Genomic DNA, 115,343 nt, shown 5'->3' with positions numbered 1-115,343 from the left:
TCACTTATGCGTCCTCTACTGGCCAACTGCAGATACGATACGTATTTGCTTCTCATCAGGTATTTCTTGATATGAAATGACTCTGAGATTAGGAATAGTATGTTTAACAAAGCGTGACAGCGTCGCGCGTAACATACCTGACGTCAACAATATGGCGGGTTGTCCGACCATTTCTTGCTTTTGAGCCGCATCGGCAAGGGACTGCTGCATGCGTTCTGCAAGACCGGGTTCAATATTTGGACCATCACCACCGGTTGCTTGCATTGACTGATGCAACATCTGTTCCAACTCTGGCGCCAAAGTAATGACGGGGATTTCGAGCTCTGGGCCTGAAATTTCCTGAACTATCATACGCTTCAAAGCGATACGCACAGCGGCAGTCAAGACTTCAGTGTCATTACTCTTAGTGCCATATTCTAACAAAGTTTGCACTATAGTACGCAAGTCTCTAACTGAAACCCCTTCATTTAATAGGTTCTGCATCACTTTTACGACATGTCCTAGTGGCATGATATCTGGAATAAAGCCATCAACCAGCTTAGGTGAGTGTTTCGCAAGCATATCCATCAGTTGTTGCACTTCTTCGTAACCTAACAACTTAGCGGCATTATTTGTGAGTAATTGACTAATATGAGTTGCAACAACAGTGGCGGCATCGACGACGGTATAACCTAATGTTTGTGCGTGCTCACGTAACTCAGGGGCGATCCATACAGCTTCCAGACCAAAGGCGGGATCGCGCGTTTCGATACCATCAAGTTTGCCATAGACTTGGCCAGGGTTGATCGCCAATTCGCAATCATGACGAATATCTGCCTCTCCGACGACGACGCCCATTAATGAAATGCGATACGCATTAGGCGATAAATCTAAGTTATCGCGAATATGCACCGCAGGCACTAAGAAGCCTAATTCCTGAGACAACTTTTTACGTACGCCTTTAATGCGGCTTAGTAACTCGCCACCTTGGCCCTTGTCTACCAGAGGGATCAAACGATATCCGACCTCAAGACCAATAGTATCAACATGATGTACATCGTCCCAACCCAGCTCTTTAGGCTCTTTATCTTGTCTTTCTATTGGACCCGATTTAACTTGTTCTAGCGCTTTAAGGCGTAGGTTTTCATTTCGTTTATAAACAAAATAAGCTGCACCAGCAGTCATAAAGGCAAAGCTTAAAAACGCCATGTGCGGCATACCAGGAACAATACCCATTACAAACAGGACTCCGGCGGCGATACCCAATGACTTATGACTGTCAAACATCTGACTCATCATCATTTGGCCCATATCACCCGACTCGTTTTGACGAGTCACCATCAAGGCCGCGGCGATTGACAATAATAGACCAGGGATCTGCGCCACTAAACCATCACCGATAGTCAGTAAGGTATAAATTTCAACCGCTTCAGAGAAACTTAAGCCATGCTGCACAATCCCTATGATGAAACCACCTACGATGTTGATCACTAAGATCATGATACCGGCAATCGCATCCCCTTTAACGAATTTGGACGCACCGTCCATCGCACCATAGAAATCGGCTTCACGGGTCACTTCGGCACGGCGTATTCTCGCTTGGTCTTGATTTAAGGTTCCAGCATTTAAGTCAGCATCGATTGCCATTTGCTTACCAGGCATAGCATCCAAGGTAAAGCGGGCGCTAACTTCTGCGATACGACCTGCACCTTTAGTAACTACCGCAAAGTTGATGATAATCAAAATGATAAAGACCACTAGACCAACGGCATAGTTACCACCGATCACCACAGAACCGAAGGCTTCAATCACCTTACCCGCTGCATCACCGCCATTATGACCCTCAAGTAAAACCACACGAGTAGAGGCAACGTTGAGCGCAAGACGTAATAACGTCGCCACCAGTAACACAGTTGGGAAGGCAGCAAAATCTAAGGGTCTATCAGTATAAATAGCCACCAGTAATACGATGAGAGCTAACGCAATGTTGAATGAAAAGAGTATGTCTAATAGAAATGGAGGGATAGGTAAAACAATCATGGCCAATGCAGCAAGCACAACCACCGGCGTGCCAATGCCTTTAAAAGTGCTGAGCCTAATTTGTTTTACTTGACCAAGAGTCGCTTTAACATCCATTCGCTATAACCTAAACTTTGACGTGTAATAGCATAAAGCAAAAAACGCGCCAACAAGATTAAAGCCATTAATGAAGGAAAAATATGCACTGTGACTGATTGATATACATAAAATTAACCATAAAAAACAAATGAACTCGACATCATCAGCTTTACCAATGACTACCATCTGAGACTAGTGGTTCAATATTTCAATTCATCTGGTATAGGTTGATTGAGTGGGACAGGAATAGGTTTACGACCGCGTCCTTTTTGATATTGGCGCAGCTGGAATACATAAGCCAAAATCTGTGCGACAGCAGTAAACAAACCTTCAGGGATCTGCTGGTCTAACTTAGTCGTATGATAAATAGCCCTTGCAAGTGGTGGGGCCGAGACAATCGCAATATTGTGCGCGCGGGCAATCTCACGTATTTTAAAAGCCACATCATCAACACCTTTCGCTATCACAAAGGGAGCCGCAGAGCGCTGCACATCGTATTTAATCGCAACAGCAAAATGCTCAGGGTTAACGACAATCACATCGGCATTTGGCACTTCAGCCATCATACGCCTTTGTGCTAGTTCACGTTGCATCTGCCGTATATGCCCTTTCACCTCAGGTTTACCCTCAGTATCTTTATATTCATCTTTTACTTCTTGTTTGGTCATCTTAAGTTGCTTGTTGTGATTCCAAATTTGGAACGGCACATCGATGACGACAATAAACAAAATCGAGGAACATAACAGGATAAACATCCAAACCAACAAATCTAATGCATGGTAAACATTACCTGGAAGATGGTCGCTAGACAGCAACATGATGTCATTGAAATAGAAGCTTAATAAAAAATAAGCAGAAAACGCTACTACCGAAAATTTTGCAATGCCTTTGGTGAGTTCAACCAGAGCCTGTACGCCAAACATGCGTTTAAAACCAGCAAGGGGACTCATTTTACTGGCTTTTGGCATCATAGCTTGGGTCGAAAAATTGATCCCTCCAAGAGAGACGTTACCGATAAACGCAACAACCACAATCAGTAGCATAATTTTAGCCATGGGCCAGGCTATTTCACTCGCAACAACGCCCCACACTTTGAACATTTCATTCGTATCAAAAATTTGCGCCCTATCCATGGTAAATACAATTTCAAACACCCGAGTTAGGCTAATGGCCAAACTTGGGCCTAGCATATAAAACCCACATGCTGCCGAAATTAATACCGCTGCAGTTCCAAGTTCTTTCGAACGTGCAATCTGTCCTTTTGTTCGCGCCTGTTCTAGACGCCTCCCCGTGGGTTCCTCTGTACGTTCATCACTTGATTCTTCAGCCATGGGCTTCTCCTAATCCCATCATATCAAGCCATCAGCGTTACATTGGAGCGCTAACATATCGCAAAGCAGCACTTGAGCCGTCGACCATACTTCATCGAAGTGTGCCATTACCGGTGTTAGGGTTAACCACAGAATAAACAGTCCACCAATCATAGTGATCGGAAAACCAATAGAGAAAATATTCAATTGTGGCGCGGCGCGGGTCATGACCCCGAAGGACAAGTTGACTAATAACAAGGCGATAATCGCAGATATCGACATAGTGAGTGCCGCACCAAACATATACGACCCCCAATCAGCCAGCGATCGATAACTTGTCAGTGTTAAGCCTTGATTAGAAATCGGCAAAGTTTCAAAGCTTGCCACTAGCATACGGATCATCAAAAGATGGCCATCCACAGCTAAGAAAATCAATGTCGCCAATAAAAGGAAAAAGTTACCAATAACGGGTGTTTGTTGGCCAGAACCGGGATCAACCATAGAGGCAAAGCCTAAACTGGTCTGCATACCAATGATCTGTCCAGTGAGCACAAAGACTTGCATCACCATTTGAGTCACAAACCCCATGGCAACACCGATAATAATTTGCTGCGCCGTGATGAATACTGCGCTTAACGAAAATAAATCCACATTTTGAGTTGGAGGAAGAACGGGGGCTATCGCAAAGGTAATTGCCATCGCCAATAATAAACGCACTCGAGTTGGTGTCGTTGCCGCCCCAAATACCACCATGACCATCAACATGCTCGCGACGCGGAACAATGGCCAAATATAAGCGGCAATGGTTTGCATTAAGGTATCGAGCAGCAGCTCCATCGCGTTAGCCTATCACTTGAGGAATGCGATTCACCATCTCGATGAAAAAGTCCATCAGGGTTTCAACTAACCAGTGCCCCATAAACATTAGGCCAAAAAGTGTCACTAACAAACGCGGAAGGAAACTTAAGGTCTGCTCGTTAATAGAAGTCGCCGCTTGAAACACAGCAACGATTAGCCCAATTCCCAGCCCTGGCAACACAATAGCAGACACCATCATGACGATAACAGCGAGAGCTTCACGAAAAATATCAATTAGCGCCTCAGGACTCATGTGTTTACTCTCCCTTGGCTATCCGAAACTATTCGCTAATGTCCCGAGGACTAAGCTCCAACCATCTACGAGCACAAACAACATGATCTTAAACGGCAGCGACACTATCATGGGAGATAACATCATCATACCCATAGCCATCAAGATACTCGCCACCACTAAATCGAGTACTAAAAAAGGCACAAATAGCATAAAGCCAATCTGAAATGCGGTTTTTAACTCACTGGTAATGAAAGCGGGCACTAACACACTCATAGGTGCTTCTTCGGGAGACTTAATATCCTTATAGCCAGAAATCTCAATAAAGGTCTTTAAATCCGTCGTTCTTACTTGGCCCAACATAAAGCCTCTCAGCGGCTCTTTCCCTTTATCAAACGCTTGCTGCAAGGTTAATTGCTCATCGATATAAGGCTTCACCCCTTCATCATAAATCCGGTCGAATACCGGTGCCATGATAAAAAAAGTCATGAACAAACTCATGCCAATTAAGACTTGATTAGATGGAGTCTGTTGTAATCCAATGGCTTGGCGTAATATCGACAGGACAATGATAATCCGCGTGAAAGAGGTCAACATGATGAGCATCGCAGGTAAAAAACTCAGCGATGTCATCAGCAGTAAAATCTGCATTGTGACCGAATATTCCGTTGAGCCGTCTGGCGCCGTTGTTACTGTTACAGCAGGTAAGACACCATCTGCGGCCCATGCTGACGGCATCAATAACAGCATAACTAACCCAACTAACGCGAGGATACGTGTTGTCATTGTTTTAATTTCGCCTGACGTAATCGACTCGCAAACGAATCAGCTTCTAGATGGATAGGTTCCGCTAACTTATCAATCAAACTCACCTGCTGCGAGCTAACCCCAAGCAAATATTGCTGTTCGCCCACCTGAACCAAGACTAAACGCTCTTTTTGACCGAGGGAAGTCACAGCAATGGTCTTTAGTACGCCATTGGTCGTGGGGACCAAATTAAACCTTCTCAGTAAATAAGCTAACGCGAAAATTAATAATAAAACCAGAATCAAGCCACCTAACATACTTGCTAAGGTCGCAACTTGAGAAGGTTCTGCCATTTTTGTAGCAGCAGGCGCTATTGAAGCAATATTCGCTGCGCCTTCCCCACCGAGGCTATCTGCGCTCGCTTGAACCGCTACCACTAAACTCTGTATTACCGATGTGCTCATTTAAAGTTCCAACGACTTTTACATCTCGTATTATTTAAGCTTTTTAATTCGCTCAGTTTGACTGATCACATCCGTTAAGCGAATACCGAATTTATCGTTTACCACCACCACTTCACCGTGAGCGATAAGCGTGCCATTGACCATCACATCTAACGGTTCACCTGCGACTCTATCTAACTCAACCACAGAACCTTGGTTAAGTTGTAATAAGTTTCGAATACTAATATAGCTACGGCCCACTTCCATCGAAATGGTGACAGGAATATCTAAAATTGTATCTAACTTAGCCGCTTCAGCCTTAGAAATAGGTCTTGAATCATCAACCAGCTCATCGAGTTCAATTGCGTTGGCTTCTTCTAACGCTTGTTCTGCCATTGCTGCAGCCCAATCATCCGTATCGTCTGTGCTCATCTTACTTCACCTTATAATTCTGATATATCACGAGATTTACCCTTACGCGTCACCAATTGCAGCTCAGATTTAACTGTCTCTGGCCGAGGGATTTTCTCACATATTTTAAGTGCTAGGTTATCTCTAGAACGGCCCATTTTACAACGATATGTCGGTAAATCCTCGATTTTCATCATGATAAACTCGGGTAACTCAATCGGAATAATATCGCCCGCTTTAAAATTCATGACCTCTTTGAGCGTTAATTCATGTTCAACAATATTGGCATCGAACCCAACCTTCACATCCATGATTTCATCGTGCAATGCCTGTGACCAACGCATATCAGTATCTTGCTTGTCACTTTGCACACCCGCATCGAGTAACTCTCGGATAGGTTCAATCATGGAGTAAGGCATAGTGATGTGAAAATCACCACCGCCTCCATCGACTTCAATATGGAAGGAATTAATCACCACAACTTCGGTAGGACTAACAATGTTCGCCATGGCGGGGTTGACTTCAGAGTCCAAATAATCAAACTCAACATCCATTACGGGCGCCCAAGCATCTTTATAATCTTCAAATATAATCTTAAGCAGTAACTGTACGATTCGTCTTTCTGTCGGCGTAAATTCTCGCCCTTCAATCTTGGCATGGAAACGCCCATCGCCACCAAAGAAGTTATCCACTAGGATAAATACCAGTCGCGCTTCCATGGTGATCAATGCAGTGCCTTTGAGTGGGCTAAAACGCACCATATTCAAGCTAGTAGGAACAAAAAGCGTATGTACGTACTCACCAAACTTGAGCATCTGTACACCGTTGATCGACACTTCGGCCGCTCGGCGCATCATATTAAACATGCTGATGCGCAAATGCCGCGCAAAACGCTCATTCACGATTTCCAGCGTCGGCATACGCCCACGAACTATTCGATCTTGGGAAGAGAAATCGTAGGAACGGGCATCTTCTCCAACAGCGTCAATTTCGTCATCATCGACGTCATCAACCCCGTGTAATAGCGCATCAATTTCGTCTTGGCTTAATAAATCACTCACTATATTGCCTTCGCCTCTTTTGGTGCTGAAGTTAAAGGGTTATTGCATTACAAAACCGGTAAATAGTACTTTCTCGACAACTTTACGCCCAGTTACTGACTGTAGAGTATTTTGCACACTCAGAAGTGCTAACTGCCGTAACTCATCCTTCCCCGCTTGCGTGCTGAGCTTTTGCACATCTGCACCACTAAAGGTCGTTAAAAGCGCATCTTCAATCAGCGGAATATGTTTTTGTGTTAGCACATCATCATCGGTACCACGCACCATAAGCTGCACTTTAATCTCAACTAAACGAGCCCTATCAGGCCCAGGTAAGTTGAATAAGAAAGGACGCGGCATAGGCACGTATGATGCGGTAGCCACTGCTCCTGATGCTGGAACTTCAGCCTGAACTGCACCATCGGCAGCTACGGCGGGAACCTCTTCGGTACCGCTTCCTATAAAGAACCAGACGCCGCCACCGATTAACAGCGCGACTAAAACGCCTAGACCAGCAAAAATAAATAGTTTCTTCTTACTCTTAGGCCCTTCAGTACTTTCAAGTTCTAACGATTCTTCCTTAGCCATCACTATTCTCTTTAATTTAGGCGGAAACTCATTACAGTTTTATTTGAAACGTAATTATGTCAGTCATTGCTATAGGTTACCTGCTTAAGCGTAATAATCTATACCTGAAGTTACACTAATCGCTTGATTTAAACCTAAATGTAACTCTTCTGCCGAGATTTCATCCATATCAGCCGCATTTGAACTGCCGCCATCACCGAAACTACCTTCCCGACGCTCACCTTGATCGCCTTGAGAAACATGGCTGTCAGCCAACTGCATCCCTTGCTCTTGCAATAACTCACGTAATCTTGGCATAGCTTGTTCAACCAGATCGCGCGTTTGCGGCTGAGTAACATGAAACTGTACTTGGGTTTGGTCGCCATGCACTTGGATCTTTACCAACATATGCCCAAGTTCAGGTGGATCGAGCCGGATTTCCGCATGTTGGATGCCTTGACTCACCATAGTAATCAATTGCTGCTTCATCACAGGTGAAAATCGTTGGATCATCTCCTGCATTTGGTTTTGCTGTTCTACTCCTTGACGCAATGACAGCTGAACTTGCATGGTTTCTTGGCGATTTAATTGTGACATCGAGAGTGTCTGTATGGATGATGTCGACTTAAGTTCTGAGAAAGTATTACTATCATCCATAAAACTTTCGTCTCTGGGAATATCCATCGCAACCGTTAATTTAGCATCTTTCAGTAATAGGTTAGCAGCCAAATCGGAATTGGGACTCCCATCAAGATCACTTTCTGTTACAGATGTTGTACCTAATGGTTCAGATGAAATTGAAGAGCCTAAGGTATTCAGGTCGAAAGTATTTCCCGAGGTAGCGATATTACCCGTATTGGGACTATTCACTGTCGAGCTGCTAGTCGTTGCTTTTGCCGCAGTGTTGGTTGCCGACTTTATCGTTGCACTGTTCGCTAAGCCCGCTTGATTAATCACAGCATTAAGTGTGACCTCATTCTCAACTAAAGACTCATCTATACTCACCCCGACTTCAGTGGCAGAGACAAGCTCAGTGTCTTCTAAAGGTAATTCTGAAGCGTCATCGGTCAAATTTGGATCAATCACAGCATCACTATCCGCTGACGCTTCAAGTATATTTGGGTCTATGGGAAGAATATGTACGAGTGACTTATCAGTCAAAGAAGATGGTTTCACGTCATCTGCGAATGAAATTGCTGCCATATCTGGGCTAGTAGAAACTAACTTTTGTAATTCAGCAGAAAAACCAGCTTCATCTATATCTGATGCCAGTTCAATCTCAGCAAAAACAGTAGAAACAGTAGAAACAGTAGAAACAGTAGAAACAGTAGAAACAGTAGAAACAGTAGAAACAGTAGAAACAGTAGAAACAGTAGATGCCAATGCTAAATCAGCAGAAATAGTAGGTGCCAATGTTGAATTATCAGAAACAGTAGGTGCCAATGCTGAATCAGCAGAAATAGTAGGTGCCAATGTTGAATTATCAGAAACAGTAGGTGCCAATGCTGAATCAGCAGAAATAGTAGAGGCCAATGCTGAATCGGCAGAAACAGTAGAGGCCAATGCTAAATCAGCAGAAATAGTAGATGCCAATGTTGAATTATCAGAAACAGTAGATGCCAATGCTGAGCCGGTTAATAACGCTGATGAAGTATCAATATTTTCTTCACCAGTTATATCTTCTTCAGCATTTAAAAATGCTAGCGGCAAACTATCTCCATCAGATGCCGTTTTCTTCATATCATTTGCCATGCTAATTTGGGCAAAAATGAGATTTACGTCGGCGTCATCAGTTGATATATCGTCATCTTTTACTTTATCAGCAGAGGTAACCTGCACAGTATCATCAGTGTTAGCAATGGTTTTTTTAGACGCAGAAATAGAAAATGAGCTAGCGGTGACTGACGCAAGTGTAGATGAAAAGTCTTCATTATTAGACTCTTGGGAAGATGTCTTAGCGGAATTGGCCGCAGAGTTGCCTGTTTTACTTAACAGGATATTGGTCATTTGTTGCATAAGTGCTCCCAAACATCACCCAGCAAAAAAGAAAATGGCTAGGTAGAAACGTCAATTAAACACTGCGGTTGCAGGGTCATGGACTAAATCAAAGCAAATAAGATGCCAAAACATCAGGTTTTACGACAGCATATCGAAAAGAATTAACTCTGGGAGGTGTCAAATTGATGCTTATGCCATCAATACAAAAAAAACTAAGAGCCTATCCGGCTAGCGAGCAGTAAATATGCCTATCATTTCACTAACGTTGATGACGGCGATAAAATTGCTGGGAAGCAAATTCATCGGTCATTTTTTGCTCCCTTTTTTGTTCAACCACTTGACGCTTCTTCTCTTTACTGGCTAAGAGTAATTCTACTGCCTTACGTTTTTTTTGCTTTTCCAACCAATGTTGTTGTCGATATTCTTTTTGCTTTTCACCGTCGGCTACGACGCGATTTTGCTGGATAATAGCGTCATCAATCTGACGAATAAAACGGTGAAACTGGTGATAGTGACTAGCACTAATGGCTTGACCTTGCTGGGATTGCATTTGCTTCATGTATTCTAAGCGATAGTTATTTAGAGCACTGAGTTGATTCAACCGTTTTTGACACTCTAACTGCGCAGATTTTAACAATAAAGCCGCTTGTTCTTCGGCATCATTGGCAAGCTTTAACACTAACAACAAGGGATCGGCGTTAGCCATACTAGACCTCAATTAATTCGATGACGCCATTATTTGCACTGTGCAGCAAGTTGCCCAAGCATGACTTGGCTATCGGCAAAGCTAAATGCATCACGCATGGTTTGTCGCAAAAAAGCATTCATTGCTGGCTGCAGTCGTATCGCATTATCAATGCGAGGATCGCTTCCTTGGGCATAGGCCCCAATAGAAATCAAATCTCGATTTTGCTGATACAAAGAATAGGTTTGTTTCACGCGGCGCATCGCCTCCAAATGTTCATTGGAGATCACCATAGGCGCGACTCGGCTAATAGAAGCTTCAATATCAATCGCAGGATAGTGCCCCGAATCCGCAAGCGAACGTGACAAGACAATGTGACCATCGAGGATCGCCCGCGAAGCATCGGCAATCGGATCCTGTTGATCATCCCCTTCCGTCAGCACAGTATAAAATGCCGTAATTGAACCTTGTCCAGGGCCACCGTTTCCGGCGCGCTCAACTAAACGTGGCAATTTTGCAAACACAGAAGGCGGATAACCTTTAGTCGCAGGCGGTTCACCCACAGCCAAAGCAATTTCCCGCTGCGCTTGGGCGTAGCGCGTTAAACTGTCCATAAGCAATAAAACGTTATAGCCTAAATCGCGGAAATATTCGGCAATACGAGTCGAGGTTTCACAGGCGCGAAGACGCATCAGAGGCGATGTATCCGCAGGCGCAGCAACAACGACTGAACGCGCTCGACCTTTCTCACCAAGAATTTCCTCAATAAACTCTTTCACTTCCCGGCCACGCTCACCCACTAGCCCAACCACAATAATGTCGGCGGTAGTACCGCGAGTCATCATACCTAAGAGCACACTCTTACCTACACCTGAGCCCGCAAACAAGCCCATACGTTGGCCTTTGCCCACAGTCAGCATAGCGTTGATAGCGCGAACACCAACGTCCAGCGGTTCAGTAATGGCACGGCGAGATAGAGGATTAATGGCAGCGCTATGTCTTGGCGCTTGTTGGTCGGTCTGCAAAGCGCCTAAACCATCTAAAGGCACACCGTTACCATCGAGTACGCGTCCTAGCAGGGATAAACCAACATTGAGTCCAGTTTGTTCCCCTAAAGGCACAACCCGCGCACCGGGTAATACCCCACGTAATTCTTCGATAGGCATTAAATAAAGGAGTTCGCCATCAAAGCCTACAACTTCGGCGATTAACTCGCCCGCCATGGTTTCAATCGAACATAAGCTGCCCACAGGCGCACGGCAACCGCTTGCTTCTAACGTTAAGCCAACAACACGCACCAGTTGACCACTGGCCACAGCGCGAAATGGTGGCACCTTACCCTGATGATGATTAAGTCTATTCAGCAGTTGATGTTGGCGATTTTGCATCTGATTTTGCCTCTAATTGCTCACCTGTGTTTGAGGCAAATTGCATATCCTCAGCATGTTGAGAAACCGTATCGACAACCTGAGCATCAAGCTCTGATCCCACGGCCTCAGAAGCCGCAACGTGTTTAGCGGTATCTTCAACCTCTATCGCCTCTTGCAGTTGACGCTGCTTATCACTTAAGTGAGTATGTTGGTTCCGTAAGGACTCAAACACAGCATCGATGCGCGATGCGAGGGTCAAATCGACTAAAGAACGATGACTACTGAGAATACAGTCACCAGGGCTTAAGGAAGGGTCAACTTCAAGTTCCCACTTACTGCGGGTCAGTTGGGCGGTGGAATAAAGTTGTTCGACTAAAATAACATCGTCAGGATGCAAGCGGATTGTGATCGTTTGTTCTTTTATCGGCAGCGATTCAATACCTAAACGCAATGCCGAAAGCACTTGTTCTGGATGAGTTTTTAATTCGTGGCCAATGACAGATTTCGCTAATGTCATACTCAGGTTCATTAGAGAGAGTTCAATATCGCCATCGAGCAATTGCAATGGTTTTTCAAATTGGGCTAATAAGGTTTCAAAACGCGAGAGCAATATTTTTGCTTGGGCTAAACCGGTTTCTAATCCTTGCTCATGCCCTTGGGCGAGCCCTTCAGTATGGCCCTGCTCTAACCCTTCTAAACGCCCTTTTTCTAGCCCTTGCTCATACCCTTGCTGCTTACCTTCGCTAAAGCCTTCTTCTTCGGCTTGGGCACGAATGTCTTCAATCTCAGCCATAGTCGGTGGAGAAACACTTTCCACTGTAGTCGACTTAGCGGCTTGATGATTCGAATGGCCGAACAGATTTGAGATAGAATCATCATCGGCTTCAGTCACATCTGGCAGCGCCCAGTGACTAAATTCGACATCTCCTTCGCTCAAGACCTTATTCAACAATTTATTGTCGCTCGGATTAGAGGAACTCATCGCCACCACCGCCGCCTAACATGATTTCGCCGCTGTCACTTAAGCGACGAGCAATAGACAGGATTTCTTTTTGTGCGACTTCCACTTCACTGATACGGATTGGGCCCATAGCTTCAAGATCATCACGCAATAATTCAGCGGCACGTTTTGACATGTTACCCAATATTTTTTCTTTCAGCTGATCATCTGTGCCTTTGAGCGCCTTCATCAGTACATCTTGCTGCACTTCACGCAACAGGGCTTGAATACCGCGGTCATCGACATCGATTAAGTTTTCAAATACAAACATCAAATCTTGGATTTGCTGCGCCATTTCTTCATCAGACTCGCGCATGGTTTCCATCAACTGGCTTTCGATACCCGTGTCTAAGTAGTTCATTATGTTGGCAGCCGCTTTTAAGCCACCCATTTTTGCGGCCTGTGCGCCACCTTGACCGGCGAACTGTTTCTCCATGATGTCATTCAGCTCTTGCAGTGCAGCGGGCTGCACTTCTTCAAGATTTGCAATACGCATCATCAAGTCTAAGCGGGTATTCTCAGGGAATTGACCAAAAATTTCCGCCGCTTGATCGGGTTCTAGATAAGACAACACAATCGTTTGGATCTGGGGATGTTCGTTTTGAATAATGGTCGCCACTTGGCGTGCATCCATCCACTTCAACGAGTCCAAACCTTTAGCGCCACTGCCCATGATAATCTGTTCAATCAGATTACCCGCTTTATCTTCACCCAGCGCGGCGGTTAAGGCTTTACGGACGAACTCTTCACTGTTGAAACCAATTGAAGAATACTTTTGAATATCATCAAGAAACAGCTTATGTACCCCGATAACTTTTTCCTGACCAAACTCATCCATTGCCGCCATGGCCATACCCACTTTTTGCACTTGCTTCGGCTCTAAGTGTTTTAAAATGGATGCAGCATCAGCCTCACTCAAACTGAGGAGTAAAATAGCGGTCTTTTCAACGCCACTAATATCTTTGATATTAAAGGCAGGTGCGGCCGCAGGAGCCACTTCTTTCGTTTTATTCTCAGCCATTGTCTTGTAACCAGTTTTTCACGACTTGAGTAGAGAGCTCAGGCTCATTCGCCACGAGCGCACGGATAGCTTTAATCATATCATCATCTTTGTGAAGATTAGGGATATGAATTGAGCCATCGTCAGCATAACTGTATTCCGCCTCTTGAGTATTGAGCATCCCTAGCGTATCAGCCGCATATTGGTCCTCAATTTCTGCTAATTCATTACCTAATCTGCCATCCTCAGGCATATTCACACTGTCAGGATAGATTAAGCGTTTCAGCATAGGACGTACCACAGCTAAAATCAGCACCAAAATCACTAGCGCACCAATCCCAAGCTTAATCGCACGCCAAAACCAAGGTTGCTCCCAAAGCTCAGGTGCGGGTAAATCTTCAACCAATTGATCCATAAAGGGAACAGTTACCACTTCCAGCACATCACCCCGTTGTGAGCTAAAACCAACCGCGCCTTCAAGCAAACGACGGATATTGGTCAGTTCTTGTTCGGTGCGGGCAACACGGGCTACTTGACCATTTTCTCCAGCGGCACCAGGTTTAAAGTCCACCGCGACTGACACACTAATGCGGCGCACTGCGCCAACTTGCTGGCGGGTATGGCTAATAGTGGTATCTAACTCAAAATTACGGGTCGCTTCGCGGTGCGAATTACCTGCTGCAGCCGTTGCTGACTCTGCCGCTTTTGTTGCATCTTCTGGAATATTAGACTCCATTGGCGGTTGATTGGATAACGCGCCAGGGATCCCACCAGAAGAGCCGCCAGTAGTGTTATTTTCAACGGTCATTTCACTGCGCAGTGCCGGTAAATCAGGGTTAAAACGCTTTGATGTTTGCTCAACAGCAGTAAAATCCATACTGACGTCGACTTGAGAGGTAAAATTATCAGGACCTAAAATTGGCACCAGAATCGATTCAATCTTAGTGCGATATTCAGCTTCTTTTTGCTGTACTAATTCAAGTTCACGGCGAGCCGTCGCAGACGCGCCATCTTGACTGCCAGAGTTCAATAAACGGCCGTTAGAGTCAGTTACCGTCACCCTTGATGGTTCTAAACCTTGTACTGCAGAAGCAACAATATCGACGATAGCATCGACTTCACCTTGGCCTAAGCCACCGCGACGGGTATTGATCACCACAGTTGCACTCGGTTTAGAGGCATTGCGGGCGAAGACGTTTTCTTTAGGTAACGCAAGAATGACTTTGGCACGACTGACACTTTGTAGTTGCTCAATCGCACGGGCGAGGTTTTCTTCTTGGCTATGCTTAAGACGAGCCTGTTCCATGCGTTGGCTGACACCAAAGCCACTGTCTTTATTCAAAAAATCTTGGTTGGCTGCAGGACTGTCGATACCAGCACGGCTCAACATCATTTTGACTTCTTGATATTTATCTTCAGGAACTTTAATAACGTCCACGTCGATTTGGTACTTAACTTTATTTTTATCAAGTACATCTAGCACTTGAACCATTTCCTGAGTTTCCATTTTACCCAATGGACGATACTCTGGCTCCTGCGCCCACAGCATGACAAATACCGCCAAGGCTAAACAAATCGCTAAGGCTAAAATCATAGTTACTTGGCGCATCATATCGACACCGCCAAGATTTCCCATCATTCCTGACTTATGTTCTTGCTGGACACCTTGGTCAGCTAAACCGGAATTGGATCCGACAATCATTTCTGTACTCACGATTCGTACCTGCTAATTGGGTTATTCACTGGCCTAGACAGGCATGCTCATTATTTCTTTGTAGGCTTCGACAAGCTTATTACGCACTTGCACTGTCGCCTCGAAAGCAACACTCGCTTTCTCACGGGCAATCACAGTGTCCGATAAAGAAACGGTAGTATCACCCATCTCTAAACGTGTCGCGAGGTTTGACGATGCAGACTGTAAGCCGCTGACATTGCCGACGGCTTGCGATAGCAACTGACCGAAGTCTGCACCACTGGTGTTATTCACTTGCTGCATGATATTTGGCTGAACGCCAAACGACGGCGTTATTTCGCCTTGGAGTTTCTGCATTTCCTGCAGGAATGAATTTGCGCCTATTTGCATGCTGAGCTCCCAGTCGTCGAATTCTTGACGATCAAAATACCGATAACGGGACAATGCAAAATAACGGCCAAGTTTTCAGATGGTCGTGATTGATAATAAATTGACGGGATAAGAAGATGTCAATATCTAAGGATTTTGGATGAAATGAGCCACTTTTACGGTTGTGTATTTTAATAAATACAGCCTCACACTCAATGTGGAGGCTGCGGGATGATAACTTGAATTTATAGACTAATTTGGCAGTTGGATCCCCATATCACGCATCCTTGCCATCTTGTATCTTAGGGTTCGTGCGCTAATTCCTAGCTTTTCGGCGACTAACTTACGACTTCCTTGGCATTGATTAAGGGTCTCTAAAATAATCACATGTTCTTGAGCTTTGAGCTCTTCACCTAAACCGTCTGGCTCAGAAGAAAATGGTTCTAGATCTTCACCGCTTAAAATCACATCCTGCGCATCGATAATAATGTCATTGGCGGTGATCAATTGACCGGCTCTTAATATCAAAGCACGCTGGATCACATTGTCGAGTTCACGTACGTTCCCTGGCCAGCGATGACTCAATAAACGTCGACGCGCATTCTCATCCAACTCAGGCACATCGGCAACATTCAATGCCTTAGCATGTTTAGCCAGTAAATGACGCGCAAGAGGTAAAATATCTGCAGGACGTTGACTTAACGCAGGCCAAGCTAAAGGAAATACGTTAATTCGGTAGTAGAGATCTTCCCTAAATCCGCCAGCTGCGACCACTGCCTTTAAATCACGATTGGATGTGGCAAGCACGCGCACATCCAATTTAATGGTTTTACGGCCACCTAAACGCTCAACTTCACGCTCTTGCAAAACCCGCAACAACTTAGCTTGTAAGCCTAAGTCCATCTCAGAGATTTCATCGAGCAGCAAAGTGCCACCTTGAGCCTGCTCAAATTTCCCCGGACACGCTTGATAGGCACCCGTAAATGCACCCTTTTCATAACCAAAAAGGGTGGCTTCGAGCATGTTCTCAGGAATAGCGGCACAGTTAATGGCCACAAAGGCTTGATTAGCACGGCTACTGTGTTGATGAATATAACGGGCCAAAACCTCTTTACCCGAACCGCTAGGACCTAAGATCATGACAGAGGCATCGGAGGCGGCAACCCGTTGAGCAAGTGCTAATAAGGCTAAACTTTTTTCATCAGCGACGACGGGCTGATCCACATTTTGTTTTAATGGCAAATAGCGTGAGACTTGATTGAGTAACACTTCTGGTGCAAAAGGTTTGGCTAAATAATCAACAGCACCTAATTTTATAGCGTTCACCGCGCTACCAATAGTCGCGTAGGCCGTCATCAACAGCACTGGCAACTTAGGATGATGCTGCTGCAGGTAGTTCAATAAACCTAAACCACCAATACCTTGCATCTGCACATCGCTAATAACTAAATCAAACTGATGTTGTTTCAAGGCTAAAATAGCGTCTTCACCGGAGGCAACATCAACACACTCATACTGAGCCAGCATTAAGGTATCCAACAAGGCTTCACGTAATGAAGCATCATCCTCAACGAGCAATAACTTTGCTTCAGACATGGGTAATCTCCAAAGGTAATATCACCGCGGATTTAGCCCGTGGGAATACTAAAGACACAGTACAGCCTTTATTCGGTACACAACAGAGTTGCAGTTGCCCCCCATGATTGCGCACCACAGATTGCACAACGGCTAACCCAAGCCCAGTTCCCTGCGACTTAGTCGTAAAGAAAGGTTCAAATACCTTCTGCTGCATAGTGGCGTCTAAGCCTTTACCATTATCGATGACGTCCAATAATAACCGTTCGCCCTCTTCCTTCGCTTGGATACGAATTTCAGTTGCTCCGGCTTCTATGCTGTTCATGACTAAATTATTAATCGCCGAGCTTAATGCATTGGAATTAGCTAACATCGAGCTGCTTGATGCATCATCAAATGACAAGTCACAGCCTTGCTTTGCCGCTATCGGCTCACAATTTGCCAAAACATTGTCGATAACCTCAGCCAATGAGATTAGATCTCCAAGTTCATCCTGACGACCTTTCGCCATCAATAGCATGTCGTTAACCTGCCGCTCGAGTTCATTGAGTCTATCAACAAGTTTTTGTTGGAATTTAGCTTTAGCGGCATCGGATAACTTCGGACTCGCAAGGTTTGAAGCGTATAACAAAGCGGCAGATAAAGGCGTGCGCACCTGATGAGCCAAAGTTGCTACCATCTTGCCCAGTGCAGATAAACGTTGTAGATGGGAGATATTTTTCTGTAATAGCCGGGTTTCAGTCAGATCAGTTAGCACAATTAATTGACCAGGCTCTGGCGTCAATGGCGTAATCGCTAATTTAACGCGGCGGCCATTACGCAGTGACACTTCGTGGCCATCATCGTCCTGCGGCGCAAAGGCACTGTGAATCACATCAATCCAGCGAACACCACACAAGGAGCGCTCAAGTAATTCAACTGCAACCGGATTTGCATCCGTGACTATACCGTCGCCATTGATAATCACCACGCCAGATGGCATAGCCTGTAAAATATGCTCCATTCGATTGGACATATTCGCGGCCTCACGCAGTTGGTTCCATTGTTTGCTAGTGTGCTTGAATGACTCAATTTGCGCTAGTGGGTTGGCTGACATAGTCACTCCGTCAAAAAATTGCTTATGACGGGGTGACTGCAGTATCTATGCCAAATTGGAAATTGAACTTTAGAGGTTAAAACAACTTATATAACAATAAAATAGAAAACTAATCTTTTGTCATTCCGTACTTACGCATTTTTTCTACAAGCGTTGTACGGCGTATTCCAAGCATTTCAGCAGCGCGAGCTACGACATTATCTTGTAGCTCTAGCGCCTGACGTATCATGTCTATTTCTAGTTCTGCTAACAAATCCTTAAGGTTCACACCTTCAGGCGGCAGCTCACTAGGGAAACGCGTTTCAGGGATTTCAACCGGCTCTTCATCGCTAAAGATAGAAGCTAAAGCATCACGTTCCTGTTGCTCTTCACTCATCTCTACACAATATTCGGGCACATCGATATGGCGATATTTGACAGGTAAATCGTTAACATCGACCAATCCACCCGGATATAAAATGGTGAGGCGTTCGACTAAATTAGACAGCTCGCGCACGTTGCCCGACCAAGCATGTTCTTTCAGCGACTCTATCGCACGCTGCGTAAAACGCACCTTACCACGTCCTTCGTTATAGACTCGGCTAACTAACTCTTGTAATAGCAAAGGCACATCGTCCTTGCGATCACACAACGCAGGCATTTCAATCGGGAATACGTTTAAGCGATAATAAAGATCCTCACGGAACTCATTAACGCTGATCATGGTTTCTAAATCTCTATGTGTCGCAGCAACTACGCGTACATCAGCATTAATAGTCTTAGTACCACCAACGCGCTCAAATACCCGCTCTTGCAGCACACGGAGTAATTTAACTTGCATTTGTAGTGGCATGTCTCCTATTTCATCGAGAAATAGTGTACCACCTTCAGCTAATTCAAAACGGCCTTTACGAGAACAGATTGCCCCCGTAAATGACCCCTTTTCATGACCAAATAGCTCACTCTCTAATAACTCAGGCGGTATAGCACCACAGTTAACAGGGATAAATGGACCGTCACGGCGCTCAGACAAATAATGGATATTACGGGCGACCACTTCTTTACCTGTACCTGATTGACCCAGAACAAGCACGGTTGCCTCAGATGTTGCTACTTGATTTATCAAGTGCCTCACATTCGCAATACCATCACTGCGTCCCACTAAGCTTCGGAATAACTTTGTTTGATTCGCACTAGTAGGGACTTGAGGCCGTTTAACTTGACCGAATACTTGGCAAAAGTGTAATAATTCAGTGAGCTGAGGATACGTTAAAGGTTCTTCTATATGTCCAAGAATATTAGACACTTGCAGATCGTCAGCATTGCCAAGCAACAGCATAGGTTGCCATGGATGTTGACCTGCGATGTTTTTAAGCCCATCAGCATCCATAACATCAGTTAGGATAACTAAAGCTCGAAAACGGGTATCTTGGAGGCTAGCACTTAATTTTTCGGTGTCAATTTGTACAAATTGCTCACCTAAAAAATCCAAAATGCAACACAGGCGATTTAATCGCTCTGATGGAGGGCCGATAAGTAAAATTCGTTGATCTGTTTGCATCATTCAGTAGGCCGTAAAGCTCTAATATGTATTAATTCGCATTAATTATTTATGATTAGTTGCTGTAAAAGCTTAACAAATTCAATGTAACAATCTGTGCCACCATCACTACTTGTGATGAATATTGTATTATCAGCAGACGAGAAGCAAGCCTCAGATGAGGTTTATGCCAAACTGAATTGATTTTAGTTCATTTACATCATGATTCTAGTCTAAAACGTCAATACTTTGACTTTTAGCCAAAAAAAAGACGCAACCAGTGCGTCTATTTTTAATCACGAAATAAGATATTAACCCGCTTCAGAATGCGCAGAAATATTATGTTTATCTGCAGGAATTGCATCCCAACCTTCTTTGATAGTACGTAAAATATCACATACATCATCAATCGCTTTCACATCATTATTTACGTTAGCTTCAGAAATTCTACGCAACATAAAGTCATATAAATCACTCAAATTTCTAGCTATCTGGCCACCAGCATCCATATCTAGGCTATTGTTTAAACCAGTAATAATCCCAATAGCTTTGCCAATGTACATACCTTTATTAGACAAGTCATTTTGTTCAATCGCAAGACGACTTTGTGCTAAACGTTGCAGTGCCCCCGCAAACATAAGCTGAATAATACGATGTGGTGACGCAACAGTAATTTCACTCTCTAAAGACACCTTACGATACGATTGCAGTGATCCTCTCATAAACACCTACCTGTTTAAATCTATAGTCTCATAAACACTAATCTGGCGCTTATTCTTATTACCTGCATGTAATAATGCTTGTCTATCTGCCATAACAATACTTGCTTTACTTGTGTACTCTTGAGTAAGTTCAAGCTGATGTTGAAGATAATCAACATCTGTCATATTAGCATCAGCCACTAATACATTGAGTAAAATTTGACGCTCTCCAACCAGTACTTGCAAGTTCGACACCAACTCGTCAGATTGAGGCTCTTCAGCAGGAAGCTGAGTCAGTTTATTTAAATTTTCACTCAAAAGGACATTAAGCTCATCGAGTTGTTTCACTTATACTCCCCTTACTCATTTATAATTTCACTATCGTTTTTTAACAGCTCCAGGAAGCGAATTCAAACGATCAACAAGACCACTGCTCTGCTGATTTAGTTTTCCAACGACAAGATCCATCGCATTAAATTGCTTCGTTAAACGGGCTGTTAGTTGATCCATTTTAAGCGTGAAAGCTTCTCTTCTATCTGTAAGCTGGCTTTGTTGATTAGTATATCCGGTTTGACGTGACGCAATTAATCCTCGAGACTTGACATAACTATCAGCAAGATCATTAAAGCGATTAGCAAGCCCTTTATCTGGTGTCGAGAATAATGCCTCAACACTGGCCATATCTTCAGAGATGACTTTATTAAGTTTAGTATCATCGACAGACAACTTACCATATCTATCTGTTTTTATACCAATATCATATAATGCTATCGAACTGCCGCTATCAGTTGGCACTCGTTCACTCGATATACTTCGGAGTTGCGATTCTATAGAACGGATCATAGAGTCGCCCTGTAATGCAGCGGCTGTTTTTTTCTCTTTATCATAAGATGACATTTTATCAACTGCAGTCGCTAAACTATTGTAGGCATCGACAAAAGCTTTCACATTTGTCTTTACTGCATCATCATCTTGTTCAATTTTTAACGTAGTCGTCTTAGAAACATCAGCATCAGTTAAGTTTAACGTCACCCCTGCAATAGCATTTTTAACTTCATTAGTTTGCGAGGTAACTTTCTGATTATCGATATAAACAACTGCATTTTTAGCATCTTGAAGCGTGGAGATATTACCAGCACCGAACATATCATTTAGTCCAGTTCCAGTCGTGTCATTAGCTGTAATACTAATTTGATTGTCTTCACCTGACTTATCTGAACTAAAAACCAATCGACTGCCTGCATCACTGGTAATAACAGTTGCAGTTACGCCCGCATTATCTGGGGATTCATTAACTTTTTTAGCAATCGCAGCAAGTGAATCGGTAGCCGAAACATCAATGGAGAAATTCTTACCATTGATACCAAAATCAAGGCTCCCTTCACCTACAGGTAATGCAGGATCTGCAACATTTTTTCCAGCAATTTTATGATTTACCGCAAGTTGCTCAACTTTAATACCATAGCTACCCGCTTGTGCCGTTTTGTCTGTTGTTGCTGACAAATAAGTTTGATTACTAACAGAAACCTTACGCAAATTGAGGGCATCACCAGTTTGAAGTTTTTTTAAGGCATCTTGAAACGTAGACAACGCACTTTTTAAGGTTCCCATGGCAGAAACTTTTGCTTTGATGCTGTCTTCTGTTTTATTAAACATCGCTTCTTTCGGTGTTTTTTCGGCATCAACTAAAACTTGCACAATTTCACTAATTTTAAGGCCAGATCCCATGCCTGTCGCTGTTAATGCCATATAGACCTCTCAATCAAACGTACTTACAAATATTTATGCTTCTGTTTTCATCAAAAGCCCTGTGACTTCTGATAGTTTTTCTGCCAAGGCTAATGCTTCTTCACTCGGCATTTGTCTAATGACATCACCAGTATCTCGGTCAAGTACAGTCACAACAGCTTGTCCAGAGTTCTCATCAACCTTAAATGCTAAACCTTTACGCATCATAGACATCATATCAGACAACTCTGTGGCAACTTGAGCTAGCTTACTTGGATTCTGTTCATTTTTCGTCACATCTTGTTCCGCAGCTTGTTCAATAGCCGTATTTCGCTTTAATTCAGCATCTGGAGCAGATGCTTTTAGCGGCGTTTGAGCTAAATCAACCTTACTGTGAAGCATAGAAGGTGAACTTGCTATATTGATATCCATAGCCATACCTCAGCAAATTTAGTAATAACTTTAAATGGTTACATTAAAATTACCCTATAAAACTACATTAACCTTTTAAAGTGGCAAAGGGAGATCCGTTACCGAACCTCCCTTATCACTTTCTCACTATTCTGCTTAAAACTACAGCAGTGACAAGGCCACTTGAGGTAACTGGTTGGCTTGGGCCAACATTGCAGAACCCGTTTGTTGCAACACTTGGTTCTTGGTCATTTGTGATGTTTCTTTCGCGAAATCCACATCCACAATTCGACTCTTCGCATCAGCAACGTTGGCTTGAGTATTAGCACTGTTACTAATGTTGTATGCTAGACGGTTTTGTTTAGCACCTAAGTTAGCACGCTGACTATCAATCGTTTTAATGGCAGCATCAATCGCAGCGAGTGCAGTTGAACGGCCAGCTGAACTTGCAACCGACAAACTATTAACAGATAACGCACCAGCATTCGTTGCTTTTACTGAAATCGTAATGTCTTCGCCTTCTTGGTGTCCGACTTGGAAGGTCTTACCTGCGGAGAAATCACCATTCAGTAATTTTGTGCTACCAAATGCAGTTGTATCACCGATTGCTGTAATTTCTAATGCCAGTTCATCAATTTCGCTTTGCAATGCTGTCAAATCGTCAGTACTGTTAGAACCGTTCTCTGCTTGTACTGTCAAATCACGCATACGTTGAAGCATGTTAGTCTGTTCTTGCATCGCACCTTCAGAAATCTGGGCGATTGAAATGGCATCGTTAGCATTGCGCATACCAACATCAAGGCCACGCACTTGGCTGTTTAGTCGGTTCGATATCGCTAAACCAGCAGCGTCATCTTTGGCACTGTTAATACGCAGACCACTGGATAAACGTTCCATAGATGTGGCCAAACCGCCTGCGGAAGTATTTAAATTCTTTTGAGCTTTTAATGAAGTGACGTTTGTGTTTACTGTAATGGCCATGATCGTTTCCTCTTTATACCTGGCTTGTGAACTTGCCTGTCTACTTAAGCCAGGCGGGTCTTAGTGGTTACAGTATATTTAACGGCAGCATCTTTTTTAACTTTAGAGTTATTTTTTAAAATATCTTGATTTTAAAAAATAACTCTAATTATCATAAACATAAATATCAACTCCTATAAAACTTTGCCTACTTTTCTAGATAATTCTAGAACAAGTAGGCAAAAGTGCTTCATATAACATCACGCAAATAACATTAACCAAGAAGAGATAATGCAACTTGAGGTAACTGGTTAGCCTGTGCAAGCATTGCAGAACCCGTTTGTTGTAACACTTGGTTCTTAGTCATAACTGAAGTTTCCTTCGCAAAATCGACATCCACGATACGACTCTTAGCATCAGCAACGTTGGCTTGAGTATTAGCACTGTTACTAATGTTATAGGCCAAACGGTTTTGCTTCGCACCTAAATTGGCTCGTTGATTGTCAATTGTTTTAATGGCAGCATCAATATTCGCAAGTGCAGTTGAACGACCAGCTGAAGTCGCTACGGATAATGAATTGACAGATAAACTTGCAGCATTGGTTGTCCCTACCGAAATAGTGACATCCTCAGCTTCTTGGTGCCCTACTTGGAAGGTTTTACCCGCAGAAAAGCCACCAGTCATTAATTTGGTGTTACCAAACGCCGTACTATCACCTATAGCAGTAATTTCCTCTGCTAATTGATCCATCTCTTTTTGTAATGCTGCTAAGTCATCAGTGCTATTCGCACCGTTTTCCGCTTGAACGGTCAAATCACGCATACGCTGCAACATATTGGTTTGCTCTTGCATCGCACCTTCGGCAATTTGAGCAATTGAAATCGCATCATTTGCGTTACGCATACCCACATCTAAACCACGCACTTGGCTATTCAAGCGGTTAGAAATGGCTAGACCAGCGGCATCATCTTTTGCACTGTTAATGCGTAGACCACTGGATAAACGTTCCATTGAGGTCGCTAAACCGCTACTGGAAGTATTTAAATTCTTTTGTGCCTTCATTGAAGTCACGTTGGTATTTACTGTAATAGCCATGTTGAGTTCCTCTTCCTAGTTATACCGCCAAGGCTTGGAGCTTGGCTAAATTTTTAACAATTTATCTTACAGATGGATAGGTACTTGCTTTCTGTTAAATAAAGTCGAACAGGGAAACAGAACCCACCTTACTAAACACGCTAGAGACTGCGTTCAATGCAAGCTGTTGCTTTTCAAATTCCGTAATCGCTGATGCATAATCGAGATCTTCCAAGAGTGATAGCGCTGATGAATTCACCACTTTCTCCTCGGTATGAGCCTCTTTGTAACTTTCGACAACTTTCAGATTATTCCCCGCCACACTTCTGGCAGAACTAATTTGATTGACGCCACTATCGATGTTATTCAATATCTGTGCCAACTGAGCTCGACCTTGGGGAGTGTTGGCAGAATTAGGGTCTTCAATTAAGGCAATCGCACTGCTGATCGTATCGAAAATACTGACTTCGGCCTGCGGCTCCATGGTGAAACTATCGCCAGCGCTGGGTTTTCCATCAATTTTAACTTCTATACCATTAAAACTAACGGGATTAGTGGCATCGAAGTTAGCTACGTTTGCGACGGGATTACTTGCAGAATCGAGCACTTGTAAGTTAGTACCACCGGCACCATTATCAGTGAAGTTAAATGTATATGTATCAGCAACATAAGTTGCAGCATCAGCAATTTTTGCTGTTTTAACGCTAAACTCCCCCTGCTGGCTGGCCAAATAATTGACGCTATAATCACCAAGTCCATTGGGTGCTTTCATAAACGCGCTATCGCCAGGGATGTTTGTCCCCATGGCAACACCCGTTTGTACTAAACTATTTTTGACGCCAGAATCGCCGCTATACACTATTTTAGGCGGCGTCGAGTTATCAAAAGCAAAAGGTTCTTTATCGGTACTGAAACCAGAGAACATATAATTGCCAGATTCATCCTTACTATTGGCAATTGAGAGCAATTCCTCTAAGCTGCCTTTCATCTCTTCGGCAATCATTTGCCGCTCAGTTCCTGATAGTGTGCCGTTTATCGCTCGCATAACTTGCTCACGCATAGAGCCAGTTAAATCTTCAGCACTACCGAGTTTACTTTCTGCCACAGCAAGACGATTTGTCGCATAGTCAATATTTTTCATAAACTGATCGACGAGTGCATTTTTTTGATTCAGATTATCAATACCCTGTGACGCCACAGGATCATCACCAGCAGTATTGACTTTCTTACCACTGCTCAATTGGTCAAGAATTTTGCTGGTCGCCGTTTGCTTTTGCAGCACACTGGTAATGCTTTGATTAAAAATCTGCGCGGATGATAATCGCATAGTTAAATCTCCTAACGCACTGAGGATAATAAGGTGTCAAAAATCTGCTGTGCAGTCGTCATGATCCGCGCAGAGGCTTGATAGGCTTGCTGAAAACGCATTAAATTTGCTGCTTCTTCATCTAAGTTCACGCCCGACTCACTCTCAACTCGCGCATAAGCTTGTTGATACACGGCCTCTGCCGAACCAACACGCACTTCAGCCGCTTTCGTTTTACTGCCTACCTCGAGCTTAGTGTTCTCGAACACATCAGCTAGGGTCGACTTTCCCCCATTCATCACCTTACTTTCGCTCAACTTAGCCATAGCGACAGCATTAGAGTTATCCCCCTCTGCGAAGGATAAATCGAAGGTAAATCTGTCATTGCCTGCAGCTGCTTTGCTGTCAACTTCAAAGGTAAAACCAAAAGCGCTAATATTCGGAGGAGTATAAGGGGCTGCAGCCCCAAGGGATGTTCCCGCGGCGTCAAATGCTTCATAGGTTGGAGGCACAACTGTGGTATCGAGCTTTATCGTCAACTCACTGCCCGTTACAGGGAAATTTGTGGCATTACGATTACTAATTTGAGTCAACTTCACTTGGGTATTGCCCGAATTAGCGGCATCTGCGGTAATCTTTGGGGATGCGGCGGCAATGCCTTTAGGGTCTTTCATGACCACTTCAATGCCATTTGAAGCACCCGCTGTCGGGCGAATGGCAAAACGATCGCCAGACGCCATAGCGCCCGCTTTTATGTCAATTGAAAATCCAGATCCACCCGATAAAGTCGAGCCATTTAACGTCAGTGGCGTAATTGCCCCCGTTTTCGAATCTCTCAGCTCATAAGTTGCAGGCGCGGTAAATGACAGTTCGTAGGCACCACCAGTTAATAAACTGGTGTTATCTATGGTGACGCCTAACGTTGCATTACCCGTATTACCAGAAAATCCTGCTGCACGGCCCAAAGACATCATAGGATCGTTGATATCTTTGAAGATATTGGCACCAACTTGCCCATTGAGGTCAATACCTTGTGCTTGCATTTTATTGAAGTTATCAGCCACGCCCAAGGCTAATTGATCGAGCTCATGACCCGCGGGAATTAACGTTTGATCACAATAATCAAAAATGGCCCCTAACTGACCGCCAAGTTTACTCGGATCAACAGTGACACTTTGCGAACCAATACTTGAAGTCAATTGGAGCTCATTCGGAAATGGATCACCCGCTTGGACTCCCATCGTCATAGCAATTTCACCAGAAACCAACATCACTGAGCCACCAAGCATTACGCTCTTAGCACCATTTTCTAATGGAATAACATTCACTTGAGCGTACTGGCTTAACTCTTGAACAAGTGCATCTTGCTTATCAAGCAACTGCGCATCCTGATTCGGCGACTTCATTAACTCTAGGTTTAAATTTGCCAGTTCTGTACTGATCTCATTGATACGCTTAGTCATACCTGTGATCTGGTCATTGGTCTGATTAAGCTGGCCATTCAAATACGACTGCATCTGATTAAGACTGCTGGCAACTTGCTGTGCGTTTGTTAGGGTCGAACTCCGAATACCCAAATCTGCAGGCAAATCAGCCACACTATTCAGCCCCGAAAACAGGTCATTTAAGCTTTGTGGCACAACTTTACCTACCTGTGAAAACAGCTGATCTAGCTCACTCAATTTACCGTAGCTGGCTTCGGCGGCGCTTAACGTTGTTTGGCCAATGCGTAACTCTCTTGCAGCATAGTCATTGTAGATACGCTTAACGTCATTAACGTAAGTTCCCGTGCCATAAAAGCTACTACCAAAACGCTGCGATTCAAGAGTCGACTGGGTTGCCACTTGTCTGTGGTAACCAGCGGTATTGGCGTTAGCTATGTTATTACTGGTAACACCCAGTTGCGACTGGGAGGCAAGCACCCCAGTTCGCGCTATATTCAGTAGATCAACAGCCATTAGTTGACACTCCTATGAACAAACAGGGTTGTAAGATTCATCATTTGTCTTCTCCTGGCAGAATTGATTTCAGTTCTTCACTGATCGACTGCATCACTTTAATCACTTTTTCAGCGTATCGAGGATCAGTGGCATAACCCGCATCCTGCAAAGCTCGGATGAATTGAGTAGGGGAAGCGGCCACTTTTTTCGCATTTTGATAACGTTCACCTTCGGCAATGAAGGACACAAAATCGTTAAAGCTATGCTCGAAATCACTATAAACTCGGAAGTCAGCTTTTTGCTGGACAGCAACACCGTGCTCAAATTCTAGGGTACTGACGTTAGCCTTATCGCCTAACCAACGACGATCAGCTTTAATGTTGAATAGGTTATGACTCGGCGCACCGTTATTGCCGCGGACGATTTTTTGTCCCCAACCAGTTTCCAGTGCCGATTGCGCTAATAATACTTCTGGTTGGGTACCTAATGTTTTTGCGGCTTTTTCAGCATGTGGATATAAGGTCGCTAAAAATTCTTCTCGACTACCGAACCTGACAATCTTTTGGGTTTCCCTAAATGCTGCCGTCGGCAAAACTTGGCCGCTAATCACAGGTTCTACCACTGAAAGTGATTGTTCACTCCAGCTCGGCTTAGGCGTATCGATAGCCAGTGAACGATTAGGCGTATCAATGTCCATTGATGAATTGGCATCTTCAGCTCTATCCGGTTCAAATACAGGCCGAGCGATAGCAGCCGGCACACCATGATTTACAACTGTGGGTTCAACCACAGGAGCGGCTGAACTCTGCATAGGCACATTAAGCGCTTTATCGTCGTGGAGCATTTTCATGCCACCATCGTCACACAATACCGATGCAGGCGTGAAATGACTTGTTTCGGGAGAGAGTTGCTGCACCATCATATCGGCAAGGCCCAATACACCTTTGTCAGATAAATCGACCGATAACTGCTGATCGCGCATCTGCTCGTAAAACTGAGTGTATTGGCTATTGAGTGGACTATCAGACTGAAAAACCGCATTGGCATCGCGCATACTTTTCATCAGCATTTGCACGAAAATACCTTCAAATTGTTGGGCGACCTTTTTCAAGGCGCCCTTCTCATCTTTCTGAGCCTGGGCGCGGAGTGAATCTAGCCCGCCCAGGTCAAGAAAATGTGATGAACTTGAAAGCTTTTCCATGATTTTCCCGACAGAAATTAGATGATGATAAGTTCACCATGCAAAGCTCCTGCCACTTTTAATGCTTCAAGTATTGCTAACACATCTGAAGGGGCTGCGCCGACTAAGTTAACCGCTCTAACCAGCTCATCCAGCGTAGTGCCTGGATTAAACATAAACATACGGCGGTCACTTTCTGTCGCTGTGATCGTACTATTACTCGTGACGGTTGTTTGACCATTTGCCAACGCGTTAGGCTGCGAAACCTGTGTCGCCTCCGCAATCGTGACAGTCATGCCGCCATGGGTAATCGCCGCAGGGAGTAAGCGTACGTTTTGCCCAACCACTATGGTTCCAGTACGTGAATTAACGATCACTTTGGCAGATTCCTCTGCGGGAACAACATCAAGGTTTTCAAGCGTTGCTAAAAAGGAGACCCGTTGTGATACATCACGTGGAGCAGTTACCTGAACAGACGTCGCATCTAAAGGACGCGCCATATCAGGACCTAATAGATCATTGATCGCATCGGCCATTCGCTGCGCAGTAGAGAAATCCGAACGACGTAGGTTAAACGTCAAATAATCGCCAGTTGAAAATGGGGTAGCTACACTACGCTCAACAATTGCGCCATTCGGTATACGACCTACAGTTGGCGTATTTTGAATCACCTTTGAACCATCTAAACCATCGGCACTAAAACCACTCACCACTAAACTACCTTGGGCGATCGCATACACATTACCGTCTACCCCTTTCAAAAAGGTCTGTAATAATGTGCCACCGCGTAAGCTTTTGGCTTCGCCTAAGCTAGATACCGTCACGTCAAGATCTTGACCAGGTTTGATAAAGGCAGGCATATCCGCGTGTACGGCTACCACTGCAACGTTTTTAATTTTCGGTTTGACGTTGTCAGGAAGATTAATCCCAAAGTTTTTGAGCATAGTCATAAAGGTCTGCTCGGTATAACTGGTTTTTTCCCCCGTTCCCGGTAAACCGACCACTAAGCCATAACCAATCAACTGGTTACTACGCACACCTTGCACATTGGCAATATCTTTAATTCGTTCAGCCTGACTAGGTAGAGAAAACACTAGCATGGCAACGGCTAACACCAGTTTATATTTCATGATACGACTCCTTAGAAGGGCCACCAGTCGCTCATAAAGAACTGGCTTAACCAGCCCACTTTTTGAGCATCTGCGAAAGTGCCTGTGCCACTGTATTGGATACGGGCATTAGCCATTCGCGTTGAATCGACAGTGTTATCGGGTTTAATGTCCTGCGAACGAACGAGACCAGTGACACGAATAAACTCATCACCATTATTGATTGAAATCCATTTTTCACCACGGATCACTAAGCTGCCGTTGTTTAGCACTTGCATCACGTTTGCCGAGATGCTGCCATCTAGACTATTGCTCTGATCCGCATCCGATTCACGCTTAGTGTTCATGCTATCTTTGTAACGCAAATCAATTGGCACTCCGCCAATGGACACATTACTACCACCTGCAAAGATGGGATCTAAGCTCATGTCTGAACCTTTTTTGATCTGATTGCCTGCACTCTTCTTAGCTTGAGTCGATTCCTTCAATACGATAGTGATAATGTCACCGACTTTGTGGGCGCGTATATCCGAATACAAGCTAGATGCTTGGCTGTCTTGATAAATAGAGCCAGTTGCGGCAATTTTTGTCGGCGGTGCCTCTGGGTATACCGGCGCGTAAAAGGGATCATCCGCAAGGGGTTTCTTTTGCGTCGAGCTACAAGCTGCAAGCAATAACGCGACGGCCAACACAAGATATCTAGCCATGATGTTTGCCTCTATAAATTCTGAGTCACATAAGACAGCATCTGATCTACCGCTGAAATCACTTTTGAGTTCATCTCGTAAATGCGCTGACTTTCGATAAGGTTCACCAGTTCCTCGGTCACGTTCACATTAGAGGTTTCTAAGGCGCCTTGACGAATAGCACCCATGCCATCTAACGAAGCGGTACCTTGAATTGGCGTGCCGCTCGCACCAGTTTCCGTATATAAGTTTTGTCCCATAGGATCTAGACCCGATGGATTAATAAAATCCGTCATAGTCAACTGACCCACGACTTGGTTCTCAGCGGTACCTGGGGTTTTTACTGAAACTTCGCCCTCCGCGGAAACGGTAATACTGGTCGCATTATCAGGAATAGTGATCGCGGGTTGTAGCAAATAGCCAGAACCTGGCGTCACAATCTGACCCGTATCGTCTAAGGTAAACTGACCATTTCGAGTATAAGCAGTGGTTCCATCAGGGAGCTGGATTTCAAAAAATCCAGGACCTTCAATCATAAGATCCAGCGAGTTATCCGTCGTCAGCATGTTACCCTGAGTAAACATTTTTTGAGTGGCGACGACTTTCGTACCCGCACCTATGTTTAATCCGTTGGGTAACTTAGTGTTAGAAGCACTAACACCACCCGCTTGGTTAACTGTTTGATAGAGTAAATCTTCAAATACTGCGCGGCTTTTTTTGTAGCCCACAGTGCTAGCGTTCGCTACGTTGTTTGAAATCACTGAAATATCAGTTTGCTGTGCGTCTAAGCCAGTTTTACTAATCCATAACGCCGGATGCATAATCTATCTCCTAACTAATACGCATTAATGAAGATGAAGCGCGATCATTCTCTTCCGCGGTTTTCATCATCTTGACTTGCAATTCAAACTGGCGCTGAAGATCAATCAAAGACACCATTTCATCAACAGGGTTAACGTTACTGCCCTCTACGGCACCACTTTCAACTGCGACGAAAGGGTCAGCTGGTGCTGGTTCACCTGACATTTGTCGAAATAATCCATCTTCACCACGCATCATCTGCGCATTGCCGGGATTAACTAACTTCAATCTCGCCACTTCTTCTATCACTTCAGCAGTCGCCCCTTGAGGGCGAACAGACACTATGCCATCCTGTGAAATTGACACTTTATCAATAGGTAATGGCAGCACTATCGGGCCAGCATCCCCCATCACGGGATTGCCTCTGTCGTTATACAACATGCCCGTCGCATCGAAACTGAGACTACCTGAACGGGTATAAGCTTCACTGCCATCTTTCGCCTGAACGGCAAACCAGCCATCGCCTTTAATGGCAACATCGAGATCCCGTCCAGTGGTTTTTATCGGACCAGAGCGAAAATTAGCTGACGGAGATTCTGTCATCACAAACACCCTTGAAGGCAACCCTTCACCGAAGGCTTGCATCGATCTGGCCTGCGCCATATCTGATTTAAAACCATCGGTATTAGCATTGGCTAAGTTGTTCGCACGGAGTGCCAGCTCATTCATATTTTGCTTAGCGCCACTCATGGCGACATAAAGGAATTTGTCCACAGACTGCTCCGTCAAATTTTCTACATGACGATATCAAAGCAAGCATCGTGCCAATAAACATTGATTTTAATTTACTGATAAAATTGAAGAATAAGGAAATGAAGTGAGTTGACAGCAGGATAAAGGCTAAGTGTTGCCACTGGCGGCAACACTTAGTTAAATAAAGTAATGATTAGCGGATTTGTAATACGGTTTGCTGCAGCGTGTTATTCACTTCAAGGGTACGGGAGTTTGCTTGGAAGTTACGCTGCGCCGAAATTAAATCAACCAGTTCAGTCGTCAAATCGATGTTCGATTGCTCTAACGCCGATGAACTGATGCTACCAAAAGTTCCACTATTTGCCTCACCCGCTAACGCTGGACCTGAGTTCAAACTAGCCTTCCACGACGTATTACCCACTTGCGTTAAACCTTGTTCGTTAGCAAAACGAACTAAAGCAACCCGTGCTAAAGGCACGGTTGAACCATTAGAATAACTCGCGGTCACTAAACCATCTTCGCCGATTTCAACGTTAGTTAAGCGACCTACAGTCGTACCATCTTGCGTCAACTCAGTTGCACCAAAAGGAGCCGCATATTGCGTTGGGGCATTAAACTTCACAGTCAAATCTTGAGTACCATCGGCACCAGCCCCTAAAACACCCGCACCACTGACGCCCAAAGCCTCAGTCTTGACTATAGCAGGATCACTACCAGTGTAGACACCAACAGAATTGAACTTGAGTACAGAGCCTTTCCAACCACCAGCAGTTTGAGCCGTGCCCGTTGCATCAGGTGTACCATCGCCGGTGGTATCTGTTTGATAAGTACCAGCAGGACCGGCTAGATCTACTTGCTTTCCATCAACAGCATAGTAAGCCACCCAATTGTTCTCACCATTGTACGAACCATCTTTGGGCTTAACAAAATAAGTGGTCATAATATGTGGCTCACCGAGTGAGTCATAAATTGTCATTGATGTAACGTTATTGTAGGTTTTTGCATCTAGAGGATCGAATGCCGCGGGGTCGAGTGCACTTTCCTTAGCATTTAAGTTCATTTGTAAAGTAACATTCTCAGTCTTTACAGGGCTACCCGCAGTGTCTGGTATTTGTACCGGCTTAGCCGTCGTTAAACTCACTGATGTTGAGTTCCCATCTTTATCCACTGGGAAAGTTTGCAAATAATTACCAGCAGAATCAACCATGTAATTATTTTTATCTACCTTAAATGCTCCAGCACGGGTAAACGAGTGGTCTAATGTACCCAGTTCAGAAGCAGTAACGAAAAAGCCACCCCCTTTAATCGCCATATCAAGGGAGTTATTCGTCAACTGTAAGCTACCTTGATGGAATTGCTGTGCCACTTGGCTCGTCGCAACACCACCACCGACAGCAGTTTTAGCATTTGAAAAAATAGAATTAGCGTAAACATCCGCAAATTCAGCACGGGACTCTTTAAAGCCAATGGTGTTCGCATTAGCAATGTTATTCGCCGTAGTGTTTAAATCTTTCTGCGCGGCAGAAATGCCACTCAATGCAATGTTAAACGACATAATTCACCTCTACACTTGACTCAATTCATTTATGAGCGACTTACGCCCAATTCGGATACTGCAAAAATTCTTTTAGGCAAACTTAGGTTTCAGACACAGCTAACACATCGGTTAACTTGATGCCCATACCGCCTCTCAAGTTAAGAATCGCGCCAGTACTGGCCGTACCGAGAGAAACGCTGGTCACATGAGCATAGGTCGAGACTGGCAATTCTTGGGATTTCCCATCCACTAAACCACTCGCCTTGATCGTATAGTTACCTGCGGTTACAGGGTTTCCATCTTTATCGAGGCCATCCCAGTTAACATCGACATTGCCCCCCTTACTGCCATCAACTTTAAAGGTGGTCACAACTTGGCCTTTCTCATCCTCAACACGTACAGTAACTTCAGGAATTTTAGCTGGCGTGCTAATCACACCTTTTATTGTTGGGCTTTCAGCTGAAATGTTACCTGTATCAGTTGGGATCAATACCTTGCGACCAACAAGTCCTGATGCCTGTAATGCTTGGCTTGATGTCATAACACCGTTTAAATTAACGATTTCCTTATTCAACTTAGTAATACCATCAACCGTCGAGAATGATGCCATCTGCGCAATCATTTGGTCGTTGTCGACGGGCTTAAAGGGATCTTGCATCGATAACTGTTGGCTTAATAACGAGAAAAAGTCATCTTGAGTTAACTGCTGGCTTTTTGCTTCCGGTACTATTGAATCTTTTGGCAAACGTATGCCATCAAGAAACGGATTACCCGTTGAGCTGGTTGATGAATTCGTCGTAACGGCATTTGGCTGACTCTTATTTTGAGCCGTCTGCGCCGACGCTTGGTTAATTTGATTAATGAGGCTCACAGCTTACCTCCTAAGTAACACATGTTATTTACCCATCCCAAGTGTTTGTTGCAGCATAGACTTAGCTGCTTCAGCGACTTGAACATTCATTTGATATGAGCGCGAAGCAGAAATCATGTCTGCCATTTCTTCCATGACATTAACATTCGGTTTATAAATAAAGCCGTCCGCATCCGCCATAGGATGATCGGGCGAGTATTCTTTCAGTAGTGGTTTATCACTTTCTACAATGCCTTTTACTGCAACGCCTTGAGAAGCTTGTTGCTGACTTTGGGCTTTAGCCATTTCGGCTTCAAAAATGGGATGACGGGAACGATAGGTCTTATCTACACTACTCGAGACGGAATCCGCGTTGGCTATGTTGCTCGCGGTGGTGTTTAGCCTGACCGATTGAGCAGACATTCCCGAGCCAGCAACATCAAATATGCTAAATAAACTCATGATTAATCCCCTCTCAACGCTTTCTTCATGCCACTAAACTTACTATCTAAAAAACCTAGCGACATTTGATATTCAAGTGCATTTTGCATGAATGCCGATTGTTCCTGTTGGATATCAACAGTATTACCATCACCGGTATCGGGTTGATTTGGCACACGGAACTTAACAAATTGCCCAGTCAACTCCGCAAGCCCAAAATGCTTATCTGGCTCTTGCATTTCAAGACTATTTCGCTGCTGCTGTTGGCCTCGAGCGGCCTGCATTGCCGCAGAAAAATCAACATCGCGGGCTTTGTAATGTGGCGTATCTGCGTTAGCGATATTGCTTGAAATGACTTCAGCCCGCTGCGCTCTAATACCGAGAGTGTATTGATGCACACCCAGTGCATTATCAAAATTGATCGCCATAAAATTGCCTCCTCGTGTTCTCACGAAAATAAAGCAATTCATGTGCCAACATCAGGAAAATTTTGAGAATAACAACAAGGATGAGCAAGTGATGGGTAAAAAATTACCGACAATTGTCGGTAATTTTCTTTAGAGCGGCTGAGTTAAGTCTTTTTCTGGTAATAAATGCCAGGGTTACAACGAACCATATCAAACTCGTCCGTTAAACCAGCGATAGATTCTGATGCACCGAGAAATAAAATCCCTTTGGGATTGAGAGCGGCAGCGAATTGCCGCAAAATTTTTGCCTTTGCCTCTGGTGCAAAATAAATCAGCACATTGCGGCAAAAGATAATGTCGAACTTGCCAAGCAGACTATAACTCTCAAGCAAATTATGCGCTCTAAAGTTCACCAACCGCTTCACATTATCCTTTAACTTCATATTACCTGAAGGTAATGCATCAAAAAACTGACGCTTACGTTCTTCAGATAAACCACGCGCTAATGCCAAACTATCGTACTCGGCATTTTTGCAGCGTTCTAACATGGAAGGAGATAGATCCGTTGCTTGAATCGAAGCACTACCAGCCAAGGCACCAGGCTTCTTCTGTTGATACTCAAGAATAGTCATAGCCAATGAGTATGGCTCTTGGCCTGACGAGCAAGCCGCAGACCAAATTTTGAGCGGACGCCCCAGACGACTGTATTCAGGTAGTAGGACATTATTCAACAACTCAAATGGATAACGATCACGGAACCAAAGGGTTTCATTGGTCGTCATAGCATCGATCACTTCAGCTCTGAGCGCACGCTCAGTAGGCTTCATCGAATGCTTAACCACATCAGATAAGGATGGCAGGTTATATTTGCCCATCAAAGGAGCAAGACGACTGCGCACAAGATATTGCTTATTTTCACCCAGTACGATGCCGCTGTGTTGCTCTAAGAACAACCTAAATTGATTATATTCAGCCTCAGCGAGTGATTTATTTGGCACATTCACATCCTAAATCCTATAGCAAGCACCAAAATCAGTGCGAAACCATCATGTTATAAAGTCGAGATTATAGCGTAAAGCGTATCTAGGTACTAACCTACAGCAATTACAAACTTAAATGCTTATTCACAGCAGCAGCCAGTTCGTCGGGATTAAACTTAGCGATAAAGTCATTAGCCCCCACTTTTTGAACCATTGCCTGATTGAATACACCACTTAACGAAGTATGCAGTACCACTTTAATATGCTTAAGCTTAGGATCATCTCGGATTTCAGCGGTCAGGGTGTAGCCATCCATTTCAGGCATCTCAATATCAGAGATTATGAGGGGGATCTCATCGGCCACATTATCCATCTCTTTGGCGATCTCTTTAAGCTTGTCTAATGCTTCGCGACCATCTTTTGCGGTATCAATTTGTAAATTCAATGACTCGAGTGAACGAATAATTTGTTTACGCGCCACGGCAGAATCATCAATAACCATAATATGATAATGCTGAGTTCTGTCGAGGGTCAGTTTTTCATTGGCTTCTTCACTGATAGCCGTTTTAACTGGTGAAATCTCATCTAAGATTTTTTCCACATCGAGAATTTCAACTAATTCACCTTCAATTTCAGTCACAGCTGTCAGATAAGAATAACGGCCAGCACCTTGCGGCGGAGGCATAATCGCTTCCCAATTCATGTTGATGATCCGCTCAACAGAACTGACCAAGAAGCCTTGAACACTGCGGTTATATTCAGAAATAATGATGAAACAGTTTTCAGTGCTCGCTAAAGGTTTTCCCCCTGTTGCCGCACTCAAATCAATCACTGAAATGGTTGTTCCACGAATATGAGCAACACCCTTCACATAAGGATTAAGTTTAGGCAAAGTGGTCAGTGGTGGACACTGCAGTACTTCTTTCACCTTAAACACGTTAATCCCAAACCGTTGACGACCGTTTAATTTAAAAAGCAGTAATTCTAAACGGTTTTGTCCAACGAGCTGGGTTCGTTTGTTGACTGAATCAAGAATACTCGACATAACTCTGCCTTGTTGTTCTGTTTATGTTCGGCCCTATAACTCAGTTGAGTATAGGCATATTAATTGCTTACGTCTTATCTATCGATAAACATAGTCGAAACTGAGTCAATCTTCTGACAGTGATGCAAATTATTATTACAGTGGTCAGCTTCGAACTTAATAAAAGTATAGGTGCATTCTGGCGTTACAAGCTAGTCTCTTCATTATGAAAGTAAATTTAGTCTGTTTTTTTAGTCTTTTCACCCTCTTCATGCCCGCTTTTGCGAGTGCAGAGCCTATTGTCCCCACCGTATCGGCAATCTCAGAATTAGCTAAAGCGCTTATTTCAGAAAAAATATCCGTTCCAGAAAATGCCAAAGTAAATATTTCGCCACAGATGGTTGACGCAAGAATGCTGCCGTCACAATGTTCGTCTCCAATGAAAGTTGAACTGGCTAGCGATAGGGAAATTAGCCGTAATAACACCTTAAAAGTCAGCTGTGATACGCAAGACTTAGCTTACCCTTGGCAAATCTATATCTCGGTTCGGGTGGATATCTTATTCCCCGTTGTTGTCTCAACCGAAATCTTAGCACCAGGCGAACTCATCTCTCCTAGTCAAGTAGAAGTCCGTTACATTGAACAAAATAGCTTGAGAGGTGCCGAATTCGATGACCCGAGTAAATTGGCTGGCGTGCGAGTAAAACGACGAGTAGCAAAAGATAATCCCATATTAAGCAACAACTTATGCTTCGTTTGTAAAAATGATTCGGTCTCTATCTACGTTCGTTCTGGCTCATTCGAGCTAAAAACAGTGGGCGAAGCCCTACAAGATGGCAATAAAGGTGATCGGATCAGAGTCAAAAATAGCAGTTCAAACAAAGAACTAGATGCTATAGTCACAGGCATTGGCGAAGTTGAAGTAAGAATGTAAAATAATCTAAAGCTTTTTTGTAAGCTGCCGATACCCCAGTTAAGAAATCCCGTACACACGACGCTGGAGCCTAAAATGGCAATTGATATTAGCAAACTCAACACTGCAACGACTGCGCAAGTTCGTTCAGGCGCAACGAAAGCGAGCAGCGATCAATCTGCTCAAGTTGCTACAAAATCGACAACACCACAAAGAAGCGACTCTGTGGTCATTACGGCCCAGGCACAACAACTTCAAGGAGCTCAGACTAAAATGGCTAGCCTTCCTGAAGTTGATCAAAAGAAAGTAGCAGAAATCAAACAAGCTATTGCCGAAGGTCGCTATAAAATTGACCCAGAAAAGTTGGCTGCCAATATTGCAAGTTTTGAAGCCGAACTTAATGACTTAAATAAAGAGTAACTATGACTGAAATAGCTAAACTGGTAGATCTACAACACGCCCATTTGGCTGTTCTTAAGCAAATCATACTCAAGGAAAAAGGCGCTTTGGTTGACCAAAACGCCGATTTACTGCTTTCCCTTGCTAACGAAAAATCGCAATGTCTCAAAGAACTAAAGACTAATGATGATATTCTGGCAAAACACAGTGATAAATCGCTACTCACTCAGCAAGTCGAACTCGTGCATAAAATGGCCGAGATCAAAGACGCATTGACTGAATGCAAAGAATTAAACGAACAAAATGCTAGTTTAATTGAGATGAATTTAGCGAGTTTAAATCGCTTTGCTCAAGCTTTACAAGCCAGCAGAAACGCCTCCAGCCTCACCTATAACGATAAAGGCAAGACCTCGACTATCTCAAGTTTAGGCAATGATTTAAAGGCCTAATAAGCGCATCACTCCCACTTAGCATTCCCTTTTCTAAGCTCTGATTAGATATTAATGTCTTGTACAAAAAAAAAGCCGCGTAAATACGCGGCTCAATACATGCTGTTGAACATACATTCAATAACGCTAGAAATACGTCACTTCCTTCACTCGTTGTGGACGGTTCTGTTGTTGATAAAGCGCCCAAACCTGTGAAAAATCAAGTTCTAACTCAGTGACATAATGCTCGCCTGCTGGATAACTCTTAACGACTCGTGCGCCGCGGATCACGCCAGAAACTGACGCTTTGACATTATCGTCCGTCAACATCCAATCACTGACACTGCTGTTTGCCGTTATTTTCTGCCCATAAACTTGTTCCGCTAATTCACGATAAGCCACAATTTTTGATGCTTGCATAGCCATCAACACTCTTTGTGATTGCTCTTTAGCAGGTTGAGTCGCTAACGGCGCATATCCTATAGCCGTTAACTTAGGAAAACTCGGCGGCGGCACATCTTCCCATTGCACATATCTATCTTTAGCAGCGCAGCCAGTTAGCATTAGCGCCACAATAACTAAAAGGTAGCGTTTCATTTTCCATCTCCTAAAACACGCACTTCATTCATACCTGGACTCGCCTGACGATATAAGATGCCATTTTGTGACACAATTTGCTCCGAAGGCTGCATGTAGTTTGCCAACTCTTTTTGAGTCACAAAAGTTTGAGATGCCGATACCACGCGATTGTTACTAATGTTCACAATCCGAGTATTGATCGCCATACCATTGGTTACTACGCTCATAGTCGAAACGACAAGATGTTCAACAGGAAGATCTTTCGACAATTTTTGCCAATCTCTCGTCAAAATAAAATCCCCGTCAGATGTGACTCTCAAGCCATCAGCTAAGTTTAAATCCACCACATTAAACTGAAAGCTATGGAGCGATGTCATTAATCCTTGCTGTAACTGTTGCGCTAACGCATTAGTGCCATTCAAATCACCCACTAATACTGGTGTTGCAACTACGATAGGTTGATCAGAACGCAGAGCATCATTTTGCTTAACGAGCTCAGTCACTATTCGCTGTGCTAAATGGTTAATCACTGCCGTTGGCGGCAACCCATTGCCATCCACTAAACTCGGTTTGGGCGGCGTAACCGGTTTAGCTACACATCCACCTAACATTATCAATGTTAAGGGAATAATCACACGCTTTAGCATTGGATTTACCTCATCTATGGGTGCATTGGCAGTCAAGTGACTCACTTTCTAAGCTTCAAATTTTTAATGAGTAACAAAAACCAGCAATCTTCGGACCAATATTAACCTCAGTCCGACAATATTCTTCTATTACGCAGTATATCGACTGTAACAATGGAAACTTTATCAAAAGTTCTCATACTCAGGCACGAAATTTGCTTTATTGCCATATTAGATTAAGAGTCAGAAAACTGGCTCGATTGGTAATATCGCCATTAGCTTAGCGATAAGGATTGAATTGATGCACATACCAAGTTCAGCTTCGCTCATCATTTTGAGCCTTTTACTACTTTCTTTGCCCACCAGAGCCGAATGGATAGAAGCCAGCGGAGAAGCAACTATTATCAATGGTAATACAGCTCAAGCAAGGGAAGAAGCAATTAATCAAGCTGTTAGCTATGCGACATTGAGCACAGGTATTCAAATATCCAGTGAGCAACAAACCTCTAATGGTAACCTCACACAAAATAACTTTGCGATAAATCGCAACGCCCAAGCCATAAACATCCAACTCGTAAGTGAACAAATTCAGGGAAATAAAATATATGTATCCCTACGCCTCGATCTAAATGATGATCCAACACAACAGTGTCCTAATGGCCAATTAAAGGCCGCTATTTTAATACCTCAAACACAAATAAAAGATCGTTCTCAGCTTAGATATGGACAACTTTCAGGCTTTGAAGAGGTCATTTCAGAGGCGTTAGGGAACACTATAGAAGATTACTCTTCAACTGGCTTTAGTCACATCCATGCTAACGAGCGACTCGATATTGAACAAGACCTAGTGGATATTCGCGGTTATCGACTCCCAAGCTGGCTCAGTGAAATTACCGACAGCCAATATATTCTTCAACCGCAGATCATTGATATATCGATAGAGCCTGTACAACCCACCTTCTTAGGATTTTGGGATGAAGCTCCGCTAAGGCAATTTCAATTCAAACTCAGCCTCTATCATGGGATCAGTGGCGAAGAGGTCTGGAGCAAAAGCTACAACACATCGGCCCCATGGGAATTTGAAGAACAGGCTATCATTGCTCCCAACAGTAATAGATTCTGGCGTTCCTCCTATGGAAAAAGTATTACTCAATTAATATTGCAAGCTACCCGAGATTTAGACAGCACACTTAATTGCAGGCCATTACTTGGCCAAGTCGTTAGCCGACAAGCAGACAGGATTATATTAAATCTAGGCCGTAAACATGGCATTCGTGTCGGTGATAAATTCCAAGTAGTATTACAACAAAACTTACCCGATAGACTCAATGAAATGCGCGCCGTCGCGACCAAAAGTCGTGCAACGGTAAAAATTGAGCAAGTAAGCGAAGAAAGCGCCACCGCAGTACTTGTAGACCAAAATGCCGCCTACAATGTACAGATAAACGACATAGCGCTTAAGATTTAAGCAACTAAATCATAAGCCTTTTAATCAAAGATAAAACCAGTATAATCACTGTCGTCTCTTCATAGCTCAACAGGATAGAGCAGCCGCCTCCTAAGCGGCCGATCGGGGTTCGAGTCCCTGTGGAGAGACCAGATAGTGAACTTGGTGATATCAAACTCCCAGAAATCTTCCGGAGAAACGGAATGACCGAGCTATTTGCGTCTAATCTCAATATTATCGTCAAGCGTTGGCCTATCGTAGCCGCTGCGGTCAAAAGCCAAACTATCAATGAATTAGATGCCCACCTTGTCAACGGTCGCAATCAAACTATCAGTGTCAATGGCATTCAACTCAGTAGTCGTCATAACCGCATCGCTGAAGCACAGCTCTTTATCAGTACATTACCTGCAGATGCAACTCACGTAACCGTCTACGGTGTCGGTATGGGAGATGTACCAAGTTTACTTATCGATAATCCACAGTATCTTTCAATTGATGTTTGCATTTTAAATCTCAGCGTTTTTGCCCTCCTCATCAGTTACACAGATCAAAGCGAATGGTTAAAGCATTCAAACATTAATTTGACTGCGCTTCCAAGCGCAAAGTTAAATTTCCCTAATATTGCAATTACGCCAGATCTCACTCTTGTCAGTGATGAGAATGCGACTCTCAGAGACTTATTAGTCATGGAGCTCAATCGTGAGTTCTCTAATCAGCGACATCAATCTGATGATCCTGCAATATTAAAACGCTTCGAGGATAACCAACTCTATATTACGCACGATCCTGATGCCGCGAGCTTAATAAATAGTCATAGTAGTTATAAAGCTATCGTGATTGGCTCGGGTCCTTCTTTAGAAGAGCATTATGATTATCTGCAACAAATTAGTTCAAGTTCCCATAGACCACTGATCATTGCGGCAGATACTGCATTACGTGGTTTACTTCACAATAATATAAAACCAGATATTGTGATCTGTATTGACGGGTTAATAGGCGAATACCATTTACCGCTAGCCTCAACTCATGACATAAATCTTGTTTATTTCCCCCGAGTTGATCCAATTGTACTTAATGCTTGGTTAGGCCAAAGATTTATTGCCTATGGAGGCAGTAAAATATATGACAAGCTCGCCTCTCAATATCCCAAACTAAGACTGTTCACGAGTGGAAGCGTCATTCATCCGGCAATTGATTTAGCGATCAAATTAAAGGCAAAAGAAATTACCCTATTAGGGTGTGATTTTTGTTATTGCAATAACAAAAGTCATGCGTTCTGGAATGATCACAAATTTGGTCAAAACGATATAAAAGAACAAATATGGGTTAATGCGGTTATTCAGAAAGTGAAGGAAGCGAAACACTGGTTGATCAATGGCAAAGGTCAGCGGATAGCGACGGATCTAAACCTAAGAGCATATCTCAGACACTTGGAACGCTATATCGCCAAGCATCCAGAAGTAAAGTTTTACCAAGCGAGTTTATCAGGCGCTAAAATTCGCGGTTCTCAGTATAAGGACCTCATATTATGAGCTTAAGTCTACAAGATTCACTGCGGCAAACGGCAGGTTTATTTAGACTCGGTCAAGAAGCAAAGGCTTCAGTAGAGTTACGGTTATGTCTTGATAAAATAGAAAAAAACTGCCCAGAACTTGTCCTTAATTCGACTTTTCAGCAAATATTGCCTGCTATGCTTCAGGCACAAGAGCAACACGATTGGTTAAGCCTTGCCGATTATTTAGAGTATGAACTAATAGAACTAGTCTGATAAAGCAAGAGCACCAGGCATCAAGCTTCCCAGAGACTTGCCGTTAATAGACTATACCGAGCCATTTGCGAGTTACTATGACTACACATTCACCTATTTTTATCGCTGAAGTCTCCAGCAACCATCATAGAGATTTACAGCGCTGCATTGAGTTTATCAAAACTGCTGCAGACATTGGTTGCGATGCCGTAAAGTTTCAGCTTTTCCAAATAGAGCAACTTTTCGCTCCCGAGATTCTGGCTAAAAGTGAAACACATCGAAAGCGCAAAGATTGGGAGCTCCCAGTCAGTTTTTTGCCTGAATTAAAACAAAGTTGTGATAAATATGGCATTCAGTTTTCTTGTACACCATTCTACTTAGATGCAGTGGCAGAACTTGAACCCTATGTCGATTTTTATAAGATTGCCTCCTACGAATTGTTATGGACGGATCTACTAGTAGCCTGTGCAAAAACGGGATTACCTGTTGTTCTTTCAACTGGCATGGCTACTTTAGAAGAGATAGATCAAGCGGTACTCACGCTAAAAGAAAATGGCGCGAAAGACATCACCTTGCTTCATTGTGTATCGGCATACCCAACTCCTGAGAATGAATGTAATCTTGCGGTATTAGAAAGCTTTAGAAACCGCTATCAAGTTAACGTTGGCTGGTCTGATCATACTGTCTCTAGTGCGGTACTTAACCGAGCTGTACACAAATGGCGAGCCGATGTCATAGAGTTTCATTTAGATTTAGATGAAAAAGGCGATGAATATGCTTCAGGACATTGTTGGCTGCCACAACAGATAGCACCCGTAATCCAAGGTATAAAATTAGCCAATGTGATTGATGGCAAACCAGAAAAACAATTTGTTGCGAGTGAAGCCTCAGATAGAGAATGGCGAGCGGATCCCCTTGATGGATTACGTCCATTGCGGCATCAAAGAGAGAAATTTGGAGTATCAGAATAATGAGTTTGTCCCCCATCACAGTGGCAGCAGATGCTGTTATAGAATTTTTGGCACATCAGGGTATTTATGCACTCCATAACTATCCAGGAGGAACAATCGCTCCCCTCCTCGATGCATGCAAACGATTTGGTGTTGCCGTTTATACATCTCGTAATGAACAAGGAGCAGGTTACGCAGCTTTAGCTCAGGGGAAATTAACGCAGTTACCCGGTATTGTTGCAGTGACATCGGGGCCAGGCGTAACGAATGTGCTAACCCCTGTCGCTGATGCCTATTTTGATGGCATACCTATGCTGGTGTTCACAGGACAAGTCGGTACGGGAGATCTCACCGGAAGCAAGTCTGTTCGTCAATCAGGATTCCAAGAGGTCGATACCCCAGCCCTAATGAAGCCGATCACTAAAGCACAGTTTCAACCCCAAAATATTGTGGAATTATACGAAATCCTTCCACAGGCATGGGCTCTCGCTTTAGAAGGCAGAAAAGGCCCCGTTTCCATTGATTTACCAATGGATGTGCAACGCACCGCAGTTACAGAGCCAATCAAGCTGATTACAGCTGCATTAGCGAAAACCAATACAGCAGAACTTGATGTATTTGTTGATACCCTAATTGAAGCAATAAATACTTCGCAAAGGCCAGTCATTATTTGCGGTAATGGCATGACGACTCCTGCATTAGTAGAAGCATTGCATAAACTGAGAATCCATTGGCCAGCGGCTGTCAGTCATAGTCTTTTGGGTATCGGAGTTCTACCCACTGATGATAATGGCTGTTTAGGCTTTCATGGTCATACCGGTAGCCAGATTGCAGGCAAAGCCATTGCAGAATCCGATTTATTACTGGTTTTAGGATCTCGATTGGATGTCCGCCAAACGGGTACGCTTAAAGCGGATTTTGCAGCAAATGCAAAAATTTTCAGAGTTGATATTGATGAAGGTGAATTAGCCCACAGCCGGATAGCACACCATGCAGCGGTTCATTCTGGACTTGCTGAGTTTTTCGATACTTTATTAAAGAATCAACACAAATTATCAGTCCCAGAACTTTCTGAATGGAATAACACTATCACGCAATGGCGTGACCAATTTAGTTGGCCATATCCAGAATATCCAGGTATTGCACCAGATAAACTACTCAAAAAACTCAGTGACAATTTACCCGAAAGTACTTTAGTCACAACTGGAGTAGGTGCACACCAACACTGGGTTGCTAGACACTTCAGATTTGCACTACCGCAGCGCAAGCTTTTGACATCTGCTGGACATGGCACTATGGGGTATGACCTCCCTACAGCTATCGGTGCAGCTATTCACGCTCCTGAGTCTACAATTCTCTGCATTGCTGGGGATGGTTCGTTTCAGATGAATATCCAAGAGTTAGACGTCATCAGTGAATTAGGACTTAATATTAAAATTCTTGTTGTCGATAACCATAGATTAGGACTTGTTTCCCAGTTTCAACTGATGAATTGGGAAACCGATACTGCATGCGGCAATAAACATTCGCCCAATTTTGCCCTCATAGCCCAAGGTTACGGTATTCAAGCTATCCATTGCTCCGAAGAAGCTGAACTAGAACAAGCGCTCACCGCATTTATCGAAGCCAAAGGGGCGGTTTTACTCCATGTAGAGATAAATCCTCAACACGATATTTTACCTATGCTACTTGGTGGACAAGCCACAGATAAGATGTGGCCATATTTTGATGCTCAAGGCAAGCCAAGGGGCCAGAACCATGACTAAGCTCGTGCTCATAACAGGTGGGAGTCGTGGTATCGGTGCTGAATTAGCGCGTAGTTTTGCCGCCAATGATTATTTAGTCGCAATGACCTATTGCCATAATGCAAATGCAGCAACTGAATTAGCAGAGGAGCTAGGTCCAAATGTGTATGCATTTTATCTAGATCAGTCTATTCCTGACAGTATAAGTACCTGTGTTAACGCAATTGAACATCATTTTTCGCGTACTATTGATATTCTTATAAATAATGGGGCTATTGCGCAGGAAAAGCCTTACTTAGAAATCACAGCTAACGATTTTGAAGTGATGCTCAATACTAATTTACGTGGACCATTTCTGCTAACTCAAGCCTGTATTCCAGCAATGCAAGCAAATACTTGGGGAAAGATCATCAACATTAGTTCTATTGGCGGACAATGGGGAGGATTTAACCAAGTTCATTATGCTGCGGCAAAAGCCGGTTTACTCAACTTAACTAAGTCTATTGCTAAAATATATTCCGCCGACGGCATAAATTGTAATGCTATATCAATCGGCCTAGTTGAAACAGAAATGACACGTAATGAGTTAGCATCTGAACTGGGTAAACAAAAAGTGGCAGCAATTCCGGCTAAACGACTGGGCCATACTAGCGATATAAACGCTATCGCATTATTTCTTGCTTCCGATGACAGCAGTTATCTTTGCGGGCAAACGCTCAATGCTAATGGCGGCATGTATTTTAGCTAGTTGATATTAGGATAGACGATGATCAGAAACTGTTTTTTATGCGGCGCTGATACAGAAAACATTTTCAGCTCAGATTGGGTATTACCAGGCCTTGGAACAACAAAAATCGGTTTTTCTATTTGTCCAGATTGCGGATCGGTTAGCCAGAGTCCATCGGTTTCTTTTGACGAAATGATGACCTTTTATAGTTCAATAGCGGTATACACCAATCCAGGTCGTAAAGAACGCCCAAGTGAGTCGAAAATCAGAGATGTTGATGAACAGATCCGCTTTATAAAACGAGGCATCGGTGAATTGCCAAAATCAGCAATGCAAATTGGCAGCTCAGACGGCTACACTTTGTCGCAATTTAGAGATGCTGGTGTAACGCGAGTTTTGGGCGTAGAACCTGGGACTGCCTCTGTTTCACTTGCAAATCGACTTTACAATATTGACTGTATTCATGGTAGTGCTGAAAGTTTTGAAACAGAAGAATCTTTCGAGCTGATTATCCTTACCCATGTACTCGAGCACCTTTACCATCCACATAACACATTGAAGAAATGCCGTAAAATTCAGGACTCTGAGGGCGAAAAATTTATCTACGTTGAAGTACCTCTAATGGCTAATCACACGAGCCTGTGCCCAGGATTTTTTTCCTTTGAACACATCAATTATTACACTAAAGAAAACCTAATACAGAGCCTACGGCTAGCTGGATACTCACCAATCTCCGTTGTGGAGCATTTTAATAGTAACTTGTCACCTATCATTGGAGTACTCGCCAGTACAAAAGAGCAACATCACTATGTTGATTTCCATGCAGATGTTGAAGTTAATCGTCAACGGCTCATTAACTACCGTCAAAAAGAAGTCAACTATTGGCAAGGCTGCTTAGACAAAGTGCTGGACAAATTGCAGCAATGCAAACGCATATTTCTTTGGGGCGCAGGGATCCACACCTGTCAACTGGTAGCCAATACTAACCTACTCCAACATTGTCAAATCGACGGTCTGACAGATACTTCATCCCTAAAATGGGGGATCAAACAAGGTGAGTGGATCTGCCAAGACCCTGTAAATATCAATTGGCAGGAAGGGGACACTGTTTTGATTTCCTCCTATGCATCAGAAAAGGAAATTTTTAATGCCTTGTCGTGGCTTAGGGATAAAGGTGTCGAAACCTTAAAGCTGCATAGCATTGACAATAAAGAGCACGCTAATGCCAAATAAAGATAAACACTTGCTTATCATAGGGGCAGGCATTGAAGCCTGTGAAGGCATAAAAATTGCCAAAACTATGGGTCTTAAGCTCATTATTGCCGACGGTAATCCGGCTGCACCAGGTTTAGCTATGGCAGATTGGGCCATTATTGCAAGCACCTATGATGGAAATGCCATACTGACTAAGACTCTGGCACTGATAACTTCTGGTGTTCGAGTAGATGGCGTTATAGCTATGTGTGCCGATGTACCGTTAAGCGTAGCAACCGTCTGTAATGCTCTAGGACTAGCGGGATTATCACTCGAGTCCGCATTCTGGGTCTCGGACAAGCTCGCGATGAAACAACAACTACAAAAAATGGGCATCCCTATTCCTCGTTTTTGCGCAGTGGTAAATAAAGCCACACTTCATGTATGCGCCAATGAGATTGGCTTCCCTTTGGTGATCAAACCCGTAGACAGTCGAGGCGCTCGAGGAGTGCAACTCATTGAGCAGACATCACAACTTGATGCAGCATGGACATTCGCCCATCATGAATCACCAACTGGCCGTGTGATGCTTGAAGAATATCTCGAAGGTCCTCAATTTAGCACCGAAACCCTAGTCGACAATAGCCAATGTTATACCTTAGGCTTTGCCGACCGTAACTATGAGTGGCTTGAACGCACTAAGCCATTCATCATAGAAAATGGTGGCGATGCTCCAACAGCATCAAATGAAAGTGTTCGCTCTGCAGTCATTTCATGTGTCGAGCAAGCAGCGTTAGCCTTGGGGATCTGTTCCGGAGTCGCAAAAGGCGACATGGTATTTACCGATACTGGTCCTAAGGTGATCGAGATAGCTGGTCGCCTCTCAGGTGGCTATTTTTCAACCACTCAAATTCCACTAGCGTGTGGGGTAAACTTTGTCGAAAAAGCCATCAAACTCGCTCTTGGACAAAGTCTATCGGTTGAAGAAGTCACACCCTCGAAACAACAGGCGGTAGCCATACGTTATTTGGATCTTCCTGAAGGTAAAGTCAAATCTATTTTCAATCATGATGTTGCTTCTAAAGCACCTGGAGTTCAGTTACTCAAAATATTCATTACTCCGGGTTCCATCATAGCTCCGCTGTCAAATCATACTCAACGAAGCGGTTTTGTCATTACCACAGCAACCAGCAAGCATGAGGCCATTGAGCTAGCTCAAGCTGCACTATCATTTGTCAAAGTGACGTATGAATAGGATATCGGCATGACGCCAGTAAAAATTTACGCTATTTTTCATATGAATCTGGCATTCTCATCCATAGAGAAAGAATCACATCTTGAAGTAGTACAGCGATGCTATTGGCCTTTGCTGCAACTGATCGAAAATGGGATTCCGCTCGGATTGGAGATGACAGCATACACGCTTGAAGCAATTCAATCTGTAGACCCCGATTGGATTAAGTGCTTCAAAACGTTACTGAATGAAAATCGTTGTGAACTTATTGCGAGTGGCGACAGCCAGATCATAGGCCCACTAGTACCTGCCGATGTTAATCGTCATAATCTTCGACTTGGGCAAGTATCCTACAACCGTATTCTAGGTTACAAACCAACAATCGCTTATCTTAATGAACAAGCTGTTTCTGCAGGGCTACTGGATATTTACCTTGAAGTTGGCTTTGATGCTGTTGTTGTGGAATGGGATAACCCCTATTCGCATAATCCTAATTGGCATACTGATTTATTGAAACGTCCCCAGTCCCTAGTTACCGCATTAGGTAACGAAATTAAGGTTATCTGGAACCATGCAATCGCCTTCCAAAAGTTTCAGCGCTATGTACATGGGGAATTATTACTCGAAGACTATCTGCAATACCTCAATAAAGTTATACAACCTGGATGCCTTGCTTTTCCTCTCTATGGCAGTGATGCGGAAGTGTTCGATTACCGCCCAGGACGTTACAACACAGAAGCAGTTCAAGCAGATAAAGAGTGGCAACGAATTGACCTACTATTTAAAACATTAAATAGCGATGCAAGATTTTTATGGAGCCCTCCATGTGACGTAATGACATTATGGCGTCCATCTCCTGCGTTAACACTGACGAATGCCGAACATCCCGTCTCAGTAAAGAAACAAGCAAAATATAACATTAATCGTTGGGCATTAAGTGGGCGCAATGACTTACAACTCAACAGTGAATGTTTTGCTGACTTCCAAAAACTGAATAAAGACACAGCAACCGATCATCAATGGCGGCAGTTGTGCCGACGATGGGCCAGCGATCTGCGAACTCATTTAACCCAAAAACGATTTGAGGCGTTGGCAGTTCAAAAGCCAATATTTAAACCATCGACTTTAATCAGCCAAAATACACAGCAGACAAATATCATCCCAGATAATGTCCAAATTGAATTTGACGAAGCAAGACGAAAACTCAGCATACAAACACCAGAAATCCATCTAATACTCAACGCAAACAGAGGATTGTGCATAGAAAAGTTGAGTTTTATATCACAGGGATTCACACCCATTTTAGGCACACTCTCACATGGCTACTTTGACCACATCAGCTATGGCGTTGATTTTTTTAGTAACCACTTATTAATGGAAAGATTCAGACATAGAGACAGAGTTACGGACCTCAATAAAGTTGAGTATCAGATTTTAAATACTGCCAATGACTTACTTATACTCAGTCATCAATCATTACGCTCAGGTGGATTAAGCAAATGGTATAGATTAAGTGGCGAAAACCTAACCTGTGGTTTCACTTTTGATAACCATACTCGGCCTGAAGCATCACTGCGGCTTGGGTATGTCACATTACTCGATTGCAGCCAAAGAAACTGGTACCAAACTCACTTAGGTAGCGATACCTTGGAAACCTTTCAGGCCAAAAATGATTTTAATCATGGTAATCCAGTATCATCAATTGTCTCTGCTACCAGTGCACTTGGCGCTACGGCTGGAGAAGTGCGTTTCGGTTCAGGGCCTTCTGGCGTAAAACTTAAATGGGATCCCGCACACTGTGCAGCATTACCTATGATTTCTAGCCAAAAAATTAATGACAACTACCTTAATAGGTTATGGTTTTCACTCATTGAAGCCGATGAAACGCTTAAGGAAGATGGTTACTTGCCAAGTTTTGAATACAGTATAAGTCCATGTTCACTCCAATGTGAGACCCACAAATGAAGACCATTGCCATAGTTGGTGCTCGATTAAATTCTAGCCGTCTACCAGGAAAGCATCTGTTGCACCTAGCCGGTAAGCCTATGATTGAGCGGCTATGGTGTAGGTTAACCCGCTGCAAGGAAATCGATGACATCATACTTGCTACCACGGCAGATGATTACAACCGCCCACTGGTGAATTGGTCGCAAGATCAAAATGTAAACTGTTTTACTTTCGAAGGTGATGTCAATGATCTCATGGGGCGCTTAGATGCAGTCATAAATACATTTCAACCTCAATATATTGTCTACATCTGCGGCGATTGCCCCCTAGTCGATCCAGATTTTATCGATCATGCGATCAAAGAATTAAAACGCCATCCAATCAAAGACAGTATTGTTCTTACTGAGGGAATAATGAGTATTCACGAAGGTATGGCATTTTACAGCTTCACGGGCTGGAAGAAACTGTTAGTGGCGAGTCAAAGTGACATGTCTCGTGAACATGTTGGTTATGCTGATAAACTGATACCCGTATTAGAAAAACTCAACATCACCGACAGTGATGATTTTTCAGCGATAAAACATAGGATCTCAGTCGATACCCATGCCGACTACCTTTTCATGGAGAAAATATACCAGCGTTGGTTCCAAGAGAATACTAGCGATTCTATTGTGAACTTGAAATGGGTTCAGTCGCAGCTTCTGGCGGATCCTGAACTTCGAGCTCTGAATAATCACGTACAACAAAAACGTCCAGATACGCACTATAAAAAGGCACATATACTCTGTCATGCTGGGAAAGATATCGGTATGGGACATCTCAAAAGAAGTGCTTTTATCGCTAACTTACTGCAAGAACATTTATCGTTAGGAGTCACTCTACATATAGTTGGTGACAAACGCACCGACTTAACTTGGCTGCAAAGTACTGCAATATGGTACAAAAACGAACAATCGGCGCTTTCCCAAATGCTGGAAAATAGCACCGCACTCTGGATAGTAGACATTCATCCACATTACATAGACAAGGTTCTTTTAAATTCAGCCCTTACCAAGGCAAAATCAGCAAACACTAAACTGCTAGCCATCGACAAAACCGATGCTGATATCAATTTCTTAGTGGATGCCATATTTGTACCTGCATTTTTTTGTCAGTCAGCTTCAGATAAAACAACATACGGCTGGTCGCATTACCTGTTCACACCGCAGAAAATAGTGCCCAAGGAAAAGCGGGTCCTGATCACCACTGGCGGCAGCGATGCATTGCAATATGGCTCTTGGTTACCGGCAATAATAGAAACACAGGTCCCAACCACTTATAAAATAACTTGGGTACAGGGGCCCTATGCAGACAACCCGAAACTACCTAACCAAGAAAGATGGGCTCATGTCATTAACCCTGAAAACTTACCCGAGCTAATGTCAAAGTCAGAAATTGTTATTTGCTGCTATGGCATTTCTCTGTTTGAGGCGATTGCATCTGGATCACTCACACTGCTACTCCCAACCGACTCACTCTGCGAGCCACAAGAACTTGATGCGCTAGAGAAAGCAGAATGTTGTCTCATTAGTCGCTCACGAGAAACTATAACCCAAGGTATTCAAGCGCTATTTACATCGGAAAGCCAAATGTTTCGAGAGCGATGTCTAAATAATGCTGACCAGCACTCCCTTGAAATAGAGGGGGGAAACAAGTTGTGTCAGTTAGTTAGCCGTTTAATCGAGGATGCTCATGTCAAGCTGTGATGGATATATTCTCAGCGTTGGAGCTGGGCAGAATCAAGTTCCTCTGATCCTAAAAATTAAAGAAATGGGCTGGAAAGTCGTATCATGTGATGCCAATGCTCAAGCGCCAGGAAAGATGATTTCGGATCTGTTTATCAATGTCAGTACCTATGACGCGACACAGATCATTGACGCCATTATTGCAGAAAATATCAAATTAATCGCAGTGCTAACGAGATCAACAGGCAAGCCAGTGGTTAGCTGCGCAATGATTGCTAAATATTTTAAACTCCCAGGACTAGATATAGACAATAGTGAAATTTTCACCCACAAACAAAAATTATTACACGCGCTCAGACTACATGATATTGCTGCACCAAGAATATTCGATATTCATAATCCTATTGATTACCCTGTCTTTGTAAAACCTGCCAATACTGTAAAATCTCACGCAGCAATGAGTTTATGTAATTCAAGCATAGATTTAGAGCAAGCTTACTCAAATGCGGTCTCAGTATCCTTAGATGGCTCGGTAAATATTGAAGAGTACTTGCTTGGTCAGGACATTGTCTCAATAGACTTCGTTTATAACAGTCAGATATTGCACCTATGTACCATAGGCGAAATATCAAACGGACCGCCTAGCTTTGACGGAATAGGTTGGTATACCGTCTCACAAAACTTAAACGAAGTGGCACAAAGCCAGTTTTCATGTATGAGAAATGCTTTGGCAATTCAACATGGTTTTTTTCAAACGGCAATGAAATTCAATCCGATTGACGAACAATGTAAAATCTATGAAGTTCATGCGGAAATTGGTGGCGACAAAGTCAATGACATCTTCATTCCAATGATGAGCAATGGCTATGATGTATTTGAAAACAACATTCATCTCGCTCTCGGAAAATCCCCAGAGTCGATAAAACAAACAGTTCCCATGCTACTGCTATTTAAGCAAAAACTTGAACAATATAACATCAAATTACCAGATTCGGGATACCAAGAATGTGCAGAGATCGACGGCTGCTTGATACTCTCATTCACGTATCAATGGCAATTAAATGCATTTTTATCAAACACAACTGGAAGAGCATTCTCATTTAATACAGGAGCTTAAGAATGAGCTGGGAAACACATTATCGGGAAGTCAGAGCAAAAAAACCTTTGGTTTGGCCGGATATTAATGTCATAAGACAGGTTTCTAGACTGGACCTAAAACCAGATGCACGACTTTTAGATCTTGGATGTGGCGAAGGACGTAACATCAGAGCATTGTTGGAGCTGGGGTTTCGGCAAGTGTATGGCGCCGATCAAAGTGAGGCAGCACTTGAAATAGTTAAATCTCGCTATCAATTACCGCAACAACAACTTTTATGTGGTTCGGTACCGGATGTATTAACCCCCTTCTCGGCCCAACACTTTGATATGATTCTTTGTTGGGGGCTGATGCATTATTTGAAGCAACCTGAATTTACTCTTCAGGCAATTAGCCATGTTCTTAAGTCAGGTGCAAGTCTAATCATTTCTTTCAATGCAAAAGAAGAGCGCAGAAAAACTGTTGATACAGTGAAGAGCTATTACGATGATAATGAGATACGTCAGTTAATTGAGCGTGTAGGATTAACCATTCAATCCATCGGGAAAGTCACTGATGAAAACTTTACTGATGGCAGAATCGAGTCTTATTACTGGTTAACTGCACGTAAATAAAAAACTATCATTGCTTTGATAACTGAAGCTTGAGTTGGGTTATCACTAAGTTCAGTTCATCGAGTTCTAGTCCAGGGTATAAGGGCAAGCTCAAAATCTGCTCATATAAGTGCTCCGCAGATGGAAAATCTCCTCGTTGGAAACCTTTTTGAAGATAAAATGGCTGAAGGTGTACAGGAAAATAGTGCACATTTACTTGTATACCTGCAGCTCGCATATCATTGAATATCTGCTTTCTTGCAGAGGTATCATGTAGGCGGATAATTTGTAGATGTCTAGCACTTTGAGTATTAGGTAAAGGCTCTACCCAACTAAAAGGTAGGCCTATGAGTTGTTTACGATACAGTGCTGCTAATTCATTTCTTTTCAAAACAAAGGCATCGAGTCGCTTCATTTGCGACACGCCGAGCGCTGCCTGTAACTCGGTCATGCGATAGTTAAACCCCAACTCATGCTGTTCATAATACCAGTCACCTTCATTCGGCCTAAGCATAACAGTATGATCTCTAACAATCCCATGGCTACGAAGTTGAACCATACGTTTAGCTAAGTCGGATTGTTGAGTAGTCACAACTCCTCCCTCTGCACTCGTGATTATTTTTACCGGATGAAAACTAAATACACAAATATCGGAATGCTGACATGCGCCTATCTTCTGGTCTTGATAGCTTCCTCCTATAGCATGGGAAGCATCCTCTAAAACACTCACAGCATACTGCTTAGCTAAATCGCCAATTGCTTGCATATCGCAGCTATGGCCTGCTAAATGAACAGGAATAATAACTTTAGGCAAACGCTCAGCATTACGTAATTTATTGGCAAGGGCAACAGGACACATGTTACCTGTTTCTGAGTCAACATCGACGAAGTCAATTTCAGCACCGCAATACAAAGCGCAATTTGCCGATGCTACAAAGGTAATCGGTGATGTCCATACTAGATCTCCAGGACCAACACCCAAGGCAAGGCAAGCAATATGTAGAGCAGAAGTTGCACTATTAACGACAACAGAGAATGCGGCTCCCGTGTAACCACAAATGGCCTTTTCAAACTCAGGAACTTTAGGACCTTGAGTTAAAAAATCGGATTGTAATACTTCAACAACGGCAGCAATATCATCGGTAACAATATCATGCCTTCCATATGGAATCATGAACATGACTCCTCATCTAGTTTTAATATTTCTTCGACTGTTAAAAAATGAACATTACTACCAGAGTTATATTCGAAGCCAGAATTAACTAAAGTGCCAACTTCATTTAAAGCATTAACTGTAAAATCACTTTCACGACCAAAAAATTTAATTGATGGTGTGATAACAAAATGATCATAGAATTCTATCGTATGATGAGAATCATCACCTGGACACATAACTTCATGCATTTTTTCACCAGGACGAATACCTACGATCTCATGTGGTAATCCATTACCATAAGCATCCGCTAAATCGGAAATTCGTATTGAAGGGATCTTAGGTACAAAAATTTCTCCACCTTGCATTCTAGAGAAATTTTTAAGAACAAAATCAACACCATCTTGGAGTGTAATCCAAAAGCGTGTCATATCGGGATGGGTAATAGGAAGAGATGAAGCACCATTAGCAATCAACTGCTTAAAATAAGGAACGACGGAACCACGAGAACCTACGACATTTCCATATCTGACGGCAGCAAAGCGTGTTTTCCCAGGACCTACGATGTTATTGGCTGCAACAAATAACTTATCAGAAGCCAACTTTGTCGCACCATAAAGATTAATTGGACTCGCAGCTTTATCTGTCGATAAGGCGATCACCTTTTTTACTTTATTAGCAATAGCGGCCTTAATAACATTCTCTGCACCATAAATGTTTGTCTTGATACATTCCATAGGATTATACTCTGCAGCAGGTACCTGTTTTAATGCTGCTGCATGGATAACATAATCGACATCTTGCAATGCTTGCATTAAGCGGTCGGCATCACGCACATCTCCAATGAAATAACGCATACAGGGAGCATTAAATATCTGCTGCATTTCAAACTGCTTCAATTCATCTCTGGAAAAAATGATCAACCGTTTGGGCTTATACCTTTCTAAAATTGTTTTTGTGTATTTCTGCCCAAATGACCCAGTGCCACCTGTAATTAAAATTGTTTTGTTATCAAACATAGGGCCTCCCCAGTGGCTCAATTTAGCTTTCCATCTTGATAATGTAACCGTAGCAACCTATACAATTGACGATTTACTGCTAAAGCAATTAAATCAAAGCAAAAAACAAGCCAACATGGCATAAAATCATTACTAGAACGTAGTTTACTCACCTATAAAGCTCTATTAGTATAGGTAGTTACTCGTAAAATTTACATGATTTTATAGGCTAATTTCGACTTTATTGCATCAAGTCAGCCCTTTCTAACTAGTCAATCAACACCTGAGGGCTAAATGTCAATATAAACTGTCAAAAAAATAACATGGCGCATTTATTGCTGTTTTCTACCTGAGCAATTTTTTGCCTTGGCATATAAGATAAGAGCTCGTATTGACTTACTTGCCGACCAATAGGAATGTATAACTAATGAACAAAATATTGAATAGTTTCGCAATAAGTCGATTTAATGAATACTATTTACCTAGCATAAATCGCCATACTTTTGAAAATCTTGACTCAAAAACAATTTATAACAATAAGTTTAAAAAGGCATTTTCGATTAAAGATAAGCTTAATATTATTATTGGAATGGACTCAGGACTGCTAGCAAGTTATGCATTAGAACAGGAAATCGCTTTAGGGTCTAAATTTATATTTATCGAATTGGATGAAGTGCTACCATTATTAATTATAGATATCCCGTCAACTAAGCAAAAAAATTTTAAGATAGTAAATGAAACTGATTTTCTAGAGCAGTTAGAACAAGAGGATATAAAAATATATCTCGCTAAAGGAGAGTATGATATTTATGCTTCTCTTGGTGTCACATCCCAACACCTAGAAGCCTATAACTCACTATTTAGCAGAATAGAAAACAAAGTCCAAGACGAATATTTTAATCATAGGGTTTTATTCACCCAAAAAATATTCTTTCAGACTCAACTAGAGAATATCCCAGACAATCACACGCCTGCAAAGCTTCTTAGAAACAAATTTGAAGGGAAGACTTGCTTGGTCGTTGCTGGCGGCCCCTCACTTGATGAGCATATTGATTGGATAATAAAGAACAGTGACAATCTTTTCATTATTGCAGTGTCGCGTATTGCAGGTAAGCTAGCTAAACACTCTATTTCAGTTGATATTATCACTTGCGTTGATCCACAAGAGTTTAGCTTTGATGTTAGTCGAGAAATTTTTGCATTAAGTGAAAACACACTTCTAGTAAACTCTTACCACGTTAGTCCAAAAGTACTTTCACAATGGCAAGGACAAAGTATATATCTAGGTCAACGATATCCATGGAGTGGCAAAAAGGATCACGACAACATCATTACTGTCGGGCCGACAGTTACTAATAGTTCGATTCGCCTAGCTGTTGAGATGGGGTTCAAAAAAATACTATTAAGTGGTGTTGATTATTGTTACTCAAGATCTGGATACACTCATGCAAACGGAACAGTTGAAGCTAATCTAGGCCCTAATTTAGGACATAATAATAAATGGGTCGAAACCTATGCAGGCTACCAAGCTGAAACTCCAATACAGCTTGTCCATGCGATGGAGTCACTAGCATCTGAGGCTAAAAAATATCCTAATGTTGACTTTATAAATTTGTCAAAAAATGCTGCAAAAATCGAAGGCATTTCTCATATTTCTACTAAAAATATTATTCTTGATGAACTTGGTAGTAAAATAATTTCTTGCCTAGAAAAGTGCGACACCCAAAATAAAAAAATTGACTTAGAACAAACATTAGATGAATGTAAAAAAGCTAAAGACGATCTCACCAAGCTACTAAAGCTAACAAAGAAAGCGTTAGCGCTATCTAAAAAACTCAATTTAAACTCATTGAACTCTGATGTCATACTTGATGAAGTCAATAAGATTGAAAAAAGTATAAACTCAAAGTACCCAGAGCTAACAAGATTAATTAAAACCTATGGATATCTTGAGTTTTCAAAGTTTCTAACTACAAGAGAAACAGAAAATTGGACTCAATCACACATTAATAAAATGACTATAAATTACTATGATGCATTTAATACGACCTGCCATAACATTCTTAAACTAGTAATAAAATCTTACAAAAAAATAGTTTTTAGAATATTAGAAATTGATTCTAGCTCATTAGCTCCACTCGCCCCTGTCTGGCTAGAAAATCATCAACCTGGTAGAGTTTTCTTATGGTGCAAAAACCATAAAGTTGCATTATCTGACTCGCATGAAAATTTTATTTTTTCACAATTAAAAGATAAATTTGAAGAAGATATCACTCAAGTACGAAAAGCTTATATCGATACGCTAAATAAAGCCTCTGGAATGGAACGCGTCTATAAAAAAATTATGGGACTAAACTCGAATGAAAATAGTTATGGATTATCACTTACAGTCCAAAACTTATTCCCCTTAATTGAATCTGACAATGAAGCTAAAAGGCTGTACCACCTCGCCTTATCATTCCAACTCAGCCTTGAACAGCAGCCGCAGCAGGCATTAGATGCTTTACTTGCTCTGCCTGAAGAACTTTGTACTGAGATGGAGTTAAAGCATATTATTTTACTGGCGCTCAAACTAAGTAACCTTGAGCTTGCAACAGCAACTCTAGTCAAAATTTTGGCTTATAGTGATGAGTACATGCCTCAGTATGCGCATATTTTAAAACTCCAAGGCAAGATTCAAGACTCAGTTAATGTCTACCTAGATTACTTAGAGAAGTATCCATCGGATACACAAACATGGATAAAACTTGGATTATTCATGTTTGAAATCAATCAAGTAGAAGCTTCGCACACTGCATTTTCTAATGCAATTAATGCCGATCCCGATAATCAAGTGGCACGTGATTACTTATCTGAACTCACAAGACTAATGAACGTCTCACAATAACAGGCTCAAGATCACCGAACTCGCATATTCGTGTTCGGTGATTTCACTATTACCTCGCTAGACCGTATAATTAGCCTCGTTTCAGCATTGCTCATCTGCATATCCTAGGAGATTTTGTTTGGCTCATACCTATATACCTTTAGAAACTTACCGCCGTAAGTGGATTTTCAACCACAAAGACTTGCCTGTCACTGACGAGGACAAGGTGCATATCCTGCCGTTAACAGATAAAAGTGCGATGGAAATCTGGAATCAATGGATCAGCAACAAGAGTAGTCGTGCGGAGCAATTTACTAAGGGAGATTGGGCGGCGAAGGCTGATGCTTGGGTGGAAACAGATCATTGGCAGAGCGCTTGGGATAGTGAAGATAGCAGTTTACCCACCATGTTAGCTGAGTTTATACAATGGCCCGATGAGACGCCGGTGTATTTTTGCTATGAAAAATATCAGATTATTGAAACTCGTTGGGATGTGTTCGTCCGCAATTGGAAGTGTTTTCTTTTCTTTGACGACGGTCCCATTTTGATCTCGCCAAAACAGAAACAAGCGGTGATGTTCGAACAGAGTGGTCAATACAAGCTAGGCACTCGCGGATAATTTATACAGGGCACTTAACGCTGATGATTTCCCATCGATAGCTTTACGCCAACACTTTTACGCCGATAATTTAGCGCGATGAGTCATCTTGTTGGCATGCACATATTTAATGATGAGTATGCCATATTAGCCATTTTCGAATAATGCGTAAGCACAATTAGCCTATCTCTCTCCTCTTCTTTAGATTAACATCCGTTTTCGGTGTCGAGTATTTGAGAAGTTTGGGTCAACTTTTTGCTGTAAATACTCATAAAAATCTGCTTAAAACCCAATAATTAAAATAGAAAAATGAGGTGTATTATGAAGTTACTCTCCACTCTTACCCTAGCAAGCGCGCTGTTATTACCCCACACATTAATGGCCAAAGAAGTCTCAGGAGTGCAAGTCGCCGAGACAGTGACATTAGATAGCCAAACATTACAGCTCAATGGCGCGGGCGTTCGCAGTAAGTTCTTTATGGATTTATACGTAGGTAGTTTGTATTTGCCAGCAGCATTGAGTAGCACAGCAGCGGTTATTGATGCACCAATTGCGGCAATCCGCCTTAACATTACCTCAGGCATGATCACCTCAGAAAAAATGCGCGATGCGATCACTGAAGGTTTTGAGCAAGCGACGGCAGAAAACACCGCCGATATTCAACCGCAAATAGATACCTTTATGGCGCTGTTTAAGGAAGAAATTAAAGAAGGTGACCAATTTACCTTAGTCGCCAATAAAGCCCGTGGCGTGACGGCCTATAAAAATGGTCAGGAACAAGCCACCATCGAAGGTGAAATGTTCCGTCAAGCACTGTTAAAAATTTGGCTAGGTGATAAGCCAGCCCAGAAAAGCCTCAAAGAGGCCATGCTGGGCAAATAACTGACATTAACGTTAGAATTTGAATTCGATATCCAAGGCCGCTGCGCCTTGGTTATCCATTTCAAGCGCGGCTTGATTTGTCACTTCTAACTCACCATCAAAGTAATAACCAGCATAGAGATTTACAGTTAAAGCAGGCGTTGCTCGCCAACCGCCACGCAGATAACTCACCCATTCGTTCGTTTCCACAGCAATATCATCATCCTCAATAAGGAATCGCTCAGTACGACGTGAACTCCCCAAACCAATATTCCAATCAGGATTGAATTGATAACTGAGCTCTAGTCCTGCTGGACCACTAAAACCAGCTTGGAATGGATTAGCCAGTGTCCAATGTTCATCTATCTGCCAACGCATGGCAAGATAAGGCACAGTGCGAACTTCATCGATATCATTAAGATACGCGACGCCAAAGCCAATCATGTTTCCCGAATCAAATGCATACATGGCCGATGCCACAATACCGTAACTCTGAGCTTGGCTAGCCGATGCAGTATCGGCGTAGGCATATTGGATCTGCGGCGCTAAAAAGAAGGCCCAATGTTTATCCATGCGATAATTTAACGACACTCCGGCACGGTAACGATTAATATGATCCCAATTCTGTCCGTCGGTGCCAAACAGCGGTGCGACATTGTTTGCGCCAGTAAGCGTGATGTTACGCCAGTCATAATCAAGTCGGTCATAGCCCACACGAAAGCCTAGCGACCATTGCTTATCCAGTGATACATTCATCCCAGCATTCAGTAATAAGCTGTCCCTTTGTAGCTCAGTATTGCCATTAGCTACCTCGGCGCTTTGGGTGCTGATCTGCGTGACACTTAATCTAAAAGGTTTGTATTCCTGCGAAGGTTTATCCGCTGCAATAGCGGCACAGCTCATTAACGGTAACAATAACAAACTGCCTTTCAGCAACCGCTGTTTTACGCTTAATGGTGCGAGTTTTCGATTAGCCACGCTAGCTCCTTGCATTTAAAATAATGGATAAATTTTTGTGCATAATACGCGCTATTGAATAAAAAGGTTCACACTTTCAAAATGAAGATACAAACTAATACCTTTGAAACAAACAAGCCTTTACTCTACCCTATGCGCCCTCAAGAACATGTCAGCACAACCCAATATATAATGATTCCTGTCGTCAAAAAGCTCATCGGCCGCTAACCCCAATTCTAATTTAAGTTTTAGCTCACCAAACAGCATTAAACATAAACGCACTGCACTATGGTGAGCATTACCAAATCGATATTGCCCTAACGCCTCTACAGCGACTAAATAATCCGCCAATAAGCCCACTATGTGTTTAGGGCCCGCGTCAAAGAACAATCGCGACACTTCAGGATGACTTTCGGATTGCGCCACACAGGCTTTGAATACGGTAATAGCTTCAGGACTGACGATCATTTCCCCAAATTGCAAAGCAAATTGGGTTAATGCCGATTCCGGCTTAGTGGGATCACTTAACAAATCATCATTAAGATTATGGCCAACACACTTAGATTCAATTGCCGCAACAAATAATTCATCTTTGCTGCCGTAATGGGAATATACGGTTTGTTTCGACACGCCCGCAAGCTTTGCAACCTCATCCATACTGGTATGAGGGAAACCTTGACGACAAAACAAATCAATAGCAGCCACAAGGACTTGCTGACGTTTTTGTTCACTACGGCTCAAAGGTAATTGCGTCTCAGAGGAATGCGTCATATCAACTCTCAAATAGATAGACATAATTAATTGGCATTAGTTAAGCACAAAATAGACTAGACAGTCTAGTTTTGTACAACTAGACTGGAAAGTCTAGTTACATAGTATTAACGTTTAACTTACAGCGGAAGCCTTTAAAATGGATCGAACTGCCCGACTTTCTTGGCGCACTCTTAGCGTCTGCGTGTTTGCTTTAGCCACATTATCCGCCTGTCAAAAGGAAGTGACTGAACACGCTACGACAGCCACGCTACCCACAGTCACAAGCCAAGCGTTGATCCAGACCCCAAGTTATGAACACTTTCAGACCTTCACTGGCACTATCCGTGCAGGTAACACCACAGGTGTAGGCTTTGAACTAGCAGGAAAGTTAAACAATTTACTGGTCGATTCTGGGAGTAAAGTTAAGCAAGGACAAATACTTGCAGTTCTCGATACCCGACTACTCGAAGCCGAGCGTCAAGAGATCCAAGCAAGTCTGGCACAAACCCAAGCCGATGTTGATCTGGCCACCAGCACTCTAAAACGTAATCAAGAATTAAAGAAATCGGGCTATGTCTCTGAACAGCTATTAGATGAAAACCGCTCACAATTAAATAGCTTAGCCGCAGCGAAAAACCGTCTACTCGCCTCGCAGCATGCCAATCAACTTAAGCTCGATAAATCCATCTTAGTGGCGCCCTTTGACGGCACCATAAGCCAAAGGCTACATAATCTTGGCGAAGTGATTGCCGCGGGCAGTCCTATCTTCACCTTAGTGGGTAACATCAATCCTGAAGCTTATATTGGTGTTCCTGTTGCGCTAGCGGAGCAATTTAACACCGAACAGCAAGTGCAAGTTAGTGTACGAGATCAAAACTTTACAGCTGAAATTGCCGGTATTAGCGCTGAAGTCAATCCCATCAGTCGTACCCTACAACTGAGAATAAGCCTGCCAAATGATGCCCATGTAATCAATGGCGAAATTGCGTATCTGCATCAACAACAGCAAATCCCGCAACCGGGCTATTGGGTACCCATTTCCGCACTGACGGATGGTATTCGCGGATTATGGAATCTCTATGTCATCGCAAACTATGAACAGCAATCCATCATAGAGCGCCGCGATGTGGAAATCCTCTACACCACCCAAGACATGGCCTACATTCAAGGCGCGATTCAGCCTAATGAAATCTATGTCAGCCAAGGGCTGCATAAGCTGGTCGTAGGCCAAACTGTATCTCCCATTGTTGCAGCTACGAGGTAATTATGATTAAAGCCTTTGTTGAAAACGGCCGCTTAGTCAGCCTCGTTATTGCGCTATTACTTGTCGCAGGCTTTGGTGCGATATCGAGCCTACCGCGTACTGAAGATCCCCACATAACTAACCGTTTCGCCTCTGTGATCACCCCTTATCCTGGCGCCTCAGCCGAGCGGGTAGAAGCCTTAGTGACTGAAGTCATTGAGAACCAGCTCAGACGTTTGGAAGAAATTAAGTTGATCCAATCAACCTCTCGACCAGGGATTTCAGTTATACAGTTAGAATTGAAAGACACAGTTAAAGAAACGGCTCCCGTATGGTCTCGAGCACGGGATTTATTGGCCGATGCGAAAATTAATTTACCTGAGGGCATACAATCTCCCACACTCGATGATCAAATTGGTTATGCCTACACCGCCATCTTAAGTTTAGTGTGGAATAGTAATACGCCCGTACAAGTCGACATGCTAAACCGCTACGCAAAAGAATTACAGAGTCGGCTCAGGCTGTTATCGGGCACGGATTTTGTCAAACTTTACGGCGCACCGACCGAAGAAATGCTAGTGCAGCTTGATGGTAACAAGATGAGCCAGTTACAGCTCTCTCCTGCGTCCATCGCCCATATTCTCAGCGGCGCCGACAGTAAAATTGCTGCCGGTGAAATCAACAACCGTGAATTTCGTGCCTTAGTTGAAGTCTCCGGCGAGCTTGATTCTTTAACCCGTATTCGCCAAGTGCCGCTTAAAATTGATAGCCAAGGGCAAATTATTCGCCTCGGCGACATAGCCACAGTGACTCGCCAAGCTCAAACCCCAGCGAATAGCATAGCGTTAGTCGATGGTGAACAAGGCGTAATGGTTGCAGTGCGAATGATCGATAATACCCGTGTTGATCTTTGGCAAGCACAAGTCAATAACGTCGTTGACGAACTCAATCGCGACGTCCCCGCCAACATCCAGATCCAGTGGCTATTCGAGCAAAACAGTTACACCAGCGAACGACTTGGCGGGCTAGTGGTTAACCTGCTGCAAGGATTTGTCATCATCTTACTGGTATTACTCCTCACCCTAGGCTTAAGAAACGCCATCATAGTGGCGATTTCATTGCCGCTCACAGCGCTATTTACCTTGGCGTGCATGAAATATATCGGCCTGCCGATACATCAAATGTCGGTGACAGGACTCGTCGTCGCCCTTGGGATCATGGTGGACAATGCGATAGTAATTGTCGATGCCATATCGCAAAGGCGTCAGCAAGGAATGAGCCGTTTAGCCGCAGTGAGCGAAACCTTACACCACCTTTGGCTGCCCTTAGCGGGATCGACTATCACCACTATTTTGGCTTTTGCGCCCATAGTACTCATGCCCGGTGCTGCGGGGGAATTCGTCGGTGGCATTGCCATGTCAGTGATGTTTGCGCTGCTGGGCTCTTACGTGATTTCCCATACGTTAATTGCAGGGCTCGCGGGACGTTTTAGTCATGAAGGTAAACAGGATGTCTGGTACCAACACGGGATCAACCTCCCGCTAGTGAGCCAATATTTTCAAGCGAGCCTGAGAATTGCCCTTAAACGCCCTATCGTCAGCGCGCTGCTTATCGGCATTACACCAGTATTAGGGTTTTTCGCCTCGGGTAAGATGACAGAGCAATTCTTTCCGCCATCGGACAGGGACATGTTCCAAATTGAAATCTATCTTGCGCCCCATGTGAGTTTAGAAAACACCTTGAACCAAGTGCAGTTGATGGATAAAAAACTCCACGCAGTCACAGGGATCACTCAAGTCGATTGGGTGGTCGGCGGTAATACGCCCTCATTTTATTACAACCTGACGCAGCGCCAACAAGGGGCGACTAACTATGCACAAGCCATGGTAAAAGTGACTGACTTTGAGCGTGCCAATGAGTTAATCCCCGAATTACAACAGCAATTTGATAGCGCTTTTCCCGAAGCGCAAGTACTAGTACGAAAACTCGAGCAAGGCCCGCCCTTTAATGCGCCAGTGGAGTTAATGATCTTCGGCCCGAATCTAGATACTTTGCGATCATTGGGCGACGACGTTCGTAATATTCTCGCGCAAACGCCGGACGTACTTCACACACGTGCAACCTTAAGTGCCGGTGCACCTAAGCTGTGGCTACAGGTAAATGAAGATGCCAGTCTAATGAGTGGGTTAAGCCTGACGGACATTGCCAAACAGATCCAAATGTCAACCACAGGCGTTATCGGTGGTAGCGTGCTTGAGCAAACAGAATCCTTACCCGTACGAGTTCGCCTTGCTGATGACAGTCGCGAGCAGGTGAGCCGCCTTTCTGAAATTCAATTAATGACACCTTCGGGTGAGTCTGTTGCATTATCCGCCCTCGCCCACAACGAAGTGCAAGTGAGCCGCGGCGCCATTCCAAGGCGCAACGGCCAAAGGGTTAATACCATAGAAGCCTACATCGTCAGTGGGGTATTACCTGCTCAAGTACTTAATGATGTCAAAGATAAAGTGGCTCAATTACCGTTGCCATCGGGTTATCGCATTGAAATCGGTGGGGAAAGCGCTAAGCGTAACGAAGCAGTCGGTAATTTACTGTCCAATATGATGTTGGTCGTCACCTTGTTATTAGCCACTGTGGTATTGTCGTTTAACTCCTTTCGGCTCACAGCGATTATTCTATTGAGCGCGATACAATCAGCAGGACTAGGCCTATTAGCCGTGTTTGTGTTCGGGTACCCATTTGGATTCCCAGTCATCATAGGACTACTTGGATTAATGGGACTTGCCATTAACGCTGCGATTGTGATCTTGGCCGAACTAGAAGATATGCCGAGCGCTCGGCTCGGCGATATGGAAACCATAGTCTCTACCGTCAGCAGCTGTGGTCGTCATATCAGCTCAACAACCATTACCACCGTGGGCGGTTTTATTCCGCTCATCATTGCTGGCGGCGGGTTTTGGCCTCCCTTTGCCATTGCTATCGCGGGCGGCACCCTGCTGACGACTTTACTTTCTCTGGTATGGGTTCCAACCATGTATTTGCTGCTGATGAAAACCCGTACGGCAAACACCCCATCCGCGATTCAAGCTCAAATCGCATCATGAACTAGATATTGGTACAGTTTATCTTTAAGGTTTAATCGCTCTAATTTTAACGCTAAAAAGTGCTCATCGGCGGTGGGCACTTTTGTTAACTCCAGCGCCCTAATTTTATTATCGAGCTCATGGTAACGACTAGCCATGGTCGCGAAGGCAGTATTATTGACTTTTAAATGCTTAATTTGATCGACAAAATCAGGAAACTCATAAACCAACGCATGATTCTCACCTAGCATATACACTTCTCCTATAATGTGGTTCTAACACTATGAACTCCATTCACCTTAAGCAGCTTAGTCTATACCTTCAGAATACAGCCAGTACTTGGGCATGTTATCTGCTAACATTTCTGCAAAATAAGCTGATGAGTCCAAGTCTAAAACTGCAAAAATATCAACGAAATGAGTTTAAAATTGCAGAAGTTTTAGACCCACATCAAGACTACAGAGTAAAACTTAGGCTACATTGATGTAACCGTTACCTATAGGATCTTACGATGAATTATAAAAATTGGCCTATTGCAAAACAAATTGGCGCCCTCGCGTTTATTCTCACTCTTCTCATCTTTGGCGTATTGAGTACCGTCTCCTATAAAGCCGCTTCAAATGTATTAGAAGATAAAGGTATCAGTGCCATGAAATCTGAAATGCGTGCAGTTTCAGACATGTTAGAGCTGCAGTACGATAGTCTTCTGCAGCTTGCGAGACGCAACGCCGATGTTTTTAAGGAAATGTATCCTGGACAATTTAGTCTGCAAAATAAAACTGTCAATGTGATGGGAGTAGGCTCTCCAGCCCTAATGCATGAACAAGAACAAGTGAACTCATCAAAAAGTAAAGTCGATCGTTTTGCTAATCTAACTGGCGGTACCGCTACAGTATTTGTGCGTGATGGCGATGACTTTATGCGAGTTTCGACTTCGCTCAAAAAAGCCGATGGCAGCCGTGCACTAGGTACTTCCCTTGGCAAAACACATCCAGGCTATCAAGTGTTGCTCAGCGGTAATGAATACGAAGGTTATGCCAAACTTTTCGGCAAAGACTACATGACAGTCTATCGTCCAGTGAAAGACACACAGGGCAAAGTTATTGGTATCTTATATATTGGCTTCGACATCACCAGTTCCTTAAAACAATTACAAGAAGCAGTTAACAGAATCACCTTAGAAGAAAGTGGCCATTTTCTATTAGTACGCAAAGCAGACAATGTGTTAGTCGCCCATCCTAAGTTCAACGCAGGTGACATCATCACCGAAAGTATGCTTGATGGCTTAAGTGTTGCGTATGCCACCCAAAATGATGCGGAATCCCATTACAGCAATAGTAAAAATGAGCCCATGTTTGCCTATAGCCAAACCGTAACAGGCTGGAATTGGGTGCTAGTGGGTCAAGTCAAAGCAAGTGAGCTTAATGAAGAAAGTATGCAATTGCTCACCATCAACGCCATCGTTGCTATCACAGGGATCGCGCTGATCACAGCGCTATTATCAGTTGTCTTAATTCGCGCACTCAAACCTTTGCATGCCCTCCAAGTGCATATGGAAAATTTAGGCAGTGGCGATTTTAGCCATCACTTAGCGCCATCAGAACCACAGAGTCAAAACGAAGTGGATCGAATTACGACCAGCGTATCAACTATGTCCTCAGAGCTCAGGCAATTGATTATTGCATTGCAGGATTCAGTCATAAGTCTAGAGCAACAGGCCTCCAAGGCACAAAGTATCGCGAAGCAAAATGGTGAAGAAGCTCAAGCCCTAATGCTACAAACGGATCAAATCGCAACTGCCATCGAAGAAATGTCGACCTCGATCCGTGATGTGGCTAATCATGCCCAAGATGGCGCAGTTCAAAGCCAGCAAGTGGATGCCGCAGCCAAAGAAGGTCAAAACCAACAGACGAAAGTGGTGCAGGATTTACTCAAACTCAGTCAGCAACTCAGCAACAGTCATCAATCGGTTGAAAAAGTCAGCCATGAAAGTGAAGCGATCAGCAAGGTGACCGAAGTCATTAACAGCATTGCCGAACAAACTAATTTACTCGCATTAAATGCAGCGATTGAAGCGGCGCGCGCAGGCGATCAAGGTCGAGGCTTTGCCGTCGTTGCCGATGAGGTGAGAACTCTCGCCCAGCGGACCCAGTCATCCATTGTAGAAATTGGCCAAACGATTGAAAAGCTGCAAACTCAAGTGAAAAGCACCACAGAACAAATGAGCCAAAGTCATCAATTAGGAATGGAATCTGCAGCACAGGGTGAAGCAACGGGTGAACAACTGAAGGAAATCACCCGTAGGATTGGCGAACTCGCGATTAGCTCACGCAATATTGCCTCGGCTACTGAGCAGCAAAGCAGTGTTGCACAAGAGATAACCCACAATTTGCATCAGATCAGCGAACTCGCTAACGAAGGCGAGCACCGTGCCACTGAAACAGTGCATTCTGCCAATGAACTGTCTTCCTTAGCCGCCGCCTTAAAACGCCAAATAAGCCAGTTTAAGGCATAACTCAAATACGGACTTAGATAACCTGAGCTCGGGATAAGCAGAGCCGCTGAATAGACATCTTTTCGGGCCTCTCTGCGTTGCTCTGTCTAACCATAGCTCGCTATGGCGTACGACAGAGCGCCTTGATATGCGCAAAAATCTGCGCATTCAGTCAGGAAATAGATTTTTCGCTTTAAACGAATAATTTTATGTAATTGATTTTATTTGTTAAATTTAGATTTTTCGACACTCGTTATCCCGAGTTCAGGTTAGATACAGAGTTAGTGCTTTATCAAACGTTAAATGCCGCCCTAACTGGGCGGCATTTTTTATAACAGCACTACATCAAAACGATAGGAGCAACATTTAAGAAAGGGATTTGGGACTTTGATTTAGGATCCTGACGTAAAGGAGTAATGGAGTAATGGAGAAATGGAGAAATGGAGAAAATATCTTAAACCATGCGAGCAAGCATCTGCAGAGAGCACAATCAAAAAGCGATGATATCAGGCCTATTCGCTGCAGTTATACCACCACTCTGCAGCGAAGTTAACTGCTTGGCCTAATACAATAACGCAGCTCTACTTCAAACTAAAATAACCTCAGCCCATCAAAAAATCCCAATAAAAAACCCCGCTAATGCGAGGTTTTTAAATCGAGTTTAGACGTTACTCGGCATCTTCTGCCGATCTGTCCATGTTCTCTGTATTTTCAAGCCACAGGGCATTGATAATCCCGAAAGAACAGGCCAACAAAACCCCTAATATCCACGTAAAATACCACATAGCAGATGCTCCTTAATGCCTAATAGAGTGAGGCTTTGTTATCTTCAATATGCTTACGGCCGATACGACCAAACATCTTGTAGTAAGTCCAGACAGTGTAGCTCAACACTATAGGTACGAAAATCGCTGCAGCAGCAGTCATAACACCTAAGGTCATTTTACTGGCTGTTGCATCCCACATAGTCAAACTGACGTTAGGGTTAAGTGATGATGGCATGACGAATGGGAACATTGCTGCACCGCAAGTCAAAATCACCATAGCCACAGTGAGTGAGCTGAATAGGAACGCAAAACCTGAACGGTTAAAGCGGCTAACCAAAATCACTAGCAGAGGCAATGCCACACCTAAGATGGGGAACAGCATAGTGATGGGGTATTTGTCATAGTTGGCAAGCCAAGCACCCGCTTCAATTGCGACGGTTTTCATGGCTGGGTTAGAAACCGCATTATGGTCCAGTACTGAAGTCACTACATAACCATCAATACCATTGGCTAACCACACACCCGCAGCAGCAAACAACACAGCCACTAACAGTGCGAAGAATTGCGTGGCTTTCGCAGCACGAACACGCAGCTCACTGTCAGTCTTCATTTGTAGCCAAGAAGCGCCTTGCATCATAAACATGCTCACGCTCACAAGACCTGCCAGCAAACCGAAAGGATTCAACAGGCCGAACAGACCACCATGATAAGTCGCACGTAGGAACTCGTCGAATTCAAAAGGCACACCTTGCAACAAGTTACCAAAGGCCACGCCTATGATTAGCGGAGGTACAAAACCACCGGCAAACAAAGCCCAGTCCCACGACTTACGCCATTTTGGATTTTCGATTTTAGAACGATAATCGAATCCGACTGGACGCATGTAGAGGGCAAACAGCACTAACATCATGGCGACATAGAAGCCAGAGAAAGACACTGCATACACCATAGGCCAAGCGGCAAATAACGCACCGCCTGCTGTGATTAACCACACTTGGTTGCCGTCCCAATGGGGAGCAATAGTGTTAACCATGATACGGCGTTCAGTATCGTCTTTGCCTATAATTGGCAGTAACGCACCGACACCCATGTCAAAACCATCAGTAACCGCAAATCCGATGAACAGTACGCCGATCAGAGCCCACCAGATAACTCTTAATATTTCATAATCAAACATAATGAAATCCTCTGCTTAGGCTTCTAGGTTCTCGAAATGATAACGACCAGTTTTCAAACTGCTCGGACCAATGCGGGCAAACTTAAACATCAAGAACATCTCAATCACCAGCAGTACAGTGTAGAACAAGGTGATAGAAAGGATACTGAACCATAAGTCGCCAGTCGTTAAGCTTGACGCAGACATAAAGGTCGGTAGTACCTCAGAAATCGTCCAAGGTTGACGACCATACTCAGCCACAAACCAACCACACTCAATCGCGATCCAAGGCAATGGCAAGCTATAAAGTGCAGCTTTAAGTACCCATTTTTTCTCGGCAATTTGATGACGTGTGCTTTGCCAGAATGCCGCAGCAAATACGAACAACATGATAAAGCCTAGACCTACCATCACACGGAAGCTCCAGAAAATCGGTGCTACGTTCGGGATAGAATCTTTAGCTGCTGCTTTAATTTGCTCTTCAGTCGCATCAACCACTTTGTCTGTGTAGCGTTTCAGTAAGAAACCGTAGCCTAAGTCGACTTTCGCTTCTTCAAAAGCAGCACGTAGTTCAGGCGTTTCTTCACCCGCTCGCAGTTTCACTAGCATGGCATAGGCTTTCATACCGTTACGGATACGCACTTCATGCTCAGCAATCAAGTCATGAATACCAGTCACTTCTTCATCCAACGAGCGTGTTGCCACTATACCCATCGCATAAGGAATTTTGACTGCAAAATCTGTTTTCATGGTTTCTTGATTCGGAAAACCGACAGCAGTAAAGGCTGCTGGAGCAGGCTCGGTATGCCACTCAGCTTCAATCGCTGCTAACTTAACGCGCTGTGCTTCACCCACTTTATAGCCAGATTCGTCACCTAACACGATAACCGACAGAATCGCCGCCATACCAAAGCTTGCCGCAATCGCGAATGAGCGACGGGCAAAAGGTAAGTCACGTTTCTTGAGGATGTAATAAGCACTGATCGCCAGTACAAACATGGCACCCGCCACATAACCCGAAGCGACGGTGTGAACAAACTTAACCTGCGCGACAGGGTTAAACACAACCTCAGCGAAGCTGGTCATTTCCATACGCATGGTTTCGTAGTTGAACACTGAACCCACAGGGTTTTGCATCCAACCGTTTGCCACTAGGATCCACAATGCCGACATGTTAGAACCAAAGGCCACTAACCAAGTCACGACTAAATGCTGACGCTTAGTGAAACGATCCCAACCGAAGAAGAACATACCCACGAAGGTAGATTCAAGGAAGAAGGCCATTAAACCTTCAATAGCCAGAGGCGCACCAAAGATGTCCCCTACGTAATGCGAATAGTAAGACCAGTTAGTACCAAACTGGAATTCCATTGCCAAACCTGTGGTAACCCCCAAGGCAAAGTTAATACCAAATAACTTACCCCAGAACTTAGTCATATCTTTATAAATTTGTTTATCTGTCATCACATACAGTGATTCCATGATAGCCAGCAAAAATGCCAACCCCAAAGTCAAGGGAACAAATAGGAAGTGATACATGGCTGTCAGCGCAAACTGCAACCGCGATAGCTCAACAACCTCTTCAACAATCATCGGTGACTCCTTACTTGGTGCGTCCAATTGCTATGACAAAACCCGCGTCAATCACAGCAAGTGCCTTTGTAGGATAGTGAGTTTTCATTTTGTGTTTATATCTGCGACAACAGTATAAACCGTTAAATTTAATCTTTTGCATTAGTTCGAAGCAGCAAGGGCTAAAAAGTACCAATATCTGTTGCATATTGAGACGCGAGTCACACTATCGCAAGTAACTGAGACCGACGCCCTACCACTCACTCAATCAAATGATTTCATCGATATAAATATCAGATAGTTAAGATATTTATTCATTTTCATTTGTGGCTATTTTATACCACCTCGCTTTGATGCAAATCAATCAAACTCAGGGGTTTAGGTGGGTTTTGCGGTGAGGCACACACTTCCCCACCAGAGAGGATTGACAATCGATAAAAACAAGAGTAGTGAGCAGCCATTAATTAATATAAAGTCATACTTTTACCAACTAGGCAGTAAAAATCAGCTCTAATCATCAAAAAACCAATAAATAAATAATGTTGCAACAAATTAACTAAAAAAATATTGTCACAAATTTAAGTGGCCACAATTTAAAACCTTTAAAATCAAATATAAATACATATAAATATAAAAAACCACAATCGAACAGGCTAAAATGCATTAGTTTTAATAATGAATATTTGTATTTTTTCTCGTTTGAGAAGCTAACCTAAGTTGTTTAATATATGTCCTGTGTTAAGGAGACAATTTGGTAGAACTGGTGTCGTAGCCCAGCCAAGACCAACTTCGCGCACATAGGTACTAACTTTTGGTGTGGAGATATCGATATGACTAAATTATTTGAACGTCTGGTTAACAGCTACAAGCGTGTTTTTGTTGAACTTTATACAGCTAATGAGCTGAAATAATCCCCAGAATTACTCGTGAAATTAATTGCATTTATGTGAAGTTTTGTTAGCGCAAAACGGGCCCCCATCTCCCTGAGATTGGGGGCTTTTTCTATATTAAGACCCTAGCATCCCCCAACAACTCCAGAACCCCATAAAACACCACGCCCCGTATCAAATGCGCAACATACCTATTAATAGGTATTTACCTATTAAAGTGGCTATTTTGCCACTTTAATCCATTAGATTATTTGCAATAAGCGTTAATAATTTGAAATACAATCACTTCCATAAAATGCATTTTATATATAAAAAAAGGAGCGAAATTATCGCTCCTTTTTTACGCTTTCATTAACCTGCTTTTGCCCCTCAACAAAGGCAAAAGCCGTTGACTTTAAACGCTTAACCTAAGGTCACTCGCGCATTACGGAACATACGCATCCAAGGGCTATCTTCACCCCAAACATCTGGATGCCAAGAGTTAGCCACAGTTCTGAATACACGTTCGGGGTGCGGCATCATCAAGGTTACGCGGCCATCTGTGGTACAAATCCCAGTCAAGCCATTTGGCGAGCCGTTCGGGTTTTGTGGATACTGAGTCGCGATATCACCTTTACCATTGACAAAACGCAGCGCAATCGTGCCTGACGCTTCGGCAATCGCCAGCGCTTCAGGGCTAGCAAACTCAGCCAAACCTTCACCGTGAGATACAGCAATGGGCATACGTGAACCGGCCATACCTTGGAAGAATAACGACGGGCTCTGTTGCACTTCAACTAAGCTGAAACGCGCTTCGAAACGCTCCGAGCGGTTACGCACAAAACGTGGCCAGTGCTCGCTACCTGGGATAATTTCTTTCAGGTTTGACAGCATTTGACAGCCATTACACACGCCAAGGGCAAAGCTTGAGTCACGTTCAAAGAAACGAGAAAACTCATCGCGAGCTCGCTCATTAAACAGAATCGACTTAGCCCAACCTTCACCTGCGCCTAATACGTCACCGTAGGAGAAGCCACCACAGGCCACTAGGCCTTGGAAATCCTCTAGGCTGATACGGCCAGATAAAATGTCCGACATGTGTACGTCGCGGCTTTCAAATCCAGCGCGGTCAAAAGCAGCTGCCATTTCCACGTGGGAGTTAACGCCCTGCTCACGCAAAATCGCCATCTTAGGCGCAGCGCCCTTAAGGATATAAGGTGCGGCAACATCAGTGCTTGGATCAAAACTTAAGTTAACGGTTAAGCCTAAATCAGTTTCGTCTTGCTTAAGTTTGAACTCTTCAAGCGCGCACGCTGGGTTATCACGCAGAGCTTGCATACGATACGTGGTTTCTGACCACACAGTACGCAGCGCTACACGGGTATCACTGAAGATTTCACGCGCGCCATCTTTAATAGTGATGCGTTGATCGTCGGCTAGAGTTCCGATCACATGGCAAGGCACGCCAGCGATAGCGAACTGAGCGGCAATTTTCGCAGCATTGTCACGGCTCACTTGCAATACAGCGCCGAGCTCTTCATTAAAGAGTCGTTCTAAATCAGTGCCCTGCAAGTCTTCTACATCTATGTCTAAACCTGTATTACCGGCAAAAGCCATTTCCACTAAGGTAGTGAATAAACCACCGTCGCTACGGTCGTGGTAAGCGATAACCGACTTCTTAGCCACCAGATTTTGCATGGTTTCGAAGAAACCACGCAGCAGTGCAGCATCGTCAAGATCCGGCGCAATATCACCCAGCTCACCAAACACTTGGGCTAAACAAGAACCACCTAAACGATTTTTCCCCGCACCTAAATCCACTAACAGTAAAGACGTTTCGCCTTTATCTGTGCATAGCTCTGGCGTCACTGTATTGCGAATATCTTGCACCACACCAAAGGCGGTAATCACCAATGACATAGGTGACGTTACTGTTTTATCCGCGCCATCTTGCTGCCATGCGGTCTTCATCGACATAGAGTCTTTACCGACCGGAATGGTCAAGCTCAGCTCTGGACACAGTTCTTCACCTACGGCTTTCACCGCTTCATAAAGACCCGCATCTTCACCAGGGTGACCCGCGGCAGACATCCAGTTGGCAGAAAGCTTAATACGCTTAAATGAACCAATATCGGCACCGGCGATATTCATGATGGATTCAGCCACAGCCATACGGGCAGAGGCGCCAAAATCAAGCAGTGCCAGCGGTGTACGTTCACCCAGTGACATAGCTTCACCGGCGTAGGTATCAAAGCTTGCCGCAGTCACAGCGCAATCGGCCACAGGCACTTGCCATGGACCCACCATTTGGTCACGGTTCACTAACCCCGTAACTGTGCGGTCGCCAATAGTGATAAGGAAGGTTTTATCCGCAACTGTAGGCAAGCTCAGTACGCGTTTAACCGCTTCTTTAACATCAATCTTGTTTTGTTCGAGCGCTGGCGATACGGCTTTGGCCGATACCACATCGCGGCTCATCTTAGGCGCTTTGCCTAATAAGACTTCGAGCGGTAAATCGATAGGATTATTGTCGAAATGGCTGTCGCTAAGCGTCAGGTGTTTTTCCGCCGTCGCTTCACCCACCACCGCAAAAGGCGCGCGCTCACGCTCACAGATGGCAGTAAATAGCGCGAGGTTTTCAGGGGCAACTGACATCACATAACGCTCTTGTGATTCGTTACACCAAATTTCCAGCGGGCTCATGCCAGGCTCATCCGAAGGCACATTACGCAGATTAAATAAACCGCCGCGCTCGCCGTCATTCACGAGTTCAGGGAAAGCATTCGACAAACCGCCAGCGCCCACATCGTGGATAAATTGGATAGGGTTTTTATCGCCAAGCTGCCAACAGCGGTCGATCACTTCCTGACAACGACGTTCCATTTCTGGGTTTTCACGTTGCACAGAAGCAAAATCTAAGTCTTCACTCGATTGACCCGATGCCATAGACGAAGCGGCGCCGCCGCCCAGACCTATGTTCATCGCAGGGCCACCCAGCACAATTAGCTTAGCGCCAACGGTGATTTCGCCCTTTTGTACGTGTTCTTCACGAATGTTACCTAAACCACCGGCTAACATAATTGGCTTGTGGTAACCACGGACTTCAACACCGTTGTGGCTGCTGACTTCCTGCTCATAAGTACGGAAATAACCGACCAATGCCGGACGACCAAACTCGTTGTTAAATGCCGCGCCGCCCAGTGGGCCTTCGGTCATGATGTCCAGCGCGCTCACGATACGTTCTGGCTTGCCATAGTTACCTTCCCATGGTTGAACAAAACCCGGGATTTTTAAATTGGATACACTAAAGCCTGTTAAACCCGCTTTAGGTTTAGAACCACGACCCGTCGCGCCTTCATCACGGATTTCACCACCTGAACCGGTTGCGGCGCCAGGATAGGGGCTGATGGCGGTTGGATGGTTGTGGGTTTCCACTTTCATCAGGATGTGCATTGGTTCAGTGTGGTAGTTGTATACCCCATCAGGATCGGGGAAGAAACGACCCGCAACCGAACCTTCCATCACAGCAGCGTTATCTTTGTAGGCAGATAACACGTGATCAGGCGTGGTTTCAAAGGTGTTCTTGATCATCTTGAACAGTGACTTAGGCTGAGCTTCACCGTCAATGGTCCAATCTGCGTTAAAAATCTTATGACGACAATGCTCAGAGTTCGCCTGAGCAAACATCATCAATTCGATGTCATGGGGATTGCGACCTAAACGGACGAAGTTCTCGACTAAATAATCGATTTCATCTTCAGCTAAAGCAAGCCCCAATTCAGTGTTAGCCACTTCAAGTGCGCGGCGACCTTCGGCAAGAATATTGACGCTCTTAAACGGCGCAGGCTCAGTGCGTTTGAACAACACATCGGCTTTAGCAAAATCATCGAGGATAATTTCAACCATGCGATCGTGCAGCAACGCATTTAAAACTTGTTGCTGAGGCGCTGTCAGTGCATCTGACTCGACATAATACGCAACGCCTCGCTCCAAACGCTTTACTTTACCAAGGCCACAATTGTGCGCGATGTCAGTGGCTTTTGAAGACCAAGGAGAAATAGTACCGGGGCGAGGAGTGACAAACAGGAGTGAACCTTGGGGGATATGAGCTTCTATCGCAGGTCCATAGGTGAGAATTTTTTCAAGTTGCTGGCGTTCATTTGTGTCGAGCAACTCGCTCAAATCCGCTAAATGGACATACTCAGCATAGATTTGGCGTACCGGAAGCGCCGCGTTTTCGCAGGCCTCCATCAGCTTTTGCACCCTAAACGTCGAGAGTGCAGGGGCTCCGCGGATGATCTCCATCACGTCTATTCACCTTATTATTTATTATTGCAGGGGTCAGAGGTGGCGCTATTATAAGGAAATGTCTGTCACAAATCACCTGCGACCTTACGCAAAACAGTGTTTCCTGTGATATAAAAAGCCCAGTATTGTGTCGGCTGTACTTTCCCCCAGAATGATTTTTTTTCGAAATCGCAGACAAACGGATATAATCCCACCAATGTCAGCCAGTTCACCACTAATGCCCCACTGTTAACTCGCTATCTATAATATTGATTTTATTTACTATAAGTACATTTAATGACTCGATTTCTGTTCGCTCTTATCTTAAGTTTCCTACTGACTGCCTGTCAGCAGGTGACCGTGGACGAAACAGAATTCGTGCCGAAAAAATTAACTGAGCTAAGAGTAGGTACACTTTACGGCCCACAGATTTATATGACTTCGGGCCAAGGTGATAGCGGTTTCGATTACGATATGGCGGTATTGTTTGCCGAATACTTAAATGTGCCCTTAAAAATGGTGCCCTACACAAACCGTATCGAGCTGTACGAAGCCCTCAAAAAGAATGAAATCGATATTATTGCTGCAGGCATGACAGAAACGCCCACAAGGCGAGAACAGTTCCGCTTAGGTCCACCGCTATACCGAGTGAATCAAGTGTTGGTGTATCGCGAAGGCATGCCAACCCCAAAAGACATCAGCGACTTAAAAGGCAAGATCACCGTTATCGCCGACTCTTCCTTCGTCGAGACCTTGACCCAGTTACAAAAGCATTATCCAACGCTGGTGTGGGATCAAATTACCGACAAAGACAGTGAAGAGTTGTTGGCCATGATTGCCAACAAAGAAATTGACTACACTATCGCCGACTCCAGCAGCGTACAGATCAACCGTCGCTACCTGCCCGACCTACGCTCAGGCCCTGTGCTAGAAGAAAAACTCGATGTGATCTGGCTGTTACCTCCCACTCACAGTGATGAACTTATGAGTAAATTGCTGGCCTTTTGGCACCAAGAGAAGCTTGCCGGTACGCTGGATCATCTCAACGAGAAATACTTTGGTCATGTAAAACGCTTCGATTATATCGATACTCGCGCATTTATCCGTGCCATTGAGACAGTATTGCCGCGTTATCGACAATTATTTGAAACCCATGCAGGCAATTTAGATTGGCGTAAACTGGCAGCAACCAGCTATCAAGAATCACATTGGAATCCTAATGCCCGCTCGGCCACAGGCGTGCGTGGCATGATGATGTTGACTCAGCCAACCGCCAAAGAGATTGGGATCACCAACCGACTCGATGCCGAAGAAAGTATTCGCGGCGGCGCGGCGTATTTGAACGATATGATCAATCGCCTGCCAGAATCGATCCCCGAGAGTCAACGCATGTGGTTTGCGCTGGCCTCTTACAACATAGGATATGCCCATATTGAAGATGCACGTAAGCTTGCGGAATCGATGGAGTTAAATCCCAATGCTTGGCGAGATTTAAAAAAGGTACTACCGCTACTGCAAAAGCGTAAATATTATCAAAAAACACGTTATGGTTACGCCCGAGGCAGTGAAGCCGTTCATTACGTCGACAGCATCCGTCGCTACTATGACACGTTAGTCTGGGTGGATAATCAGTCGAAACAACCTGACCCCGATGAAGACTCGAGCGATCTTACCGCGGAAGAACCCGTGCTTCCTGCGGGAACGTTAAGCCCTGATCAACCTAAATAGCTTAACTCGTTAGCGCTTAAGTGTATGGGCCAAACGACAATCCAACAACTCACTTCTTATGTATCAAGCACAGAGTGTTACACAACTAGAACATCAACATAAAAACATCAAGATGTACGTAGACGTCTTCAACAAGGTGCGATATCAAACAACAGGAGAACCGAATTAAGGTTTGCCAACCTAACTCAAATTTGCGATGAAAAACATCGCTTAGTTCAGCTTATCTGACCAGTGCTATTGCTGCACTCCTGTGCAACTGCTACTGTCTTGGGTTATGACCTAAGATAAATCTCTGTAGGGCATCGATAATAACAATTAATGGGGTCAATATGAGAAGAAAAACCATCAACAATACCGTTGCGCGTCGTCGTACTTTGCTAAAAATTCGTCATCGCCGTATTTTAAATCGTCAAAAACTCTTCTTTACTTTTATTCAGTCTCAGGATTAATCCTGTCACGTTAATCGTCACTTACCCAATAGCTTGCTGCGCCTTTTGAGCCTGTTTCAGGGCTTTTTTCTCTTCCCTGCGACGTTTAAAAAAACGACTCAATTGCGCGCTACAAGCATCGGCCAGCACCCCTGATGTGACTTCAACTTGGTGATTAAACGCCGGATGTTGCAATAAATTCACCACAGTACCCGCTGCACCCGTTTTTTCATCCCGTGCGCCAAATACCACACGAGCAATTCTGCTATGCACCATAGCGCCCGCACACATAGCGCAAGGCTCGAGGGTGACATATAAAGTCGCATCTAAAAGACGATAGTTTTCGACCAAACGCCCCGCTTCCCGCAAACATAAAATTTCCGCATGGGCGCTAGGATCGTGCTGGCTAATGGATAAATTGTAACCCGTCGCAATCTGCTGACCGTCTTTGACCAATACCGCACCCACAGGCACTTCGCCCTCGGCCTCGGCTTTTTCTGCCATCAGCATCGCGACTTGCATCCAATGTTCATCTTGCTGAGATTGTTCGTCTTGTTGCGTTTGCACCACTTACACCTTATCTCTTTTAGCAAAAAATAAAGCCGGATTATATCAGTCAAGCACAGATATTTCACGACTGAGTCATTCAGCCCAAGTTAATCCATCAAACAACAAAAAAGGCGCACTCGGCGCCTTTTAATCGTTAATTCAAATAATTAACTTATTCCCATTCGATAGTCGCTGGCGGCTTGCCAGAGATATCGTAAACCACACGGGAAATGCCATCGACTTCGTTAATGATGCGGTTTGATACGTGACCTAAGAAATCATAGGGCAGATGTGCCCAATGGGCTGTCATAAAATCGATTGTTTCAACTGCGCGCAGTGACACAACCCAGTCATATTTTCGGCCATCGCCCATCACGCCAACAGAGCGTACAGGTAAGAACACGGTAAAGGCTTGACTGACTTTATTGTATAAGTCGGCTTTATGCAGTTCTTCAATGAAGATAGCATCGGCGCGGCGCAGCAAGTCACAGTATTCTTTTTTCACTTCACCTAATACGCGCACACCAAGACCGGGGCCTGGGAACGGGTGACGATAAAGCATGTTGTATGGCAGGCCTAACTCAAGACCAATTTTACGCACTTCGTCTTTGAACAGTTCACGCAGAGGCTCGACTAAACCGAGCGCCATATCGGCTGGCAAACCGCCAACGTTATGGTGAGATTTAATCACATGCGCTTTGCCTGTGGCACTGCCGGCAGATTCAATCACGTCTGGATAAATCGTGCCTTGCGCTAACCATTTGGCATTGGCGCATTTTTTCGATTCTTCATCGAAAATTTCCACGAATACGCGGCCGATGATCTTACGCTTAGCCTCTGGATCGGCTTCGCCTTTCATCGCATCGAGGAAACGGTTTTCCGCATCAACGTGGATGATATTCAGGCCGAAATGATCGCCAAACATTTCCATCACTTGCTCGGCTTCATTCAAACGTAATAAACCGTTATCAACGAATACGCAGGTCAGTTTTTTGCCGATAGCGCGGTGTAGTAGCATAGCCACAACCGAAGAATCAACACCGCCCGATAATCCTAAAATCACTTCATCATCACCGATTTGCTTCTTCAAGCGCTCAATCGCATCTTCGATGATAGAGGAGGGTTTCCAGTTAGCCGCACAGCCACAAATGTCTAAGGCAAAGTGCGATAACATGCGCATACCTTGGCGAGTGTGGGTCACTTCTGGGTGGAACTGTACGCCGAAGAATTGCTTCTCTTCGTTTGCCATAGCGGCAAATGGGCAAGTGTCCGTTTTAGCGACCGCCACAAACCCTTCAGGAATAGCCGACACTTTATCGCCGTGGCTCATCCATACGTCGAGTAAGGGTTTGCCGTCACTGCTAACCGCATCTTCAATGCCTTTGAATAGCAATGAATCTGTCAGCATTTCAATTTGAGCGTAGCCGAATTCACCTTCGCCCACACCTTGGATCACTTTACCGCCCAACTGCTCAGACATAGTCTGCATGCCGTAACAAATGCCCAGTACCGGCACACCTGCGGTAAAGACGTATTCAGGCGCACGCGGCGAGTTTTCAGCCGTGACACTTTCTGGTCCGCCCGCAAGAATAATGCCGTTCGGGGCAAATTCGCGGATTTGGGCTTCGGTAACATCCCAAGCCCATAATTCACAGTAAACGCCGATTTCACGGATACGACGGGCAATCAGTTGAGTGTACTGGGATCCAAAATCGAGGATCAGTATCTTGTGCTCATGAATATCGCTCATGGGTAACCTTTATCTCATCTATTGTTTTAACATTGCTCAAAGCAGCGACTGCCAGCTTTAAGTATTGGATCATACGCTTTATAAAGAGGCGGCTTACGCCGCCCTTCTTATCAAACGATTAAGAACCTGAACGGTAGTTCGGCGCTTCTTTAGTGATAGTCACATCGTGTACATGGGACTCGCCCATGCCCGCTGAAGTCACTTTCACAAATTGGGCTTTTTCATTCAGCTCTAGAATGGTGGCGCAGCCCGTTAATCCCATACAAGAACGTAGGCCGCCCATATGTTGATGGATGATTTCCTTCAACTTACCTTTATAAGGCACACGCGCTTCTACACCTTCGGGGACTAACTTGTCTGCAGCATTGTCCGATTGGAAATAGCGGTCAGATGAACCTTGAGACATAGCGCCTAATGAACCCATACCACGGTAGGATTTATACGCACGGCCTTGATATAACTCAGTTTCACCTGGTGCTTCCTCAGTTCCCGCAAACATTGAGCCCGCCATGATGCAAGATGCACCCGCGGCTAATGCTTTGGCTAAATCGCCAGAGAAACGAATGCCGCCGTCGGCAATCACAGGAATACCTAGGCTCTTCATGGCTGCAGCGGCATCGGATACCGCGGTAATTTGTGGTACGCCCACGCCTGTCACGATACGAGTCGTACAGATAGAACCAGGGCCAATACCCACTTTAACTGCGTTAACACCCGCTTCGACTAAGGCTAATGCACCTTCTGCCGTGGCAACGTTACCGCCGATAATTTGCAAATCAGGATGTTTAGCGCGCGTTTCACGAATGCGTTGTAAAACGCCTTCGGAATGACCGTGGGAAGAATCGATAAGTAAAACGTCAACACCGGCTTTAACCAGAGCGTCAACACGCTCTTCATTACCAGCGCCCGCACCTACGGCGGCACCAACACGTAAACGGCCTAACTCATCTTTACAGGCATTCGGTTTACGTTCAGCTTTTTCGAAGTCTTTAACTGTGATGAGGCCTTTCAGCTTATAGTTATCATCAACCACAAGAACTTTTTCGATACGATGTGAGTGCATCAATTTTTGCACTTCATCTAATTTAGTGCCTTCGGCAACAGTGACTAAACGCGCTTTAGGCGTCATCACTTCTTCTACCGTTTTGCTCCAATCTGTCACGAAACGTACGTCACGACCAGTGATGATACCGACCAGCTCGTTGGCTTCGTTGACCACGGGATAACCCGCAAAACCATTCTTCAGTGTTAACACTTTCAGATCGGCTAAGGTCGTTGATGGGGTCACAGTCACAGGTTGTTGAACCACGCCCGCTTCGTAAATTTTTACTTTACGAACTTCTTCGGCTTGTTTTTCAATGCTCATGTTTTTATGAATAAAGCCTAAGCCGCCTTCCTGCGCCATCGCGATCGCAAGACGAGCTTCGGTAACAGTGTCCATAGCGGCAGACACTAGTGGGATATTCAATTCAATGGTATTGGTCAGGCGAGTTTTTAGAATGGCGGTATTTGGGAGTACAGTCGAATGCGCAGGAACAAGCAACACATCGTCAAAAGTAAGCGCTTCTTTAATTAAACGTAGCATATGCAACATCTCCCCAGTTGAGTAGGATTTAGAGGTGAAATATTGCGGCGGGATTATACCTTGCATATCGCCACTGGTAAATGGAAAATAGTAAATATCCCCATTTTATTGAGTTATTCGATGCAAGGCACCAAAAACAACATTTATACTGTCTCGCGGCTCAATGGTGAAGTCAGACAAATTCTCGAAGGACAACTGGGTAAAATTTGGCTTAATGGCGAAATATCCAACTTTTCCTCCCCCAGCTCAGGTCATTGGTATCTCACCTTAAAAGACCACTCTTCACAGATCCGTTGCGCCATGTTTAAGGGCCGTAACCAGACGGTCAGCTTTAAGCCCATCAATGGTCAGCAAGTGCTGGTCAAAGGCGCGATCAGCGTTTATGAACCCAGAGGCGACTATCAATTATTAATTGAGTCCATGCTGCCCGCTGGGGATGGATTACTCGCCCAGCAGTTCGATGCACTCAAGATGAAGCTCGCAGCCGAAGGATTATTCGCCGCCGACACCAAAAGATTGCTACCCAAAAATATTCAACGCATTGGCGTTATTACGTCACCTACGGGTGCGGCGATCCGTGATGTGTTACATGTATTGGCAAGGCGCGATCCTTCGATTGAAGTCATTATCTATCCGACTCAAGTTCAGGGCGAAACCGCGGCGCAGAGTATTTGTCAGGCAATCAATATCGCCAACCAACGTTTAGAAGTCGATGTATTACTGCTCACCCGCGGCGGCGGTTCGCTTGAGGATTTGTGGTGTTTTAACAGCGAAGCCCTCGCCCACACGATTTATAACAGTGCCCTACCCATTGTCAGCGCCGTCGGCCACGAAGTTGATACGACTATCAGTGATTATGTTGCTGATATCCGCGCCCCAACACCCTCTGCAGGCGCGGAGCTATTATCACAAGACAGTGATAATAAGGCGCAAAAACTCGCCACAGCCTTATCGCGCCTGCAACAAAGCGCGAAACATTATCAGCTTAAACAAGAAAGACGACTTAGTTTGCTAGAGCACAGACTGCAACGCCAAGACCCTAAACGGACTTTGCAGCAGTTCGAACAAAGATTCGATGAGATGCAATTACGACTAGAGTCCGCGCTGTCGAATCGCTTGCATCTGCTCAGCCGCCGTCAGCAGTTGCTCGCAAGCCGCCTTAAACAGCAATCTCCCAAGCATAAACTCGCCATTGAGGGTAACCGCTTAAGTTATCTTGCGAGCCGCTTACAGGATGCATTGCAGGACAAACTCACCCAAAGTGAGCAACGGATAAAATACGAGGCCCATCAACTCGAAACCGTGAGCCCGCTTGCCACTTTAAGCCGTGGTTACAGCATTACCACTGACATCCACAATCAAGTGGTCGACTCTGCCGATAAACTGACGATAGGTGATAGTTTGCAGACCCGCTTGCGCCATGGACAAGTGATTTCAACCGTCACTCAGATAAAGCCGCTCCAATAACGAATAACACTAGCAAGAGCAAGGCTTAAATCATCTTAAAACACAAAAGGAACCCTAAGGTTCCTTTTGTTTCAAATGTGTCTGGTAAAAAACACTATTTGGTTTTTCTGTCTTTAATATGGCTTTGTGCGCGCTTGCGGCGGCGCTCTTGGCTCATAGTCAACTTCTCAGTCTTGTTTTCAAATGGGTTATCACCCTCTTGGAAACGCAGCTGGATTGGCGTACCTACGACTTTCAATGAACGACGGAAGTAGTTCATCATGTAACGCTTGTACGAGTCAGGCAGTCTACTCACTTGGTTACCGTGAATGACCACGATTGGCGGATTGTAACCACCGGCGTGAGCATATTTAAGCTTCACACGGCGACCATTTACTAATGGCGGCTGGTGATCGTCCTGCGACATTTGCATGATACGTGTCAGCATAGAAGTGCTGACGCGGCGTGTGGCACTGTCGTAAGCTTCTTCAATCGATTCAAATAAATGGCCAACACCGGTACCGTGCAGCGCCGAAATAAAGTGAATACGGGCAAAGTCGATAAAACCAAGACGACGGTCAAGCTCACTCTTCACACGATCTTTAATACCTTGGTCGATACCATCCCACTTGTTGACGGCAATAACCAAAGCGCGACCCGCATTGAGTGCGAAACCTAACAGACCTAAATCTTGCTCGGCGATACCTTCACGGGCATCGATGATAAGCAACACCACGTTAGCATCTTCAACCGCTTTCAAAGTCTTGATCACTGAGAATTTCTCAATGACTTGATGTACTTTACTGCGACGACGAACACCCGCGGTATCAATAATCACGTACTCGCGACCTTCACGTTCCATTGGAATGTAAATACTGTCACGGGTCGTGCCGGGTTCATCAAATACCACAACGCGCTCTTCACCTAGAATACGGTTAGTCAGGGTTGACTTACCGACGTTAGGTTTACCTATGATCGCCAGCTTGATAGGCAAATCTTGCAGACGCTTTTGCTCAGCTTCGGCTTCTTCTTCGGTATATTCACGCTCTTCAGTAACTTCGTCTTCACCTTGACGCACAATGCCCATCGCTTCGGCATAAGGGGTCAGCGCGTATTCGATCATATTGGTCACGCCGCGTCCTTGGGACGCCGCCATTTGGTAAACTTCACCTAGACCTAAAGACCAAAACTCGGCACAAGCAGAATCGGCATCAATACCGTCAACTTTGTTAGCAACCACAAAGGTGGTTTTTTCACGGCTACGTAAGTGCTGTGCAATCGACAGATCCGCAGCGGTTAAACCCGCGCGCGCATCGGTCATAAATAAAACGACATCGGCTTCTTCAATGGCAGCAAGGGATTGCTCAGCCATTTTCGTCTCGATCCCTTCTTCAGTGCCATCGATACCGCCGGTATCGACCACAATGAACTCATAGCCGGATAAGAATGCTCGACCATATTTACGGTCACGTGTTAGGCCAGGAAAGTCAGCAACCAGCGCATCACGCGTGCGCGTAAGACGATTAAATAGGGTGGATTTACCGACGTTCGGCCGACCAACAAGGGCCACTACAGGGATCATGATTTTGCCTCTAAAAAACTTTTCAATAAAAAGCCCCCGGAACACACTTCCAGGGGCTCAGCAAGGATAACACTTTTAACTATGGAAGTGTTACAACAGCCAACCTTCCGCTGCGACCTTGAACATAGATTTTATCATCCACCACTAACGGCTGGCTGTATAATCCTGAGCTGTCCACTTGGACACGACCCACAATCGTCCCTGTACTGCGATCGATGAAGTGTAAATAACCTTCGAAATCACCCACAACTAAATAGTCTTTATATACAGCCGGAGATGTCAGAGTGCGGTTAGCTAACTCAGAATTACTCCACAGTTCCAAACCGTTACGTTTATCAACTGAGTAGATACGGCTGTGATCGTCAACTAAGTACAAGCTTAGGCCCGCTGATGCTAACTCGTTAAAGCTAGAATACTTACGTGTCCACACAACTCGACCCGTGCGCAGTTCCATCGACACTAAGTTACCGTTGTAGCTCACCGCATATAAGTTGTCGCCAAGGATCAAGGGGGTCATATCCACGTCGGCCATACGCGTAAACTCGTTACCGCCCGTTGGATTGTAAATCGCCTGTTCCCACGCAGCTTGACCATTGTTTTTAATCACAACAGCCACTTTGCCATCGGCGGTACCTATGAAGAAACCACCCGCTTCGTAAGCTGCAGAACCTGTACCGCGCAGGGTCAGATTCGGCAATTGCATTTCATACACCCACAGCTTGGCGCCAGTATCGACGTTAAACGCTTCGAGTGAACCAGAGCTGGTACTGACCACCACGACGTCATCGGCCACAGTGGGAGCAGACAGTAATTCACCGCCCGCAACGACATGCCATAACACTTGACCATCTTCAGCGTTCAGTGCAGCAAGCAGCCCACTTTCACCACCTAAAAAGACTTTATTACGCGCAGCAGTCACACCAGCAGCAATACGCGCACCTTTATTTTTAGCTAAAGCGTTATCACGAAACTCTTCGCTGAAATCTTTAGTCCAAACGCGCTCGCCAGTGGCCTCATCGAAGGCAACCACTTCACCATAACGGTCGGCGGCAAAAATTTTTCCATAACTAACGGCGGGGGCGAGGCGAGAATAATAATCACCAACACCATTACCGACAGAGGTGCTCCAACTCACTTCAGGAAACACTGTCGCCTGAATGGCAGTTAACTCACTTACCGGTTCTTCTTCGACATCGCTCGACGAACAGGCGGATAACATGGCCAGACTTAATCCAGCGGCTAGCAGGTTTTTGCACCAAGACTTCATCAAGGGATCCCTTATGCCTGATTTAGGCTATCAAGTTTGATTTTAAGCGCAGGGCTTGTCACCACACCACCATTGTCCATGGCAGCTTGATAAGCTGTTTTTGCCTTCTCAACTTCACCTTGACGTACTAAGAAATCACCTTTCAACTCATCGCGCTGAGCGAAGAAAGCTTTATCTGTTACTTGATCTAAGGTCGCAAGAGCTGCATCAATTTGACCTTGCTCTGCTTGTACTCGTGCTAAACGCAAAGTCGCAATCACATCTAAACCAGCACCGGGTTTAGCCGCAATCACCTTGTTCAAGGCATCAATCGCTTTTGGATAATCCTTAGCTTCTACCGCAGTTTTGGCCACGATCAGTTCTAACAAGGCTTGATAGCCCTTTTGATCGTGATTTTGAGAAAACTCGGCGACACCCGCAAGCATTGCGGCTTCCTCGGCAGATTTAGTGGTCAAATTTTGGAACGCTTTTGAAGCTTCTTCCGCTTGCGCCACCTTAACGTCAGAATAATAATTCCACGCATATAGGCCGCCTAAACCCACTACGGCACCGATTAAAATTGAATTTCCGTAATCTTTCCAGAACTGCTTGATAGCATCAACTTGTTGTTCTTCTGTGCTATAAATTTCCACGCGCACGTCCCCTTTATTTGATCAGTTCAGCCAAAAATGTGCCTAAGGCACTTCGAGCTACCCGTTGTTGTTCGATGTCATTGCGTAAATGTTTAACCGTAACCATACCTTCGGCAAGTTCATCTTCACCTATCAGTAGTGCCACACTCGCACCGCTTTTGTCGGCACGCTTCATTTGTTTCTTCACGTTACCGCCGCCACAGTGACTCATCACTTTAAGGTTTGGCAGTGCGTTACGTAATTCCTGCGCGACCTTGATGGCTTCAACCAGACAGCTATCACCCATGGCCGTGACATACACATCCACTTCTGGCGGAATATCTTTGGTCAGCTCTAAGGTTTCAAGCAGCAAGACAATGCGCTCTAAGCCCATAGCAAAACCGACCGCTGGAGTATCTTTACCACCTAACTGGGCGACTAAACCATCGTAGCGACCACCCGCAAGTACAGTACCTTGTGAGCCTAAACTAGATGTAACCCATTCAAATACAGTACGATTATAGTAATCTAAACCACGTACTAGACGCGGATTAATGGTGTATTTGATACCCACAGCATCAAGTAGTTCACGCAATTGTGAAAAATGTGTCTTCGATTCTTCACCGAGAAAATCCATTAACTCAGGTGCATCAACCAATATGGCTTGGACATTTTGATCTTTTGAATCCAATACTCGCAGCGGATTGCTGTACATGCGACGCTTACTGTCTTCATCGAGCGCATCTTTATGCAGCTCTAAAAACGCAATCAAGGCATCACGATAAACAGCGCGCTCAGCAGGATCACCTAAGGTATTTAGCTCTAACGAGACATGCTCGCTAATACCGAGTTTTTCCCACAGGCGTGCCGATAGCATTAGGACTTCAGCATCAATATCAGCCGAGCCAATGCCATACACTTCAACGCCAAATTGGTTAAACTGACGATAACGGCCTTTTTGTGGACGTTCGTGGCGGAACATAGGACCCATATACCAAAGACGTTGCTCTTGGTTATATAGCAGACCGTTTTCGTTACCTGCACGCACTGTCGACGCAGTACCTTCTGGGCGCAGCGTTAAGCTGTCACCGTTATTATCTGCGAAGGTATACATTTCTTTTTCAACAATATCAGTCACTTCTCCGATAGAGCGTTTAAAAAGATCGGTATTTTCCACTATTGGAGTGCGGATTTCGCTGTAACCGTAAGCACTGACGCTCGAACGTAGTACCGCTTCCACTTTTTGCCATAGAGGACTTTGAGTTGGCAGAATGTCATTCATTCCGCGAATCGCTTGGATCTGTTTTGCCACTGTATCGACTCGTCCGATTTCGCTAAATTAATAAAAATGTCACGCATTATAGGCTTTTGAGCGTAAAACGTAAAACGACCCCGTCGGTTTCGGGGCCTAGCTCAACATCATTAGGCGTAATCTATGCCCAAATGCGGGTACATATTACTCAGTTGTGTCTTTTATTTGAATACGGTTCGCCATTTGACTGGCTTTTGCGCGAATTTTCGCTTCGAGGGAATCGACAATGTTGTCGTTGTCAAAACGTTCTTTTTGACGTTCACCCTCGTCATAGTAACCGCTCTTATTGTGCCCACCAGTTAAACCGATGTGCGACACTAAGGCTTCACCTGGGCCGTTAACTACGCAGCCGATAATAGACACATCCATGGCGGTAGTCACGTCTTCGAGGCGACGCTCTAACTCATTGACTGTACTGATCACATCGAACTCTTGACGAGAACAAGATGGACAGGCAATGAAATTAATGCCACGGCTACGAATACGCAGCGACTTTAAAATGTCAAAACCGACTTTGATTTCTTCGACCGGATCAGCGGCCAAGGAAATACGTAGGGTATCACCTATGCCTTCGGCCAATAACATACCTAAGCCTACGGCCGATTTCACTGAACCCGCGCGCGCGCCACCGGCTTCGGTAATGCCTAAATGCAGGGGTTGGCGAATTTGTTTTGCTAATAAACGGTAAGATTCGACCGCTAAAAATACATCGGAGGCTTTAACGCTGACCTTGAACTGGTCAAAGTTCAATCTGTCCAGAATATCCACATGGCGCATAGCTGATTCAAGCAAGGCTTCAGGTGTGGGTTCTTTGTACTTGTCCATTAGATCTTTTTCTAATGACCCACCATTCACACCAATACGGATGGGAATATTATGGTCACGGGCACATTCCACCACGCTACGAATACGCTCTTCATTGCCTATATTGCCCGGATTAATTCGAAGGCAATCGACACCGTACTCGGCAACTTTTAGAGCAATGCGATAATCAAAATGAATGTCAGCCACTAAAGGAACATTGACCGCTTGCTTAATGAGTTTAAAGGCTTCAGCCGCATCCATAGTGGGTACAGAAATACGCACTATATCGGCACCGACTTTCTCTAAGGCACGAATTTGAGCAATTGTCGCTTCAACATCTGTGGTCTTAGTATTGGTCATTGACTGAACAGCAATCGGCGCCCCATCACCAATCGGTACATTACCCACATAAATGCGGGTGGAAGGACGTCTTTTTATGGGAGTTTCATTATACATGCTTAATACGCTCTATTTCGGTACGTGCTGCAGATCATTACGCGGTCGTTAGGCTTTAGGCAAGGTTAAACGCGCGACTCGTCCCTTGGGGAAATCCGCTAGGCTAACAATTTGACCATCTAAGCTTAAGGTCGCTACATGGGGTGCACCTAAAATGACTTTAAACGGTGGCACACCGCTCACTTGCACTGTTGCGCCAGCGCCTTTAACACCATCGACTAACGCTTTACCTTTAGCATCAACAATGTTTATCCAGCAATCACCCGTCAACTGGACATCTATAATCGATTGTCCTGCAGCAACCAAAGTACTTGCTGCAGTGACAGTGGTCGTTGATGTTGTGGTCGGTGAAGGCGTTGCACTAACAGGCTGTTGGACTACAGGAGCTGTCGTTTGCGGAACAGATGGCGTTGTCGTAGTGGCTGCGATTGCTGAACCGCCATCTTCATTACTCGTATCAATGGTCTGAGGATAATTATTGTCCGTTGGTCCTGTGCTGACATCAATAGTGCTTGCATCAGTATCTTTAATTGGACCATCGATAGACATTGAGCCGTTTGCGGCAATCTCAGTCAAACGAGGACTGGCATCCGTTTCGGTCAATAACACATCACCTGGCAGCGTCTGATTCGCTGCTGCGACCTCTTCAGCCGTGGGTTGCGACACATCAATAGTGCTCAGCAAAGTCGTTTTTTGCATCCACCAGACGACTAACGAACCGAGTAACACTATGACGATAAAAATACTCAGCCAAGTTAAACGTGTATCGCGAGCTTGATATGTGGTTTTGCGTGAAAAACTTTGCATTGCAGGCTCAGTCACGACTGGCACTTGCTGCACAAGACAAGCTTCAATCAAAGCCGCATCGGCACTGACCATACGCGCGTAGTTTTTCACATAGCCACGTACATAAGTCGATGAGGCTATATTCGTAAAATTGTCAGCTTCAATATCTTCAATAATACGAGGACGTAGATGCAGCTTTACAGCGGCATCTTGAATACTAAGGCCCATTTTTTCGCGGGCGGCTTTTAATAAAGTACCAAGCGTGACATCTAGCGCGACTGATTGCGGTGCTACCGACTCAACTGGCGCATTGGTTTCATGATCTTTCATTGATGCAAATTAACTCTGTATTGCTTGGCCTGAGGTGATGCTGGGAATTTGGCAAGCAATAAAATACCAAATCTCTTCACAGCGGCATCATCATTCACTGCCTGCTCTATTTTGATCCCGAGCGCTAAACTTTCTGGAGTTTGCTCAGCCACTTGGTGATAGCGCGCTAATTGGTTTCGCGCCTGAATAAAATCACCTTGATCGACTTCTAACTCTGCCAACTCCAGTAATGACACCGAGCGTCTCGGGTCATACTTTAACGCCATCTGAAAATACTGTCGTGCCTTTTCTGCTTGTCCTGCTTCGCGACTACAAAGACCTAAGTTCTCATAGCTTGAGGCAGTGCGCGTATATTTGGGCATTTCAATTGCGGCCAAAAACATTTTTTCAGCTTTGTTGTATTGCTTTTGTTGGCACAAAAACACCCCGAAATTATTCATGGAATCGCCAGAGGCGTCCTTAGTACTAATGGCATTCATGTACGACTCTTCGGTACGCACTAAATCGCCCACGGTTTGATAGTAATAAGCCAGAGCGGTATGCACATCTTCGAGCTCTGGAGCATATTCTAATGCTTTATCAAGATTGTATTTGGCTTGTTCCGTGCTACCTCGATTTAAATAGGTTAAACCGAGCTGCATCCGCTCTCTTGCGGCGGCGACTTTGTCTAACTTTCGTTCCGAAACAGGAATATCTGTCCCAGTATAAGTACGCTCAGTGACGCATCCTGTCATCAATAACGACAGGCTTAAAATCAACGAAAACCTTGGCAATCCATGCTTCATGGGCAAGCCTATAAATCTGTGCAAACAAAGAGTTAATTCATTGTGACTGAAATCTGGTTTTCTTGCATGCGTTTTTTCGCTAAACGTTTCGTTCTGTCGCGAATATCACCAGCTAACTGACCGCAAGCGGCATCGATGTCATCTCCACGGGTTTTACGTACGATGACAGTAAAACCGTATTCCATAAGAACCTTAGAAAAACGGTCGATACGTGAATTAGATGAGCGGCCATAAGGCGAGCCTGGATACGGATTAAATGGGATCAGATTCACCTTACAAGGCGTATCTTTCATTAACTTAGCTAACTCATGGGCTTGGTCTGTGCTGTCGTTGATATGATCTAACATCACATATTCAACTGTGACGCGGCCGCGGTTAGCATTTGATTTAGCAATATAGCGACGAATACCCGCTAAAAACTCATCCAGCGGATACTTTTTATTGATCGGGACCAGAATGTCACGCAACTCATCATTGGGTGCATGAATACTGACAGCAAGTGCCACATCGATGGCATCGCCCAGTTTATCTAACGCTGGCACTACGCCTGATGTTGATAAAGTCACGCGGCGCTTTGATAAACTAAAACCAAAATCATCGAGCATGATGTCCATCGCAGGGATCACATTGGCTAAATTGAGTAATGGCTCACCCATGCCCATCATCACGACGTTAGTGATCGGACGCTCGCCCGTGTCTTTTGCAAACCCTAAAAAGTGCGACACGCGCCAGATTTGGCCGACGATTTCAGAAACCGTTAAGTTACGATTAAAACCTTGCTGACCCGTCGAGCAGAAAGTACATTCCAGCGCACAGCCAACCTGTGAAGATACACACAAGGTCGCACGATCATCCTCAGGAATATAAACCGTTTCCACTTCTTGGCCTTGGCCAACATTGATTGCAAATTTTATCGTACCATCGGTCGATTTTTGGAAACTCGAAATTTCTGGTGCAACGATCTCGCAGCGGGCCGCCAACTTTTGACGTAACACTTTGTTGATGTTGGTCATCTCTTCGAAGTCACTGACACCGAAATGATATAGCCATTTCATGAGCTGATCGGCACGAAAGGGTTTTTCACCCATTTCCGCAAATAATGCGCGCATCGCCTTACGATCAAGGTCTAATAAATTGATCTTCTTTTCACTCATATAGCTAACCTCAACACCAAAAACCGGATCCTGCAACAGGGCGGCGAATTATACAGACGCAAATAAATTTTAGCCAGTAACTCAATTCACCTATGATAGAATCTCCAAGGGCTAATATTGGCCTAAAATACGGAGTTGTAATTCCACCTATATGTTAACCCTCATCATTATAGTGCTTGTCGCTGTTGCTGTTTCTTTTCTGTGCAGTGTGTTCGAAGCTGTTCTGTTATCGGTTACCCCAAGTTATATCGCATCACTCGAACAAACTGACAGTGCCGCAGCCGCGCGCTTGCGTAGATTGAAAGAGAATGTCGAAGCCCCTTTGGTGTCAATCCTTACCCTAAATACTATCGCTCATACCGTCGGTGCCGCCGTTGCAGGTGCGCAAGCGGCTAAAGTATTTGGTGACGATATGTTAGGTGTTTTCTCGGGCGTATTAACCTTTATTATCCTGTTTTTCTCAGAAATCATTCCTAAATCATTGGGTGCAAACCATTGGCGTCGCCTCGCACCAAGTGTTTCTGTTGCCGTGCTGTGGATGAAGCGTACCACTAAACCGCTGATCTGGATGTCACAGCAAGTCACTCGCCTAATGGGCAAAGGTGATGAAGGCCACTACATACGCCAAGAGATGAGTGCTATGGCCAAAATTGGCCATGAATCCGGTGAGCTTGATGAGCAAGAGTCAAAAATTCTGACGCAAATGCTGAAGGTGCGAGATATGCCAGTTACGGCGATCATGACACCACGCACTGTGATGTTTTCTTTGCCCATAGATCTCACCCAAAATGAGTTTGTGCGCCAATACCGCGACAAGCCTTTTACCCGAATTCCAGTTTACGACCAAGATCATGATGATGTGATTGGTTACATTACCCGCACCGATGTATTGCTAGCAGAGCGTTACACGCCAGAAGCACCGATTGGTGAACTTAAACGGAGTTTATTTGTGGTGCCTGAAACCGCAAAAATTCTGCCACTTTTTGAGCGTATGATTAAACGTAACACCCAAATTGCGATGGTGGTCGACGAGTACGGCAGTAGCCAAGGTATCGTAACTCAAGAAGATATCATCGAATCTATGTTAGGATTAGAGATTGTCGATCTAAACGACCCCGCGACCGATATGCAGCAATTGGCACGTAAACTTTGGACTAAGCGCATGAAGCAAAAAGGCATTCGCCTATCCGATGACGGTGATTTTGAAGCCGCATCCGATGATGACGAAGCCAAATCCGGCTGAAGGCTAACCAAGTTTAGTGCTTGTTAATATAAAGGGAGCCTAGCTCCCTTTATTCTTTTAGAATGCGGATGACTCAGAACCCTCTGAAACTCGCATTTTCAGGTTGCTTGGGTATATACTCACCCGCCGTAATAGAGGTAAGTTATGACACAGAGCTACACACTCTCACTCGCGCACATTAATGACACCCATTCGAATTTTGAACCCTGCCGCGTCCAATTTAGCCTTAACATAGGCCAACATAAGCTAGATGTGACCAGCCATAGCGGTGGTTATGCCCGCATCGGCCATCACATCACAAAAGCGCGTCACACCGCTGCACAAACCAATACGCCTTTTATTTTCCTGCATGGTGGTGACAGCTTCCAGGGCACGCTGTATTTCAGCCATTTTAAAGGTAAGGCCAACGCCCACTTACTCAATCTGTTGGCACCTGATGCTATGGTCATTGGCAACCACGATATCGATGAAGGTAACGCCAGACTTGCCGAGTTTGCCAAGCAAATTGATTTCCCATTGCTTGCGGGCAATATGGATTTAAGCCAAGAGGATCTAAACAAACCCGGTTGTCTGCGGGGTTTGCCTAATATCTTGGATTATGATCATGAGCAAAAACACGCGAAATACCTTCTTAAGCCCTTCCACGATAAGACATTAGCCATTGTCGGTATTACCTTAGATCAGATGAAAGAGATCGCTCGTCCCGATCCCGACACCCATTTTGTCGATGCTATCGCCACTACCGCGCGCACGGTTGAGCACCCTAAAAATCAAGGTATTAAGCATATTATCGTGCTCAGCCACTTAGGCTTAGATCAGGATAAACGCCTCGCGGCCGAAGTCGATGGTATTAGCCTTATCGTCGGCGGTCACACGCATACGCTACAGGGGGATTTTCGCGCCTTAGGTTTGAGCAACCTGCCCTACGGTGAAGTCATCAATAACACGCCCATAGTGCATGCGGGTAAGTATGCCGAAGTCGTCGGCTTAGCCGAGATAACGTTTGACGCTGATGGGAAAGTGCTGAATTTAAAGGGCGGCAACTACTTCATGCTAGATCAACACTTTATCTTAAGTGCTAACACGGCCGTCGATAACCAAGATTACCAAGCTGTGCGCCAGCAGCTTAATCAGCATCCAAATATCTTTTGGGATGATGCCGATGCCGATATCGATGGCGTGATCCGAGATATCTATAAACCCGCTATCGCAGAGATGGAAAACAAAGTCTTAGCACTGGTGCCAAAAAACTTAGTCCATACCCGCTTACCCTCTAAAGCCCTACCCCACGGCAGTGAAATAGCACCTTGGGTGAGTCGCAGCATGTTCCAAGAAGCCAAACTGGTCGACCCTAGGGTGAACTTTGCCCTGCATAATGCCGGCGGTGTGCGCCAATCGGTGGCCCAAGGACAATTGACACTAGCCGATGTGATGGGGCAATTACTCCCCTTCGAATTACCATTAGTTAAGTATGAAATTCAAGGTCAGTTTCTCTATCAAGCGCTCGAATCGGCGATTAACGCGGCAACCAACAACAGTGTCCGTGGTACAGGTGCGGGTAGTTTCCCCTACACTTACGGCCTACGGTATTACTACGATGGGCGACGCCCACTGGGTGAACGTTTATTCAGACTAGAGATGATGCAGCAAGACAGTCAATCTCTTTGGTATCCGGTTGAGCCTGAGTCACTTTACGTAGGAGTTTCAACATCTTATACCGCCGCTGGTAAAGAAGGTTATTCTCCATTGCTGCAAGCCCGCTGGCAGGAGTCGATGGAGTCACTGACTTTGCCACAGGCCTTTATTCGATTCTTGAATCGCTCACCGAATTTGTCTGATTTATTGTCACAGCATGTGCATTACACCAGCCACAGCCAACGTATAGGTTAGGCGCTATGATCCTCATGGCGTAAGCATTAATGCTGTGAGGAACAAAGTGAGTGGTTGCTTACAAAGCGCTAAACAAACTTGAGCTTAAAATTGCCAATCACATTGCGGTAAACGCGCAGTAAACCAATCCTGCGCCTTGCCTTCAGCATATTTACGCCATGCCATAAACACAGCTTGCGTTGGGCGCGGCATTTCCACATGACAAGCCACTAGGCTTCCCGCCGCCAACGCATCTAAGATCAAGTGCTTTGGAATGTAACCCACACCTAATCCCAATTGCTGTGCCTTAATTTTGGTCTGCATATTCGGCACTCGGATCACTTGGCGACTATCAAATAAACCACTTGATCGCTGTGCTAGGGCGGTCGAACTGTCTGCCACCACAATAGAAGGAAATTGCAACAATGCCTCGGTCGGAATTGGGCCAGCATGTTGCGCCAATGGATGCGAAGGATTTAAAGCAAATACAAACTCCAACTCCCCAATTTCAACCACATGATATTGGCCTTTGGGCAACTCCCCTGTTACGCCGATGGCGATATCGGCACGGCCAGAATAGAGCGCATCCCAGCCGCCACCTAAGGACTCTTCGCTGATATTCACAGTCACTTGCTTACCCAGCTCAGTAAACTCACCAATCAACTGCAGCAGAGGTAAATCCGGCACCACTGTATCTATAGCTAAGGTCAATGAAGACTCCCAGCCTGTCTCGAGTTGACGCACCGCCTCTTCGAGCCTTGATGTTGCCGCAAGGATTTCTCGGCCTTGGCGCAGTACAAGTTGACCGACTAAGGTCAGCTCGGCGCGCTGGCCCTTACGTTCAAATAATTTTGTGCCTAAATCGCTTTCCAGTTTCTGCACTGTGTAGGTCAGTGCCGATGGCACCCGAAACAAGGACTCGGCAGCAGCGGAAAAACTGCCTTTTTTATCAATAGCATCGAGCACGATTAATCCATCAAGACTAATAGATGGCAACATATAAACCTCATATTCAAATTATTTGAAATGAACATTGAAAATGTTCCGATTTTCTTTGCCAAAGGTCAAGTCTACACTGCTTAGCAATGGAGAAGTTCTTCGGAACTGTAGCCAAACTGACTTAAGACTGAGTGAACAATACCCTTAACTATTCGTTAAATAATTTGAAATGAGGAATATCCCATGAAAGCACTGATCACAAAAACACTGAAATCAGCCCCGAGTTTTGCCCCACTGGCACTGCGCATTCCTATCGGGATCATCTTAATCGCCCATGGTTCACAAAAACTGTTTGGCTGGTTTGGTGGTTACGGCTTAGAAGGCACTGGACAATGGATGGCATCCATTGGTTTGACGCCAGGTTACTTAATGGCATTGATGGCAGGTTCAAGTGAATTCTTCGGCGGCCTGTTCCTGTTGCTCGGTCTGCTGACTCGCCCAACGGCCCTCGTCTTGTCATTCACTATGGTTGTGGCGATTTTCTCGGTACATATAGGCAACGGTCTGTTCCTTGCCAATAACGGTTACGAATTTGGTCTCGCCCTATTAGCAGCCACAGTCTCATTGACGGTATCAGGTGCTGGCAAATTCGCTGTAGATAACCTATTCGCTAACCGCATCAAATAAAGGGGGTAGCAAGATGATCACATTAAGAAAAGCACAGGATCGCGGTCAAGCTGACTTAGGCTGGCTAAAGAGTCAACATACCTTCTCTTTCTCTAGCTACTATGACCCAGAGCACATGGGGATATCATCCCTAAGAGTCATCAACGATGACAGAGTGGCACCCGGCGCAGGTTTTGATACCCATGGTCATAAAGACATGGAGATCATCAGTTACGTGATATCCGGCACTATCGCTCACAAGGATAGCTTCGGCAATATCAAAACCTTACCCGCAGGAGAGTTTCAATTGATGTCCGCAGGTAAAGGCATTTACCACAGCGAGTTTAATGCCTCTAAAACTGAGCCGCTGCACTTTTTACAGATTTGGATCCGCCCAGATACTTTAGGCATAGATGCGGGTTATCAGCAAAAGGCATTCGAGCAAAGCTCACCACTGACAGCCGTGGTGACGCCAAACGGTGAAAATGGCACGCTCAAAGTGCAACAAGATGCAACCCTATATCGTTTAGTGTTGAGTGAAGGTGAAAAAGTAACGATGAGTAGAAACGCCGCTCAAGCAAATCGTCATCTGTATGTTCAATTGATTGAAGGTACGTTGGATATCAATGGCACAACACTCACGGCTGGGGACGGCGCACATCTGACACAACTCGCGAGTGTCGACTTTACTGCAACAAGCGGCCCAGTTACCGCATTAGTGTTCGATTTATCGCCTAATGCGTAATACAAGTGATTTAACAAAGCGATTCAGTAATTCAGCTTCACTATTTATTAGTTATTGGTTATTAGCAAGCAAACGATTGAGTAAGTGATTACATGCCAGCTTAATAAGCACTCACCGAGAAGCACTGCCACAAGTCATCTTTGGCAGTGTTTTTTATTGGCGCTTCTATGGCGATGTTATAAAGCCGTGCTAACGGCTTCGTTTAGCTACCAGAACAGCCCTTGATAAGCTGAGTTAGAGGGTGAGCGTCATGCTGAAGTTAACCAACACTTGAGCTTGACCCTGTGCTTTATCCGCCGCATTCAAAAAACGCTTATGTTCATTACGACGAATACTGCGAAATCCCTGTTTCTCAAAAAAAGGACGCGCGAGATAGGACGCTTCAACCGTTAATCGTTTCAGCGCTAAGATTTTAACTTCCTCAAACAACGCAAAATACAAAGAGGTAGCCACCCCAGAACGGGCATATTCTGGATGAACAAACAAACATTCCACTTCAGCAGCGGCTTCAACATCGCTGTCGGCGCCTATCTTAAGATTGATAAAACCCACCAGCATATTATCGGTTTCGGCAACCCAAATAGTGGTTCCCTGTAAGCGTTCAAGCCAATAACTCTCGCTGCGGGTCTCACCTTCAATATAAGCCCATGCAGAGCGCTCGGCGAAGGAGTAAAACTCACCAGAGCCTTGCATTACACTCGCCTCAAAGATTGCCGCCAACTGCGAGACATCCGATGGCGTAAATAGTCGAATCTTCATTCTCTGCCCTCCATCTTGAATCATTAATTGACTTAGATTAACCGAATTCTAATTTAAGCTAAACAGTGCTTATTTAGTTAAATAGTGTCACTAAACGGCGTTAAGCTAATGTTTTACTGTGGAATACCTTACATCACTTTCTAGCTGAAACCATAGTAAACGCGCGTTAAATATTCTTTCCTATATTCTTTTCCATGTAGAAACCGGGGATCACTTGCCCAAGTTTTTGCTGATAACTGCGCTGTATTTGAATAAATCCCATCCGAGTAAACAACCCTTTAGAGAGATAAGATGCGTCCAAGCTCAAGCGCACATAGCCTTGTGCCTTAGCCCAAGCTTCTAAAACAAGATAAGCGCGCTCACCTAATCCCTGCCCTTGATAATCTGGATGTATATATAAGCTATCTAAGTAACCTTGACGGGGGAAATGGGTTTCGACATTGATAAAACCGCAACAAACTGAAGAAGCAGTCGCTTCATCTATGGCTAAAACCACCCACGCCTTCGAGCGACGTAACCGTAAATCCCAATGTTTAGCCGATCTTGGCGCCGCAGACCAAGCCATAAGCTGCGCCTGCGCATAACGAACATGGGTAATGCTGTGCACGCAAAGGTGAAATAACTCACTCACTTCCCGTGCATAACATGATTGATAAGGCTGGATCTCGAACTGTTCAAACGCCATCACTTGAGTGATCCCCTGCTGAGTAATAACGGCTAGAAAAATAGCCGCTATTTTGCCGCCTTTGTCCCCATCGAGATAGTCACAAACTCAGATTTAGCGGCATTGAACGCTAAAAACAAAAACGGCCTCGAAAGTATCGAAGCCGTTGAATTACAGAGGCGCTCAGGTTAGCGCACTCGATACTGCTGACTATTTCTTATCGATTTGGCCAACAAATAACAGTTTATCAAAGGTGCGGTTCAAGGTTTTGCTGGTGAATTCGTTCATCCACATTTGCTCAACCACAGCCACTTTATCGCCTTTGCTCACTTCAGTTTGAGGACCCGCGGCCCAAAAAGTGGTATCAGCTTCTTTAATCTGTACGTAGGTGTAACCACCACCGTTCATCGTATCAACAACAGTACCTTCGTGGGTGACACCCTGAGCCCAAGCACTTGACATGCCTAACGCTAAAGTCGCTACTGCCGCTAATTTTACCCATTTTGCCATCATGCCTGCGTTCCTTTTGTTTTGCTAATATGCTGCATTAAAGCACGCTAAAAACAATAAATCGCTAATCTCTATCACGAAATACAACACTTATCGCAAAAGCAGTATTTTTCTTATAAAGAAGGGAACTCATTTCAACAGCGGTTTTAGCATGCCTTCTAAGCCATTAAGTTTGATTTCGTACATTAGCGCTAATTGCTCACCAAGTTTCCCTTGAGGAAAACCTTGCTTATGGAACCACACCAGATAAGGTTCGGGTAATTCGAGCAACTTACGTCCAGCGTACTTACCAAAGGGCATTTTTTGATTAACAGCATCAATAAGGAGTTGCTGATCCATAGGTTGTTATCTCATACAGAACGTCACGATAATCCTACGGATGCTACAACATAAGCGAACGAATGTCGCCGTTAACTACGCAAAAGTAACTATATACCCAAGGGCAAAAATACGCGCTAGCTAACACCTAAAAGGCATTCTCACACGAATATTAAGCGATAATTTTTAACAGATTAGGCCCTAAGTTAGCGCAGGGAGCATACTGAAAACCATATTCACTACATAAGCGCTCATGCTCACCATGGGCGGTCATACTGACACAAGTTCCCGCACTCGCATGGTCATCAACAAAGGCCATCACCCGCTCAAGTATTATCTTTGCTAGCCCGTAGGATTGGTATTCGGGTAAGACAATAAAATCTTCAATCATCAAATGCCCGGGCTTGTTGCCATAAACACACGCCGTTGCCAATAGATTAGACTTAGCGGCCCCAGCGCCTGCATGTTCCAATTCAGTCTTGTCACTTAATCGAATAGAGACCCAGAACAATGCCTGTACATCCGCAAGTTCAACGCCAATAGAAGGGAGGCCAACTGTGGCCCGCAGATTAAGTAGTTCATGAAATAACGGTGCAGTTTCAACGAGTTCAAACTTAATAGGCATAATAGTTTTGATATCCATTTGGCATCCCTTCTCCATGGTTGAAATTTCAAGCGATTTAGACGTCAGTCTATAGAGATGATAAAGCCAGCATTTGGCAGTTTGATGACAAGTGCCTCACCAAACAAGACCACTTTCGACTGAGAAGCTGATAATTTACTCAGATCAGTTAATAACATTTAGAAATATAAAATTAACACTTGTACCAAGGAAGAAATAAAAAACTACACCCTAAGTCCTATGCACAGTTACCGATCACCACAAACAACCCTTTTAGCTGACGGATAACAGATAAAACAATTTAAAACCAATAAGATAAAAAAACATTTTTATAAATCCCTCGTCTCATCTTTTTTGTCAAATTAACGACATATGACCAGATACTGACAGAAAAACGCCTACGACAATTTAATTAAAAAACGTCAAAAATCAGCCAATTGACCGAGATTAACATTAGGTTTACATTCGATTTCGGACATCAATGCGGATAGCTCCAAACACATCAACTCGCTGCACAAGGGTCATCAAAAGAATTAAGGAATACGTCATGATAGTCTTAATCGGTGGAGAAAAAGGCGGCAGCGGTAAAAGTTGCTTGGCCCAAAATATAGCGGTATTTCTAACCACAGAATGTAGCGCCTCGGTCATTATGGTGGACTGCGATCCCCAGCGCACCACCTCTGATTGGATCCATGCAAGAAACAACAATCCGCAACTTGCCAGCATCAATTGCGTGCAGCTTTACGGTAAGATCCGTAATGACTTACTCAGTCTTGAGCAACACTATGATGTAGTCATAGTCGACTGCGGTGGGCAAGATAACCTAGCACTACGAGCAACCATGTCAGTCGCCTCTTACATTTTAATGCCCTTAAGACCTAAGCGCCGCGATTTAAAAACCGTATGTCACATGGACGATATCGTCGCGACGTGTAAGATGATTAATCCCAAGTTACAGGCTTCTTTTGTGATCACCCAATGTCCAAGTCTCCCCAATCAAGCTAACCGAATTTTAGAGGCCAAAGAAGTCTGTAAAACCTATGATATCCATGTCCTTGACGCGATAACATATTGCCGCAATGTTTATGATGACAGTGAAGAATCAGGATTATCGGTAATTGAAATCGAGTCCGCAGGAAAAGCAGCCGAAGAAATTCGCACTATCGCCTGCGAACTATTCCAAGTCGATTGTGCTGCCAGCTTAGCCAATCTCCTACATCCCGCGATACACGCTCAGGGAGTGAGTCAAATGCATCATCATTTGACCCATCAAACTCAATCCACTCACACGACTACTCAACGAAGGGGGCAAAATGGGACTCAGCGATCTCAAGAAAAACGCTATGTCATCTAGCAGCTTACAGCACTCGCTTTCGTTAGATGAGTTTATTGAGGCGGCAAACTTGTACGCAATGGGACAAAGTCTGAATAAGATAAAAAGCAATCTAGATCATAAAGCAGATGCAATTGTCACAAAAAACACAGGCTCACAGGCAAATCACATCACAACTGACATGGCCCAGAGCCATTCCAATGTGTTGAGCTTGCACAAACAAAGCCTAGAAACAAACGTATTATTCCCGACAAAAGTAGAAACTAAAACACACTATCGCAAAGCAACATTTTCCCTCAGTGAAGCGGCTATAACCCATCTTGCTACACTGGCAGAAGAAAGCAGTATACCCAAATCAAAGCTGCTCCGACTCTTGATTGAGCAACACTTCGACCTACCTATTGCCTTGAGGCAATTACGAGAACAACAACGCCAAAACCGTTAACGATTCGCACTACTCCCACCCTTTTCCGGTAACTTAGCTAAGATCGAGTTACCGGCTTTTTACTCAAAAAGTAAAAAACACAATAAAAAACATCATAAAAATCGCGGCATAAGTTCTGATCCCACCTATCCTTAAATATACATAATGCTGAATTAATGATATTAACTCAGAGTCAATACGTAACATTAAGGTGTTATTTTTGTTAAACCGGATCAGATTTATTTTTCTTTGTTTAACCGCTGCGATAATGATGCCCTGTTACGCAGAATTTTCATTGGCACAAATCCCGCCGCTAACAAACAAAACACCTATCACTTTGGTCGCTGAAAAAGGATTTTGGACCGACTATTTAACCCAAGAAATGTTGCCTAAATTCACCGCAAAAACCGGCGTAAAAGTGCAAGTGGTCAGTACTGAATTAGAGGATATGTTTAACTTACAGACCCAGAATTTACTTCAAGGTTCAGGCAAATACGATTTACTTACAATGGAAGCGGGCTGGGCTAAAGAATGGGCTGCCAATGGTTATACAGTGCCCTTAATTGAACTCGCTAAACTTTACGATCCCGATGGCGAAAAGGCCATGGAGAAATACCTAGAACCCTATTACCCATCGCTACTTAACATCTTGTCCTATCAAGGTGAAATCCATGCTATTCCCTATAACAATTATGTTATGGGAAATCATTATCGAGCAGATCTCTTTGATAATAAAACTGAAAAAGCTCACTTTCTGCGTCAGTTTGGCTATCCACTCGCACCAGCAAAAACCTTAACAGAGTTACGAGATCAAGCTCAGTTCTTCACTCGTAAAGCAGGCACTATATTGGCGGATAAAATACTGACTCATGACTTTTACGGTCTAGCGCTAATGTCGGGTGATAAACCCCATATTAACGATGAATTCTCTAGCATGATTTGGAGCTTAGGTGGCACTTGGATGCAGCCCGTCTATAACAGCCAGAAACAGATCTCCCATTTTGCAGTGCCCACCATCAACCATGAAGCCATTGAAGCAGCCAAGCAATATCGCGAATTAATGCCCTATGCCGTTCCCGCTAACGAGCAGTTTGCTTTCAATGAAGCAGCTAATGCTATTGCGACAGGTCAAGCGGCAATGTGGCCTTTTGCCTACAATAATCTGTGGTATAAATCATTTAAAGTTGAACAGAACATTCTCGGCGCGCGTCTAGCCGTAAGCCAAGTGCCTGGCGGTTATCCCTACAATGGCGCTTATGCCTTTGCCGTTAGCTACGACAGCAAAAACCCTCAAGCTGCCTATTGGCTGCTCAAATATATGGGCACCTATGAGGCACAACATGCCTATGCTATGGGGGGGGGTAATCCCTGTCGTATGGATGTAGTAACAGCCCCAGAATTTAAAGATGAATCTTTAAGAGGCATAGCAGGCGCATTTGAGGCAAGCCACATAGCCAATATGTTTTGGTCTACTAAGGTCTTATCCTTTGGGCATTTCACCAGTACTGCCATGGGACAAATTTACCCTGAACTCAGCCACGCCTGTTTTAGCGCAAGCCGCAGACCCGCTAACAGTGAAGATATTTTCATTAAATTAAGTGCAGAGATAAAACACCTCCAAAATACCTATGGAGAGGTACCTGCTATTGACAAAGAAAATAATGCCAAGCACTAAACCACTGAAAAGTTTGAAACAAAAAATAACCTCAGCCTTCTATATCATAGTGGGCATGGCGCTATTAAATGGTGTTGTCGCCATACTACTGTCACAGCAACTCAAATCAGAAATTGAACACTTAGTCGGGGTAGATGTGGTAAAAGTCACCACTGCGCTGCAACTGGCAAAAAACAGTGAAAAACTACAAATCATTACTGCACGATTGAATAATTATTATGATGAAAAACAAAGAACTAGCCTGTTAGACGAACTTTCTGCACAATGGGAATTACTCATCAATGACTCACGACTACTGGCCTCAATAGAAACTTCTACTGTCAATAAGCAAGAATTAAATCACGCCTTAGATACTCAACTGTATTACTTACAACAACTGCCATTACTCAACACGTTAACCGATACTGCCTTACAAGCCAATTCACAGGCAGCCAATATTCAAGCCAACTTAACGTCAATGGCGTCGGGATTTAGCGATGAAATGCAAACCCAATTTCAGCGTATTAATACGGACTCTGAACGTCAGCTTAAGCTGAGAAACGTTGACCAGATTGCTTTAAATATCAATACCAATCAGCAGCTATCTTTATTTAGTCATCTAGGAGAACACTTATTTACCCAGTTAACTCAAGTGAATATCATCGACAATCTAGTTGAACTAAACCAAACCCAAAGAGATGCTATGCGACTGCTGTTAAGCATGGAGGCTATGCTTGATAGTATCGGTGGCGATAAAAACTTATATTTTAATTTGTTATCACAAATAAAACAGACCATGGTCGGTGAAGACAACCTCTTTGAACTTTCTCGCAAAGCAATTAGAAGCACTCATATCGCCAATGCGCATTTAGAATACCAAGCTGATGCCGCACAAATCGTTGCGACCTATACGCAGGATCTCGTTAACCAAGTTGAAAATGAAATTCAGCAAACAGGCCGCGGACTTAAAAACGATAGCACCGCATTTATCGTATTAATTTTCTGCAGTGGCATCTTATATTGCTTCTTCATCTGGCTCACTAGTTGGCACTTTATCACTAAGGGAATCATCAAGCCTGTCATGGCGACTCGAGATGCAATGAATGCCATTGCCAATGAAAAACTCGACGCCAGAATGCCTGTCACTGATAACTTAGAGCTCCAGCAAATGGTCAGCTCCTTAGAGACATTAAAAAGCTACGCAGCTCAGGTTAAAGGCATGGCCGAAACCGACGGATTAACTGGCTGCTATAATCGCCGCTATTTAGATTTACAACTCCAAAAAGAATTAGAGTATGCAAGGGACCACAACATGCCCCTAGGTATAATTCTGTTTGATATTGATAATTTTAAACAATTTAACGACAGGTATGGTCATGTCGCAGGCGATCAATGTCTTAAGAAAATCGTTAATGCCACCAAATCGATCTTGAAACAACCCACTTACATGCTTGCCCGCTATGGCGGAGAGGAGTTCATGATAGTACTACCATCGAGCAATCTCGAGGAGGCATATCATTTTGCTGAAGTATTACGCAATAAAATCATCAGTTTAACAATACCACATGAAGACTCCCCCCATGACGGCATACTGACCATCAGCGCTGGTATTACTTGCTGGGAGCGATCACAACCTATGGATACGAATAGCTTAATTAATCAAGCTGATGAGGCTCTCTATCACGCCAAACTAACAGGTCGTAATCGTACAGAGACACGACTAAACCAACCAGTTCGCTATTCCTAACCATAAAATGCGGCGACTGTTCAGTTTCTTTTTTCAGCAGAGGATTGAGTTAAGCTAACTTCACCCCCATTAGCTAATACTAAGTTAATCAGGATTAAGTCAGGGAAGTATGCTCGCTATTGTTATCACGCTTATCCTAGGAATTGGCGCAATTACCTGGCTACTGTCGAGTCGTTGGCGCAGGACCTTACATCGTCGACGAGTCACGATGAAACCTTTTCCAAAAGAATGGCGCAGCATTCTCAAAAAAAGACTGCCTTACTTCCATGCTCTACCCGCAGATCTACAACTGCAACTCAAACGGCATATCCAAATTTTCATCGATGAAAAAGTCTTTATCGGCTGCGATAATTTTGAGATCACGGATGAAGTAAGAGTCACTATCGCGGCCCAAGCCTGTCTACTGCTACTCAATCGTAAAACCGACTTTTACCCCAAACTGAAACAGATTTTGGTCTATCCCGATGCCTTTATCGTCAATAATCAACATAAAGACACTAGCGGTATCGTGTGGGAACAACGCAATGTGCTGGCAGGGGAATCATGGGAATACGGTAAAGTTGTGCTCTCATGGAGAAATACTTTAGACGGCGCCGCCGATCCCCATGATGGTAATAATGTCGTAATCCATGAGTTTGCCCATCAGCTCGATCAAGAAGATGGCCAAGCCAATGGCGCACCCATTCTGCAACATTTTGCCGACTACAGCACTTGGTCTGAAGTGCTAAGTAGGGAATTTACCCAATTACAACACAGTGCAAATTTTGGCACCCCCTCATTATTTAATTATTATGGAGCGACTAATCCCGCTGAGTTTTTTGCCGTCATCACCGAAGTCTTTTTTGAGAAACCAGAGGATTTTTACCAACAACACCCAGACTTGTATAGAGAACTGAGCCGCTTTTATCAACTCGATCCGATAAACTGGCATTAACCCATAAAAGTAGAGGCACGAAAAATGCTCAAAGACACTCATGCATTCTCAGTTAAAGGTTCCAATATTAATCGCGCTACCTTGGGGTTACTGCTCAGCGCGTTAATGCTTGGCGGCCTTAATGTAAGCGTACAGGCACAGGACTCGCCAACGCAAAGCACTCAAACGACTTCGAATCCTGATCAACAAGCGGCGGCTCACGTATTAGATTTACTCAACCAATATTCAAGCGATGCCAATTGGGATAAATACTTTGCCCTGTACCGAAAAGACGGCATTTTTATTGGCACGGATGCGAGTGAGCGTTGGGGAATGGCGGAATTTGAACGTTACTCCCGCCCCACAAAAGGTTGGCGCTATGATTTAACTGAGCGTCATTTAATCCAACACGGCAATGTCATATTGTTTGACGAATTATTAAATAGTCCAGCCTATGGCGTCAGTCGAGGAACCGGCACTTTAATCAAAACCAATGGCAACTGGGAAATAGCGCAATACCATTTAAGCTTTCCCATTCCTAATGAGGTAGCCAAGCAAATAACTGCCGAGATTAAAGCCGTAAACAAACAATAGCGCAGCACTCCCCAAAATACGGTTTGAAAGAGTGCAATTTCGAAAGAATACAGCTTGAAATTAAATTATTAAAAAAACAATTTATTAAGTTATACCACTATCTCAGAGACACAGTAAAACACACATTCGCCAATTGGGAGAAGTGGATGAAACTTTGAAAATCCACGTCTTCAAATGCCCTTTCCGAAGGGCCCCTATCCGCATAATAAAACCCGATCACTTTACTATCGACTAATAATGGCGCCAATAAAAAGCCTTGACGTGACACATGTCGCGCTTGTAATTCTTTGCACTGCTCTTGCCATTTCTTAGAGCTAGGATCATCTACCCAAAGCGGTAACTTATGCTCCATCGCTTGATAAAATAATCCCCGCCTATCGCTCAAATCGATAATAAACTCTTGCTTAATGGCATCTGCATCACGACCTAATATCACTCTAGGTTGAAGTTGTTTACGGCTTGGCGACAATAACAACACGCCGCACCGGTCAACACCAACGCCCTCAAGTATACCTTCGAGAACCGTTTGCATGATTTGGTTAAAATCGGCTTTATTAATGGCGAAGCCTGTTAGTTCTCGTAGCTTAGCTAACTGAATATTCAAATTAACTTGATAAACAGGCATATCTAATGGAATGGGAAGTGGAACAGGTTTAGCTGTGACCATACGCTTAGGATCTGGTAGATAGTCTAGCAACACCTTAGCACCATATACTTCAGCTAACTTATGGGTCGCATTCGCGCAGCGTTGCATCCGCACCATAAACTCATTTTCTTCTAGTCCAGTAAAACTCGCCGCTTGCGTGATACGTTTCCCTAATTCCTGCTTATCAAGATTAGGCTGAGATAAAATATCGCAGAGCTTATCCGCAATAAAAATAGACCGAATTTCAGGTCTTTGGTCTTCAGGATTATTAACTGCATGGACCAACAGTTCTCCCAATCCCCAATTGCGGGCAATACTTTGAGTTAATAGTGAAAAAGAAGTGCCGAGGGCTTCGCGGGTTATACTTCGTTCCTCTGCTGGCGTTACACATTCACGCAGTTTTAGATCTAACTCTTCGGTGAATTCACCACCAATACTCCAAAAAGCACTCTCACCTATGTGATACAGTAAAGAGGCTATAAAAGCTTCCTCCTGCATTTCTTCGTCATAATGGCTCAACATCATCCGTGCAATCATAGCGGCTTGAAATGCTTTAGCCATCAACTTTATTAATCTTTGATATACGTTAGGTGCCAAATTTTTACTCTCTAACAAGCTTGAGAGTAACTTGGCTGTGATACAGATATTTCGCACCGCATCGAAACCAAGCACTATAGCCGCTCGGCTGACAGTAGAGATTTGGCTACTACCTTTATGGTAAATAGCGCTATTAGCAACTCGAAGAATACGAGAGGTTAAGGCGTTATCGTGCATCACGCTACGCCCGAGTAATGCGAGAGAGGAAACGTCATCCTTGGCGAGCTTTTCTAGCGATTTAACAGTCGAACACAGTGCTGGCATTTCCAATTCACTGATCCGATTTGTCCAATAATCGACCCCTTTATTAGTATTGTTATTAGGCTTCAACCTAAAGTTACCTTAGCGATATAATCTTGTTGTTTTTAGTATAGATAAACGCAAACATTTCGCCTGTTGTCTAAAGCTTGTTTTAGCAAATCATTCATTAATTGCTTAATAATTCAACATTAAGCAATATCTGCCTATAAAAATGCCCAAGACAAAGCTCGGGCATTTCAGTAAAACTGAAAATCAATCCACACTTAGGCTTTGAGGTACTGCTTAACAATACGCAACACTTTATCTATGTCCTGACGGCTGACATCTTTATGAGTCACAAGCCGAAGCGTACGCCCTGGGCTTATCAGGATGCCTTCCGCTCGACAGTGTTTAGCCAATAAGTTCGCATCAATATGGGATGCTAATGTAACAAATAGCATATTAGTTTGTACTGCGGCTAAATTGACCTCGAACTCACTGAATTCTGCCAACTGCCGAGCTAAGTACGCCGCATTGTCATGATCTTCACTAAGCCGTTGTACTTGCTCAGTTAAAGCAAGCTTACCCGCAGCGGCAAGTATCCCAGCTTGACGCATACCACCACCAAGCATTTTACGCCAACGAATGGCTTTCTTAATCAAGCGTTCATCACCTAAGAGTAATGAGCCGACTGGCGCACATAATCCTTTGGATAAACAAATCGACACTGAATCAAAGTGCGCCGTGATATCACTTATCGCGATATTCTGCGCCACCGCAGCATTGGCAACTCGCGCACCGTCTAAATGAATTTTTAATCCGCGATTAAAGGCTAATGCCTGCGCATCCGCCAAATAGCTTTGCGGGAGAACCTTACCGCCAATCGTATTCTCTAAACTAAGCAAACGAGTACGAGCAAAATGGATATCATCAGGCTTAATTGCGGCTTCAATGTCAGCTAATGCAATAGTACCATCTAATTGATTCATTAAAGGTTGAGGTTGAATGCTGCCTAGGACAGCAGCGCCGCCGCCCTCGAACTTATAATTGTGAGCCTGCTGACCGCACAGGTACTCATCACCACGATCACAATGGGCCATCAAAGCCAATAAATTTGCTTGAGTACCCGAACAGGTAAATAATGCACTTTCAAAACCAAACATCTCCGCAGCCATATCCTGCAAACTATTTACCGTAGGGTCATCACCGTAAACATCATCACCCACTTCGGCTCTGGACATGGCTAACCGCATGGCTGCTGTTGGCTGGGTAACAGTATCACTGCGTAAATCTATCATCTTGTCCTCAACTTAAAGTTTGGTTGGCGCATAATGGGCTCAAGACTCTAGCGCTAAAGGCTTATTTTGTATAGTTTATCGTCATACTTGTCGACAAATTTACCGATGTAGAACCTCGCATATGCTTCAAGCAAGTATCGACATACTGACATCTACTAATAAAAACATAAATATACTCAAGATCTTGCCGATATCTATCTGTCGATGTATGGACGCTTGTACGCGTTTAGCTTGGCGAAAAGAGTCTTACTCGTTAGAATGCCACACTAAGATGGCCATACTACAACAATGCGATCGCTTTAGTAATTTTGACTAATACTTATCGTTCAATAGGTGATTTGTAGTGAAAAACTCCCAATCTCGATGGATTCAGCTAGCGCTTTTGCTATTAAGTTTAAGCCTAACATCACAGGTATTTGCTTGGTCTGACACTGACCGAGATGGAGTGCCAGATATCAAAGATGCCTGTCCTAACACAGAGCCAAATACACCTGTTATGGCTAATGGTTGTGTGGAAGAAATCGCTGTGGAAATGACTGCATCACCAGTTTGCGATATGAGTCATTCAAATGCTGAGTTAAACACAGATTGTCATAATATTTCTGCAGCTATGGTGTATTTTGAATTTGCTATTGCCGAGGTTGACTTTTCTCAATGGAAAACTTTAGCCTTAGTAAAAGCATTCTTAGAAACAAATGATGCTGAATTAACCTTAGTAGGCCACACAGATATCGTTGGTACACCAGAGTTTAATTATCAACTATCACTTCAACGGGCTCAAAATGTAAAACGTATTTTGGTTGAAGATTATGGCTTTAATCCAAATCGCTTTACCGTAATGGGTAAAGGTATATCTGAACCTGTAGCGGACAACCGTTCTAGCGAAGGGCGCAGTTTAAATCGACGAGTAGAATTTATCGTCAATAATAAATAGTTTTTGTTAGCGTATATTTAGGGAGTTATTCAATGGAAAACCTCGAAGGTTTATTAAAGCAAGCACCAGATCTGATTGTGACTTATGGCTTAAAAACATTATTCGCCATTATCATCTTCTTTGTTGGTAAATACTTTGCGGGCGTAGCACAGAAGCTTGTTCGTAAATTACTTAACAGCCGTAAAGTTGATCCGACAGTCGTTTCATTTGTCGCAAACCTCGCTTGGGCAGTGGTATTTGTTTTCGCGGTTATTGCCACGTTAGGCCAAATTGGTGTACAAACCGCATCACTGGTAGCCGTTATCGGTGCTGCAGGTTTAGCAATAGGCTTAGCGCTACAAGGTTCTCTGTCTAATTTTGCATCGGGTGTGTTAATGGTGTTATTCCGCCCTTGCCGCGTAGGTGACTATATTGAAGCTGCAGGTATCGCCGGCACTGTTGATGAAATAACCATATTCTCAACCAAGCTTCGCACTCCTGATAATAAAGTTATCGTAGCGCCAAACTCATCTATCATGAATGGCACTATCACTAACTACTCAGCGATGGATAGTCGTCGTATCGATTTAGTGATTGGCGTATCTTATTCCGCCGATATCGCACTCACTAAAAAAGTATTGACCGATATTTTAGATAACAACCAGTATGTGTTAAAAGATCCAGCATATACAGTTGGACTTTCTGAATTGGCTAGCTCTTCAATCAATTTCGTGGTTCGTCCTTGGGTAAAAACATCTGATTATTGGACTGCACGTTTCCAACTGCTTGAGCAAATAAAAAATGCATTAGACGCTGCAGATATCGGTATTCCATTTCCACAAATGGATATTCATGTCAAAGAATTGCCGCTAAGCAAATAACAATTAGTGGATAAAAAAAGGTCGGTAATTACCTAATGCCGATCAGTTAAGACAGATCGCTTGACGATCTCGCTGAAAAGATCAAAATCCGATGACCTCATGTCATCGGATTTTTTTATGCAACTCTCAGAAGCACTCGCCCGTACTCATATTACCCGCCTAACCGAATTCACCTGCTTAGCAGATGTGTTAGAACCTGAGTTAATTCAATCTTGCCTAGACTCTCAGGGCGTTGCGACGTTAAGACGGCGTAAATTGCCGATGGACGCGATGATTTGGGCATTTGGGCC

Annotated in this window: 105 protein-coding genes, 1 tRNA gene and 1 pseudogene (1 of these 107 running past the window's edge); 38 read left to right on the top strand and 69 right to left on the bottom strand. The window is 44.2% G+C overall.

The window, feature by feature from the left end:
- The 11 genes and pseudogenes from flhF to L5L77_RS22770 form a co-directional block, all read right to left on the bottom strand.
- On the bottom strand, positions 1 to 4 hold the start of the coding sequence (gene flhF / locus L5L77_RS05180; RefSeq protein ID WP_131523092.1) for a flagellar biosynthesis protein FlhF. Its footprint begins 1,379 nt before the window's first position; 4 of the gene's 1,383 nt are visible here — the first part of the coding sequence; the start codon lies at positions 2 to 4; its stop codon lies off the left edge, out of view.
- Positions 5 to 15: 11 nt separating this feature from the next.
- A complete protein-coding gene (gene flhA, locus L5L77_RS05175; protein ID WP_263184945.1) occupies positions 16 to 2,115 on the bottom strand; it encodes a flagellar biosynthesis protein FlhA in 2,100 nt (699 codons plus the stop codon).
- A gap of 182 nt (positions 2,116 to 2,297) precedes the next feature.
- Complete coding sequence (gene flhB / locus L5L77_RS05170; protein WP_028761178.1) at positions 2,298 to 3,428, bottom strand: flagellar biosynthesis protein FlhB; 1,131 nt, start codon at positions 3,426 to 3,428, stop codon at positions 2,298 to 2,300.
- A gap of 18 nt (positions 3,429 to 3,446) precedes the next feature.
- A complete protein-coding gene (gene fliR, locus L5L77_RS05165; protein WP_028761179.1) occupies positions 3,447 to 4,244 on the bottom strand; it encodes a flagellar biosynthetic protein FliR in 798 nt (265 codons plus the stop codon).
- A gap of 4 nt (positions 4,245 to 4,248) precedes the next feature.
- A complete protein-coding gene (gene fliQ, locus L5L77_RS05160) occupies positions 4,249 to 4,518 on the bottom strand; it encodes a flagellar biosynthesis protein FliQ (protein WP_012587225.1) in 270 nt (89 codons plus the stop codon).
- Positions 4,519 to 4,536: 18 nt separating this feature from the next.
- On the bottom strand, positions 4,537 to 5,283 hold the full coding sequence (gene fliP, locus L5L77_RS05155) for a flagellar type III secretion system pore protein FliP (protein WP_028761180.1): 747 nt from the start codon (positions 5,281 to 5,283) through the stop codon (positions 4,537 to 4,539).
- Positions 5,280 to 5,708, bottom strand: coding sequence for a flagellar biosynthetic protein FliO (gene fliO, locus L5L77_RS05150; protein ID WP_105251944.1), 429 nt, complete (start codon positions 5,706 to 5,708; stop codon positions 5,280 to 5,282). Before fliO ends, fliP begins: the two co-directional genes overlap by 4 nt.
- A 30-nt stretch (positions 5,709 to 5,738) precedes the next feature.
- Complete coding sequence (gene fliN / locus L5L77_RS05145) at positions 5,739 to 6,119, bottom strand: flagellar motor switch protein FliN (protein WP_028761182.1); 381 nt, start codon at positions 6,117 to 6,119, stop codon at positions 5,739 to 5,741.
- 11 nt (positions 6,120 to 6,130) lie between these two features.
- The gene (gene fliM, locus L5L77_RS05140) at positions 6,131 to 7,159 is read right to left on the bottom strand and encodes a flagellar motor switch protein FliM (RefSeq protein ID WP_105251943.1); all 1,029 of its coding nucleotides are present in this window, start codon (positions 7,157 to 7,159) and stop codon (positions 6,131 to 6,133) included.
- A gap of 39 nt (positions 7,160 to 7,198) precedes the next feature.
- Positions 7,199 to 7,726: a flagellar basal body-associated protein FliL gene (gene fliL / locus L5L77_RS05135; protein WP_263168842.1), complete on the bottom strand. Its 528-nt coding sequence runs from the start codon at positions 7,724 to 7,726 to the stop codon at positions 7,199 to 7,201.
- Positions 7,727 to 7,810: 84 nt separating this feature from the next.
- A pseudogene (locus tag L5L77_RS22770) lies at positions 7,811 to 8,296 on the bottom strand (flagellar hook-length control protein FliK); the annotation flags it as partial.
- A gap of 442 nt (positions 8,297 to 8,738) precedes the next feature.
- Between L5L77_RS22770 and L5L77_RS05125 the strand changes: the two are divergent.
- Positions 8,739 to 9,767: a hypothetical protein gene (locus L5L77_RS05125; protein ID WP_263222206.1), complete on the top strand. Its 1,029-nt coding sequence runs from the start codon at positions 8,739 to 8,741 to the stop codon at positions 9,765 to 9,767.
- A gap of 195 nt (positions 9,768 to 9,962) precedes the next feature.
- Here the strand turns inward: L5L77_RS05125 and fliJ are convergent, their stop codons facing one another.
- From fliJ to L5L77_RS04985, 28 genes are all read right to left on the bottom strand, one after another.
- On the bottom strand, positions 9,963 to 10,409 hold the full coding sequence (gene fliJ, locus L5L77_RS05120) for a flagellar export protein FliJ (RefSeq protein WP_028761186.1): 447 nt from the start codon (positions 10,407 to 10,409) through the stop codon (positions 9,963 to 9,965).
- A gap of 29 nt (positions 10,410 to 10,438) precedes the next feature.
- Positions 10,439 to 11,776 (bottom strand): flagellar protein export ATPase FliI, encoded by a 1,338-nt coding sequence (fliI, locus tag L5L77_RS05115; RefSeq protein WP_028761187.1) that lies wholly within the window; start codon positions 11,774 to 11,776, stop codon positions 10,439 to 10,441.
- Complete coding sequence (fliH, locus tag L5L77_RS05110) at positions 11,745 to 12,740, bottom strand: flagellar assembly protein FliH (protein WP_263184942.1); 996 nt, start codon at positions 12,738 to 12,740, stop codon at positions 11,745 to 11,747. The genes fliI and fliH overlap by 32 nt, the downstream gene beginning before the upstream one ends.
- On the bottom strand, positions 12,727 to 13,779 hold the full coding sequence (gene fliG / locus L5L77_RS05105) for a flagellar motor switch protein FliG (RefSeq protein WP_028761189.1): 1,053 nt from the start codon (positions 13,777 to 13,779) through the stop codon (positions 12,727 to 12,729). The genes fliH and fliG overlap by 14 nt, the downstream gene beginning before the upstream one ends.
- Entirely contained in the window at positions 13,772 to 15,460 is a 1,689-nt protein-coding gene (gene fliF, locus L5L77_RS05100; protein WP_028761190.1) for a flagellar basal-body MS-ring/collar protein FliF, read from the bottom strand. The genes fliG and fliF overlap by 8 nt, the downstream gene beginning before the upstream one ends.
- Positions 15,461 to 15,505: 45 nt before the next feature.
- Positions 15,506 to 15,841, bottom strand: coding sequence for a flagellar hook-basal body complex protein FliE (gene fliE, locus L5L77_RS05095; protein WP_028761191.1), 336 nt, complete (start codon positions 15,839 to 15,841; stop codon positions 15,506 to 15,508).
- Positions 15,842 to 16,072: 231 nt separating this feature from the next.
- Entirely contained in the window at positions 16,073 to 17,416 is a 1,344-nt protein-coding gene (locus tag L5L77_RS05090) for a sigma-54-dependent transcriptional regulator (RefSeq protein ID WP_173243795.1), read from the bottom strand.
- A complete protein-coding gene (locus L5L77_RS05085) occupies positions 17,409 to 18,491 on the bottom strand; it encodes a sensor histidine kinase (protein ID WP_263184941.1) in 1,083 nt (360 codons plus the stop codon). The genes L5L77_RS05090 and L5L77_RS05085 overlap by 8 nt, the downstream gene beginning before the upstream one ends.
- Positions 18,492 to 18,600: 109 nt before the next feature.
- Complete coding sequence (locus tag L5L77_RS05080; protein ID WP_317629703.1) at positions 18,601 to 20,034, bottom strand: sigma-54 dependent transcriptional regulator; 1,434 nt, start codon at positions 20,032 to 20,034, stop codon at positions 18,601 to 18,603.
- A 287-nt stretch (positions 20,035 to 20,321) separates the two neighbouring features.
- Entirely contained in the window at positions 20,322 to 20,732 is a 411-nt protein-coding gene (gene fliS / locus L5L77_RS05075; protein WP_028761195.1) for a flagellar export chaperone FliS, read from the bottom strand.
- A gap of 6 nt (positions 20,733 to 20,738) precedes the next feature.
- Complete coding sequence (locus tag L5L77_RS05070; RefSeq protein ID WP_168824469.1) at positions 20,739 to 21,059, bottom strand: flagella biosynthesis chaperone for FliD, FliT; 321 nt, start codon at positions 21,057 to 21,059, stop codon at positions 20,739 to 20,741.
- Positions 21,060 to 21,089: 30 nt separating this feature from the next.
- A complete protein-coding gene (fliD, locus tag L5L77_RS05065; RefSeq protein WP_131523082.1) occupies positions 21,090 to 22,460 on the bottom strand; it encodes a flagellar filament capping protein FliD in 1,371 nt (456 codons plus the stop codon).
- Positions 22,461 to 22,493: 33 nt separating this feature from the next.
- Entirely contained in the window at positions 22,494 to 22,871 is a 378-nt protein-coding gene (locus tag L5L77_RS05060) for a flagellar protein FlaG (protein WP_131523081.1), read from the bottom strand.
- 141 nt (positions 22,872 to 23,012) lie between these two features.
- On the bottom strand, positions 23,013 to 23,831 hold the full coding sequence (locus L5L77_RS05055) for a flagellin (protein WP_028761198.1): 819 nt from the start codon (positions 23,829 to 23,831) through the stop codon (positions 23,013 to 23,015).
- A gap of 253 nt (positions 23,832 to 24,084) precedes the next feature.
- The gene (locus L5L77_RS05050) at positions 24,085 to 24,906 is read right to left on the bottom strand and encodes a flagellin (RefSeq protein ID WP_105251933.1); all 822 of its coding nucleotides are present in this window, start codon (positions 24,904 to 24,906) and stop codon (positions 24,085 to 24,087) included.
- Between the two features lie 94 nt (positions 24,907 to 25,000).
- Positions 25,001 to 26,212 carry a flagellar hook-associated protein FlgL gene (flgL, locus tag L5L77_RS05045; protein WP_263222204.1) on the bottom strand — a complete coding sequence of 404 codons (1,212 nt, stop codon included), beginning with the start codon at positions 26,210 to 26,212 and terminating at the stop codon, positions 25,001 to 25,003.
- 11 nt (positions 26,213 to 26,223) lie between these two features.
- Positions 26,224 to 28,149 carry a flagellar hook-associated protein FlgK gene (gene flgK / locus L5L77_RS05040; protein WP_263222202.1) on the bottom strand — a complete coding sequence of 642 codons (1,926 nt, stop codon included), beginning with the start codon at positions 28,147 to 28,149 and terminating at the stop codon, positions 26,224 to 26,226.
- A 40-nt stretch (positions 28,150 to 28,189) separates the two neighbouring features.
- Positions 28,190 to 29,332, bottom strand: coding sequence for a flagellar assembly peptidoglycan hydrolase FlgJ (flgJ, locus tag L5L77_RS05035; RefSeq protein WP_263222200.1), 1,143 nt, complete (start codon positions 29,330 to 29,332; stop codon positions 28,190 to 28,192).
- Positions 29,333 to 29,349: 17 nt separating this feature from the next.
- Entirely contained in the window at positions 29,350 to 30,441 is a 1,092-nt protein-coding gene (locus L5L77_RS05030; protein ID WP_028761203.1) for a flagellar basal body P-ring protein FlgI, read from the bottom strand.
- Between the two features lie 11 nt (positions 30,442 to 30,452).
- Positions 30,453 to 31,127, bottom strand: coding sequence for a flagellar basal body L-ring protein FlgH (flgH, locus tag L5L77_RS05025; protein WP_028761204.1), 675 nt, complete (start codon positions 31,125 to 31,127; stop codon positions 30,453 to 30,455).
- Positions 31,128 to 31,138: 11 nt separating this feature from the next.
- The gene (gene flgG / locus L5L77_RS05020; protein WP_028761205.1) at positions 31,139 to 31,927 is read right to left on the bottom strand and encodes a flagellar basal-body rod protein FlgG; all 789 of its coding nucleotides are present in this window, start codon (positions 31,925 to 31,927) and stop codon (positions 31,139 to 31,141) included.
- A gap of 10 nt (positions 31,928 to 31,937) precedes the next feature.
- Positions 31,938 to 32,681, bottom strand: coding sequence for a flagellar basal-body rod protein FlgF (gene flgF, locus L5L77_RS05015; protein WP_263222198.1), 744 nt, complete (start codon positions 32,679 to 32,681; stop codon positions 31,938 to 31,940).
- A 172-nt stretch (positions 32,682 to 32,853) separates the two neighbouring features.
- A complete protein-coding gene (gene flgE, locus L5L77_RS05010; protein WP_105251929.1) occupies positions 32,854 to 34,215 on the bottom strand; it encodes a flagellar hook protein FlgE in 1,362 nt (453 codons plus the stop codon).
- A gap of 82 nt (positions 34,216 to 34,297) precedes the next feature.
- Complete coding sequence (gene flgD, locus L5L77_RS05005) at positions 34,298 to 35,068, bottom strand: flagellar hook assembly protein FlgD (RefSeq protein ID WP_168824475.1); 771 nt, start codon at positions 35,066 to 35,068, stop codon at positions 34,298 to 34,300.
- A gap of 24 nt (positions 35,069 to 35,092) precedes the next feature.
- On the bottom strand, positions 35,093 to 35,509 hold the full coding sequence (gene flgC / locus L5L77_RS05000) for a flagellar basal body rod protein FlgC (protein ID WP_006085646.1): 417 nt from the start codon (positions 35,507 to 35,509) through the stop codon (positions 35,093 to 35,095).
- A gap of 2 nt (positions 35,510 to 35,511) precedes the next feature.
- Entirely contained in the window at positions 35,512 to 35,916 is a 405-nt protein-coding gene (flgB, locus tag L5L77_RS04995) for a flagellar basal body rod protein FlgB (RefSeq protein WP_113939454.1), read from the bottom strand.
- Between the two features lie 143 nt (positions 35,917 to 36,059).
- Positions 36,060 to 36,899 (bottom strand): CheR family methyltransferase, encoded by an 840-nt coding sequence (locus L5L77_RS04990; protein ID WP_168824478.1) that lies wholly within the window; start codon positions 36,897 to 36,899, stop codon positions 36,060 to 36,062.
- A 100-nt stretch (positions 36,900 to 36,999) separates the two neighbouring features.
- Positions 37,000 to 37,920, bottom strand: coding sequence for a chemotaxis protein CheV (locus tag L5L77_RS04985; protein WP_028761211.1), 921 nt, complete (start codon positions 37,918 to 37,920; stop codon positions 37,000 to 37,002).
- 205 nt (positions 37,921 to 38,125) lie between these two features.
- Here L5L77_RS04985 and flgA point away from each other — a divergent pair, with 205 nt between their 5' ends.
- The 3 genes from flgA to L5L77_RS04970 all read left to right on the top strand — a co-directional run bounded on the left by flgA (position 38,126) and on the right by L5L77_RS04970 (position 39,660).
- Complete coding sequence (flgA, locus tag L5L77_RS04980; protein ID WP_028761212.1) at positions 38,126 to 38,833, top strand: flagellar basal body P-ring formation chaperone FlgA; 708 nt, start codon at positions 38,126 to 38,128, stop codon at positions 38,831 to 38,833.
- Positions 38,834 to 38,908: 75 nt separating this feature from the next.
- Positions 38,909 to 39,232 (top strand): flagellar biosynthesis anti-sigma factor FlgM, encoded by a 324-nt coding sequence (gene flgM / locus L5L77_RS04975; protein WP_168824480.1) that lies wholly within the window; start codon positions 38,909 to 38,911, stop codon positions 39,230 to 39,232.
- 2 nt (positions 39,233 to 39,234) lie between these two features.
- A complete protein-coding gene (locus tag L5L77_RS04970; protein ID WP_131523073.1) occupies positions 39,235 to 39,660 on the top strand; it encodes a flagella synthesis protein FlgN in 426 nt (141 codons plus the stop codon).
- Between the two features lie 126 nt (positions 39,661 to 39,786).
- Here the strand turns inward: L5L77_RS04970 and L5L77_RS04965 are convergent, their stop codons facing one another.
- Both L5L77_RS04965 and L5L77_RS04960 read right to left on the bottom strand, forming a co-directional pair.
- Positions 39,787 to 40,236 (bottom strand): LPP20 family lipoprotein, encoded by a 450-nt coding sequence (locus L5L77_RS04965; protein ID WP_028761215.1) that lies wholly within the window; start codon positions 40,234 to 40,236, stop codon positions 39,787 to 39,789.
- Complete coding sequence (locus L5L77_RS04960; protein ID WP_028761216.1) at positions 40,233 to 40,865, bottom strand: FlgO family outer membrane protein; 633 nt, start codon at positions 40,863 to 40,865, stop codon at positions 40,233 to 40,235. The genes L5L77_RS04965 and L5L77_RS04960 overlap by 4 nt, the downstream gene beginning before the upstream one ends.
- A 280-nt stretch (positions 40,866 to 41,145) precedes the next feature.
- Between L5L77_RS04960 and L5L77_RS04955 the strand changes: the two genes are divergently transcribed.
- The 13 genes from L5L77_RS04955 to L5L77_RS04895 all read left to right on the top strand — a co-directional run bounded on the left by L5L77_RS04955 (position 41,146) and on the right by L5L77_RS04895 (position 55,269).
- Entirely contained in the window at positions 41,146 to 42,312 is a 1,167-nt protein-coding gene (locus L5L77_RS04955; protein WP_263184938.1) for a flagellar assembly protein FlgT, read from the top strand.
- Positions 42,313 to 42,367: 55 nt separating this feature from the next.
- Positions 42,368 to 42,443 (top strand) — tRNA-Arg (locus L5L77_RS04950).
- Between the two features lie 51 nt (positions 42,444 to 42,494).
- Positions 42,495 to 43,823 (top strand): motility associated factor glycosyltransferase family protein, encoded by a 1,329-nt coding sequence (locus L5L77_RS04945; RefSeq protein ID WP_263222196.1) that lies wholly within the window; start codon positions 42,495 to 42,497, stop codon positions 43,821 to 43,823.
- Positions 43,820 to 44,059 (top strand): hypothetical protein, encoded by a 240-nt coding sequence (locus tag L5L77_RS04940; protein WP_105251922.1) that lies wholly within the window; start codon positions 43,820 to 43,822, stop codon positions 44,057 to 44,059. Before L5L77_RS04945 ends, L5L77_RS04940 begins: the two co-directional genes overlap by 4 nt.
- Before the next feature lie 77 nt (positions 44,060 to 44,136).
- Positions 44,137 to 45,009, top strand: coding sequence for an N-acetylneuraminate synthase family protein (locus tag L5L77_RS04935; protein WP_263184936.1), 873 nt, complete (start codon positions 44,137 to 44,139; stop codon positions 45,007 to 45,009).
- On the top strand, positions 45,009 to 46,754 hold the full coding sequence (locus L5L77_RS04930) for a thiamine pyrophosphate-binding protein (RefSeq protein ID WP_263184935.1): 1,746 nt from the start codon (positions 45,009 to 45,011) through the stop codon (positions 46,752 to 46,754). The genes L5L77_RS04935 and L5L77_RS04930 overlap by 1 nt, the downstream gene beginning before the upstream one ends.
- Positions 46,747 to 47,481 carry an SDR family NAD(P)-dependent oxidoreductase gene (locus L5L77_RS04925; RefSeq protein WP_219253424.1) on the top strand — a complete coding sequence of 245 codons (735 nt, stop codon included), beginning with the start codon at positions 46,747 to 46,749 and terminating at the stop codon, positions 47,479 to 47,481. Before L5L77_RS04930 ends, L5L77_RS04925 begins: the two co-directional genes overlap by 8 nt.
- Before the next feature lie 18 nt (positions 47,482 to 47,499).
- Entirely contained in the window at positions 47,500 to 48,693 is a 1,194-nt protein-coding gene (locus L5L77_RS04920) for a class I SAM-dependent methyltransferase (RefSeq protein WP_263184934.1), read from the top strand.
- Entirely contained in the window at positions 48,683 to 49,909 is a 1,227-nt protein-coding gene (locus L5L77_RS04915; RefSeq protein ID WP_263184933.1) for an ATP-grasp domain-containing protein, read from the top strand. Before L5L77_RS04920 ends, L5L77_RS04915 begins: the two co-directional genes overlap by 11 nt.
- 9 nt (positions 49,910 to 49,918) lie before the next feature.
- Positions 49,919 to 51,853 carry a glycoside hydrolase gene (locus L5L77_RS04910; protein WP_105251916.1) on the top strand — a complete coding sequence of 645 codons (1,935 nt, stop codon included), beginning with the start codon at positions 49,919 to 49,921 and terminating at the stop codon, positions 51,851 to 51,853.
- Positions 51,850 to 53,580: a cytidylyltransferase domain-containing protein gene (locus L5L77_RS04905; protein ID WP_263184932.1), complete on the top strand. Its 1,731-nt coding sequence runs from the start codon at positions 51,850 to 51,852 to the stop codon at positions 53,578 to 53,580. The genes L5L77_RS04910 and L5L77_RS04905 overlap by 4 nt, the downstream gene beginning before the upstream one ends.
- Entirely contained in the window at positions 53,567 to 54,676 is a 1,110-nt protein-coding gene (locus L5L77_RS04900) for an acetyl-CoA carboxylase biotin carboxylase subunit family protein (RefSeq protein ID WP_263184931.1), read from the top strand. Before L5L77_RS04905 ends, L5L77_RS04900 begins: the two co-directional genes overlap by 14 nt.
- A gap of 2 nt (positions 54,677 to 54,678) precedes the next feature.
- Positions 54,679 to 55,269, top strand: coding sequence for a class I SAM-dependent methyltransferase (locus tag L5L77_RS04895; protein ID WP_263184930.1), 591 nt, complete (start codon positions 54,679 to 54,681; stop codon positions 55,267 to 55,269).
- Positions 55,270 to 55,276: 7 nt separating this feature from the next.
- Here the strand turns inward: L5L77_RS04895 and pseC are convergent, their stop codons facing one another.
- Positions 55,277 to 56,422 carry a UDP-4-amino-4,6-dideoxy-N-acetyl-beta-L-altrosamine transaminase gene (gene pseC / locus L5L77_RS04890; RefSeq protein ID WP_263184929.1) on the bottom strand — a complete coding sequence of 382 codons (1,146 nt, stop codon included), beginning with the start codon at positions 56,420 to 56,422 and terminating at the stop codon, positions 55,277 to 55,279.
- Entirely contained in the window at positions 56,419 to 57,420 is a 1,002-nt protein-coding gene (pseB, locus tag L5L77_RS04885; RefSeq protein ID WP_105251911.1) for a UDP-N-acetylglucosamine 4,6-dehydratase (inverting), read from the bottom strand. Before pseB ends, pseC begins: the two co-directional genes overlap by 4 nt.
- 406 nt (positions 57,421 to 57,826) lie before the next feature.
- Here pseB and L5L77_RS04880 point away from each other — a divergent pair, with 406 nt between their 5' ends.
- The 3 genes from L5L77_RS04880 (at position 57,827) to L5L77_RS04870 (ending at position 61,745) form a co-directional block, all read left to right on the top strand.
- Positions 57,827 to 60,286: a 6-hydroxymethylpterin diphosphokinase MptE-like protein gene (locus L5L77_RS04880; RefSeq protein ID WP_263222193.1), complete on the top strand. Its 2,460-nt coding sequence runs from the start codon at positions 57,827 to 57,829 to the stop codon at positions 60,284 to 60,286.
- Positions 60,287 to 60,404: 118 nt separating this feature from the next.
- The gene (locus L5L77_RS04875) at positions 60,405 to 60,884 is read left to right on the top strand and encodes a DUF2947 domain-containing protein (protein WP_263177083.1); all 480 of its coding nucleotides are present in this window, start codon (positions 60,405 to 60,407) and stop codon (positions 60,882 to 60,884) included.
- A gap of 300 nt (positions 60,885 to 61,184) precedes the next feature.
- A complete protein-coding gene (locus tag L5L77_RS04870) occupies positions 61,185 to 61,745 on the top strand; it encodes a chalcone isomerase family protein (protein WP_198572645.1) in 561 nt (186 codons plus the stop codon).
- A 12-nt stretch (positions 61,746 to 61,757) separates the two neighbouring features.
- On the opposite strand, the gene L5L77_RS04865 is transcribed toward L5L77_RS04870, so the two are convergent.
- Both L5L77_RS04865 and L5L77_RS04860 read right to left on the bottom strand, forming a co-directional pair.
- A complete protein-coding gene (locus L5L77_RS04865; protein WP_168824508.1) occupies positions 61,758 to 62,702 on the bottom strand; it encodes a DUF6268 family outer membrane beta-barrel protein in 945 nt (314 codons plus the stop codon).
- A gap of 120 nt (positions 62,703 to 62,822) precedes the next feature.
- Positions 62,823 to 63,452 carry a TetR/AcrR family transcriptional regulator gene (locus L5L77_RS04860; RefSeq protein WP_131523683.1) on the bottom strand — a complete coding sequence of 210 codons (630 nt, stop codon included), beginning with the start codon at positions 63,450 to 63,452 and terminating at the stop codon, positions 62,823 to 62,825.
- 139 nt (positions 63,453 to 63,591) lie between these two features.
- On the opposite strand from L5L77_RS04860, the gene L5L77_RS04855 reads away from it, so the two are divergent.
- On the top strand, positions 63,592 to 64,698 hold the full coding sequence (locus tag L5L77_RS04855) for an efflux RND transporter periplasmic adaptor subunit (RefSeq protein ID WP_263184926.1): 1,107 nt from the start codon (positions 63,592 to 63,594) through the stop codon (positions 64,696 to 64,698).
- Positions 64,699 to 64,700: 2 nt separating this feature from the next.
- Positions 64,701 to 67,781: an efflux RND transporter permease subunit gene (locus L5L77_RS04850; RefSeq protein WP_263222191.1), complete on the top strand. Its 3,081-nt coding sequence runs from the start codon at positions 64,701 to 64,703 to the stop codon at positions 67,779 to 67,781.
- On the opposite strand, the gene L5L77_RS04845 is transcribed toward L5L77_RS04850, so the two are convergent.
- Complete coding sequence (locus L5L77_RS04845) at positions 67,766 to 68,011, bottom strand: YdcH family protein (protein WP_105251903.1); 246 nt, start codon at positions 68,009 to 68,011, stop codon at positions 67,766 to 67,768. The genes L5L77_RS04850 and L5L77_RS04845 overlap by 16 nt on opposite strands.
- Before the next feature lie 260 nt (positions 68,012 to 68,271).
- On the opposite strand from L5L77_RS04845, the gene L5L77_RS04840 reads away from it, so the two are divergent.
- Complete coding sequence (locus L5L77_RS04840; protein ID WP_263162193.1) at positions 68,272 to 70,275, top strand: methyl-accepting chemotaxis protein; 2,004 nt, start codon at positions 68,272 to 68,274, stop codon at positions 70,273 to 70,275.
- 647 nt (positions 70,276 to 70,922) lie between these two features.
- Here the strand turns inward: L5L77_RS04840 and cydX are convergent.
- The 4 genes from cydX to purL form a co-directional block, all read right to left on the bottom strand.
- Positions 70,923 to 71,039 (bottom strand): cytochrome bd-I oxidase subunit CydX, encoded by a 117-nt coding sequence (gene cydX, locus L5L77_RS04835; RefSeq protein WP_011788717.1) that lies wholly within the window; start codon positions 71,037 to 71,039, stop codon positions 70,923 to 70,925.
- Between the two features lie 19 nt (positions 71,040 to 71,058).
- Positions 71,059 to 72,198, bottom strand: coding sequence for a cytochrome d ubiquinol oxidase subunit II (gene cydB / locus L5L77_RS04830; protein WP_028761243.1), 1,140 nt, complete (start codon positions 72,196 to 72,198; stop codon positions 71,059 to 71,061).
- A 15-nt stretch (positions 72,199 to 72,213) separates the two neighbouring features.
- Positions 72,214 to 73,770 (bottom strand): cytochrome ubiquinol oxidase subunit I, encoded by a 1,557-nt coding sequence (locus L5L77_RS04825; protein WP_028761244.1) that lies wholly within the window; start codon positions 73,768 to 73,770, stop codon positions 72,214 to 72,216.
- 1,271 nt (positions 73,771 to 75,041) lie between these two features.
- Entirely contained in the window at positions 75,042 to 78,923 is a 3,882-nt protein-coding gene (purL, locus tag L5L77_RS04820; RefSeq protein WP_263184996.1) for a phosphoribosylformylglycinamidine synthase, read from the bottom strand.
- 279 nt (positions 78,924 to 79,202) lie between these two features.
- Between purL and mltF the strand changes: the two genes are divergently transcribed.
- Positions 79,203 to 80,633, top strand: a complete 1,431-nt coding sequence (mltF, locus tag L5L77_RS04815; RefSeq protein WP_263148979.1) for a membrane-bound lytic murein transglycosylase MltF — start codon at positions 79,203 to 79,205, stop codon at positions 80,631 to 80,633.
- Between the two features lie 470 nt (positions 80,634 to 81,103).
- Here the strand turns inward: mltF and tadA are convergent, their stop codons facing one another.
- The 3 genes from tadA to guaB form a co-directional block, all read right to left on the bottom strand.
- Positions 81,104 to 81,628, bottom strand: a complete 525-nt coding sequence (tadA, locus tag L5L77_RS04810) for a tRNA adenosine(34) deaminase TadA (RefSeq protein ID WP_411569143.1) — start codon at positions 81,626 to 81,628, stop codon at positions 81,104 to 81,106.
- A gap of 154 nt (positions 81,629 to 81,782) precedes the next feature.
- Positions 81,783 to 83,360, bottom strand: a complete 1,578-nt coding sequence (gene guaA, locus L5L77_RS04805) for a glutamine-hydrolyzing GMP synthase (protein ID WP_263222189.1) — start codon at positions 83,358 to 83,360, stop codon at positions 81,783 to 81,785.
- 118 nt (positions 83,361 to 83,478) lie between these two features.
- Positions 83,479 to 84,945 (bottom strand): IMP dehydrogenase, encoded by a 1,467-nt coding sequence (guaB, locus tag L5L77_RS04800; protein ID WP_006085677.1) that lies wholly within the window; start codon positions 84,943 to 84,945, stop codon positions 83,479 to 83,481.
- Positions 84,946 to 85,065: 120 nt separating this feature from the next.
- On the opposite strand from guaB, the gene xseA reads away from it, so the two are divergent.
- Positions 85,066 to 86,412: an exodeoxyribonuclease VII large subunit gene (gene xseA / locus L5L77_RS04795; protein ID WP_263184923.1), complete on the top strand. Its 1,347-nt coding sequence runs from the start codon at positions 85,066 to 85,068 to the stop codon at positions 86,410 to 86,412.
- 94 nt (positions 86,413 to 86,506) lie between these two features.
- On the opposite strand, the gene der is transcribed toward xseA, so the two are convergent.
- The 8 genes from der to L5L77_RS04755 all read right to left on the bottom strand — a co-directional run bounded on the left by der (position 86,507) and on the right by L5L77_RS04755 (position 95,478).
- Entirely contained in the window at positions 86,507 to 87,973 is a 1,467-nt protein-coding gene (gene der / locus L5L77_RS04790) for a ribosome biogenesis GTPase Der (RefSeq protein WP_006082478.1), read from the bottom strand.
- Between the two features lie 79 nt (positions 87,974 to 88,052).
- Complete coding sequence (bamB, locus tag L5L77_RS04785; RefSeq protein ID WP_263222187.1) at positions 88,053 to 89,240, bottom strand: outer membrane protein assembly factor BamB; 1,188 nt, start codon at positions 89,238 to 89,240, stop codon at positions 88,053 to 88,055.
- 11 nt (positions 89,241 to 89,251) lie between these two features.
- Complete coding sequence (locus L5L77_RS04780; RefSeq protein WP_263222185.1) at positions 89,252 to 89,872, bottom strand: tetratricopeptide repeat protein; 621 nt, start codon at positions 89,870 to 89,872, stop codon at positions 89,252 to 89,254.
- Between the two features lie 13 nt (positions 89,873 to 89,885).
- The gene (gene hisS, locus L5L77_RS04775) at positions 89,886 to 91,163 is read right to left on the bottom strand and encodes a histidine--tRNA ligase (RefSeq protein WP_263222182.1); all 1,278 of its coding nucleotides are present in this window, start codon (positions 91,161 to 91,163) and stop codon (positions 89,886 to 89,888) included.
- A gap of 144 nt (positions 91,164 to 91,307) precedes the next feature.
- Complete coding sequence (gene ispG / locus L5L77_RS04770) at positions 91,308 to 92,423, bottom strand: flavodoxin-dependent (E)-4-hydroxy-3-methylbut-2-enyl-diphosphate synthase (RefSeq protein WP_105251894.1); 1,116 nt, start codon at positions 92,421 to 92,423, stop codon at positions 91,308 to 91,310.
- 48 nt (positions 92,424 to 92,471) lie between these two features.
- A complete protein-coding gene (locus tag L5L77_RS04765; protein WP_263184920.1) occupies positions 92,472 to 93,539 on the bottom strand; it encodes a RodZ domain-containing protein in 1,068 nt (355 codons plus the stop codon).
- A complete protein-coding gene (gene pilW / locus L5L77_RS04760; protein WP_028761255.1) occupies positions 93,536 to 94,324 on the bottom strand; it encodes a type IV pilus biogenesis/stability protein PilW in 789 nt (262 codons plus the stop codon). The genes L5L77_RS04765 and pilW overlap by 4 nt, the downstream gene beginning before the upstream one ends.
- A 32-nt stretch (positions 94,325 to 94,356) precedes the next feature.
- Entirely contained in the window at positions 94,357 to 95,478 is a 1,122-nt protein-coding gene (locus L5L77_RS04755) for a bifunctional tRNA (adenosine(37)-C2)-methyltransferase TrmG/ribosomal RNA large subunit methyltransferase RlmN (protein WP_028761256.1), read from the bottom strand.
- 151 nt (positions 95,479 to 95,629) lie between these two features.
- Between L5L77_RS04755 and L5L77_RS04750 the strand changes: the two genes are divergently transcribed.
- Together L5L77_RS04750 and L5L77_RS04745 are read left to right on the top strand one after the other, a co-directional pair.
- Entirely contained in the window at positions 95,630 to 96,721 is a 1,092-nt protein-coding gene (locus L5L77_RS04750; RefSeq protein ID WP_028761257.1) for a CNNM domain-containing protein, read from the top strand.
- 144 nt (positions 96,722 to 96,865) lie between these two features.
- Positions 96,866 to 98,611: a bifunctional metallophosphatase/5'-nucleotidase gene (locus L5L77_RS04745; RefSeq protein WP_263222179.1), complete on the top strand. Its 1,746-nt coding sequence runs from the start codon at positions 96,866 to 96,868 to the stop codon at positions 98,609 to 98,611.
- 84 nt (positions 98,612 to 98,695) lie between these two features.
- Here the strand turns inward: L5L77_RS04745 and L5L77_RS04740 are convergent, their stop codons facing one another.
- Positions 98,696 to 99,589, bottom strand: coding sequence for a LysR substrate-binding domain-containing protein (locus L5L77_RS04740; RefSeq protein ID WP_113939435.1), 894 nt, complete (start codon positions 99,587 to 99,589; stop codon positions 98,696 to 98,698).
- Positions 99,590 to 99,772: 183 nt separating this feature from the next.
- Between L5L77_RS04740 and L5L77_RS04735 the strand changes: the two genes are divergently transcribed.
- Together L5L77_RS04735 and L5L77_RS04730 are read left to right on the top strand one after the other, a co-directional pair.
- Positions 99,773 to 100,216 (top strand): DoxX family protein, encoded by a 444-nt coding sequence (locus L5L77_RS04735; RefSeq protein WP_028761260.1) that lies wholly within the window; start codon positions 99,773 to 99,775, stop codon positions 100,214 to 100,216.
- Between the two features lie 13 nt (positions 100,217 to 100,229).
- Positions 100,230 to 100,940 carry a pirin family protein gene (locus L5L77_RS04730; RefSeq protein WP_263201364.1) on the top strand — a complete coding sequence of 237 codons (711 nt, stop codon included), beginning with the start codon at positions 100,230 to 100,232 and terminating at the stop codon, positions 100,938 to 100,940.
- 234 nt (positions 100,941 to 101,174) lie between these two features.
- Here L5L77_RS04730 and L5L77_RS04725 read toward each other — a convergent pair whose 3' ends face one another.
- The 5 genes from L5L77_RS04725 to L5L77_RS04705 form a co-directional block, all read right to left on the bottom strand.
- A complete protein-coding gene (locus L5L77_RS04725) occupies positions 101,175 to 101,699 on the bottom strand; it encodes a GNAT family N-acetyltransferase (protein ID WP_263222178.1) in 525 nt (174 codons plus the stop codon).
- A gap of 166 nt (positions 101,700 to 101,865) precedes the next feature.
- Entirely contained in the window at positions 101,866 to 102,387 is a 522-nt protein-coding gene (locus tag L5L77_RS04720) for a GNAT family N-acetyltransferase (protein ID WP_219250966.1), read from the bottom strand.
- A gap of 186 nt (positions 102,388 to 102,573) precedes the next feature.
- Positions 102,574 to 102,876, bottom strand: a complete 303-nt coding sequence (locus tag L5L77_RS04715) for a hypothetical protein (protein ID WP_006082493.1) — start codon at positions 102,874 to 102,876, stop codon at positions 102,574 to 102,576.
- A gap of 126 nt (positions 102,877 to 103,002) precedes the next feature.
- Positions 103,003 to 103,212 (bottom strand): DUF3820 family protein, encoded by a 210-nt coding sequence (locus L5L77_RS04710; protein WP_006082494.1) that lies wholly within the window; start codon positions 103,210 to 103,212, stop codon positions 103,003 to 103,005.
- Between the two features lie 151 nt (positions 103,213 to 103,363).
- A complete protein-coding gene (locus tag L5L77_RS04705) occupies positions 103,364 to 103,834 on the bottom strand; it encodes a GNAT family N-acetyltransferase (protein ID WP_105251887.1) in 471 nt (156 codons plus the stop codon).
- 526 nt (positions 103,835 to 104,360) lie between these two features.
- Between L5L77_RS04705 and L5L77_RS04700 the strand changes: the two genes are divergently transcribed.
- From L5L77_RS04700 to L5L77_RS04675, 6 genes are all read left to right on the top strand, one after another.
- Complete coding sequence (locus L5L77_RS04700; protein ID WP_263177101.1) at positions 104,361 to 105,167, top strand: division plane positioning ATPase MipZ; 807 nt, start codon at positions 104,361 to 104,363, stop codon at positions 105,165 to 105,167.
- Positions 105,127 to 105,591, top strand: a complete 465-nt coding sequence (locus L5L77_RS04695; protein WP_131523666.1) for a CopG family transcriptional regulator — start codon at positions 105,127 to 105,129, stop codon at positions 105,589 to 105,591. Before L5L77_RS04700 ends, L5L77_RS04695 begins: the two co-directional genes overlap by 41 nt.
- A 250-nt stretch (positions 105,592 to 105,841) precedes the next feature.
- Positions 105,842 to 107,245, top strand: coding sequence for an ABC transporter substrate-binding protein (locus L5L77_RS04690; protein ID WP_263222266.1), 1,404 nt, complete (start codon positions 105,842 to 105,844; stop codon positions 107,243 to 107,245).
- Positions 107,232 to 108,971 carry a GGDEF domain-containing protein gene (locus tag L5L77_RS04685; protein WP_263191127.1) on the top strand — a complete coding sequence of 580 codons (1,740 nt, stop codon included), beginning with the start codon at positions 107,232 to 107,234 and terminating at the stop codon, positions 108,969 to 108,971. Before L5L77_RS04690 ends, L5L77_RS04685 begins: the two co-directional genes overlap by 14 nt.
- Before the next feature lie 109 nt (positions 108,972 to 109,080).
- Positions 109,081 to 109,905: a zinc-dependent peptidase gene (locus L5L77_RS04680; protein ID WP_263177622.1), complete on the top strand. Its 825-nt coding sequence runs from the start codon at positions 109,081 to 109,083 to the stop codon at positions 109,903 to 109,905.
- Positions 109,906 to 109,929: 24 nt separating this feature from the next.
- Complete coding sequence (locus L5L77_RS04675; protein WP_263184917.1) at positions 109,930 to 110,478, top strand: nuclear transport factor 2 family protein; 549 nt, start codon at positions 109,930 to 109,932, stop codon at positions 110,476 to 110,478.
- A 97-nt stretch (positions 110,479 to 110,575) separates the two neighbouring features.
- Here L5L77_RS04675 and L5L77_RS04670 read toward each other — a convergent pair whose 3' ends face one another.
- Positions 110,576 to 112,051: an HDOD domain-containing protein gene (locus tag L5L77_RS04670; RefSeq protein WP_263191130.1), complete on the bottom strand. Its 1,476-nt coding sequence runs from the start codon at positions 112,049 to 112,051 to the stop codon at positions 110,576 to 110,578.
- A 194-nt stretch (positions 112,052 to 112,245) separates the two neighbouring features.
- Positions 112,246 to 113,259, bottom strand: a complete 1,014-nt coding sequence (gene ltaE, locus L5L77_RS04665; protein ID WP_263196111.1) for a low-specificity L-threonine aldolase — start codon at positions 113,257 to 113,259, stop codon at positions 112,246 to 112,248.
- 343 nt (positions 113,260 to 113,602) lie between these two features.
- On the opposite strand from ltaE, the gene L5L77_RS04660 reads away from it, so the two are divergent.
- The 3 genes from L5L77_RS04660 to L5L77_RS04650 all read left to right on the top strand — a co-directional run.
- Positions 113,603 to 114,193, top strand: a complete 591-nt coding sequence (locus L5L77_RS04660; protein ID WP_105251879.1) for an OmpA family protein — start codon at positions 113,603 to 113,605, stop codon at positions 114,191 to 114,193.
- Between the two features lie 32 nt (positions 114,194 to 114,225).
- A complete protein-coding gene (locus L5L77_RS04655; RefSeq protein ID WP_028761273.1) occupies positions 114,226 to 115,053 on the top strand; it encodes a mechanosensitive ion channel family protein in 828 nt (275 codons plus the stop codon).
- 99 nt (positions 115,054 to 115,152) lie between these two features.
- Positions 115,153 to 115,343 (top strand): transposase domain-containing protein (locus L5L77_RS04650; protein WP_263222175.1); only part of this gene is annotated, 191 nt, incomplete at its 3' end.

This window comes from Shewanella sp. SM29 (assembly GCF_025654245.1).
Classification (GTDB): Bacteria; Pseudomonadota; Gammaproteobacteria; order Enterobacterales; family Shewanellaceae; genus Shewanella; species Shewanella oncorhynchi.
The sequence above is the reverse complement of the archived record's forward strand: the minus strand, read 5'-3'. Positions and strand labels throughout refer to the sequence as shown.

Excerpts from the sequence above, each read along its gene's own strand:
- flhA (WP_263184945.1), bottom strand. The coding sequence starts at position 2,115 with ATGGATGTTAAAGCGACTCTTGGTCAAGTAAAACAAATTAGGCTCAGC.
- flhB (WP_028761178.1), bottom strand. The coding sequence starts at position 3,428 with ATGGCTGAAGAATCAAGTGATGAACGTACAGAGGAACCCACGGGGAGG.
- fliR (WP_028761179.1), bottom strand. The coding sequence starts at position 4,244 with ATGGAGCTGCTGCTCGATACCTTAATGCAAACCATTGCCGCTTATATT.
- fliQ (WP_012587225.1), bottom strand. The coding sequence starts at position 4,518 with ATGAGTCCTGAGGCGCTAATTGATATTTTTCGTGAAGCTCTCGCTGTT.
- fliP (WP_028761180.1), bottom strand. The coding sequence starts at position 5,283 with ATGACAACACGTATCCTCGCGTTAGTTGGGTTAGTTATGCTGTTATTG.
- fliO (WP_105251944.1), bottom strand. The coding sequence starts at position 5,708 with ATGAGCACATCGGTAATACAGAGTTTAGTGGTAGCGGTTCAAGCGAGC.
- fliN (WP_028761182.1), bottom strand. The coding sequence starts at position 6,119 with ATGAGCACAGACGATACGGATGATTGGGCTGCAGCAATGGCAGAACAA.
- fliL (WP_263168842.1), bottom strand. The coding sequence starts at position 7,726 with ATGGCTAAGGAAGAATCGTTAGAACTTGAAAGTACTGAAGGGCCTAAG.
- fliJ (WP_028761186.1), bottom strand. The coding sequence starts at position 10,409 with ATGGCTAACGCCGATCCCTTGTTGTTAGTGTTAAAGCTTGCCAATGAT.
- fliI (WP_028761187.1), bottom strand. The coding sequence starts at position 11,776 with ATGCAAAATCGCCAACATCAACTGCTGAATAGACTTAATCATCATCAG.
- fliH (WP_263184942.1), bottom strand. The coding sequence starts at position 12,740 with ATGAGTTCCTCTAATCCGAGCGACAATAAATTGTTGAATAAGGTCTTG.
- fliG (WP_028761189.1), bottom strand. The coding sequence starts at position 13,779 with ATGGCTGAGAATAAAACGAAAGAAGTGGCTCCTGCGGCCGCACCTGCC.
- fliF (WP_028761190.1), bottom strand. The coding sequence starts at position 15,460 with ATGATTGTCGGATCCAATTCCGGTTTAGCTGACCAAGGTGTCCAGCAA.
- fliE (WP_028761191.1), bottom strand. The coding sequence starts at position 15,841 with ATGCAAATAGGCGCAAATTCATTCCTGCAGGAAATGCAGAAACTCCAA.
- L5L77_RS05090 (WP_173243795.1), bottom strand. The coding sequence starts at position 17,416 with ATGTCTGAAGCAAAGTTATTGCTCGTTGAGGATGATGCTTCATTACGT.
- L5L77_RS05085 (WP_263184941.1), bottom strand. The coding sequence starts at position 18,491 with ATGTCAGCCAACCCACTAGCGCAAATTGAGTCATTCAAGCACACTAGC.
- L5L77_RS05080 (WP_317629703.1), bottom strand. The coding sequence starts at position 20,034 with ATGATGCAAACAGATCAACGAATTTTACTTATCGGCCCTCCATCAGAG.
- fliS (WP_028761195.1), bottom strand. The coding sequence starts at position 20,732 with ATGAGAGGATCACTGCAATCGTATCGTAAGGTGTCTTTAGAGAGTGAA.
- fliD (WP_131523082.1), bottom strand. The coding sequence starts at position 22,460 with ATGGCATTAACAGCGACAGGCATGGGATCTGGCCTTAAAATTAGTGAA.
- L5L77_RS05060 (WP_131523081.1), bottom strand. The coding sequence starts at position 22,871 with ATGGATATCAATATAGCAAGTTCACCTTCTATGCTTCACAGTAAGGTT.
- L5L77_RS05055 (WP_028761198.1), bottom strand. The coding sequence starts at position 23,831 with ATGGCCATTACAGTAAACACAAACGTCACTTCATTAAAAGCTCAAAAG.
- L5L77_RS05050 (WP_105251933.1), bottom strand. The coding sequence starts at position 24,906 with ATGGCTATTACAGTAAATACCAACGTGACTTCAATGAAGGCACAAAAG.
- flgL (WP_263222204.1), bottom strand. The coding sequence starts at position 26,212 with ATGCGATTATCATCCGCGCAGATTTTTAATCAAAGCATTACCAGTGTG.
- flgK (WP_263222202.1), bottom strand. The coding sequence starts at position 28,149 with ATGGCTGTTGATCTACTGAATATAGCGCGAACTGGGGTGCTTGCCTCC.
- flgJ (WP_263222200.1), bottom strand. The coding sequence starts at position 29,332 with ATGGAAAAGCTTTCAAGTTCATCACATTTTCTTGACCTGGGCGGGCTA.
- L5L77_RS05030 (WP_028761203.1), bottom strand. The coding sequence starts at position 30,441 with ATGAAATATAAACTGGTGTTAGCCGTTGCCATGCTAGTGTTTTCTCTA.
- flgH (WP_028761204.1), bottom strand. The coding sequence starts at position 31,127 with ATGGCTAGATATCTTGTGTTGGCCGTCGCGTTATTGCTTGCAGCTTGT.
- flgG (WP_028761205.1), bottom strand. The coding sequence starts at position 31,927 with ATGCATCCGGCGTTATGGATTAGTAAAACTGGCTTAGACGCACAGCAA.
- flgE (WP_105251929.1), bottom strand. The coding sequence starts at position 34,215 with ATGTCGTTTAACATTGCATTGAGTGGCATTTCTGCCGCGCAGAAAGAT.
- flgC (WP_006085646.1), bottom strand. The coding sequence starts at position 35,509 with ATGAGTTTATTTAGCATATTTGATGTTGCTGGCTCGGGAATGTCTGCT.
- flgB (WP_113939454.1), bottom strand. The coding sequence starts at position 35,916 with ATGGCGATCAATTTTGATAATGCACTGGGTGTGCATCAATACACTCTC.
- L5L77_RS04985 (WP_028761211.1), bottom strand. The coding sequence starts at position 37,920 with ATGTCGAGTATTCTTGATTCAGTCAACAAACGAACCCAGCTCGTTGGA.
- flgA (WP_028761212.1), top strand. The coding sequence starts at position 38,126 with ATGAAAGTAAATTTAGTCTGTTTTTTTAGTCTTTTCACCCTCTTCATG.
- flgM (WP_168824480.1), top strand. The coding sequence starts at position 38,909 with ATGGCAATTGATATTAGCAAACTCAACACTGCAACGACTGCGCAAGTT.
- L5L77_RS04970 (WP_131523073.1), top strand. The coding sequence starts at position 39,235 with ATGACTGAAATAGCTAAACTGGTAGATCTACAACACGCCCATTTGGCT.
- L5L77_RS04965 (WP_028761215.1), bottom strand. The coding sequence starts at position 40,236 with ATGAAACGCTACCTTTTAGTTATTGTGGCGCTAATGCTAACTGGCTGC.
- L5L77_RS04960 (WP_028761216.1), bottom strand. The coding sequence starts at position 40,865 with ATGCTAAAGCGTGTGATTATTCCCTTAACATTGATAATGTTAGGTGGA.
- L5L77_RS04955 (WP_263184938.1), top strand. The coding sequence starts at position 41,146 with ATGCACATACCAAGTTCAGCTTCGCTCATCATTTTGAGCCTTTTACTA.
- L5L77_RS04945 (WP_263222196.1), top strand. The coding sequence starts at position 42,495 with ATGACCGAGCTATTTGCGTCTAATCTCAATATTATCGTCAAGCGTTGG.
- L5L77_RS04940 (WP_105251922.1), top strand. The coding sequence starts at position 43,820 with ATGAGCTTAAGTCTACAAGATTCACTGCGGCAAACGGCAGGTTTATTT.
- L5L77_RS04935 (WP_263184936.1), top strand. The coding sequence starts at position 44,137 with ATGACTACACATTCACCTATTTTTATCGCTGAAGTCTCCAGCAACCAT.
- L5L77_RS04930 (WP_263184935.1), top strand. The coding sequence starts at position 45,009 with ATGAGTTTGTCCCCCATCACAGTGGCAGCAGATGCTGTTATAGAATTT.
- L5L77_RS04925 (WP_219253424.1), top strand. The coding sequence starts at position 46,747 with ATGACTAAGCTCGTGCTCATAACAGGTGGGAGTCGTGGTATCGGTGCT.
- L5L77_RS04920 (WP_263184934.1), top strand. The coding sequence starts at position 47,500 with ATGATCAGAAACTGTTTTTTATGCGGCGCTGATACAGAAAACATTTTC.
- L5L77_RS04915 (WP_263184933.1), top strand. The coding sequence starts at position 48,683 with ATGCCAAATAAAGATAAACACTTGCTTATCATAGGGGCAGGCATTGAA.
- L5L77_RS04910 (WP_105251916.1), top strand. The coding sequence starts at position 49,919 with ATGACGCCAGTAAAAATTTACGCTATTTTTCATATGAATCTGGCATTC.
- L5L77_RS04905 (WP_263184932.1), top strand. The coding sequence starts at position 51,850 with ATGAAGACCATTGCCATAGTTGGTGCTCGATTAAATTCTAGCCGTCTA.
- L5L77_RS04900 (WP_263184931.1), top strand. The coding sequence starts at position 53,567 with ATGTCAAGCTGTGATGGATATATTCTCAGCGTTGGAGCTGGGCAGAAT.
- L5L77_RS04895 (WP_263184930.1), top strand. The coding sequence starts at position 54,679 with ATGAGCTGGGAAACACATTATCGGGAAGTCAGAGCAAAAAAACCTTTG.
- pseC (WP_263184929.1), bottom strand. The coding sequence starts at position 56,422 with ATGATTCCATATGGAAGGCATGATATTGTTACCGATGATATTGCTGCC.
- pseB (WP_105251911.1), bottom strand. The coding sequence starts at position 57,420 with ATGTTTGATAACAAAACAATTTTAATTACAGGTGGCACTGGGTCATTT.
- L5L77_RS04880 (WP_263222193.1), top strand. The coding sequence starts at position 57,827 with ATGAACAAAATATTGAATAGTTTCGCAATAAGTCGATTTAATGAATAC.
- L5L77_RS04870 (WP_198572645.1), top strand. The coding sequence starts at position 61,185 with ATGAAGTTACTCTCCACTCTTACCCTAGCAAGCGCGCTGTTATTACCC.
- L5L77_RS04860 (WP_131523683.1), bottom strand. The coding sequence starts at position 63,452 with ATGACGCATTCCTCTGAGACGCAATTACCTTTGAGCCGTAGTGAACAA.
- L5L77_RS04855 (WP_263184926.1), top strand. The coding sequence starts at position 63,592 with ATGGATCGAACTGCCCGACTTTCTTGGCGCACTCTTAGCGTCTGCGTG.
- L5L77_RS04850 (WP_263222191.1), top strand. The coding sequence starts at position 64,701 with ATGATTAAAGCCTTTGTTGAAAACGGCCGCTTAGTCAGCCTCGTTATT.
- L5L77_RS04845 (WP_105251903.1), bottom strand. The coding sequence starts at position 68,011 with ATGCTAGGTGAGAATCATGCGTTGGTTTATGAGTTTCCTGATTTTGTC.
- L5L77_RS04840 (WP_263162193.1), top strand. The coding sequence starts at position 68,272 with ATGAATTATAAAAATTGGCCTATTGCAAAACAAATTGGCGCCCTCGCG.
- cydX (WP_011788717.1), bottom strand. The coding sequence starts at position 71,039 with ATGTGGTATTTTACGTGGATATTAGGGGTTTTGTTGGCCTGTTCTTTC.
- cydB (WP_028761243.1), bottom strand. The coding sequence starts at position 72,198 with ATGTTTGATTATGAAATATTAAGAGTTATCTGGTGGGCTCTGATCGGC.
- L5L77_RS04825 (WP_028761244.1), bottom strand. The coding sequence starts at position 73,770 with ATGATTGTTGAAGAGGTTGTTGAGCTATCGCGGTTGCAGTTTGCGCTG.
- purL (WP_263184996.1), bottom strand. The coding sequence starts at position 78,923 with ATGGAGATCATCCGCGGAGCCCCTGCACTCTCGACGTTTAGGGTGCAA.
- mltF (WP_263148979.1), top strand. The coding sequence starts at position 79,203 with ATGACTCGATTTCTGTTCGCTCTTATCTTAAGTTTCCTACTGACTGCC.
- guaA (WP_263222189.1), bottom strand. The coding sequence starts at position 83,360 with ATGAGCGATATTCATGAGCACAAGATACTGATCCTCGATTTTGGATCC.
- guaB (WP_006085677.1), bottom strand. The coding sequence starts at position 84,945 with ATGCTACGTTTAATTAAAGAAGCGCTTACTTTTGACGATGTGTTGCTT.
- xseA (WP_263184923.1), top strand. The coding sequence starts at position 85,066 with ATGCAAGGCACCAAAAACAACATTTATACTGTCTCGCGGCTCAATGGT.
- der (WP_006082478.1), bottom strand. The coding sequence starts at position 87,973 with ATGATCCCTGTAGTGGCCCTTGTTGGTCGGCCGAACGTCGGTAAATCC.
- bamB (WP_263222187.1), bottom strand. The coding sequence starts at position 89,240 with ATGAAGTCTTGGTGCAAAAACCTGCTAGCCGCTGGATTAAGTCTGGCC.
- ispG (WP_105251894.1), bottom strand. The coding sequence starts at position 92,423 with ATGTATAATGAAACTCCCATAAAAAGACGTCCTTCCACCCGCATTTAT.
- L5L77_RS04765 (WP_263184920.1), bottom strand. The coding sequence starts at position 93,539 with ATGAAAGATCATGAAACCAATGCGCCAGTTGAGTCGGTAGCACCGCAA.
- pilW (WP_028761255.1), bottom strand. The coding sequence starts at position 94,324 with ATGAAGCATGGATTGCCAAGGTTTTCGTTGATTTTAAGCCTGTCGTTA.
- L5L77_RS04755 (WP_028761256.1), bottom strand. The coding sequence starts at position 95,478 with ATGAGTGAAAAGAAGATCAATTTATTAGACCTTGATCGTAAGGCGATG.
- L5L77_RS04750 (WP_028761257.1), top strand. The coding sequence starts at position 95,630 with ATGTTAACCCTCATCATTATAGTGCTTGTCGCTGTTGCTGTTTCTTTT.
- L5L77_RS04745 (WP_263222179.1), top strand. The coding sequence starts at position 96,866 with ATGACACAGAGCTACACACTCTCACTCGCGCACATTAATGACACCCAT.
- L5L77_RS04740 (WP_113939435.1), bottom strand. The coding sequence starts at position 99,589 with ATGTTGCCATCTATTAGTCTTGATGGATTAATCGTGCTCGATGCTATT.
- L5L77_RS04735 (WP_028761260.1), top strand. The coding sequence starts at position 99,773 with ATGAAAGCACTGATCACAAAAACACTGAAATCAGCCCCGAGTTTTGCC.
- L5L77_RS04730 (WP_263201364.1), top strand. The coding sequence starts at position 100,230 with ATGATCACATTAAGAAAAGCACAGGATCGCGGTCAAGCTGACTTAGGC.
- L5L77_RS04725 (WP_263222178.1), bottom strand. The coding sequence starts at position 101,699 with ATGAAGATTCGACTATTTACGCCATCGGATGTCTCGCAGTTGGCGGCA.
- L5L77_RS04715 (WP_006082493.1), bottom strand. The coding sequence starts at position 102,876 with ATGATGGCAAAATGGGTAAAATTAGCGGCAGTAGCGACTTTAGCGTTA.
- L5L77_RS04710 (WP_006082494.1), bottom strand. The coding sequence starts at position 103,212 with ATGGATCAGCAACTCCTTATTGATGCTGTTAATCAAAAAATGCCCTTT.
- L5L77_RS04705 (WP_105251887.1), bottom strand. The coding sequence starts at position 103,834 with ATGGATATCAAAACTATTATGCCTATTAAGTTTGAACTCGTTGAAACT.
- L5L77_RS04700 (WP_263177101.1), top strand. The coding sequence starts at position 104,361 with ATGATAGTCTTAATCGGTGGAGAAAAAGGCGGCAGCGGTAAAAGTTGC.
- L5L77_RS04695 (WP_131523666.1), top strand. The coding sequence starts at position 105,127 with ATGGGACTCAGCGATCTCAAGAAAAACGCTATGTCATCTAGCAGCTTA.
- L5L77_RS04690 (WP_263222266.1), top strand. The coding sequence starts at position 105,842 with ATGCCCTGTTACGCAGAATTTTCATTGGCACAAATCCCGCCGCTAACA.
- L5L77_RS04685 (WP_263191127.1), top strand. The coding sequence starts at position 107,232 with ATGCCAAGCACTAAACCACTGAAAAGTTTGAAACAAAAAATAACCTCA.
- L5L77_RS04680 (WP_263177622.1), top strand. The coding sequence starts at position 109,081 with ATGCTCGCTATTGTTATCACGCTTATCCTAGGAATTGGCGCAATTACC.
- L5L77_RS04675 (WP_263184917.1), top strand. The coding sequence starts at position 109,930 with ATGCTCAAAGACACTCATGCATTCTCAGTTAAAGGTTCCAATATTAAT.
- ltaE (WP_263196111.1), bottom strand. The coding sequence starts at position 113,259 with ATGATAGATTTACGCAGTGATACTGTTACCCAGCCAACAGCAGCCATG.
- L5L77_RS04655 (WP_028761273.1), top strand. The coding sequence starts at position 114,226 with ATGGAAAACCTCGAAGGTTTATTAAAGCAAGCACCAGATCTGATTGTG.